The sequence below is a fragment of the Rhodoferax sp. TH121 genome (assembly GCF_002251855.1).
Taxonomy (GTDB): domain Bacteria; phylum Pseudomonadota; class Gammaproteobacteria; order Burkholderiales; family Burkholderiaceae_C; genus Allorhodoferax.
The window spans coordinates 1-88,917 of sequence record NZ_NOXW01000012.1 but is presented as its reverse complement, the minus strand read 5'-3'; the positions used below and the strand labels follow the sequence as shown (position 1 = coordinate 88,917).

General features: G+C 61.1%; 83 protein-coding genes, 2 tRNA genes and 1 pseudogene. 50 read left to right on the top strand and 36 right to left on the bottom strand.

Annotation, left to right across the window (positions count from 1 at the left end):
- Both CHU94_RS00810 and CHU94_RS00805 read left to right on the top strand, forming a co-directional pair.
- Nucleotides 1–1,285: pseudogene (locus CHU94_RS00810) on the top strand (tetratricopeptide repeat protein); the annotation flags it as partial.
- A 12-nt stretch (nucleotides 1,286–1,297) separates the two neighbouring features.
- Entirely contained in the window at nucleotides 1,298–2,068 is a 771-nt protein-coding gene (locus CHU94_RS00805) for an FkbM family methyltransferase (protein ID WP_094475755.1), read from the top strand.
- 34 nt (nucleotides 2,069–2,102) lie between these two features.
- Here the strand turns inward: CHU94_RS00805 and CHU94_RS00800 are convergent, their stop codons facing one another.
- From CHU94_RS00800 to CHU94_RS00760, 9 genes are all read right to left on the bottom strand, one after another.
- Entirely contained in the window at nucleotides 2,103–2,702 is a 600-nt protein-coding gene (locus CHU94_RS00800) for a class I SAM-dependent methyltransferase (protein ID WP_094475753.1), read from the bottom strand.
- Nucleotides 2,703–2,704: 2 nt separating this feature from the next.
- Complete coding sequence (locus CHU94_RS00795) at nucleotides 2,705–4,474, bottom strand: tetratricopeptide repeat protein (protein ID WP_094475750.1); 1,770 nt, start codon at nucleotides 4,472–4,474, stop codon at nucleotides 2,705–2,707.
- 3 nt (nucleotides 4,475–4,477) lie between these two features.
- On the bottom strand, nucleotides 4,478–5,797 hold the full coding sequence (locus CHU94_RS00790; protein WP_217901271.1) for a TolC family outer membrane protein: 1,320 nt from the start codon (nucleotides 5,795–5,797) through the stop codon (nucleotides 4,478–4,480).
- Nucleotides 5,798–5,844: 47 nt separating this feature from the next.
- Nucleotides 5,845–7,176, bottom strand: coding sequence for an HlyD family type I secretion periplasmic adaptor subunit (locus CHU94_RS00785; protein WP_094475746.1), 1,332 nt, complete (start codon nucleotides 7,174–7,176; stop codon nucleotides 5,845–5,847).
- A 1-nt stretch (nucleotide 7,177) separates the two neighbouring features.
- On the bottom strand, nucleotides 7,178–8,992 hold the full coding sequence (locus tag CHU94_RS00780) for a type I secretion system permease/ATPase (protein WP_094475744.1): 1,815 nt from the start codon (nucleotides 8,990–8,992) through the stop codon (nucleotides 7,178–7,180).
- A 128-nt stretch (nucleotides 8,993–9,120) separates the two neighbouring features.
- Nucleotides 9,121–9,420 carry a flagellar protein FliT gene (locus CHU94_RS00775; RefSeq protein ID WP_094475742.1) on the bottom strand — a complete coding sequence of 100 codons (300 nt, stop codon included), beginning with the start codon at nucleotides 9,418–9,420 and terminating at the stop codon, nucleotides 9,121–9,123.
- 16 nt (nucleotides 9,421–9,436) lie between these two features.
- Entirely contained in the window at nucleotides 9,437–9,856 is a 420-nt protein-coding gene (fliS, locus tag CHU94_RS00770; protein ID WP_094475740.1) for a flagellar export chaperone FliS, read from the bottom strand.
- Between the two features lie 94 nt (nucleotides 9,857–9,950).
- Nucleotides 9,951–11,429, bottom strand: coding sequence for a flagellar filament capping protein FliD (fliD, locus tag CHU94_RS00765; RefSeq protein WP_094475738.1), 1,479 nt, complete (start codon nucleotides 11,427–11,429; stop codon nucleotides 9,951–9,953).
- 161 nt (nucleotides 11,430–11,590) lie between these two features.
- Nucleotides 11,591–13,081 (bottom strand): flagellin, encoded by a 1,491-nt coding sequence (locus tag CHU94_RS00760; RefSeq protein WP_094475736.1) that lies wholly within the window; start codon nucleotides 13,079–13,081, stop codon nucleotides 11,591–11,593.
- A 437-nt stretch (nucleotides 13,082–13,518) separates the two neighbouring features.
- Here CHU94_RS00760 and CHU94_RS00755 point away from each other — a divergent pair, with 437 nt between their 5' ends.
- The 12 genes from CHU94_RS00755 (at nucleotide 13,519) to CHU94_RS00700 (ending at nucleotide 25,617) form a co-directional block, all read left to right on the top strand.
- Nucleotides 13,519–15,051 carry a flagellin gene (locus CHU94_RS00755; RefSeq protein WP_094475734.1) on the top strand — a complete coding sequence of 511 codons (1,533 nt, stop codon included), beginning with the start codon at nucleotides 13,519–13,521 and terminating at the stop codon, nucleotides 15,049–15,051.
- A 329-nt stretch (nucleotides 15,052–15,380) separates the two neighbouring features.
- Nucleotides 15,381–15,707, top strand: a complete 327-nt coding sequence (gene flhD, locus CHU94_RS00750) for a flagellar transcriptional regulator FlhD (RefSeq protein WP_094475732.1) — start codon at nucleotides 15,381–15,383, stop codon at nucleotides 15,705–15,707.
- A 22-nt stretch (nucleotides 15,708–15,729) separates the two neighbouring features.
- The gene (flhC, locus tag CHU94_RS00745) at nucleotides 15,730–16,269 is read left to right on the top strand and encodes a flagellar transcriptional regulator FlhC (RefSeq protein ID WP_094475730.1); all 540 of its coding nucleotides are present in this window, start codon (nucleotides 15,730–15,732) and stop codon (nucleotides 16,267–16,269) included.
- A 164-nt stretch (nucleotides 16,270–16,433) separates the two neighbouring features.
- Nucleotides 16,434–17,291 (top strand): flagellar motor stator protein MotA, encoded by an 858-nt coding sequence (gene motA, locus CHU94_RS00740; protein WP_094475728.1) that lies wholly within the window; start codon nucleotides 16,434–16,436, stop codon nucleotides 17,289–17,291.
- Between the two features lie 18 nt (nucleotides 17,292–17,309).
- On the top strand, nucleotides 17,310–18,254 hold the full coding sequence (motB, locus tag CHU94_RS00735; protein WP_094475726.1) for a flagellar motor protein MotB: 945 nt from the start codon (nucleotides 17,310–17,312) through the stop codon (nucleotides 18,252–18,254).
- Nucleotides 18,255–18,314: 60 nt separating this feature from the next.
- Nucleotides 18,315–18,704, top strand: coding sequence for a chemotaxis response regulator CheY (gene cheY / locus CHU94_RS00730; protein ID WP_094475724.1), 390 nt, complete (start codon nucleotides 18,315–18,317; stop codon nucleotides 18,702–18,704).
- A gap of 2 nt (nucleotides 18,705–18,706) precedes the next feature.
- Nucleotides 18,707–19,339 carry a protein phosphatase CheZ gene (locus tag CHU94_RS00725; RefSeq protein WP_094475722.1) on the top strand — a complete coding sequence of 211 codons (633 nt, stop codon included), beginning with the start codon at nucleotides 18,707–18,709 and terminating at the stop codon, nucleotides 19,337–19,339.
- Between the two features lie 94 nt (nucleotides 19,340–19,433).
- Nucleotides 19,434–20,588, top strand: a complete 1,155-nt coding sequence (locus CHU94_RS00720) for a flagellar biosynthesis protein FlhB (protein ID WP_094475720.1) — start codon at nucleotides 19,434–19,436, stop codon at nucleotides 20,586–20,588.
- Nucleotides 20,585–22,666 carry a flagellar biosynthesis protein FlhA gene (flhA, locus tag CHU94_RS00715; RefSeq protein WP_094475718.1) on the top strand — a complete coding sequence of 694 codons (2,082 nt, stop codon included), beginning with the start codon at nucleotides 20,585–20,587 and terminating at the stop codon, nucleotides 22,664–22,666. Before CHU94_RS00720 ends, flhA begins: the two co-directional genes overlap by 4 nt.
- Nucleotides 22,663–24,108, top strand: a complete 1,446-nt coding sequence (gene flhF, locus CHU94_RS00710) for a flagellar biosynthesis protein FlhF (RefSeq protein WP_094475716.1) — start codon at nucleotides 22,663–22,665, stop codon at nucleotides 24,106–24,108. The genes flhA and flhF overlap by 4 nt, the downstream gene beginning before the upstream one ends.
- A complete protein-coding gene (locus tag CHU94_RS00705; protein ID WP_094475714.1) occupies nucleotides 24,101–24,901 on the top strand; it encodes a hypothetical protein in 801 nt (266 codons plus the stop codon). The genes flhF and CHU94_RS00705 overlap by 8 nt, the downstream gene beginning before the upstream one ends.
- Nucleotides 24,901–25,617: an RNA polymerase sigma factor FliA gene (locus CHU94_RS00700; RefSeq protein ID WP_094475712.1), complete on the top strand. Its 717-nt coding sequence runs from the start codon at nucleotides 24,901–24,903 to the stop codon at nucleotides 25,615–25,617. Before CHU94_RS00705 ends, CHU94_RS00700 begins: the two co-directional genes overlap by 1 nt.
- A 9-nt stretch (nucleotides 25,618–25,626) precedes the next feature.
- On the opposite strand, the gene CHU94_RS00695 is transcribed toward CHU94_RS00700, so the two are convergent.
- From CHU94_RS00695 to flgA, 3 genes are all read right to left on the bottom strand, one after another.
- Nucleotides 25,627–26,010: a hypothetical protein gene (locus CHU94_RS00695; RefSeq protein WP_094475710.1), complete on the bottom strand. Its 384-nt coding sequence runs from the start codon at nucleotides 26,008–26,010 to the stop codon at nucleotides 25,627–25,629.
- A gap of 39 nt (nucleotides 26,011–26,049) precedes the next feature.
- Nucleotides 26,050–26,382, bottom strand: coding sequence for a flagellar biosynthesis anti-sigma factor FlgM (gene flgM / locus CHU94_RS00690; RefSeq protein ID WP_094475708.1), 333 nt, complete (start codon nucleotides 26,380–26,382; stop codon nucleotides 26,050–26,052).
- Nucleotides 26,383–26,476: 94 nt separating this feature from the next.
- Nucleotides 26,477–27,214: a flagellar basal body P-ring formation chaperone FlgA gene (gene flgA, locus CHU94_RS00685; RefSeq protein ID WP_255033709.1), complete on the bottom strand. Its 738-nt coding sequence runs from the start codon at nucleotides 27,212–27,214 to the stop codon at nucleotides 26,477–26,479.
- Nucleotides 27,215–27,433: 219 nt separating this feature from the next.
- On the opposite strand from flgA, the gene flgB reads away from it, so the two are divergent.
- The 12 genes from flgB (at nucleotide 27,434) to CHU94_RS00625 (ending at nucleotide 39,423) form a co-directional block, all read left to right on the top strand.
- A complete protein-coding gene (flgB, locus tag CHU94_RS00680; protein ID WP_094475706.1) occupies nucleotides 27,434–27,877 on the top strand; it encodes a flagellar basal body rod protein FlgB in 444 nt (147 codons plus the stop codon).
- 28 nt (nucleotides 27,878–27,905) lie between these two features.
- Nucleotides 27,906–28,310 (top strand): flagellar basal body rod protein FlgC, encoded by a 405-nt coding sequence (gene flgC / locus CHU94_RS00675; protein WP_094475704.1) that lies wholly within the window; start codon nucleotides 27,906–27,908, stop codon nucleotides 28,308–28,310.
- Nucleotides 28,311–28,324: 14 nt separating this feature from the next.
- A complete protein-coding gene (locus CHU94_RS00670) occupies nucleotides 28,325–28,978 on the top strand; it encodes a flagellar hook assembly protein FlgD (RefSeq protein ID WP_094475702.1) in 654 nt (217 codons plus the stop codon).
- 31 nt (nucleotides 28,979–29,009) lie between these two features.
- Nucleotides 29,010–30,410, top strand: coding sequence for a flagellar hook protein FlgE (gene flgE / locus CHU94_RS00665; protein WP_094475700.1), 1,401 nt, complete (start codon nucleotides 29,010–29,012; stop codon nucleotides 30,408–30,410).
- 16 nt (nucleotides 30,411–30,426) lie between these two features.
- Nucleotides 30,427–31,167: a flagellar basal body rod protein FlgF gene (locus tag CHU94_RS00660; RefSeq protein ID WP_094475698.1), complete on the top strand. Its 741-nt coding sequence runs from the start codon at nucleotides 30,427–30,429 to the stop codon at nucleotides 31,165–31,167.
- A gap of 86 nt (nucleotides 31,168–31,253) precedes the next feature.
- Entirely contained in the window at nucleotides 31,254–32,036 is a 783-nt protein-coding gene (gene flgG / locus CHU94_RS00655) for a flagellar basal-body rod protein FlgG (protein ID WP_094475696.1), read from the top strand.
- 16 nt (nucleotides 32,037–32,052) lie between these two features.
- Nucleotides 32,053–32,769, top strand: coding sequence for a flagellar basal body L-ring protein FlgH (locus CHU94_RS00650; RefSeq protein WP_255033704.1), 717 nt, complete (start codon nucleotides 32,053–32,055; stop codon nucleotides 32,767–32,769).
- 66 nt (nucleotides 32,770–32,835) lie between these two features.
- Nucleotides 32,836–33,978 carry a flagellar basal body P-ring protein FlgI gene (locus CHU94_RS00645; RefSeq protein WP_094475694.1) on the top strand — a complete coding sequence of 381 codons (1,143 nt, stop codon included), beginning with the start codon at nucleotides 32,836–32,838 and terminating at the stop codon, nucleotides 33,976–33,978.
- A gap of 1 nt (nucleotide 33,979) precedes the next feature.
- On the top strand, nucleotides 33,980–34,918 hold the full coding sequence (flgJ, locus tag CHU94_RS00640; RefSeq protein ID WP_094475692.1) for a flagellar assembly peptidoglycan hydrolase FlgJ: 939 nt from the start codon (nucleotides 33,980–33,982) through the stop codon (nucleotides 34,916–34,918).
- Between the two features lie 12 nt (nucleotides 34,919–34,930).
- On the top strand, nucleotides 34,931–36,928 hold the full coding sequence (flgK, locus tag CHU94_RS00635; RefSeq protein WP_094475690.1) for a flagellar hook-associated protein FlgK: 1,998 nt from the start codon (nucleotides 34,931–34,933) through the stop codon (nucleotides 36,926–36,928).
- Between the two features lie 20 nt (nucleotides 36,929–36,948).
- Nucleotides 36,949–38,199 (top strand): flagellar hook-associated protein FlgL, encoded by a 1,251-nt coding sequence (flgL, locus tag CHU94_RS00630; RefSeq protein WP_094475688.1) that lies wholly within the window; start codon nucleotides 36,949–36,951, stop codon nucleotides 38,197–38,199.
- Between the two features lie 3 nt (nucleotides 38,200–38,202).
- Nucleotides 38,203–39,423, top strand: a complete 1,221-nt coding sequence (locus CHU94_RS00625; RefSeq protein WP_094475686.1) for an HDOD domain-containing protein — start codon at nucleotides 38,203–38,205, stop codon at nucleotides 39,421–39,423.
- A 71-nt stretch (nucleotides 39,424–39,494) separates the two neighbouring features.
- Here the strand turns inward: CHU94_RS00625 and CHU94_RS00620 are convergent, their stop codons facing one another.
- From CHU94_RS00620 to CHU94_RS00605, 4 genes are read right to left on the bottom strand one after another with little or no spacing between them, the layout of a single operon-like run.
- Entirely contained in the window at nucleotides 39,495–40,001 is a 507-nt protein-coding gene (locus CHU94_RS00620; RefSeq protein WP_094475684.1) for a GNAT family N-acetyltransferase, read from the bottom strand.
- 2 nt (nucleotides 40,002–40,003) lie between these two features.
- The gene (locus CHU94_RS00615; protein WP_094475682.1) at nucleotides 40,004–40,309 is read right to left on the bottom strand and encodes an NIPSNAP family protein; all 306 of its coding nucleotides are present in this window, start codon (nucleotides 40,307–40,309) and stop codon (nucleotides 40,004–40,006) included.
- Between the two features lie 29 nt (nucleotides 40,310–40,338).
- On the bottom strand, nucleotides 40,339–40,704 hold the full coding sequence (locus CHU94_RS00610; protein WP_094475680.1) for a DUF4087 domain-containing protein: 366 nt from the start codon (nucleotides 40,702–40,704) through the stop codon (nucleotides 40,339–40,341).
- Entirely contained in the window at nucleotides 40,701–42,149 is a 1,449-nt protein-coding gene (locus CHU94_RS00605; protein WP_094475678.1) for a PLP-dependent aminotransferase family protein, read from the bottom strand. Before CHU94_RS00605 ends, CHU94_RS00610 begins: the two co-directional genes overlap by 4 nt.
- Nucleotides 42,150–42,248: 99 nt before the next feature.
- Between CHU94_RS00605 and CHU94_RS00600 the strand changes: the two genes are divergently transcribed.
- The 16 genes from CHU94_RS00600 (at nucleotide 42,249) to CHU94_RS00525 (ending at nucleotide 54,941) form a co-directional block, all read left to right on the top strand.
- Nucleotides 42,249–42,884, top strand: coding sequence for a LysE family translocator (locus CHU94_RS00600; RefSeq protein WP_094475676.1), 636 nt, complete (start codon nucleotides 42,249–42,251; stop codon nucleotides 42,882–42,884).
- On the top strand, nucleotides 42,881–43,804 hold the full coding sequence (locus CHU94_RS00595) for a DMT family transporter (RefSeq protein WP_094475674.1): 924 nt from the start codon (nucleotides 42,881–42,883) through the stop codon (nucleotides 43,802–43,804). The genes CHU94_RS00600 and CHU94_RS00595 overlap by 4 nt, the downstream gene beginning before the upstream one ends.
- A complete protein-coding gene (locus CHU94_RS00590; protein WP_094475672.1) occupies nucleotides 43,801–44,403 on the top strand; it encodes a LysE family translocator in 603 nt (200 codons plus the stop codon). Before CHU94_RS00595 ends, CHU94_RS00590 begins: the two co-directional genes overlap by 4 nt.
- A gap of 10 nt (nucleotides 44,404–44,413) precedes the next feature.
- Nucleotides 44,414–44,743, top strand: coding sequence for a DHCW motif cupin fold protein (locus CHU94_RS00585; RefSeq protein ID WP_094475670.1), 330 nt, complete (start codon nucleotides 44,414–44,416; stop codon nucleotides 44,741–44,743).
- A 42-nt stretch (nucleotides 44,744–44,785) separates the two neighbouring features.
- Nucleotides 44,786–46,012: a PLP-dependent aminotransferase family protein gene (locus CHU94_RS00580; protein ID WP_094475668.1), complete on the top strand. Its 1,227-nt coding sequence runs from the start codon at nucleotides 44,786–44,788 to the stop codon at nucleotides 46,010–46,012.
- A 2-nt stretch (nucleotides 46,013–46,014) separates the two neighbouring features.
- Nucleotides 46,015–46,638, top strand: a complete 624-nt coding sequence (locus tag CHU94_RS00575; RefSeq protein WP_094475666.1) for a glutathione S-transferase family protein — start codon at nucleotides 46,015–46,017, stop codon at nucleotides 46,636–46,638.
- 24 nt (nucleotides 46,639–46,662) lie between these two features.
- Entirely contained in the window at nucleotides 46,663–47,535 is an 873-nt protein-coding gene (locus CHU94_RS00570) for a PhzF family phenazine biosynthesis protein (protein ID WP_094475664.1), read from the top strand.
- A gap of 16 nt (nucleotides 47,536–47,551) precedes the next feature.
- Nucleotides 47,552–48,490 carry a PhzF family phenazine biosynthesis protein gene (locus CHU94_RS00565; protein ID WP_094475662.1) on the top strand — a complete coding sequence of 313 codons (939 nt, stop codon included), beginning with the start codon at nucleotides 47,552–47,554 and terminating at the stop codon, nucleotides 48,488–48,490.
- Nucleotides 48,490–49,152: a LysE family translocator gene (locus CHU94_RS00560; protein ID WP_094475660.1), complete on the top strand. Its 663-nt coding sequence runs from the start codon at nucleotides 48,490–48,492 to the stop codon at nucleotides 49,150–49,152. The genes CHU94_RS00565 and CHU94_RS00560 overlap by 1 nt, the downstream gene beginning before the upstream one ends.
- 25 nt (nucleotides 49,153–49,177) lie before the next feature.
- Nucleotides 49,178–50,149, top strand: coding sequence for a threonine dehydratase (locus CHU94_RS00555; protein ID WP_094475658.1), 972 nt, complete (start codon nucleotides 49,178–49,180; stop codon nucleotides 50,147–50,149).
- A gap of 48 nt (nucleotides 50,150–50,197) precedes the next feature.
- Complete coding sequence (locus CHU94_RS00550; protein ID WP_094475656.1) at nucleotides 50,198–50,836, top strand: LysE family translocator; 639 nt, start codon at nucleotides 50,198–50,200, stop codon at nucleotides 50,834–50,836.
- Nucleotides 50,837–50,955: 119 nt separating this feature from the next.
- On the top strand, nucleotides 50,956–51,624 hold the full coding sequence (locus tag CHU94_RS00545; protein ID WP_094475654.1) for a histidine phosphatase family protein: 669 nt from the start codon (nucleotides 50,956–50,958) through the stop codon (nucleotides 51,622–51,624).
- 332 nt (nucleotides 51,625–51,956) lie between these two features.
- The gene (locus CHU94_RS00540) at nucleotides 51,957–53,144 is read left to right on the top strand and encodes an ammonium transporter (RefSeq protein WP_255033712.1); all 1,188 of its coding nucleotides are present in this window, start codon (nucleotides 51,957–51,959) and stop codon (nucleotides 53,142–53,144) included.
- Between the two features lie 24 nt (nucleotides 53,145–53,168).
- Entirely contained in the window at nucleotides 53,169–53,516 is a 348-nt protein-coding gene (locus tag CHU94_RS19325) for a hypothetical protein (RefSeq protein WP_217901274.1), read from the top strand.
- A 46-nt stretch (nucleotides 53,517–53,562) separates the two neighbouring features.
- Nucleotides 53,563–53,958 (top strand): hypothetical protein, encoded by a 396-nt coding sequence (locus CHU94_RS00530; RefSeq protein WP_255033702.1) that lies wholly within the window; start codon nucleotides 53,563–53,565, stop codon nucleotides 53,956–53,958.
- Nucleotides 53,955–54,941, top strand: a complete 987-nt coding sequence (locus CHU94_RS00525; RefSeq protein ID WP_094475650.1) for a CapA family protein — start codon at nucleotides 53,955–53,957, stop codon at nucleotides 54,939–54,941. Before CHU94_RS00530 ends, CHU94_RS00525 begins: the two co-directional genes overlap by 4 nt.
- A gap of 111 nt (nucleotides 54,942–55,052) precedes the next feature.
- Here the strand turns inward: CHU94_RS00525 and CHU94_RS00520 are convergent, their stop codons facing one another.
- Together CHU94_RS00520 and CHU94_RS00515 are read right to left on the bottom strand one after the other, a co-directional pair.
- A complete protein-coding gene (locus CHU94_RS00520; protein ID WP_094475648.1) occupies nucleotides 55,053–55,883 on the bottom strand; it encodes a creatininase family protein in 831 nt (276 codons plus the stop codon).
- 38 nt (nucleotides 55,884–55,921) lie between these two features.
- Nucleotides 55,922–57,940: an ATP-binding protein gene (locus CHU94_RS00515; RefSeq protein WP_094475646.1), complete on the bottom strand. Its 2,019-nt coding sequence runs from the start codon at nucleotides 57,938–57,940 to the stop codon at nucleotides 55,922–55,924.
- A gap of 111 nt (nucleotides 57,941–58,051) precedes the next feature.
- Here CHU94_RS00515 and CHU94_RS00510 point away from each other — a divergent pair, with 111 nt between their 5' ends.
- From CHU94_RS00510 to CHU94_RS00485, 6 genes are all read left to right on the top strand, one after another.
- The gene (locus tag CHU94_RS00510; protein ID WP_094475644.1) at nucleotides 58,052–58,381 is read left to right on the top strand and encodes a DUF167 family protein; all 330 of its coding nucleotides are present in this window, start codon (nucleotides 58,052–58,054) and stop codon (nucleotides 58,379–58,381) included.
- Nucleotides 58,382–58,424: 43 nt separating this feature from the next.
- The gene (locus tag CHU94_RS00505; protein ID WP_094475642.1) at nucleotides 58,425–60,665 is read left to right on the top strand and encodes a protein-disulfide reductase DsbD; all 2,241 of its coding nucleotides are present in this window, start codon (nucleotides 58,425–58,427) and stop codon (nucleotides 60,663–60,665) included.
- 6 nt (nucleotides 60,666–60,671) lie between these two features.
- Nucleotides 60,672–61,097 carry a CoA-binding protein gene (locus CHU94_RS00500; protein ID WP_255033700.1) on the top strand — a complete coding sequence of 142 codons (426 nt, stop codon included), beginning with the start codon at nucleotides 60,672–60,674 and terminating at the stop codon, nucleotides 61,095–61,097.
- Nucleotides 61,098–61,146: 49 nt separating this feature from the next.
- On the top strand, nucleotides 61,147–62,298 hold the full coding sequence (gene hemE, locus CHU94_RS00495; RefSeq protein WP_094475640.1) for a uroporphyrinogen decarboxylase: 1,152 nt from the start codon (nucleotides 61,147–61,149) through the stop codon (nucleotides 62,296–62,298).
- Between the two features lie 373 nt (nucleotides 62,299–62,671).
- On the top strand, nucleotides 62,672–64,810 hold the full coding sequence (gene priA, locus CHU94_RS00490) for a primosomal protein N' (RefSeq protein WP_094475638.1): 2,139 nt from the start codon (nucleotides 62,672–62,674) through the stop codon (nucleotides 64,808–64,810).
- 92 nt (nucleotides 64,811–64,902) lie between these two features.
- Nucleotides 64,903–65,409, top strand: a complete 507-nt coding sequence (locus tag CHU94_RS00485) for an SMI1/KNR4 family protein (protein ID WP_176451884.1) — start codon at nucleotides 64,903–64,905, stop codon at nucleotides 65,407–65,409.
- Nucleotides 65,410–65,457: 48 nt separating this feature from the next.
- Here the strand turns inward: CHU94_RS00485 and CHU94_RS00480 are convergent, their stop codons facing one another.
- The gene (locus CHU94_RS00480; RefSeq protein ID WP_094475634.1) at nucleotides 65,458–65,811 is read right to left on the bottom strand and encodes a hypothetical protein; all 354 of its coding nucleotides are present in this window, start codon (nucleotides 65,809–65,811) and stop codon (nucleotides 65,458–65,460) included.
- A 120-nt stretch (nucleotides 65,812–65,931) separates the two neighbouring features.
- Nucleotides 65,932–66,903 carry an AEC family transporter gene (locus CHU94_RS00475; protein WP_094475759.1) on the bottom strand — a complete coding sequence of 324 codons (972 nt, stop codon included), beginning with the start codon at nucleotides 66,901–66,903 and terminating at the stop codon, nucleotides 65,932–65,934.
- A gap of 160 nt (nucleotides 66,904–67,063) precedes the next feature.
- On the opposite strand from CHU94_RS00475, the gene CHU94_RS00470 reads away from it, so the two are divergent.
- On the top strand, nucleotides 67,064–69,199 hold the full coding sequence (locus CHU94_RS00470; protein ID WP_094475632.1) for an ATP-dependent helicase: 2,136 nt from the start codon (nucleotides 67,064–67,066) through the stop codon (nucleotides 69,197–69,199).
- A gap of 83 nt (nucleotides 69,200–69,282) precedes the next feature.
- Complete coding sequence (locus tag CHU94_RS00465) at nucleotides 69,283–70,215, top strand: phospholipase A (RefSeq protein WP_255033698.1); 933 nt, start codon at nucleotides 69,283–69,285, stop codon at nucleotides 70,213–70,215.
- 27 nt (nucleotides 70,216–70,242) lie between these two features.
- Here CHU94_RS00465 and CHU94_RS00460 read toward each other — a convergent pair whose 3' ends face one another.
- The 16 genes from CHU94_RS00460 to CHU94_RS00385 all read right to left on the bottom strand — a co-directional run bounded on the left by CHU94_RS00460 (nucleotide 70,243) and on the right by CHU94_RS00385 (nucleotide 88,868).
- Nucleotides 70,243–70,812, bottom strand: coding sequence for a hypothetical protein (locus tag CHU94_RS00460; RefSeq protein WP_094475628.1), 570 nt, complete (start codon nucleotides 70,810–70,812; stop codon nucleotides 70,243–70,245).
- A 205-nt stretch (nucleotides 70,813–71,017) separates the two neighbouring features.
- Nucleotides 71,018–71,093: transfer RNA gene (locus tag CHU94_RS00455), tRNA-Phe, on the bottom strand.
- Between the two features lie 24 nt (nucleotides 71,094–71,117).
- On the bottom strand, nucleotides 71,118–71,789 hold the full coding sequence (locus CHU94_RS00450; protein ID WP_094475757.1) for a response regulator: 672 nt from the start codon (nucleotides 71,787–71,789) through the stop codon (nucleotides 71,118–71,120).
- Nucleotides 71,790–71,824: 35 nt separating this feature from the next.
- Nucleotides 71,825–74,098: an ATP-binding protein gene (locus CHU94_RS00445; protein WP_094475626.1), complete on the bottom strand. Its 2,274-nt coding sequence runs from the start codon at nucleotides 74,096–74,098 to the stop codon at nucleotides 71,825–71,827.
- The gene (locus CHU94_RS00440) at nucleotides 74,095–74,676 is read right to left on the bottom strand and encodes a DUF4390 domain-containing protein (protein WP_094475624.1); all 582 of its coding nucleotides are present in this window, start codon (nucleotides 74,674–74,676) and stop codon (nucleotides 74,095–74,097) included. The genes CHU94_RS00445 and CHU94_RS00440 overlap by 4 nt, the downstream gene beginning before the upstream one ends.
- Before the next feature lie 7 nt (nucleotides 74,677–74,683).
- Nucleotides 74,684–76,009, bottom strand: a complete 1,326-nt coding sequence (gene rsmB, locus CHU94_RS00435) for a 16S rRNA (cytosine(967)-C(5))-methyltransferase RsmB (RefSeq protein ID WP_094475622.1) — start codon at nucleotides 76,007–76,009, stop codon at nucleotides 74,684–74,686.
- Nucleotides 76,010–76,012: 3 nt separating this feature from the next.
- A complete protein-coding gene (locus CHU94_RS00430; protein WP_176451883.1) occupies nucleotides 76,013–76,543 on the bottom strand; it encodes a hypothetical protein in 531 nt (176 codons plus the stop codon).
- Between the two features lie 83 nt (nucleotides 76,544–76,626).
- Nucleotides 76,627–80,853: a DNA-directed RNA polymerase subunit beta' gene (gene rpoC / locus CHU94_RS00425; protein ID WP_094475618.1), complete on the bottom strand. Its 4,227-nt coding sequence runs from the start codon at nucleotides 80,851–80,853 to the stop codon at nucleotides 76,627–76,629.
- A gap of 19 nt (nucleotides 80,854–80,872) precedes the next feature.
- Complete coding sequence (gene rpoB / locus CHU94_RS00420) at nucleotides 80,873–84,985, bottom strand: DNA-directed RNA polymerase subunit beta (protein WP_094475616.1); 4,113 nt, start codon at nucleotides 84,983–84,985, stop codon at nucleotides 80,873–80,875.
- A gap of 274 nt (nucleotides 84,986–85,259) precedes the next feature.
- Entirely contained in the window at nucleotides 85,260–85,637 is a 378-nt protein-coding gene (gene rplL / locus CHU94_RS00415) for a 50S ribosomal protein L7/L12 (protein WP_094475614.1), read from the bottom strand.
- 42 nt (nucleotides 85,638–85,679) lie between these two features.
- The gene (gene rplJ / locus CHU94_RS00410; protein ID WP_094475612.1) at nucleotides 85,680–86,207 is read right to left on the bottom strand and encodes a 50S ribosomal protein L10; all 528 of its coding nucleotides are present in this window, start codon (nucleotides 86,205–86,207) and stop codon (nucleotides 85,680–85,682) included.
- Between the two features lie 230 nt (nucleotides 86,208–86,437).
- A complete protein-coding gene (gene rplA, locus CHU94_RS00405; protein ID WP_094475610.1) occupies nucleotides 86,438–87,133 on the bottom strand; it encodes a 50S ribosomal protein L1 in 696 nt (231 codons plus the stop codon).
- The gene (gene rplK, locus CHU94_RS00400) at nucleotides 87,134–87,565 is read right to left on the bottom strand and encodes a 50S ribosomal protein L11 (protein ID WP_057674553.1); all 432 of its coding nucleotides are present in this window, start codon (nucleotides 87,563–87,565) and stop codon (nucleotides 87,134–87,136) included.
- 155 nt (nucleotides 87,566–87,720) lie between these two features.
- Entirely contained in the window at nucleotides 87,721–88,311 is a 591-nt protein-coding gene (gene nusG / locus CHU94_RS00395; RefSeq protein WP_094475608.1) for a transcription termination/antitermination protein NusG, read from the bottom strand.
- A complete protein-coding gene (gene secE, locus CHU94_RS00390) occupies nucleotides 88,311–88,694 on the bottom strand; it encodes a preprotein translocase subunit SecE (RefSeq protein WP_094475606.1) in 384 nt (127 codons plus the stop codon). The genes nusG and secE overlap by 1 nt, the downstream gene beginning before the upstream one ends.
- A 98-nt stretch (nucleotides 88,695–88,792) precedes the next feature.
- Nucleotides 88,793–88,868 (bottom strand) — tRNA-Trp (locus CHU94_RS00385).
- Nucleotides 88,869–88,917: the final 49 nt, after the last annotated feature.

The window sequence follows — 88,917 nt, the reverse complement described above, 5'->3', positions numbered from 1 at the left end:
AGCCCCCTCCGACCCAGAAGCCTGGTCCAACTGCGGCGCCTTCATGAAAGCGGCAGGCCTTTTGCAAGAGGCCTTGCACTACCAGCGCACCGCCGTCAAGATGGCACCGGGCAACGCCCAAGCCCAGTCCAATTTGGGCAACACGCTGGGCGCCTTGGGGCTGTGGGATGAAGCGCTGCAGGCCGCCCAGGCCGCCGTGGCCCTGACCCGCAACGCCCCGGAATACCAATACAACCTGGGCATTGCCCTGAAGGAAACCGCGCAGTTTGATGTTGCATTGCAGGCCTTTCGCCAGGCACAAAGTGCCCCCCAAGGCCACATCAAGGCGGCTCTGCACCAGTCCCTGCTGGAGTTGCTGACCGGCGACTTTGCGGCGGGCTGGCCACGGTACGAGAGCCGCTGGCAACAACCCGACGCCAAGGAAAAGCGCAGCTTTTCCCAGCCACTCTGGACGGGTCAGGACCTGCAAGGCAAGCGCATTCTGGTGCATGCCGAACAGGGCTTTGGCGATACTTTGCAGTTCCTGCGCTTTGTTCCACTGCTGGCACAGCGGGGGGCGCATGTGATCTTGGTGGTACAAGCAGAAGTGCACAGCATTGCCGCACGGGTGCAGGGACTGGGTCACATCGTGCCCAGCGGCGCCGAACTCCCTCCCTTCGACTACCAGTGCCCCTTGCTGAGTTTGCCCGCAGGATTTGGAACCACGGTACAGACCGTGCCAGCAACGGTCCCCTACTTGCAGGCTGACCCGGCCAAACTCGCCCACTGGCAGCAGCGGCTTGGGCCCGCCAAGCGCTACCGCATTGCCCTGGTGTGGGCGGGGCGCCCCACCCACGGCAATGACGCCAACCGATCGCTGCGCCTGATGCAGCTGCAAGGGCTTTTGCAACTGGAGGGGGTGGAGTATCTATCCGTGCAAAAAGGCGACGCCGTAGCGCAGCTCGCAGAACTTCCGCCTCACTGCAAAGTCACCAACCTGAGCGCCGAGATCAGCAGCTTTGAAGACACGGCGGCCATCCTGAGTCTGGTTGACGAGTTGATCACCGTGGACACTTCGGTAGCGCACTTGGCGGGGGGACTGGGCGTCAAAGTACGCGTGCTTTTGCCCTTTATTCCAGATTGGCGATGGCTGCTTTCTCGGACAGACTCCCCGTGGTACCCCAGCGCACGCCTGTACCGCCAAACCAAGCGGCAGGACTGGAGTGCGCCCCTCAAGAACCTGCTCAAGGCGGTACGCAGCGATGCCAACCACACCCGCCGCTTGCACCGCCGAACCTCGCCCTGAAGAAAGTGCCGCATGGCCTACCTATCGTTCACCCGCAACTTTGAAGATGTGATGATCAACCGGGCCCTGAGCCAGGTGCCGCAGGGCTTCTTCATCGACGTAGGCGCCTACCAACCCATTGCCGACAGCAACACCTTCTGTCTCTACCAGCGCGGCTGGCGTGGCTTGGTGGTAGAACCTCAGACCCGCTTTCACCCCCTCTGGGAGACACAGCGTCCCGAAGACATTCTGGTGCGCGGCGCTGTGGGCAACCGCACTGGCGAGGTCACCTTCTTCGAGATCGCCGAACGCGAGCAGAACGCCACCACCTCCGAGGCCATTGCGGCCATGCATGCGCGCGAAGGCAAGCCTGTACAGCAACATACGGTACAGCAATACACCTTGACAGATTTGCTGCAACAGCACCGCCCCAGAGGTGACATCCACCTGCTCAGTGTGGATGTAGAGGGCGCGGAGCTCGCGGTGCTGCAGGGGCTGGACCGCACGCGCTTTCGGCCTTGGCTGATCGTGCTGGAAAGCACATTGCCTAACCGCCCCCAGACCAATTTTGACGAGTGGGAGCCTGAGCTGCTACGTACCGGATACGACTTTGTCTACTTCGACGCAGTCAACCGGTTTTACGTGGCACAGGAACACACGGAACTCAAGCAACACTTCCAGCACCCGCCTTGTGTGTGGGACAACTTTGTGGACTACCGGCTGGTTCAGGCACAACAGGCAGCAGCCAAAGCGCAGGCCGAGCTGGCACAACTCAAGGCTACGCTGCGCAAGCTGTCGGAGTAATCAGGCTCCCTCGCTCCGCCTGCTGTGCAGGCGACTAAGCCAGCTTCTTGACGATAAATTCGATTGCACTCTCACCCACAGGGGTCGTCGTCTGATCCAGTCGCTTGCCCAGCGCGGCCAGCAGGCTGTAACGGAAGGTCGCGTCCAGCAGCTCAATTTTCTTGACCTGGATATCGGCACGCGTGTTGGCCAGCAAGGTGGTCACATTGATGCTTTTAGGCGACCAAGACGTCTTCTTGTGGATGGTAAAGGTATGTTTGTGGTCACTGTTGAACGTCGAGGGAAAGACGCCTTGCTCGTACAAGTCCTCATCGGGTACCAGGCACACCAAGTGGCCGCCGGGTTTCAGCACACGCAACCAGTTGTCCAGCGCCACCTCCACATTGCGCATGTGCTCCAAGCAATGGGAGGAGTGAACAAAATCAAAGGAGTTGTCCTCCACGGTGGCCAGAAGCTCGGCATCCCCGTCGGGCATGTCCCAGGCACGGCAAGAGCGCATCAACGGAAAGAATTCGGCGTACTGTCCCAAGGCATCCGGACCGGCGCCTATGTCGATGCCCTGTCCCACAAAGTAGCGCGTGGCATACCGGGAGTCGGCCAAACGGTGAAAAATGGATTTGCTGGTTTCGTACATGCTTAGGTCTCCTCTAATCGGGCGAACTGGCCCAAGGCCTGGTAAATCTGTTCCAGCACCGGTGCCCACTGGCCAGTGCTGGCTTGGCGGAACAAGCGCATGTGGGGGTACCACGGTGAATCGTCACGACCGATGACCCAGCGCCAATCAGGACTAAAGGGCAGCAACAACCACACTGGCTTCCCCATGGCCGCAGCCAGATGCGCCACGGACGTATCGACCGACACCACCACGTCCATCGCATCGATCAGGGCCGCAGTGTCCGAGAAACTGTGCAACAGACTGTCCCACACCGCCACGTCGCTTCGACTCGCCAGCGCTTGCCTGTCGGCAGGGCGGAATTCCTTTTGTAGGCAGTGGAAATGCAGCCCGGGCCGAAACATGCGTTGAAACTCTTCAAAGGGAATGGAGCGGTTGTGGTCGTTCTTGTGCTCTGGCCGCCCAGACCACACGACACCCACACGCACTTCGCCCTGCCCCACCTGGTGCCGCCATGCCCGGGACGCCTCCACATCGGCTTGCAAATAGGCACTGGCGGGTGGCAAGTTGGCCAGCGTTAGGCCCAATGCCAGAGGGACACTCAGCAAAGGGCAATGCAGGTCGAAGGGCGGCAGTACCTGGCCTCGGGCCAACAGTGCGTGCACGCCAGGCAGCTGTGCCAGAACGCCAAGCAAGGGCGCCTGCACTTCCAGCAGCACCTTCGCCCCCCTGGCCGCCAGCATTTGCGCAAACCGGCAAAACTGCAAGGTATCACCCAGACCCTGCTCTGCATGCAACAAGATGGTTTTCCCCTCCAGAGGCTCACCCTGCCACTGCGGCTGCGCAAAGGTGCGCACACCATCCTTGAGCTGCTCCGTCTTCCAGCGCCACTCATAGTGTGGCCAGCCGAGCGCCCAGTCTCCCGACACCAAATGGCAAATTGCCAGATTCAGGTGGGCGCCACTGTTGTCCGGATCCAGGGCCAAGGCCCGGCCATTCATGGCTACGGCGGATGGCAGCCGCATCATGTCCTTGAGCAAGGTGGCATAGTTGACGATGGCGTCCACAAAGCTTGGGTCGATTGCAATGGCGCGTTCATAGCTCGTTGCGGCGTCTGCCATGCGTCCCAACCGTTTCAGCACCACCCCCCGGTTGGACCACGCCTGTGCGTACTGTGGGTTGAGTTGCAGCGCACGTTCATAACTTTGCAAGGCCTCAGGCACACGCTCCAGCTCACGCAGGGTGTTGCCCCTATCCATGTAGGCAACGGCGTAGTCAGGCTGCTGAAGTAGCGCCGCATCGAAGGCAGCCAGGCTTTCTGACCAGCGCCGCACATCGCCCAAGGCCAGCCCCAAACCATGCAGTGCCTGGGCATAGTGAGGCTGACACACCAAGGCTTGTTGGTAGGACGCAACGGCAGCATCCCCCCTACCCATGTCTCGTAGAACATTGCCGCGGTTGGCCCATGCCTGCGCGAAATCTGGCTTGAGCTGCAATGCCCGGTCGTAGGCAGCCAGGGATTCGTCCCAACGCTTGAGTGCGCGCAACACCAAGCCCAAATTTGAATGCACGGAGGGGTCTTGCGGCGTGTACTGTGCTGCGGCCTGCAAAGCAGGCAGTGCCTGGGCATGCTGCTTGAGCTGCAAGTGGCACACACCCTGCATGTGCAGTGCCTCACCCCAGGCCGGGCGCGCTTGGACGAGCTGAGCGAAGGCTTGCGCGGCCTGCGACACCCGGCCTTGCGTATACAGCGACCACGCCGCAGCAAAGGAATCCGTGGCCACTTGGGTCATGGCTTAAGGCTGGCTACCTTCGGTCGAACCCAGCAACTCATCGATATAAGAGACCACCGCATCCGGCGCTACACCAGCTTTGTTATAGAGGCGCAATCGCTGAAAGATGTGGTCGTAGCGGGCTTGGGCCAAATCGCGCTGCGCCTGGAACACCTTGCGCACCGCCTCCAGCACATCGGCATTGGTGCGCAGCCCGGAGGCTTGCCCACGCCGCGTGCCCTCCAGTGCCACTTGGCTGGACTCCAGCACATCCTGATACGCCAGCAAACGTGCGCCACCGGACGATACGGCCTGGAACAAGCGCCCCACCTCCAGCTCGGCTGCACGCTGTTCGGCCAGCAGTTCGGCTTCGGCCCGCGATTGCTCGGCCATGGCCTGAGTTACCGCAGCCTTCACAGCGCCACCACTGTAGATGGGAATATTGAGCTGGACTCCCAGGCTCCCTTGGTTGACAGACTGGTTCAGACTGCTCACGGACTCGTTGCGACTGCTGGAGGCACTGGCCACCAAGTCCAAACGCGGCATATGCCCCGCGTTGCTGCGTGACACCCCCGCCACTGCGGCATCCACGGCGAACTTGCGGGCAAGCACATCCGGGTTGTTGTTCAAGGCCATGTCCTGCCACGTCTGCAAGGCATTGGGAACCAGAGGTGGCGGCGAGAAACCGGCGGGCAAGCGGGCAATGACCTCTTGTGGCTGGCCCGTCAGGGAGTTCAGCGCATTGCGCGCATTTGTCATCTGATCGCGGGAGTCTGCCCATTGCGATAGCACCAGACTCAGGTTGGCGCGCGCCTCCGCCACCTCCGTTTTGGTGCCCTCACCCTGTTCAAAGCGGCGTCGCATCAAATTACGCTGCTCTACGACGGCATGGACCTGCGCGTGGATGGACAGAAATGCATCCTCCGCCAGCATGCGCTGCAAATAGGCCAAGGCCAGCCGATCTACCAGCTCCGCCTTGCGGGCAGCAAAAGCGGCCTCTGCAGAGCCCACTTGGGCATTGGCTTGCCGGTAACGGGCCGATGCCTCCAGGTTGATCAACGGGGCACGTAAGTTGATGCTCTGCGACGGCGCGCGGTAATCCAGATCCGAGGAGACGGTACCGCCGCCAGCCACATCCGTGTTGCGAGTACCTTGTACAGCGGTCTCAGACAGGCTTGCAGACACACTCGGCAGCAAGGAACTCAAGGCCAGTGGAGATGCCTGCTGCGCCGACGTCAACGCATACTTCGCCGCCTGATAGCGCGCGTCGTTCTGGAGTGCCGCCAGGTAGGCGCGCTCAAAGTCCCCGGCCCATGCCACTTCATACAAACAGGTGTTTGCCAAAGCAAACAGTCCAAGCACCCAAGCCCTGCGGTGCACGCGCCCTTTGCTCATGGCTCAATAAACGCGCGGTTCATGCGGTCCAGCAGGGGCTTGAGCAGATAACTCATGAAAGTGCGCTCTCCAGTTTTGATGAATACCTCGGCGGGCATGCCCGCCCGGATCTCCTGGTGCTGCAGCTGCGTCATGCCCTGGGGGGTAACCTCAACCACCACCTTGAAGTAATTGGTATTCTGCCTTGAATCAGCCAGTGCATCGGCCGACACCTGAACCACCCGCCCCTCGATGTGCGGAGTACTGGCCTGGTTCAAAGCGCTGAAGAGCACATGGACAGGCAGGCCCGGCCGGACTTTGTCCACCATGTGGACGGGCAATTGGGCTTCTACCCGCAATGGATCGTCCTTGGGGACCAACTCCATGAGCGCGGTGCCCGCACTCACCACACCGCCCACGGTATGCACCGAAGCCCCCATGATCGTACCGCTCACGGGTGCGCGAACCTCAGTATTTGCGAGATCAAACTCCAGCCCCCGCATACGACTCTCCAAGCCGGAAGTCTCGCGCTGGATATCGGAAAGCTGGGATTCGATGTCTTTGCGAAATTCTTGCTGACGGGTCGCAATACGCGCCCGGACTTCCGCGATCGCCTGGCGAGTCCGGCCCACACTGCTGGAATCCTCTGCCACCCCCCCTTGAATGCCCGCAAACAAACGCTCTTGCTCCGACACCCGGTTGCGCGGGAAAAACCCCTCGTCGGCCAAAGTACGTTGGTTGCGCAACTCCTCACGCAGCATTCTGCTCTGACTTTCTTTGGCCAATCGGGCAGCCTCATGCCCTTGGGCCTGGTATTCCAATCCCCGCAACGTGGCCTCCAGGCTTTGCATCTCATTGCTGCGCGTTTGTCGGCGGGACTCCAGCAAGCGCGTTTGCAACTCCATGACCTCGGCTACACGCGCATCATTGCCCAACTCCAGTAGCGCAGGCGGAAAATCCACTGCTGGCAGCCCTTGGTTCTCGGCGCTCAGGCGAGCTTGGGTCGCCATGGCGACCAGCCATTGACCGCGCGCAATGTCCAGCAAGGCTCGGCTTTGGGTACTGTCCAGACGCAACAGCACTTGGCCTGCGACGACTTGGTCACCATCGCGCGCCAGAATAGCCGCCACCTTGCCACCCGACACCGGCTGCACCAGCTTGCGACTACTGCTCACCACCACCGAGCCACTGGATGTCACCGCCGCATCGAGCGGCGCCAACGTCGCCCAGGCCAAAAAGCCGCCCAGCCCCAGCACCAGCAGCCACCAGCCCCAGCGTCGGGGGCGTGCGTCATTGAGGTCCACCACAGGGGCAGAGCCAAAAGACGGGTTGTCGAGCACGGCACTCATGTCAGTCGTTGAACTTCAGATTGAAAGGCGGCAAGCCACCAGCGAGCGCAGGTGGCGGTTTGTCAACCAATACGGGGGGCGTAACCCCCTTGGGCGGTCCGGGCGGTGGCGTACTGGGCGGCATCTCGGCAGCCCTCGCATTGATGGCGGCCAGCACATCCTCGCGCGGCCCAAACGCTGCAACTGTTCCATCCCGCAACACCATCAATTTATTGGTGACCGTCAAGGCCGAGGGCCTGTGCGTGATCAACACAGACGTTTTCCCGCGGCTGGACAAATCCCGAATGGCATCTGCCAGGGCCTTCTCGCCAGCGTCATCCAGATTCGAGTTGGGCTCATCCAGTACCACCAACACCGGATCGCCATACAAAGCCCGTGCCAGCGCAATACGCTGCCTTTGCCCCCCGGACAGGGATGCCCCGCCCGGTCCTAGGGGAGTGTCATACCCTTGGGGAAGGCGCAGTATTTGCTCATGGAACCCCACCCGTTGGGCCGCCAGCACCACCCACTCGGGGTTCACATCGCCAAACCTGGCTATGTTTTCGGCCACCGTTCCGTCAAACAGTTCAATGTCCTGCGGCAAATAACCAATGTGTGGACCCAGATCTTGTTTGCTCCAGCGGAACAAATCGGCACCATCCAGACGTACCGTGCCTGCCAGAGCAGGCCATACCCCCACCAGCAAGCGCGCCAAGGTGGACTTGCCCGCGCCACTGGCGCCAATGACCGCCACAGAATCCCCCGCCTGCAGCGTGAAACTAATCTGTTTGATGATGGCTTGGCGTGCGCCTGGCGCTGCCGTGGCAACGCCCTCAAAGCTGACTTGACCGGTAGGAGCTGGCAAAGGCATGGCGGCAGGGCGAGCCGGGAAGCCCCCCAGCAGCTCGCGTAAACGCAGGTAGGCAGCGCGGGCTGCCGCCAACGTGGCCCAATGGCCGACAACCGACTCCGCTGGCGCAAGCGCCCGACTGGTCAGCAAAGACACGGCAATCATCATGCCCGGCGTCAAACGCCCTTCCAGTACCAGAAGCGCTCCCAACCCCAGGGCCAGGGACTGCATGGAGACCCGGACGAACTTAGATGCATTGCCCATTGCCGCCGCCCGGTCGCTGGCTTTGGCCTGCAAGGCAATTTCTTGCTGGTGCGTCTTGCGCCAGCGACGCTGGATGTTGCCCAGCATGCCCATGGCCTCAATCACCTCCGCGTTCTGCAAGTGGCTGCTCAGCTCACGCTGCCCCAGCATGCTGAACTTTTGGGCTTCAGCCAAGCTGGCCTTGGCCAGTTTTTCGTTGAGCCAGGTCAGCGCGATCAGTACCAATGCCCCCACCAGGGTGAACACAGCCACCTCAGTGGAGAATAAAGCAATGACGATCAGGTAGACCGGCGCCCAAGGTGCATCCAATACCGCAATCAAGCCCGGACCGGTCAAGGTTTGGCGAAGGGTCGCGAGGTCTGCCAGGGGCTGTGAAGTGCTGTTACCGGGTTGCCGCAACACCCGCTCAAAAGTGGCTCCTAGCACCCGCACGCCCAGCAGGTCGTCGAGCCTGGCCCCCACCCGAATCAATACCCAGGAGCGAATGGTCTCGAGCGCGGCCATAAACAGGTAGGCGCCAAGGATCAACACCGTCAGCAGCACGAGCGTTGTCTCGTTGCGGCTGCTCAGCACCCGGTCATAGACCTGCATCATGTAGAGCGATGGCGCCAACATCATGAGGTTCAGAAAGCCACTGAATACCGCCACGGTGACGAACGCAGCCCGCAGCTGGCGCAATGCCAGCTTCAATTCATCGGGGGCTAAGGAGGGCGGGGCAACCATGTGCAGGGTGTAGGGATAGAGCCGTATCGGCCACCATCTTACGGAGCCCTCTGCACACAGAGCCCCCGAACAACACCCCAAAAACCCCGGTTATGCCGCTTTGACCGCGGCTATCGGCTTACCCGCAGTCAGTGCAAAAATGCGGGCTGGCTTTCCAGCTTGTGCTCAAAGTGCGTCAACCACGGTTCAGCCAAATAGCGAATCTGCGCATCGTTATTGAGGATACGTCGCATGATTTTTGACTTTTCCGCCCGTGAATGCACATCCAGCTCTTCGGATCGGGCTCGCTCCCGCAACTGCTCGATCAAGACTGCGCATGCGCCCTCAAAGCGCATCACGCCATCCCAGTCTTCCGCCTTGGCGGCCTCCAGCATCTTGGCGCTGCTGTCTTCAATAGCTTTGTAGTAATCGATCAACATCAAGGGCATGTGGCGTTCTCCCAACTCACACGGGGCGCAGATAGGCGGGTGTTTTGCCCTGGATTTGTTTCCACCCATTGGCGACAGGCTCAATCAAGGCGGCAACTTCGTCCAAGCCGGCTTCGTCGTTACGGGCATTGGCCATCACCAGACGGTTCACGCAGTAGTCGTACAAAGCGTTCAGATTGGCAGCAATTTCGCCACCACGCTCCAAATCCAGAGGTGCCTTCAAACCTTCTTCCAAGATGCGCAGGGCTGCACCAATTTGTTTGCACTTTTGGGGCACGTCTTTGGCCTGCAAAGCCAGCTTGGCAGCGGCAATGTGGCGCTGCAAGGCTTCAAACAACAGCGTCACGAGCTGGTGGGGGTCCGCCATTTCCACACTCGCTTCCACGCTGGCCCGTTTGTAGGCGGCGGCTGTGCGGCTGTTAACAGAGGTAAACATAGTGCAGATCCTTAGTTTCTTGTACTTAGTATCGGCAGTCTGCACACCAACTGAAGAACTTCGTTTAGATCAAAGGACCTGTGGGCTCAGCCACTCAGCTGGTGGATTTGTTCCAGGTAGCAACCTGCTGGCTGACATACGCATCCAGAGCTGACAGGCTGGCCATCTTGGCGTCCAGCGCACTGTATTGCTTGCGCAGACGGGCCTCGAAGGTTGCCGCCCGGTTGGTGACGCGGGTTTGCTCCTCGATATTTCGCTTCAAAACCCCCTCCAAAGCCTCGCCTTTGTTCTTGGCTGCGCCTCCCGTGGCCAACACACCCTGAGCCAGCTCCTTGAACTTCAGCGCAAACCCGTTGGTCTGGGAGTTCTTGTTGTCGGTGGTAAACAGCTTCTGCAGCTCCGTCCCGTTGTTGGCCGCCGCCGCGAGTTTGGTGGTATTCATTGATAGGGTACCGTCCAGTTCGCGCGTTAACCCTACATCTGCCAGACGCTGGTATGCACTGCCGTTGCTGATGGAGCTTGCCACGCTGCGCAGCACACTTTGCATGCCAACAATGGTGGAATCCCCTTGGAACAAGGAGGCCGTTTTGGTGGCTTCATCATATTTGGTGATCTCACCCAAGGTTTTGGCCAAGGCGTTGTACGCCGTGACAAAGTTCTGCACATTTTTGACCGCCAGCGTCACATCCTCACTCACAGTCAAGGTTGCAGGCGCCAACACCTCTCCGGGGAGTCCATAGTTCGTCGTAGTCGTCGCCAGCAGGTTGATAGTGACACCCGGGATATTGCCCGTGAGTGTGTTGCTCTTGGAGGTCACCGCCAGGCCATTGATGCGGGCCTTGGCATCTGTACCGTACTGAACGGCTCCCGCCGAAGCACCCGCCATACCAAAGGCGCCTGTTTGCGGATCGAATGACAAACGGGACAAGCCCGCATCGTCATTGGTGACACCGTCGGCATCCACCGTTGTTTGCACGCGAAAGCCGGAGGCCTCGCCCGTCTCCTTGGATCGCAACAGCAGACGGTCTTGCGTGCCATCGTTGAATGCCGTCGCCACCACGCCCGAGTTGGTGGCGTTGATTTTTGCCGCAAGGGTCGCCACAGTGTCAGTGGCAGTGACCGAAATGCTCACATCCGCACTAGAAGCGGAGGGTGTGAACGCTGCGGGACCCGTTGTCCACTTGCCCAAACGCAACACCAAAGTGCCCGCACCCACGGCCGAACCTGCAGTCAACGGGGCGGATGCAACGGATTGTGATTTGGCCAACTGATCCACATCCAGTGTGAACGAGGTGGCCGCCGCGCTGGAGGTGACGGTGATAGCTGCGGCATTGGCATTGGAGGACGAGCCGTTGCGTGCCGCCCAGGCACTGGCGCTCGACATCGCGGCAGCGGCGTCCGCCAACGCAGAGAATTGGGATTTGATTTGGCCGAAAGCCGAGATCTGCTGCTGGACAAACGTCGCCTTGGTCTCCAGCGCCTTGAGGGGCTGCTTTTCCAGGGCCACCAACTTGGTCACGATGGCCTCAGAATCCAGGCCACTGCCAATACCGAGGGATGAAATGGTAGCCATAGGAGCCCCTTGTTCTATCTGTAGCCTTGGATTTTGCGTCTTCTACACCACCCCAAAGCCCGGAAAAAGGCCAGTTTCCAGAACCAAAGCGGCGGCAGGCCCAAGCCCACCGCCGCTCCCGGGCTTCGCAGTATGAACCGCGAAGCCTTGGGTGACCAGTCTTAACGCAACAGGGCCAGCACGCCCTGGGGCAACTGGTTGGCCTGCGCCACCATGGCGGTGCCGGCCTGCTGCAAGATCTGGGCACGGGACAGGTTGGCAGTTTCCACTGCAAAGTCTGCGTCCTGCACCCGCGAACGCGATGCGCTCAGGTTTTCGGACGTTGTGTTCAGGCTTGCAATTGTGGTCTCGAAGCGAGACTGCAGGGCACCGAACTTGGCACGTTGGCTGGCCACAGCACCGATGGCAGCATCCACCGTGGTTAGGGTACGGGTTGCGGACGCCACAGTCGACACATCCAAGGTGCTCACAGCCTGCAACTGGCTGGCAGAGGTTGCGCCTGTGAAGTAGCCAATACCAGCGGCTTGGGCCGTGTTGGCGATACCAAAGGACTTGTCAGAATCCAAGGTGATGGCACCCTTGACAACAGCGTCACCACCGCCGACAGCCAAAGCCACGGCGCCTGCGCTGAACGTACCTACTGCGGCATTGTTCTCCAGAACGATGTCATTGCCGCTAGCGTTGGTCAACGTGAGCCCTGTGCCTGCAGCATTCAGCTTGGCAGTGACGCCAGTTTGCGAGGTTTTCTCGTTGAACGCCTGGATGGCAGCGGCCAAGCCGTCAGCATTTGCAGCTGCGCCTGTGCTGAACGACACAGCCACGGCAGTCCCGTTATCAGACGTCACGTTGATCGAAAAGGACTCGGACACTGTGAAGGCGGTCAAGTCAATTTCGGTACGTGCTGTCGCAGTGACACCTGTCGTGCCAGATTGCGCGTTAAACAAGGCGGCTACCGTCTTGGCGCTGGCACCTGCAGCGTAGGTCACGGTGGCAGTACCGGAGGCACCGTTCACGGTCACAGTATCCCCCGCTATGGTGTCAGTGGCCGTGGCAGTCGATGCATTGGCGCCCGCAGTGGAGCCCACCACCAAGTCACCAACGGCACCAGCCGAGGCAGCCACTACCGATCCAATGCGGTTGTTGCCGTATTTTTCAGTCGTGAAGTTGGCAGTGGTGGCGGTAATGGATTGGTAAGCGTTCGCGCCCACCTGGAATGTGGCGCTGGCAAAGCTGCCATCCAACAGGTTTTGACCGTTGAATTGGGTGGTTTGTGCAATGCGGTTCAACTCAGAAGTCAACTGCGTAACTTCCTGGTTCAAAGCAGAGCGGTCGCTGGCGCTGTTGGTCGCGTTGGCAGATTGAACAGCCAGTTCGCGAATACGCTGGAGGATGGTACCTGCGCCACCCAAGGCACCTTCAGCGGTTTGCGCCAGAGAGATGCCATCGTTGGCGTTGCGGGCCGCTTGCGTCAAGCCGCGGATCTGGGAAGTGAAGCGCTCCGAGATGCTCAGGCCGGCAGCGTCGTCCTTGGCACTGTTGATGCGCAAGCCAGAGGACAGGCGTGTGATCGAAGTGCTCAAAGAAGACTGGCTGGCTGTCAAGTTGCGCTGAGCTGTCAACGAGTTGACGTTGGTATTGATGGTGGCTGCCATTTTGATAACTCCTGGTAAAAACTCACGTACTCCGGCGAAATGCCGATCTCAACGTCAGCATTGCTGCTGACCGCCATGACCGGTGCGCCGACCCTGACGCCTTCCGGACGACGAGCCCGCTAGGAACCCGTTGCATTTGTTTTCGGGTAGTGCGTAGAAAACTTTAGGACGTTTGCAAAAGCGTTCGCAATATCACAGCGCATACACCCCGGAAAACACAAAAGCAGGGGTTTGGCGGGTTAGTTTGCGGATACAAGGGTTTACCCCTATTAAGAATCGCCATTCACTGGCAATTTGGGCCGGTTTTGCAGCGCTTATCTGCCAAATAGCCCAGACGGGCATCTCCAGAATTCACCCATCGTTACTGATTGTCTGCAGGTCAGCAGGCTTTGCAATCGGCGGCGACGCTGATTTCATATCTTTTTAGGAGTTACGCAATGGCCTCAACCATCAACACCAATATTCAGTCGCTGAATGCGCAGCGGAACTTGGCGACTTCGCAAAGTTCGTTGAGCACGTCCATGCAACGCCTGTCTTCGGGCCTGCGCATCAATAGCGCCAAGGACGATGCGGCTGGCTTGGCCATTGCAGAACGCATGACATCGCAAGTGCGCGGCCTGAACCAAGCCGCCCGCAACGCCAACGACGGCATCTCCCTGGCGCAGGTGGCCGAAGGCGCATTGGGCAGCGCGTCCGCCACATTGCAACGCATTCGCGAATTGGCCGTTCAATCTGCCAACGCGACAAACAGCGCCAGTGACCGCGCCGCCCTGAACGCCGAAGTCGGCCAGCTGACCGCCGAATTGGACCGCATTGCCAAGACCGCACAGTTCAACGGTCAAAACATTCTGGATGGCAGCTTCACATCGGCCACCTTCCAGGTTGGCGCCAATGCCAACCAAACCATCATTGCAACCACCGGCAACTTCAGCACCAACAAGTACGGCAACCACCGCATCGGATCGCAAGTCGCAGCCACGGCGGGTGGTCCCGGTGATCTGGTTACTGGATCGACGGCGGGTACGCGAGCCTCCCAAGCCACCCCTGCTGCAGACATCAGCGCAACAAGCCCGATTGCCGCAGACACCACCTTCCGTATTGATGGATCGTCCGGCTCGGCCACGATCGGCATTACAGCGGGCCAAACAGCGAAGAGCTTGGCTGCAGCCATCAATGCCCAGTCGGGAACCACTGGCGTAACCGCTACAGCGCGCACAGACATTGACTTGAGCAGCTTTACAGCGAATACCAGCTACTCGCTCACCATGCGCTCCAACAACTCAGTGGCAACCACCGTGGCCTTTACCGTGGGCGCGCTGGATGGGGATGGCTTATCGGCCGCTGTCGCGGCGTTCAACGACAAGAGCTCGGCCACCGGGGTTACCGCAAAACTCAATGCAGCAGGTACGGGAATCTCCCTGTCGAATGCGGCCGGTGAAGACATCGTCATTGAAGTCCCCGCGGCTTCAACGGCCCTCGCGGTGGGAGGCGTAACCATTCCCAATGCCCCAAACAACGCCGCCTATGTCACCGGCACCTTGACACTGGACTCCGACAAATCTTTCGGCATGGTCAACGCAGCGGTCAACGACCCCGTAGGCCCACCACCCGTCACAGACTTCTTTTTGGCTGCTACCAGCGCCAGCCAGTTGCAAACTGTGGATACGCTGGACGTTGCCACGGTCGAATCGGCCACTCGCACTTTGAGCACGGTTGATGCGGCCATCCAGGTCATTGCGGGCCAACGCGCCAAATTTGGTGCACTGCAATCGCGCTTTGAAAACACCATTGCCAGCTTGCAAACCATGGCCGAGAACCTGAGTGCCTCGCGCTCACGGATTCAGGACGCGGACTTTGCGCTGGAAACGGCCAACCTGTCGCGCACCCAGATCCTGCAGCAGGCAGGCACCGCCATGGTGGCGCAGGCGAATCAGCTCCCACAAGGCGTGCTCGCGTTGCTGCGTCAGTAATCCTGCGCGCAGCGGCGCCCCCACAGCACGCTTGGGCGTGAGCGGGATGCTGCTCGGCCGTTCAAGGCTTGGCTCGCCCCCTTCAGTTTCGGCACAGCCTGCCGATAGGCTTCTTGTTACTGCAAATATTCGCGCCCGGCATAGCGCTAGGGGTGGAATGTTCGCGCGGCCAAAGTCAGTCCTTTAGCGCATGTAGGAATTTCCCCTACAGGCGATGTTTGCGTTTCTGACACCCGGATTAGCCGTTTTCCAATTCAAGTTTCTGGCCTCGCAAACCAGAATTCGCTCCATGGTGATTCATATGAATCGCCCCTCAACAGGAGCTGACTATGAACAAGGAACAATTACTCGCCGAGATCCGGGAAGCCAATATGACTTACCTGATGTTGGCCCAAAACCTGATCCGCCAGGACAAGGCCGAAGCGCTGTTCCGCCTGGGAATGTCCGAAGAAGCCGCAGAGATGATCAGCGCACTGTCCCCTGCCCAGATCATGCGCATCGCCTCCACCAACATGCTGCTGTGCCGCTTCCGGGTGGATGACGACATGGTCTGGAACCTGCTGACCAACCATTCCGCCACCAAAGTCGACAACGACGCCACCACCAAGCTGCACGCCAGCATTCTGATGGCCGGCCGTTTTGCCGAAGCCGTCTGACCTACATCGCAGGAGCAGCACCATGGCCACCCAGAAAAGTGTTTTGAACGACTCCAAACAAGTGGAGCGCGCCGTATCCCTGATCCAGCTGGGCGCCCGCCTGCAGGTGCTGGAAAGCGAGACGGACCTGTCGTATGAGCGCCTGTTGCGCCTGTACAAGGAAGTGGCCGGACGCTCCCCAAGCAAGGGCCAGCTGCCGTTCTCGACCGAGTGGTTCCTGACCTGGCAGCCCAATATCCACGCCTCGCTGTTCCAGAACACCTATGAATACCTGACCAAGGTCAGCGCCATTGAGGACATTGACGCCATCATGGCCGCCTACCGGCTGTACACCGAGCAAATTGCCGCCTGTGGCGTCGAGCCCCTGTTGTCCATCACCCGCGCATGGCGCCTGGTCAAGTTCATCGACAACAACATGCTGTCCATGACCAAATGCTCCAAGTGCGGCGGGCACTTTGTGTCGGAAGCCTATGAAAACTCCAGGCACTTCGAATGCGGCCTGTGCTCGCCCCCGGCACGCGCCGGCAAAGGGTCTACTGCAGGCGGCATACTGCTCCACTAAATGCTATTATTTTTATAGCTATTTGCGCAGTATCCACGAGGATGAAAGGCCAATTTGGCAATAAATTCAAGCCCGGCGAACTAGCGACGATATGATAGAGACGGGCTGAATATGCCCGCTTCTTCCACCCTTGAGGCCCCCAGCCTCCCTGTCACAATGCGCCTATGTTTGTAATCGTCGGTTGGCTTGTTTGTCTGGGCTGTGTATTCGGCGTGTTCATCATCCACGGCGGAAACATCAGCGTGATTCTGAAAGCCCTGCCCTGGGAGATGCTGACCATCGGGGGGGCCACCGTGGGTGCCTTTCTGGCCAACAACCAGATGAAGGTGATCAAGAAGACCATGGCTGGCTTGGGCGCCTGCTTCAAAGGCAGTAAGTACACCAAGGCCCGCTACATGGAGCTGATGGCGTTGATGTTTGACATCCTCCAAAAAGCCCGCAAGGAAGGGCTGATGGCGATTGAAAAAGACGTCGAAGAGCCTGAACAATCCGAGATCTTCAAAAAGTACCCCACCGTCGGTTCCGACCACCACGTCGTGGAGTTCATCACCGACTACTTGCGCATGATGGTGTCAGGCAACCTGAATGCCCATGAGATCGAATCGCTAATGGACAGTGAGATCGAGACCCACCACCATGAAGAACACGCCGCGGTCGCTGCCATCCAGCGTATTGCGGGTGGTCTGCCTGCCTTTGGTATCGTGGCCGCCGTGCTGGGCGTGGTGAATACCATGGGCTCGGTGGGCCAGCCCCCTGCAGTGCTAGGTGGCATGATCGGGTCGGCGCTAGTGGGAACCTTCCTCGGGATTTTGCTGGCGTACGCGTTCGCGGAGCCTTTGGCCGGATTGCTGGAGCAAAAAGTCGAAGAGGGTAGCAAAGAATTTCAATGCATCAAGACCACCTTATTGGCCAGCATGCAAGGCTACAACCCCTCCACCGCCATTGAGTTTGGCCGCAAGGTGCTCTACTCCACCGAGCGCCCCACCTTCTCTGAGCTGGAAGCCTATGTTAAGAAGAAGTAAGCGCAGGAGCGCCTGAGCATGGCAGGGGACGCCAAGAAACTCCAGCCGATCATCATCAAGCGGGTCAAGAAAGGCGGCCACGCTGCGCACGGTGGCGCCTGGAAGATTGCCTACGCCGACTTTGTAACTGCCATGATGGCCTTCTTTTTGCTCATGTGGCTGCTGGGCAGCACCACCGAAGGCGATAAAAAAGGCATTTCAGACTACTTTCAATCCCCACTGAAAGTGGCGCTGCAAGGTGGCGCGGGCGCGGGGGCGAGCAATAGCATCATTACCGGGGGTGGTAACGACCTGACACAGCAGGCAGGCCAGTCCCGTCGCGGCGATGGTGAAGAGAAGACCGCCAAAAAGATGTCTGGCGACCAGGCCAAGGTGGAGCGCGCCAAAAAAGACGCCAAAGACCTTGCCACGCTGGCGGCCAAGATCGCTGGCGCCATCTCCAACAACCCCAGAATGGCCGAGTTCAGCTCCCAAATCAAGCTGGAAATCACGCCCGACGGCCTGCAAATCCAGATCGTGGACGACCAGCGCCGCCCCATGTTTGACAGCGGCAGCGCGTCAGTCAAGCCTTATATGCGTGACATCCTGACCGAAATCGGCAGGGCTTTGCTGGATGTAGACAACAAAATCAGCCTGGACGGACACACCGACAGCCAGGCCTACGGCAACGCCGCCCGCGGCTACAGCAACTGGGAGCTTTCTGCCGACCGGGCCAACGCCTCGCGCCGCGAGCTGATTGCCGCGGGCATGCCCGAAGTCAAACTGGCGCGGGTGGTGGGCATGGCCTCCAGCCTACCGCTGGAGCCAGGCAACCCGCTGGCACCCAGCAATCGGCGCATCAGCATTTTGGTCATGACCAAAGATGCAGAGGAACGCCTACTGGGGAGCAAAACGGTGGCCCTGGATGCCGGGGAAGAAAGCACTGGCAACCCAGCCGCACCAGAGGCAAAATCAAGCCCTTGACCCCGCAAAAATTACGTCATACTTGTAGAAATTCGAAAATCGCCCGGTTAAAGGTTATCTATGTCCAAAGAATTGCGCTTTCTCATCGTTGATGACTTCTCCACCATGCGGCGAATCGTGCGCAACCTCCTCAAGGAAAGCGGCTACGCCGATGCAGACGAGGCAGAAGACGGTGTAGCTGCGCTGCAAAAGCTCCGCAACGGCAGTTTTGATTTCGTTGTCAGCGACATCAATATGCCCAATATGAATGGTTTCCAGTTGCTCGCCGAGATCAAAAAAGACGACAAACTCAAACACATCCCGGTGCTCATGGTGACCGCAGAAGCCCGCAAAGAGGACATCGTCTTGGCCGCGCAGCAAGGCGCAGCGGGTTACATCGTCAAGCCCTTTACCAAAGCCACCCTCGAAGACAAGGTAAACCACATCCTGACCAAAATGGGATTGAAGTAAGCATGTCTGACGCCCCCCACCTCCCAACGCCGCTGTCTACTGGCGAAGTCCACCAACAACTCGGTGCGCTCACCCGCCAGTTGCATGACTCGCTGAACGGGCTGGGACTGGCCGACAAGGTCAAGGACTGGGCCGGGGAGCTGCCAGATGCCAAAAGCCGGCTGTCGTACATTGCCCGACTGACAGGCCAGGCGGCAGAGAAGGTACTGAACCAGGTAGACCAAGCCAAGGCACAGCATGACCATATCGCCGCAGAAACCCGGCGCATTGGAGAGCTGATCGTCAAGGACCCCGTGGCAGCCGTGGCCAAAGGCCATGTGATGAATTTCATCACCGATGTAGAACAGGCCAGCAAAAAGGTGGACGACCACCTGACAGAGATCATGATGGCCCAAGACTTCCACGACCTGACGGGGCAAGTGATTGCCAAAGTGGTCACACTGGCAGCCACCATCGAGGAGCAGCTCGTTTTGCTCTTGTTGCAAACCGCCCCGCCAGAATCCAAGGTAAGCGCCCCCAGTGCACAAGAATATGTCCCGGCGCTGGCTGGCCCGGTGGTCGATGGGCAAACCAACCAGGACGTGGTAACCGACCAGTCCCAAGTCGACGACCTGCTGGCCAGTCTGGGCTTCTGAGCCTTTTCAATTAAGCGGGGGAATGCCCCGCTTATCGCCCTTTAGTTTCAGGGGTCGGTCGCGACAATGGTGAGAACTCAAGAGCTTCTTCACCATGGACCAAGGCAGTCAAGATCGCAATTTACCCGCGTCAGAACGCAAGCTCAAAAAAGCACGCGATGACGGCCAGGTAGGGCGCTCGCAAGACCTGTCCCATCTGGCAGTGCTAGGTGCAGGTGCCATGGCGGTGCTGGTACTGGCCCCCATCCTTTTTGACCATCTCAAGCACAGCATGGGGCAGCAATTGTCCTTCGATGCAGCCACTGTCATGCGCCCGGGCAGCATGCTGCAGCGCTTGGGAGAGGCCTCCACCGTTGGTCTGGCGGGCTGTGTAGCCTTTGCAGCGATTGTGATGACAGCAGCCATTTTGGCCGCGGTAGCCTCGGGTGGCTGGGTCAACAGCCTCAAGCCCCTGATGCCGGACTTCAGCCGGCTCAACCCTTTGTCTGGGTTGGCCAATATGTTCACCAAGAAGAAGCTGATCGACACCCTCAAGATGTTGTTGATCACCAGCATCTTGTTTGCGATTGCTGCGTGGTTTCTGAGCTCCGGCCTGCAAACCATGGCGTCCCTGATTCGGCAGCCCTCCAGTGCTGCCATTGCACATCTGACCCAATGGATCACAGGGGGCATCGGTTTGCTGCTACTGGTGGTGTTTCTCGCAGCGATGGTCGATGTTCCGTTGCAGGCCTTCTTGCACAAAGACCAGATGAAGATGTCCCACCAAGAGGTCAAAGAGGAAAGCAAGGAATCCGACGGCAACCCGCAACTCAAGGGCAAGATTCGCCAGAAACAACGCGAACTGGCACAGAGGAGCAGTGTCAATGCGGTGCCCAAAGCCGATTTTGTGGTGATGAACCCTACCCACTTCGCGGTGGCCATCCGCTATGACGAAAAAACCATGCGGGCGCCCCGTGTGGTATCGAAGGGCGCAGACCTGTTGGCCATGAAGATTCGGGATGTGGCCAAACAGCACGCGGTGCCCGTTCTGCAGTCTCCCATGTTGGCGCGTGCGTTGTATGCCAACGCCGAGCTGGACCAGGACATTCCGTCGGCACTGTATACCGCCGTCGCGCAGGTACTGGCCTACGTATACCGGGTACGTGCGGCCTTGCGCGGCGAAGGCAGCATGCCGCAAGACGTGCCCCAGCCCTATGTGCCTCCTGAGCTGGATCCGCAATCCAAAACCCTGAAGGCGGCTACCGCATGAACGCACAACTGAAAACACTGCAGCAGTGGTTTGGCAACAATTCCGCCGCGGTGCAGGGAGCTGCCGCCCCCATGCTGGTGGTTGCCATCCTGGCCATGATGGTGCTGCCGCTCCCGCCACTGGTGCTGGATGCATTTTTCACCATCAACATCGCAGTAGCGCTGATGGTGATGATGGTCGCTGCCTATATGGTGCGTCCGCTGGATTTTGCAGCCTTCCCCTCCGTGCTGCTGCTCACCACACTCATGCGCCTGTCGCTCAACGTGGCCTCCACCCGGGTAGTGCTGCTGGAAGGCCACACCGGCCCCGGCGCAGCAGGTGCGGTGATTGAGGCCTTCGGCCACTTCCTGATTGGTGGCAACTTTGCCGTGGGCCTGATCGTGTTTGCGATTCTGGTCGTTATCAACTTTGTGGTGGTAACCAAAGGCTCAGAACGTATTGCCGAAGTGTCGGCCCGCTTCACCCTGGACGCCATGCCCGGCAAACAAATGGCCGTGGATGCCGACCTGAACGCAGGCCTGATCGATGAGCGGGAAGCCAAACGCCGCCGGGCGGAAATTGGCGAAGAAGCCGAGTTTTTTGGCTCCATGGACGGCGCCTCCAAGTTTGTGCGTGGTGACGCCGTCGCCGGCATCCTGATTCTGCTGATCAACATTTTTGGCGGATTTGCCATTGGCATCTTGCAGCACGACCTGAGCGCCAGTCAGGCAGCCAACTCCTACATTCTGCTGGCCGTTGGTGATGCGCTGGTAGCCCAGATTCCCGGCCTGCTGATCTCCGTGGCAGCAGCCATGGTGGTCTCCCGCGTGGGCAAGGACACGGACATCGGCAAACAAATCGTGGGGCAAATGTTTGTGTCGCCACATGTGCTGGGCGTCACAGCCGCCATCATGTTCATCCTGGGCATCATCCCCAACATGCCACACCTGGTGTTTCTCAGTATCGCTGCGGTGCTGGCGTATGGCGCCTGGATGTTGGCCAACAAGCCCATTCCAGTGGACCCGCAGACGCAGCCAGCAGCACCGGTAGGGGATGGCGAGGCGTCATGGGACGATCTGCAGCCGGTAGACCAATTGGGCTTGGAGCTGGGCTATCGCCTGATTGCATTGGTCGACAAAACTCGCCAAGGTGATTTGCTCAACCGCATCAAAGGTGTGCGGCGCAAGTTTGCGCAGGAAGTGGGCTTTTTGCCCCCTGCCGTACATGTGCGTGACAACCTTGAACTCAAACCCAGCGCCTACCGCATCACCCTGCGTGGCGTGATTGTGGGTGAGGGTGAAGCCTTCCCCGGCATGCATTTGGCCATCAATCCCGGCGGTATCACGACCCCGCTGATTGGCACGGCCACCACCGACCCCGCATTTGGTTTACCTGCCCACTGGATCGACGATCGCCAGAAGGAAGCGGCGCAAATGGCGGGGTTTACGGTGGTTGATTCCGAGACTGTCATGGCCACCCATTTGTCACACTTGATGCAAGTTCAGGCCTCCAAATTGCTGAGCCGAACAGAGACACAACAACTCGTGGAACACGTGGCAAAACTGGCTCCCAAACTCATCGAAGAAGTGGTCCCCAAAATGGTCTCGGTCGCCGTCTTCCAGAAAGTCTTGCAGTTGCTGCTGGACGAGTCGGTTCACATTCGCGACATCCGCACCATCATCGAGTCCATCGCAGAACACGCCACAACCACCACGGACCCCGTGGAATTGGCCAAGCGCGTGCGTATCGCACTTTCGCCAGCCATCGTGCAGCAGATCTACGGTCCCACCCGGGAGCTCAATGTGATTGCCATTGACCCGGGACTGGAACGGCTGCTGGTGCAAGCCTTGGGCAGCGCCTCTGGCCCGGCGCTGGACCCCGGAGTTGCCGACATGCTGACCCGTACTGCGGCCGAGACCGCTTTGAAGCAGGAAGAAATTGGCGTCCCGGCCTGCCTGCTGGTGCCGGACCCCATTCGCGGCGCGATCTCGCGTCTGGTACGCCGTGTCGCGCCACGCTTGCAAGTGCTCGCCCACAGTGAAATTCCTGAAACCCACACCATCCGCATTGGTCCGATTCTCCGAGGTGCCACACCATGAACATCCAACGCTTTACCGCAGCAACCTCCCGCGAAGCCTTGGCCAAAGCCCGCTTGGCCTTTGGCGAAGGCACACTGATTTTGTCCAACCGGCCCACCGAACATGGTGTGGAAGTGGTCGCCACTGCCGAGGACTCGCTCGCCAGCCTGGACCGGGGCATTGCCCCCGCCGCCAACAAACTGCCCACAGCAACACGTCGCCCCAGTCCTCCTTCCAACTACCAAGAGGTCGCCAGCAAAGTTGAAGAAGATGCTGAGCAATTGGCCATGAGCACACTGTCCTTCCAGGACTATGTGCGCGAGCGTATGCTGCGCCGCCGACATGAGGCAGCACAAACTTCCGCAGAGGCCTTGCCAGCTCCTGCACCGGCCGCGCCAGAACGCCCCCGCCCTCCCGCTTTAACTCAGCGGATTGCCGTGGATGTCGCCCCCCCGGCTCCCAAGCCTGCAGCGGCACGCAAACCTCAAACTCTGCCCGCCACCGCAGCGGTCAGCAAGGGTGTGATGGATGAGTTGCACGCCATGAAGGAGTTGATTGAAGACCGCTTCAATACCCTCACGTGGCTGGGCCAAGCGCGCCAGAACCCCATCCAATCCAACATGATGCTCAAGATGATCCGCGCCGGGTACTCCCCCACCCTGTCGCGCGCCATTCTGGAGCGCATGCCCGAGGAGATGGACGCAGCGGAGTCGGTGCGCTGGGTTATGGACGTTCTGGAGCGCAACCTTCGCACGGATGCAGGGACACCTGCCCTGCATGAGGAGGGTGGCGTCTTTGCCCTGATCGGAGCCACAGGTGTAGGAAAGACAACCACAGCAGCCAAACTGGCAGGCCTGTGCGCCCGCACCCATGGCCCCGGCAGTGTGGGTCTCATCACCCTGGACACCTACCGTGTGGGTGCCCACGAGCAACTGCGCGCCTACGGCAAGATGCTAGGCGTCGTGGCCCATTTGGCCCACGACAAGGCAGCCCTGCAGGACCTGCTCGGACTGCTATCCAACAAAAAAATGGTGCTCATCGACACCACAGGCATCGCCCCGCGGGACCCGCGTAAGCGTGAACTCATGGAGTTGTTGGACCTGCCCGCTATCAAGCGCCTGCTGGTCCTGAACGCAGGGGGCCACGGCGACACACTGGACGAAGCCGTGAACTGCTTCAAGACCAATACCTCACAGCAGACCATCTTCTCCAAAATTGACGAGGCGGTGAAACTGGGCCCGGCCATTGATGCGGCGATTCGTCACCAACTTCTGCTGCGTGGCATCACCACCGGGCAACGGGTCCCTGAAGACTGGGAAGCGGCGGTCGCCACCAAGCTGGTGCGCATGTCCATGCGCACAGCGGGCATGTCGGCTTACGACCCCAAGGTCAGCGACCTGGGTTTTTTCTTCAGCCAGCCCACCAGCCCCCAGGGCACCGCCAAGGGGCGCATGGATGCGTGAACGGCCAAACAACCAGGCCGCAGGCTTGCTCGATCTGGCCGCCATACCGAGCCCCAAGCTCACGGCCATGGTTGCACATGGTGATGAGCAGGCTGAATTGCCACTGCTCCTGCGCATGTGCGCAGCGTGGGTAGGATTTGGATACCCGGTAACCGTGCTGGACGGGACCGTCCGCGAAAGCGCTGACAACCCCGGCCTGGAGCAATTACTCGATTACAGCTGCGCACCGGCACCTCAGTCGGACGCTCCGTCATGGACGGTAGTCCCCGCAGCCTGGGGCCTGCAAACCCTGGCGAGCAAATTGCAAAACGAACGCAATGCGCTGGCAGACACAGGCTGGATGTTTCCCCATGAAAGCGTTGTTATGGTGTACAGCAACGCTCAGACCTTGGTGCCCCTGCTGCAAGGGAGCAAGGTGCGTCCGGTTCTCACCGTATCCACGGCCAAGGCATCTTTGCTGACCAGCTACTTAGCGCTGAAGCGCCTGTTGCTCAAAGGCAGGCTTGAGCCTACCATTGTGAACGTGCTCCCCCCTCAACATGCCGTATCCTCACAGGCTGGCACCCAAACGGCAAGCACTGGCTTGCGGGACTATGCCAAGTATTTTTTGGATTACGAAGTGAATGCACTGACAATCCCCGCCCCCGGGGCAGACGAGAGCCCTAGCGCCAGCACGGAACGCCTGGCATTGGGCCTGCTCGAAAACGCCATGCCCCTGGATCTTCGGTGGACTCCGACAACACGCTCGTTCAGCATGCACCCGCAAGCAGTAACCGTCACGGGGAGCCATTGATGTACACCGCCAAAGGCCAGCTCGACCGCAGCGCGCTGATCAAGCAGTACCAGCCACTGGTGCGGCGTTTGGCGCACCATATGATGGCCAAACTGCCCCCCAGCGTTGAGGTGGATGATCTAATCCAGGTCGGCCTGATAGGGTTGTCCGATGCGCTGACGCGGTACGAAGCGTCCCAAGGAGTTCAGTTCGAGACATTTGCCACCCAGCGTATCCGCGGAGCCATGCTCGACGAGCTGCGTGAAAACGACTGGATGTCGCGAGGCTCACGCAAGAGCCAGAAGGAAATTGAAGTGGCATTGCGCCGCTTGGAGCACAAGTTGGGACGTAGCCCCGCAGAATCCGAAATTGCGACCGAGCTTGGCATGAGCCTGGCCGACTACCAGAGCCTGTTAGGCAAAGTTCGCGGCACACAACTTGTTTATCTCGAGGACATGTCGCGTCGCGACGACGACGATGACACTTTTCTTGATCGGCACGTGGCAGATGCTGATGCGGACCCCCTGAACATGCTGCGCGACCAGCGCCTGCGGGAATCTCTGGTGGCAGCGATCAAAACACTGCCTGAACGTGAGCAGTACATCATGAGCATGTACTACGAGCAAGACATGAACCTCAAGGAAATCGCAGCGGTGCTGGACGTGACAGAGTCACGTGTCTGCCAACTGCACAGCCAATCCATTGCCCGCCTGCGCGCCAAGATGCGCGCACATTGAGCGCAGTTTTTAGGCGCTCAATACCTGAAAACGGCCAGACGATTTCGCGCCGGCACCATAAGGCCCCGCAGCAGCGGCATACACCGGCGTGTTCATGGCGGGCACCACCATGTGCAAGGCCTGCTCCACCAGCGCGTGGCGTCGCAGCATCTGTTCACGCACTTGGGCCAAGCCCGCAGCCAACGCCCGCAAACGCGCTGCCTCGGCACTCTGCAGATGAGGCCCCAAGGGCTTCCAGGGATCGAGCAAGGCATTGGCCTCCACCACGAAGGACTGGAAGCTTTGTGCCTGGACTGCCATGTCGTCGACCTCCCCGGTTTTGAGCGCCAATGACAAAAAACCCAGCTGCGCCTCAAGCGCACTGAGCAAAGATTCCAAGGTAGGTTGGGACATATCAGGTTCCTCGCACTTCAATGAGTGCGCAGGACCTGTTTACCGCACCGAGCGGTTCAGCATTTCCTGCGCGTTGGACAAGAGCTTGTCGGCAATGGCTTCGGCATTGACCACGTAGGTGCCATCTTGGATGGAGGCTTTCACGCTGGCCACTTTCTGGGTGTCGATGTCTGCAGACTCGCTGCGCTCGGTTTTCTCCAGCGAGCGCGCCAACGTCGAGACGGTCACGGCCACGCCCGCTGCGCGCGTGCTTTGCGTCGCCTTGCTGGTGGCGGCAGTGCTCGCGTTGGCGTTCTGGGCCGCTTTTTGGGCTGCACCAGACACCGTGGGCGATACGGAAGCAGGGATATCTGTGGGTTGACCTATTTTCATCGCGTTCTCCAAAACTACGGTAGGCGTAGCCTCGTACGGTAGTTATCGGCCGCATCATGACTGACTTTAGGGCTTTTTGCACAAATAAGGCCGTTCAGAGCTCTATTTTGACTGTACGCATATCCAGCACAATGCCTGAGGCTACGCGGCCATTCTCCATGCGCACACGGGCCGGTTGTCCAACCACCCCAGCAGACAGCGCTTGGGCTTGGCTGCTGACCTGGAAACCGGCACCCTGTGCCAGCACCCGCACGGACGCGCCGGCTTGGAATACTTGAGCGGGCTTGACCATGCCTTGGCGCAGGGTTTGCCCTGTGCTCAGGAGGCGGGCGGCGGTCTGCCCCACCCATTGGTTGCGGTCCGCCAACACGGGGCTGGGCTCTTCCGCCCAGTCCACATCGGCCTCCATCACATCCGACTCGGTGACCAATGCCCCTGCTGCCACATGGCCTCGCATGACCCAGGCCTTGCCCGTCGCGCTCACCACCACGGGCAAGGTAATGTTCCAGCGGGTCACCCCATCCACACACCGCAAGCCCACGCGGCTACGACCCCACAAACGGGCCCCGGCGGGCAAATGCGGTTCGATATTGCCGCAAGGGGCCAAGCGCAGGCGACTGTCCAGCGCCCCGACCTCGGCCCGCATCCGCAAATTTACGCCCGGTGGCTGGGACTTCAGGACCGCCTCATTGGCCCAGCGCTGGGCTTCTTGCCGCAGTGCTTCCAAACCAGCGTCTTGCGCATGCACCGACGACATACCCATGCACACCAAAGCAAGAACGCCCAGGCCGCGCGCGACGGCAGATGGGTTTAACGCAGAAAAAAACAGCATGCTGGACTCCGAAATAGGTGCTGTGCACGCACCAACAGAGCCGCTGGGACGACACAACGCAGGCCCAGACTATAAGCAGCCCCTCCTCCAGCAAGGCGCGTAAATATGCCCCATTCACCCCGCTATTCAAGGTCTAGAAAATTTAAGCTTTTCCCATAATTGCCGCACGCCCCAAGCCCACACCTCTGTAGTGCAAGGCGCTATTCGTTGAGGTATGCCATGTTTGCCAATCTGACCAACGCCCTGGACTTTCAATCGAAAGCTTTGGTGCTGCGCGCCGAACGCCAGCGGGTGATTGCCAGCAACATTGCCAACGCAGATACCCCAGGCTACACAGGTCGCGACATCAACTTCAAACAAGCCATGGGACAAGCGCTTGGCGAATCCACCGACTTGAGGCTGGCCCCCAGCACCACCCAGAGCATGAGCGCCGCGGGCACCACCCATGCACGCCACATACCTTTGCCCAGCGCCACCGAAGGCGCTGGCGCCAATAGCAAGCTCGATTACACCGTCCAAACCCAACCCGCCATGGATGGCAACAGCGTGGACTTGGACCGCGAGCGGGCCAGCTTTGTAGACAACTCAGTGCGCTATGAAGCCACCCTCCGCTTTATTAACGGCTCATCGCGGACGATCTTGAGCGCCATTCAGGGCCAATAAAGCGACGACCTGATCACAGAGGCACCCCATGTCCATGTTTTCCATCTTCAATGTCTCTGGCAGTGCGGTTAGCGCACAGTCCCAGCGCCTCAACGTGGTCGCCAGTAACTTGGCCAACGCAGACGCTGTGGCAGGCCCTGATGGGCAAGCCTACAAGAGCCGCCAGGTCATATTTGAAACCGTCCCCATGGAGTCACCGGCCTCCTCTGGGGTCAAGGTCAGCTCCATCAAGGAGAGCAATGAACCGTTCAAACGTGTGCACAACCCCATGCACCCTGCCGCAGATGCAGAAGGGTATGTCACCCAGTCCAATGTGAACCCGGTGGAAGAGATGGTCAACATGATCTCGGCATCGCGCTCATACCAAAACAATGTAGAAGTCATGAACACGGCCAAGACGCTGCTGCTCAAGACCCTGCAAATGGGTCAATAAACCAGGAGTCCACCATGGTTAGCAGCGTCACTTCCTCCAATGATCTCAGCGCGCTGGTGAACAGCAGTACCACCAGCAAGCAAACCGATGCGGCCGCGCAACAAGACCGCTTCCTCAAACTCCTGGTCGCGCAGCTGAACAACCAGGATCCCATGAACCCCATGGACAACGCCCAGATGACGAGCCAGATGGCCCAGATCAACACGGTGTCGGGCATCCAACAGCTCAACGAAACGATGAAGAGCATGTCCACCCAGTTCAGCGCCATGCAAGTGCTGCAGGGTGCATCACTGGTGGGCAAGGGTGTGCTGGTCGAATCCAACACCCTCACGATCAAAGACGGCGTCGCCGCCGGCGCGGTAGACCTCGCCACCAAAGCGGACAAGGTCACTATCCAGGTGCTATCCCCCGGTGGTCAGGTGCTCGACAAATTCGAGCTGGGAGCCCAGGACGCAGGCATGCACGGCTTCCAGTGGAATGCCTCCAACTACAAAGGTACGGGAGCACCCACGTTCAAGGTCACGGCCACGCTTAAGGGAGCGGCCGTTACCAACACCGCTTTGGCTCACGACACTGTGGTGGCTGTGGGTTCCAGCAACGGCAACATGACACTGGAACTGGCCGGCCGCAACGCAGTGGCGTACACCGACGTCAAATCCATTCTGTAAATTTTTCCAACCGTATCCCAGAGGAAACACCATGAGCTTTCAAACAGGACTCTCCGGCTTGAACGCCTCCAGCAAAAGCCTGGACGTGATTGGCAACAACATTGCCAATGCCAACACGACCGGCATGAAATCGTCGCGGGCGGAGTTCGCAGACTTGGTGGCATCGTCGCTGGGTGCCGCTGGTGGCGCGTCCAAAGGTGCGGGCATCGGCGTATCGGTCGCGACGATCGCACAGCAGTTCTCGCAAGGCAACATCAACATCACAGGCAACAGCCTGGACGTCGCCATCAACGGTGGCGGCTTCTTCCAGGTCACCATGCCCGATGGCTCTACTGCCTTCACCCGTGATGGTCAGTTCAAGCTGGACCGGGATGGCAACATCCTGACCAACACCGGAGCCAATGTCATGGGCTACCCCACCGACCTGCTGGGCAACTCCACCAGCGTGACACCCCAGATCCTCACCATCCCGACCGGGGCCCCTATTCCCGCACAGGTGACGACAGAGATCACGGCCGAATTCAACCTCGATGCCCGCGCCAAGGTTGCTGCCAGCGTGTCCCCGGCTACGCCCATCAGCACCTACGGCACCTCGCTTACCGCCTTCGACTCACAAGGCGTGGAAGTGCCCGTCAGCTTGTATTTCGTCAAAACCGGCCCTGACCTGACCGCCAATCCCGCAGTGGCCGCGGACACCTGGGAGGTGTATGACTCCAACACCCTGGCGGCAGGCACCACTGCACTTGCGACTAACGCAGCGACCTACGCCACCCACAACGCCAACAGCACCTGGAACACTGCCAACCCGGGACCAGACCAGCGCGCCACCTTCGCCGCTGCCGGGACAGGCATCTACGCTGCAGACCCACAACTGACCATGGTGGCCGCAGGCAGCCTGTTCCAGATGACATTCGATGTGAATGGCGGCCTGGTAACTCCCGCGGCACCACAAACCTTGACATTAACCTCCCCCAACGTAGCCATCGGCAACTTCAATGCCACACTGGATCTGAGTGGTGCCACGCAATACGGGACGGCATTTACCGTATCCAACCTGACGCAGGACGGCTACACCGCAGGTGAACTGACTGGCATCAGCATCGACCCCTCGGGCGTCATCATGACCCGCTATTCCAATGGAGAAAGCCAAGCCCGCGGAAAAGTCGCTTTGGCCGATTTCCGCAACGTCCAAGGTCTGACCCCGACCGGCGGCGGCAATTGGGTCGAGACCTTTGCGTCCGGACAACCCGTGCTGGGCGAACCGGGCATCGGCAAATTTGGCGAGTTGCGCGCTGGCGCGCTGGAAGACTCCAACGTCGACCTGACCGCCGAGCTGGTCAACATGATGACGGCCCAGCGCAACTACCAGGCCAACGCCCAAACCATCAAGACCCAGGACCAGATCATGTCGACGCTGGTCAACCTGCGCTAACCGGAGCTGAACCACCATGGACCGCTTGATCTACACAGCGATGACGGGCGCCAATGCGGCGGCAAACCGCCAGGCGGTCCTGTCCAACAACCTGGCCAACGTCTCGACCAATGGTTTCCGGGCACAACTGGCCACCTACCGCGCGGTGCCCTTGCGGGGCGAAGGCGCCACCACACGCGTTTTTGCACTGGAAGCATCTGCCGGTCACTCCACCAAACCCGGCCCCGCCATGCGGACCGACCGCGCCCTTGATGCCATGGCACTGGGCGACGCCTGGTTCTCGGTACAGGGCTTGGACGGCAACGAGGCTTACACCCGCAACGGCCACTTTGAAGTAAACGCCGAAGGCGTGCTGACCACGGGCAACGGACTGCAAGTCCTCTCCAGTGACGGATCCGCCATCACGGTACCCGCAGGTGCGGATGTCAGCATCAGCCCGGACGGCAACATCAGCGCCAAAATTGGCAACCAGCCAGCCAACAGCGTGGGCCGCTTGAAGCTCGTGGTTCCCACCGCAGAGGACCCACTCAAGCGCGGGGATGACGGCCTGTTCCGCGCCTTGTCGGGTGAACCACTCAACACCGAAGACACCGCTCGCATTCACCCCGGCATGCTCGAAGGCTCCAACGTCAACGCTATTGAAGCCATGGTTGGCATGATCCAGACTGCCCGCCAGTTCGAAGCGCAAATGCGCTTGATGCAAACCGCCGAGTCCAACGACCGCGCCGCCGGCCAGCTGCTGAGCCTGCAAGGCTAAACCATTAGGACACGCGGTGAATCTCCACGCTCATTCACATTCGCTGCCCCCCCGCTCCTTGGAAGCGGCTCTACAGGAGACATAACATGATCAATTCCCTCTGGATCTCCAAAACTGGCATGGAAGCCCAGCAAATGCAGCTGGACGTCATTTCCAACAACCTGGCCAACGTTTCCACCAACGGTTTCAAAAAATCGCATGCGGTATTTGAGGACCTGATGTACCAGAACCTGCGCCAGGTAGGCACGGCAGTCAACGAGCAGGCAGTTTTGCCCACCGGCCTGCAAATCGGCCTCGGTGTACGCACCGTGGCCACTAGCCGATCCTTTGCGCAAGGCAACCTGCAGCAATCCAGCAACAATCTGGACGTCGCCATCCAGGGCAACGGCTTCTTCCAGGTCACGATGGCCGACGGCACCGTGGGCTACACCCGCGACGGTGCGTTTCAACTCGATAACCAGGGCCGACTGGTCACCTCCGGCGGCCTGCCCGTGCTCAATGGCATCACAGTGCCTGCGAACGCCACCAGCCTGGCAATTGCCCAAAACGGCGAAGTCACCGTCCAAGTGCCTGGCAATACCGCGCCGCAACCCGTGGGCACCATCACCCTGGCCAGCTTCATCAACCCCGCGGGCCTGGAGCCCAAAGGCCAAAACCTGTACGCCGAAAGTGTGGCGTCTGGTCAGCCGAACGCGGGCAATGCCGGAGAAAACGGCTTGGGCACCCTGATGCAAGGCTTTGTGGAAACGTCCAACGTGAACGTGGTGCAGGAACTGGTCACCATGATCCAAACCCAACGCGCCTACGAAATGAACTCTAAGGCCATCCAGACCTCAGACCAGATGCTGCAAAAGCTCGGCCAGCTCTAAACCCGCAAGGTAAGCCATGACCCACCGCACCCATGCCCCTAAAGCGCTCGGCTTGCTGCGTGCCACCGCCACGGCAGCAGCCGTCATGGCATTGACCAGCGCCTGTCAGCAGTTACCGCAAAAAGTCACCGTCGATTTTGCCGAGCCACGCGTTGCGGCTACGCCTGCCACCACCCCAGGGGCCGCCCGCCCCAACACCGGCAGCCTCTACCAAAACGTAGGCTATCGTCCCGCATTTGAAGATCGGCGCGCGCGTCAGGTGGGCGATACCGTAACCATCCAGATTGCTGAAAACGTCACAGCCAGCCAGAAGTCCACCTCCACCGTCAACCGCAATACCTCGGTCGATGGCGCAGTGACGGCGTTGCCATTCAACGACCTCTCCGGTCTCTCCAAATTCAACGTCGGCGCCACGACCAACAACAACTTCTCGGGCAAGGGTGGTACGGAAAGTGCCAACACCTTCGCCGGCTCCATCACTGCCACCGTAGTGGAGGTATTGCCCAACGGCCACATGGTGGTCACCGGAGAAAAGCAGATTGGCGTGAACCAGAACGTGGATGTCCTGCGCTTCTCGGGCACGGTAGACCCGCGCATGGTGCAACCTGGCAGTGTGATCAGCTCGACCCAGGTGGCCAACGTGCGTGTTGAATCGCGCGGCCGTGGTGCGCAAGGGGAAGCGCAAACAGTTGGCTGGTTATCCCGGTTCTTTTTGAACGTTAGCCCCTTCTAAAGATCTCCAGAATTGTGCCGAGGGGTAACAGGTCCAGTCGGACCGTCCCCGTTACCGACTCTGCACATGAAACACTGGAACCCAACACCCCTCAGCACCGGCTGCCGCTGGCTTGGCGGTCTGTGTGTGGCACTTGTCATGGCAGGCAGTGGGCCCGCCCACGCAGCACGGATCAAGGAAATCGCCGCCATTGAAGGCGTGCGCAGCAACCAACTCACCGGCTTCGGGCTGGTGGTGGGGTTGGACGGCACGGGTGACCAGACCACCCAGATGCCCTACACCACCCAAGGCCTCAAGAACTACATGGAGCAGCTGGGGCTCACGCTCACTGCTGCCTCCCAAGCCCAGCTGCAAATGAAAAACGTGGCAGCCGTGCTGGTCACCGCCCAGCTGCCTGCATTTGCCCGGCCCGGCCAGCTGCTGGACATCAATGTGTCGTCCCTTGGCAATGCCAAATCCCTAAAGGGCGGCACCCTGATTGCAACACCGCTCAAAGGCGCCGATGGCGAGGTCTACGCACTAGCCCAGGGCAACCTGATTGTTGCGGGCGCCGGAGCTGCTGCCGGAGGCAGCAAGGTGCAGGTGAACCACCTCAGCGCAGGCCGGATTCCAGATGGCGCGCAGGTGGAACGCAGCGTCCCCACAGCACTGCAAGAAGGTCCCACCATCAACCTGAGCCTGAGCGCCTCGGACTTCCAGACCGCCCGCAAAGTGGCCCAAACCATCAACAACCGTTTTGGCAACAGCATTGCCCAGGCGCTGGACGGCCGCACCGTGCAAGTGAAGGCCCCGACCAGCCCCAATGAACGCGTGACCTTCATCGCCGAGATGGAAGAACTCCCCATCGAGAACTCGATTGCAGCGGCCAAGGTGATCATCAACTCCCGCACCGGCTCCATCGTGATGAACCAGGCCGTGACCCTGGGCCCCTGCGCCGTGGCCCATGGCAACCTGTCCATCAGCGTGTCTTCCACGCCCGTCATCAGCCAGCCCAACGCCCTGTCGGGCGGACAAACCGTGGTGGGCGAACAAGCGGCCATTGACATCAAACAAGAGGCCGGCAAGCTCATCCAGCTGCCCGCAGCCACCCAGCTGACCGATGTGGTGAAGGCGCTCAATTCCTTGGGCGCCACACCACAAGACCTGTTGGCCATTCTGCAAGCCATCAAATCGGCCGGCGCGCTGAACGCGGAGCTGGAGGTTATCTGACATGAGTTACGGCAACAGCTATTCGAGCCCTTCGCTGACCAGCATGCAGAGCCTGGCGGTGGACACCCAGTCGCTGGGCCACCTCAAGCTGCAGGCGGGCAAAAACTCGCCGGAAGCCATCAAGGAAACGGCCAAACAATTCGAATCCCTGTTCATGCGCGAGCTGGTCAAAAGCATGCGCGAGGCCACCATGAAATCCGGCATGTTGGACAACCCCGGCAGCGACCTCGGTACCGACCTGTTGGACCAGCAGCTCGCAGTCAGCATGTCCGGCCAACCCGGCGGCCTGTCCGACCTGATCGCACAGCAACTGACACGCCAAATGGGCATCACCGCAGAACCGGGCGCCGAATCCACCTTGCCCGTGCGCCCCCAGACATTGGGCAGCGCCACCCCGTCCACGGCACCCCGGGCCACCGTGTCCGATGCCACCCTGCCCCCCGTCAAAATCAAACGCACCCCGACGGAGAGCCAAGCCAACTTTGTGCGCCAACACTCCGATGTGGCCAGCAAGGTGGAGAAAGCCACCGGCATTCCCGCCAGCTTCATGCTGGGTCAGGCCGGCCACGAAACCGGCTGGGGCCGCGCGCAGATCAAGACCAAGGGTGGCGGCAACTCCTTCAACCTGTTTGGGATCAAGGCCGGTGCCAGCTGGACCGGCAAGGTGGCAGAAATCACCACCACCGAATACGTGAACGGTGTTGCAAAAAAACAGGTTGCCAAGTTCCGCGCCTACGACTCTTACGAAGACTCTTTCAAAGACTACGCCCGCCTGATCTCGGAGAGCCCACGTTACGCCAAGGTACGTGCCCAAACAGGTTCGGCCCAAGCATTTGCCAGTGGCCTGCAAAAAGCAGGGTATGCCACCGACCCGGAGTACGCCGCCAAACTGAGCCGCGCCATCAACACCACCCTGCACCTGCGTCGCTTGCAGGTGTAACCGGACGCCACCATGAGCATTCTCAACATCGGCACGCGCGCACTGCAAGCCAACCAGGTTGCGCTGCAAACGGCAGGCAACAACATTGCCAACGTCAACACGCCCGGCTACTCGCGCCAGACCGTCACGCTGCAAACAGTGGAGGGCCAATTCAGCGGCGGTGGCTACATCGGCAAGGGCGTGGATGTGCAAACCATCCAGCGCAATTTCAGCGCCTTTTTGACACGCCAGTCCACCCTGGCCAGCTCGGTACAGGCAGCCGACGTCACCCGCTCTGACAAGCTCAGCCAGCTCGAAGGCATCTTCCCCGGTGGCACCAGTGGCTTGGGAGCCTCCATCAGCGAGATGCTGAACGCGTTCTCCGATGTGGCCAGCGCCCCCACCGACTTGACCGCCCGCACCGTGGCACTGACCCGGGTGGACGAAACCGCTTCACGCATGCGGGCTGCCTCGCAATCGCTGGACGACCTCCAACAAGGCGTGGACCAGGAGTTGCGCCAAAAAGCCAGCGCCATCAACACCTTGGCACGCGGCATTGCCGAGGTGAATGACGAAATTGCCCGCGCACAAGGCACAGGCCAGCCCCCCAATGACCTGCTGGACCGCCGCGACCAACTGGTGCGCGAGCTCAACCAGTACGTGCAAACCACCTCCATCCCCGCCGACGATGGCACGGTGGGCATCTTCCTGGCCAGCAGCCAGGCCTTGGTGCTGGGCACCACGGTGTCGCCCGTATCCATCGTCAGCGATGACTTTGGCGACACATTAAAGAACAAGCTGGCCATCACCCGCAACGGCCTGACCGTGGTGCTGGACGAAAACGCTCTGGGCGGCGGCGAAGTTGCTGGACTGCTGCGCTTCCAAAACAGCGACCTGGTGGAAGGCCGCAACCTGCTGGGCCGCCTGACCATGGCCGTCAGTACGGCCATGAACGCGCAGCACCAGCTCGGCCTGGACCTGGATGGCAACTTTGGCGGCAACCTGTTCACTCCCGCCACCTTCAATGGGCAAAACATCCGCCAGCCCGTGCCTCCGGCCACGGTCAACACCGGTACCGGCGGGCTGACGCTGGCCATCACCGATGTCAGCAAGTTTGCTGCGTCGGACTACGAGGTCAACTTCAGCTCTGCGACCTCCGGCTCCATCACGCGCCGCTCCGACGGCCTGGTCGTGAGTTTTCCGCAAACGCCTGCCCCCACCTCGGGCGCACTGGCCAACGTCGACGGCCTGGACATTTTTGTGTCGGGCACGCCCAATGTGGGCGACCGCTTTTTGCTCAAGCCCTTCAGCACCTCGGCCAGCAACATCGACAGCGTCTTCGCAACCCCGCGCAACCTGGCAGTGGCCAGCCCGATTGCGGGCTCCATGGGCAGCACCAACCAGGGCAGCCTCAAGCAGGTGTCCATCAGTGCGCGCACACTGCCCATGTCGCTGGCCACGCCGGTGGTGTTCACCTTTACCGGCACCAACACCTACACCCGCAGCGACGAAACCCCGGTAGCCAACACGACCGTGTTCACCTACACGCCGGGTCAGGCCATCGAGGCAGAATTTCCCAACAACTACCCGACGTTGCCGCCCACTTACAACGACCCGCTGACCGGCTGGACCTTCACCCTGCAAGGCTCGCCCAAGCCGGGCGACACCTTCACGGTCATCGACATCAAAGACCCGGCCTACGGCGTGGACTACAAGCTCAACTCGGGCAATGCCACCGCCATGATGAACCTGCGTGATGTGGCCATGTTTGACGGCGCCGCCCTGACTGACGGCTACGCCAGCCTGATCTCGCAGATTGGTATCCGCAGCCAAAGCGCGGCGTACGCGGCCGAAGTGTCCAGCTCCATTGCCACCAATCTGGAGAAAGACCGCACTGGCGTATCGGGCGTGAATCTGGACGAAGAAGCTGCCAAACTGTTGCAGTACCAGCAGGCCTACCAAGCCTCGGCCAAAATGATCCAGATCGCGCAAAGCATTTTTGACACCCTGATGCAAGGCCTCAACCGCTGAGGCACCGGAGGACGACCACCATGGCCACTTCTTTATCTCGCCTGGGCACGGCCAATACCTACGACCTGGCGATGCGCAACCTCACGGCACGGCAAACCAAGCTGGCCGACCTGCAAGAGAACCTGACCTCCGGCAAACGTGTGGTGCGCGCCAGCGACGACCCCACCGGCGCCGCCCAGGCCGAGCGTTCGCTCACCCGTCTGGCCCGCATTGCCACCGACCAGCGTGCGCTGGAGGCACAAAAGAACTCCATCGCCTCGGCCGAAAGCACCTTGGGCGACATCACCAGCGCGCTGCAACGGTTCCGCGAACTCACCGTGAACGCAGGAAACGGCAACAACACCGCCGCCGAACGCCGCACCATTGCCGTGGAACTGCAAGGCCTGCGCGAGCAGGTGCTGACCATGGCCAACCGCAAAGACAACAACGGCCTGCCCCTGTTTGCTGCCCTGGGCAGTGGCCAGGTGCCCTTTGCCGGCCCCAACTCGCCGCCCGCCGACTACAGCTTTTTGGGCCTGCCTGGCCAAGCCGCGGCCAGCGAAAACGCCATCCCTGGCACGCTCGATGGCGAGAGCGCCTTCATGCTGCAAGCCCGCCGCGACGGCGCCTATAACGTCACCCTGTCCCAGATTCCGACCGACCGCACACTGCAGACTGGCCCCGTCACGGTGGTCGACCCCACCTTGGTCAACGGCTCCAGCTACTCCATCACCATCGATGCCGTGTCTACGGTGGCCGGCACCACCACGGTGACCTATAGCGTGGCTGAAGGCCCACCCGTGGCCGGCCCCACGCAGTCGGGCCTGACCGCGTCCTTCCCGTCCAACCTGCCACCCAGCTTCACCATCACAGCCATGCCCGGCCTGTCGATGACCGTGAATGGCCTGCCTGTGGCCGGGGACACCATCACCGTGGACACCAGCCCCAGCATCTTCAGCGTCATGGACGACGCCATCCGCGACATCGGCAGCGCAGTCAACGCCAACGCCGCCTCGCAAGCGGTGGCCCAGGCGCTGGGCAACCTGGACATTGGCATGGAGCGGATATCTGCCGTACGCGGCCAGGCCGGTGACCTGCTCAACCGGGCCGACCGCATCACCTCCACGCAAGAGTCGCGCAGCATCCAGCTGGAAGCCGACCGCTCCCGCGCCGAAGACCTGGACATGATCAAAGGCATTGCCGACTTCCAGAACCAGCAAACCGGCTATTCGGCCGCGCTGCAGTCCTATGCCCAGGTGCAAAAGCTGTCGCTATTCAACTTCATTGGATAAGCCATGAGCAACTCCGTGCTGGGCAGCGTGACCATGGGCTACCAACCCGTGTGGAACGCCTGGCGCCAACGCTGCGCCACACGCCTGGTGGTGGAGCCCAACCTCAGCAGCGCGGTGGACGCGCAGCACCTGCTGCACACCCTGCACGAACTCTGGCCCGCCGGCCTGGACGCTCAAATTCTGGTGGTGCACACCCCCGGACTGCTCAGCGACCTGCTGGACCATGCGCCGGCCCAAGGCATGTGGCTGGAGATTCCGGACCCCTGGCTGGGCGACGCCCTGCTGGCGGGCCGCATGCGCAAAGCCCAGCAACGCGGCGTGCGCCTGCTCTGGCGCGGCGAAGCCGGCCACCCACCCACTGGCGAACTGCAAAACCTGTTTCACAAAACCCTGCGCAGCATCAGCCCGCATGAGGCGCTAGCTGCCCTGCGCGCTGCGCTGCAGCGCACCCACGACGGCGGCAACACCCACGGCCATTGGACCTCGCCCATCTTGCCGGGTGAACTGTACGAGGGCTTGGCCAGCCAAGCCCTGGTGGAACACGCCCTGGACCACCAAGCCGCCTGGGGCGTGGCCGGCTGGCCCACTGAGGAAATGCTCTACGGCTACCGCTACAAACAAATTCAGCCCGCGCGCCAGCTGCTGCTGGACCTGGTACACGCCATCGATGCCGACGAATCGCTGGAAGCCCTGGAGCACCGCCTGGGCGACGAGCCGCTGCTGACGTACCGCTTCCTGCGCTACGCCAATTCCGCCGCGCTGTCCTTGCGCACCGAGATCGGCAGCGTTCGCCAAGGCCTCATGACGCTGGGCTACAGCCGCCTGCGCGCCTGGCTCATGGAGCAAATGCCCCACGCCAGCGCAGACGCCAACCTGCAGCCCATCCGCGCCGCCATCGTGCTGCGCGCCCGCATCATGGAGCGGCTGGCCGATGCCGGCATTGAAGACGACCTGCGCCGCGAAGTGTTTTTGTGCGGCATCTTTTCGCAGGTGGACCTGCTGCTGGGCGAAACCCTGGGCGCCGCCCTGCACCGCCTGCCCCTGCCCGGCCGGGTGGCCTCTGCCATCCTGGGCCAAACCGGCCCCTACGCCCCCTGGCTGGAAACCGCCAGCGCCTTGGAGAGCGGCAACACCAAAGTCATCCGCGACGTCTGCCGGGCCCACAGGCTGGAGGCCGACGAGGTCAACCGCGCCTTGCTGCGCTCCCTGGCTGCACAGGCCTGAATTTCAAACCTTTTAGGCCTTGCAAGCCGTGGTTATTGCGCAAACAGCTATGAAATACATAGCAACAATAACTATGCCACGGCATCAAATGCAGCGTGGTACTGCACCGTACCCACCGGCAGCGCGCCACCAAAACCCATGGCCATGAAGTACTCAGGAGGTACGCCGTCCAGCACCAGGCCAGGATGGGGGGCAAAGCCAAAACGAGCGTAGTAGCCAGGATCGCCCAGAAGCACGCACCCGGCCGCACCCAGGTCCTGCAGGTCCGTCAGCGCGCGCCGCATGAGTTGGCTGCCAACCCCTTGCCCCTGCGACGACGGCAAGACGGAAATCGGCCCCAGGCCGTACCAGCCGGTGCTGCCATCGGACACGGTGACCGGCGACAACGCCACATGGCCCAGCAGCAAGGCACCGTCCACGGCCACCAGCGACAGGCTGAGTTGGCCCGCTGCGCGCAAGGCATTGATGATGAACTGCTCGGTGTGGCTGGTGTGCGCGGCGTGCAGAAAGGCCGCGGCCGTGAGCGCCGTGATGGCATCGATGTCGGCCGGGGTTTCGGGGCGGATCTGCATGGCCATGATCAGCGGAACACCGGGCGGAAAAACGTGCGCTCGTAACTCAGGATGCAGCGTGTCTCTTCGGCATAGCGAAAAGCGGCTTGGCATTCGGCGTCCTGCATGGACTGCAGGCGGTAGGTCTCGTAGGCGGCCAGGCTGGGAAAGGTAAACATAGCCAGCGCAATGTTGTTGGCGCCTTCGGACGGCAGGAAGTAGCCGTGGTGCTGACCGCCATAGCGCTCAACCAGCGGAATCCAGAGCTTGCCGTAGTGCTCGAACTCGGCAATCTTGTAGGGGTCGATCACGTAGCGCAGATAGCAGGTCACCATAGGGGAGTCTCCAATGAAAGTTGATAGGTTTAGCCGGGCGGCTTGCCCAGCGCTGGGTCGGCGCGGCACTGCTGCAGAGGGCGCGCCTGGGCGCTGACGATCTTCAGCACCTGCCGGGTTGTGGGGTTAACGGTCACGCGCAGGCAGGCGCAGCCGTAGCCATAGCTGCCGTTGCCGCGCACTTTCTGCCGCGCAGGAATCTCGGGCCAGTCGCCCTCGGCCTGGTGCCCGCCCTGGATGGCCACCTCCCACGCGCCATCGCGGTCGATGAGCCAGGCGTTGCCGGGGCTGGGGTTGTCCCACCAGCCGCAGCGTGTTTGCACGGGCTCGGCGCCTCCCGCGTGTGCAGCACCTGCCAGGCCCAAGGCCACCACCAGCAACCAGGGCCGGCTCATGCGCCCACCTGTTCGTCGCGCAGGCGCGCAAAGGTTTTCCAGAACTGCGCCTCTTGCGTGCTGGCAAAGTTGATGCGCATCAGGCTGCTGGGTGTGCGCTGGGCGTGGAACAGGGCGCCGGGCGCCAGCAGGTAGCCTTCGTCCAGCATGCGCTGGCTCAGGGCGTCGGTGTCCACCCCGGTTTCCACCCAGCCAAACAGGCCCACGGGGTCGGACGCAAACGTGCAGCCATGCGCCAGCGCCAGCTTCACGCTGCGCGCCCGTGCCGCATCGAGCTGGGTGCGGATGCGCTCGGCATGGCGGCGCAGCTGGCCTTGGTCGATGCACCAGGCCAGCGCTTTCTCCAGCAGCGCAGGCGTGGTCAGGGTGGACAGCAGCTTGGTGTCCAGCAGGCGCTCGGCCAGGTCTTTGGGCGCGGCCAGGTAGCCCACGCGCCAGTTGGGCGCCAAGATTTTGGCAAAGCCGCCCACGTAGATGGTGCGCTGCAGGCCGTCCAGCGCGCACAGGCGGGTGGCGTGTTCGGGGGCAAAGTGGCTGTAGGTGTCGTCTTCAACAATGTGAAAGTCGTGCTGGTTGGCCAGTTGCAGGATGCGGTAGGCGCTGCTGGGCGAGAGGCAAAACCCGGTGGGGTTGTGAAACACACTCACACTCACAAACAGCTTGGGGCGGTGCGCCTCGCAGTAGCGCGCCATCACCTCCAGGTCGGGCCCGTCGGCGCGGCGCGGCACCGGCAGGATGCGCATGCCCAGCGAGTCGAGCCGCGCAAACTCGATGGCCCAGCCGGGCTCTTCCACCATCACGTAATCACCCGCGCGCAGCAGCGTGCGACTCACCACGTCCAGCGCGTTGGTGGCACCCACGGTGGTGATGATTTGCTCGGGCGCGGCGTGTACCGACAGGCCCGCCAGCTTGGTGGACAACGCGCGGCGCAAGCCGATGTCACCTGCGGGCTCGCCGTACTGCAATGAGAACGCGTTGAGCGCCTCCACACTGCAGCTGCGCCGTACCGCCGTGGCCAAAAAGGTGGACTGCAGCCATTCCTTGGGCAGCACGCCCATGCCGGGCTGGGGCTTGTTGCTCACGCCCTTGAACATGCCGCGGATCAGCGCCGTGGCGTTGAGTGGCGCGTAGCGCTGGGGCACGGTGAGCATGAGGTTGGCAACGCCGTGTGCTCCTGAATCAATAGCTGCTTGCGCACCACCCACGGCCACGGAGGGCAATTCGCGCACATAAAAGCCGCGGTTTTTGCGCGCCTCCACCAGGCCTTGGGCCAGCAGCTGGTCGTAGGCGCCCACCACGGTGGACGGGCTCACCCCCTGCTGCTGCGCACACAGGCGCACCGAGGGCAGGCGCGCACCCGGCGCCAGCAGGCGGTCGCGGATGCGCTGGGCAAACAGCGCCGCCAGTTGTTCGGCCAGGCTTTGGGCCGCAGTTTTCATGAGCATGGGGTGTCCTCTGTGCTGGCCGTGCCAGCAATACAGTTGTGATTCTGTTTGCACAAACTGTACTGCAAGTGTGTTGTTTTTCAAAGTACAGTGAATCGCATGTTCACCACGTTTACCGCTGCCGAATTCACCGCGCTGTTGCTGCTCTCCACCGCGGCCAGCTTCACCCCAGGGCCCAACACCACGCTGTCCACCGCACTGGCGGCCAACCGGGGGCTGCGCGGCGCGCTGCACTTTGTGCTGGCCGTGCCACTGGGCTGGGGCCTGCTGTTCACGCTGTGTGCCGGTGGCCTGGGCGCGCTGGTGGTGGCCTTGCCGCTGCTGCGCAGCGCCATCCAGTGGCTGGGCATAACCTACCTGCTGTGGCTGGCCGTGAAGCTGGCCCGCGCCAGCAGCCTGGGGGAAGCGGGTGCGAGCCGCCTCAACGTGAGCTTTTGGCAGGGCGTGGCGCTGCAGTTTCTCAATATCAAGGCCTGGATGCTGGGCCTGACGGTGACCGCCGGCTGGCTGGCCGGGCGCGAGGATGTGCTGGCGCGTTTTGCCATCACGCTGCCGCTGATGCTGGCCTTTGGTTTCTTCAGCAACCTGCTCTATGCCGCCATGGGCTCGCTCTTACGCGACTGGCTCAGCGGCCCGGTGGTGGCCGGTGTGGCCACAGCGCAGCGGCTGCGCTGGTTCAACCGCGGCATGGCTGCCGTGTTGGTGGCCACGGCCGCCTGGATGGGATCGTTATGAACACTTCACACACTGCCAACCTCAAAAAGGGCCTGTGGCTGGGCCTATTGGGCATCACCATGTTTGCCATGACCCTGCCCATGACCCGCCTGGCCGTGGGCACGCCCGAGGCGCCGCTGATGTCGGGCCTGTTCATCGCGGTGGGCCGCGCCGTGGTGGCAGGCCTGCTCTCCGCACTGTTGCTGTGGTGGAGCAAGGCGCCGCTGCCGCCGCGCGACACCTGGGGCCCGCTGGTGCTGGTGGCACTGGGGGTGGTGTTTGGGTTTCCCATCTTCACCTCCATCGCCATGCGCCATGTGGAGGCGGTGCACGCCAGCGTGATGGTGGGCGTGCTGCCACTGGCCACTGCGGTGGTGGGCGCCTTTTTGAACCGGCAGCGGCCGTCTACCGGCTTTTGGGTTTGCGCACTGGCCGGCACGGCGCTGGTGGTGGCGTTTGCTGTGCTGCGCTCGGGCCACAGTGGCCTGTCGCTGCAAATGGCCGATGTGCTCTTGCTGCTGGCCATGGCCTGTGCGGCCGTGGGCTACGGCCATGGCGGGCGGCTCTCGCAGCGCATGCGGGCCGAGCATGTGATTTGCTGGGCGCTGGTGATTGCGCTGCCCATCAACCTGCCGCTGGCGGTGTGGCAATTCCCCAGCGTGGCGCTGCCCGCCAGCGCCTGGGTGGCGTTTGCCTATGTGTCGGTGTTTTCCATGTGGCTGGGCTTTTTTGCCTGGTACAAGGGCCTGGCCCTGGGCGGCACGGTGCGCGTGAGCCAGGTGCAGCTGCTGCAGCCTTTCCTGGGCATGCTGTTTGCCGTGCCGCTGCTCGGTGAGCGGCTGGACGCAGTGACCGTGGGCTTTGGCGTGGCGGTGATTGCCACGGTCTTCATCGGCCGGCGCATGCCGGTGCAAACCCCTGTGAAAGCAGCCGTTGCATGACCTACGACCTGTTGATCGCCGCGGCCTTGTTCCTCATCGTGAGCTCCGTCACACCAGGGCCCAACAACACCATGCTGATGGCATCGGGGGTGAACTTTGGCGTGCGCCGCTCACTGCCACACCTGCTGGGGGTGCAAATCGGCTTTACTGTGATGCTGCTGTGCGTGGGTCTGGGCCTGCATGCGGTGCTGGACCGGTTTCCGGCGCTCTACCAGCTGATGCGCTGGGGCGGCGCGGCCTACCTGCTGTGGCTGGCCTGGAAGCTGGCCACGGCCCGCCCCGCCAGTGCCGACCCCGATGCGCCCGCCGCACAGCCGCTGGGCTTTTGGGGCGCAGCCGCCTTCCAATGGATCAACCCCAAGGCCTGGGTCATGATCGTCACCGCCATGAGCGCCTACCTGCCGCCCGACGCTACTCTGCCCCAGGTGCTGCTGCTGGCGCTGATGTCGCTGGTGCTGGGCAGCCCCTGCTCGGCGGTGTGGCTGGGCTTTGGCCAGGCCATGCGCGGCCTGCTGCAAGACCCGCGGCGCCTGCGCATCTTCAACATCACCATGGCACTGGCCCTGGTGGCCTCGCTCTACCCCATGCTGAGAAGCTGAAAGCCGCGTAATGGAACTGCACAACATTCCCTTTGGCACCACCGACTGGTCCACCATCCCCGCCGAAGAAAAAAGCGCCCAGTCTGGCCGCGCGCTGTGGCGCACGCAACACTTTGGCTGTGTGCGGGTGCGCATGGTGGAGTACACGCCGGGCTACGTGTCGGACCACTGGTGTGTCAAAGGCCACATCCTGCTGTGCCTGCAGGGCGAGCTGCACACCGAGCTGGAAGACGGCCGCAGCTTCACCCTGCGCCCCGGCATGAGCTACCAAGTGGCCGACAATTCAGAACCCCACCGCTCAACCGCGCCCCTGGGTGCCACCCTGTTTGTGGTGGACTGAGCGAACACTGACAAGACGACCCCGAATTTCTCTGGAGCTTTTATGACGCAATGGACCCTGGCCGAACGTGCCGCCAAGATGAACCCCTCGGTGATCCGCGAGATCCTCAAAGTGACCGAGAAGCCCGGCATCATCAGCTTTGCCGGCGGCCTGCCCAGCAGCAAGACCTTCCCCGTGGCCGAGTTTGAAGCCGCCTGCGCCAAGGTGCTCAAGGACGACCCCGCAGGCGCCCTGCAATACGCCGCTTCGGAGGGCTACGGCCCCCTGCGCGAACTGGTTGCTGCGCAGCTCAAAGCCCAAAGCGCCGCCGCTGGCGTGACCTGGAACGTAGACCCCGCGCAGGTGCTCATCACCACCGGCTCGCAGCAGGGCTTGGACCTGGTCGCCAAAATCTTGATCGACAAGGAAAGCAAAGTGCTGGTCGAATCCCCCACCTACCTGGGCGCGGTGATGGCATTCACCCCCATGGAGCCGAACGTGGTGAGCGTGGCCAGCGACGACGAAGGCGTGAACATTGCCGACCTGGCTGCCAAGTCGGCCGACGCACGCTTTTTGTATGTGCTGCCCAACTTCCAGAACCCCACCGGCCGCAGCATGACTGAAGCGCGCCGCGCGGCCCTGAGCGCGGAGGCCGCCCGCAGTGGCCTGCCCATCATGGAAGACAACCCCTATGGCGACCTGTGGTTTGACCAGGCGCCCCCCGCGCCGCTGACTGCCCGCAACCCCGAGGGCGGCATTTACCTAGGTTCCTTCTCCAAGGTGCTGGCGCCCGGCCTGCGCATGGGCTTTATCGTCGCACCCAAGGCGGTGTACCCCAAGCTCTTGCAAGCCAAGCAAGCAGCCGATTTGCACAGCCCCGGCTTCAACCAGCGCCTGATTTATGAGGTGATGCAAAACGGTTTCCTGGACCGCCATGTGCCCACCATCCGCAGCCTCTACAAAGCTCAGCGCGACGCGATGTTAGAAGCACTGGCCAAGCACTTCCCCGAATCGCAAGGCCCGGACTCTGCCAATGCCGACAGCACCTTCACCTGGAACACCCCGGCCGGTGGCATGTTCTTGTGGGCACGTTTGCCTGCTGGCATGAACGCCGTGGACCTGCTGCCCCATGCCGTGGACAAGGGCGTGGCCTTTGTGCCCGGTGCACCGTTCTACGCCGGCAATGCCGATGCCCGATCCATGCGCCTGAGCTTTGTGACCCCCAGTGTGGAAGAGATCCACCGCGGTGTGGCCGCACTGGCCGAAGCCATTCACGCCCAAAGGAGCTGAACATGACGGTCCATATCTGGGGGCGCCTGAGTTCGCTCAACGTACGCAAGGTGGTGTGGGCAGCGCAAGAAACCGGCGTCGCCTTTACCCGCAGCGATGCGGGCATGGCCTTCGGGGTGGTCAAAACCCCCGAATACCTGTCCATGAACCCCAATGCGCTGGTGCCCACGCTGCAGGACGGCGACTTCACGCTCTGGGAGAGCAACGCCATCGTGCGCTACCTCTGCGCAAAGTATGGGAATGCCGAGCTTTATCCCGAAGACTTGGCGCAACGTTTTGACGCCGAGCGCTGGATGGACTGGCAACAGACCACCCTGAACCGCGACAGCGGTGGCGCTTTTCTGCAATGGTTCCGCACGCCGGCTGACAAGCGCGACCCGGCGGTGATTGCCCGCTCCACCGCCGCCACCGAGCCGGCCATGGCCCAGCTCAACGACCATTTGGCCACCCGCACCTGGATGTGCGGCGAGCACTTCAGCATGGCCGACATTCCCGTGGCCTGCGATGTGCACCGCTGGTTCGCCCTGCCCCAGCCCCGGCCTGATTGGCCGCACCTGGAGCGCTGGTTTGCGGCCATCTTGGCGCGCCCCGCTACACGCGGTGTGCTCGACCTCCCTATTTCATAACGCTCAACCCTAGAAAGGCTCCTCGTGCCCCAGCTCCGCCCCTTCGCCCAAGTCGATGTGTTCACTGCCCAGCCGTATCTGGGTAACCCGCTCGCCGTCGTACTCGACGGTAGTGGCCTGAACGATGCGCAGATGCAGGGCTTTGCACGATGGACCAATTTGAGCGAGACCACGTTTTTGCTGCCGCCCAGCCCCGAGGCGGCGGCGCAGGGTGCGGACTACCGGGTGCGCATCTTCACCCCCGGCGGCGAGCTGCCCTTTGCCGGCCACCCCACATTGGGCAGCTGCCACGCCTGGCTGGAGGCCGGTGGCACGCCCCGAGCCAAAGACCGCATCGTGCAAGAGTGCGCCAAAGGCCTGGTACAAATCTGCCGCGATGGCACGCGCCTGGCCTTTGCAACCCCTTCGTTCCAGCGCAAAAACCCCAGCCCTGGCTTGCTGGCGCAGGTGGCCCATGCGCTGGGCCTGACGGCCAAGCAAATCATCTCGGCCCAGCACCTGAGCAACGGCACCGACTGGCTGGGCGTGCTGGTGGACGACATGCAGTCTGTGCTGCAACTGCAGCCTGACCACCCCGCCCTCAAGAACTTGGGCGTCAAAGTAGGCGTAGCCGCCGTAGATACTGCGCGAGCAGCTCCTGATTCCATAGCAAGCAAACTGGAAGTACGTGCCTTTGCCGCACTCAACGGCATCAATGAAGACCCGGTCACCGGCAGCCTGAACGCCAGCCTGGCCCAGTGGCTGATTGCGGACGAATACATGCCCGCCAGCTACGTGGTGCACCAGGGCACCTGCATCCAGCGCGATGGCCGCATCCACATCCGCCAGGATGCCAGCGGTCAGGTCTGGGTGGGCGGTGACTCGGTCACCTGCATACGCGGCACAGCCACCCTGTAACCCGACGAGACAGCCCATGACCCCACGCGCCTACCAACAAGTCGACGTCTTCACCCGCATCCCCTACCTCGGCAACGCCTTGGGCGTGGTGATGGACGGCAGTGGCCTCAGCGACGAAGAGATGCAGGCTTTCGCCCGCTGGACCAACCTGAGCGAGACCACTTTTTTGCTGCCCCCCAGCCCCGCAGCGGCGGCCCAGGGCGCGGACTACCGGGTGCGCATCTTCACCCCCGCCGATGAGCTGCCGTTTGCCGGCCACCCCACGCTGGGCAGCTGCCACGCCTGGCTGCAGGCGGGCGGCACGCCCAAGGCGGCTGGAACTATCGTGCAAGAGTGCGCCAAAGGTTTGGTGTCTCTGCGCCGCGACGGCACGCGCCTGGCCTTTGCCGCGCCCAGCCTACAACGCACCACGCCCGATGCCGCGCTGATCGCCCGTGTGGCCGCGGCCCTGGGCCTGCAGCCGCAACAGATTCTGGCAGCCCAGTGGCTCAACAACGGCCCCACCTGGCTGGGCCTGCTGCTGGACAGCATGGACACCGTGCTCAGCCTGCAGCCCGACGCCGCCGCCCTCAAGGGTTTGGTGCCTGGTGTGGGCGTAGCCGGCATAGAAAGTGCGCCAGCAGCTCCTGATTTGATAGTGCGCAGCAACCGCGAGGCGCGGGCCTTCGGTAGCCGCGACGCTGGCGCCAGCACCGCGGATGACGACACGCCCACCGTGGAGGTGCGCTTTTTCGCACCCGACATCGGCGTGCTGGAAGACCCGGTCACCGGCAGCTTCAACGCCAGCTTGGCCCAGTGGCTGATTGCAGACGGCATCGCCCCCGCCCGCTACGTGGCCGCCCAGGGCACCTGCATAGGCCGTGCCGGCCGCGTCTACATTGAGCAAGACGCGCAGGGCCAGGTGTGGGTGGGTGGTGATTCGGTTACGTGCATTGAAGGAAAGGTCACGCTGTGATGGCGCCGCAGGATGCGTGGCTGCACGCCCCCATGGCCGCGCAACTCGCGCTGGCTTGGACCACCTATTTGATCGGCACCGCCAGCCCCGGCCCGAGCAACATGGCCATCATGGGCATGGCCATGAACGCCGGACGCCGCCCCGCGCTGTGGCTGACGCTAGGGATTTTGAGCGGCTCGTGGTTCTGGGGCGTATTGGCGGCACTGGGCATTTCGCAACTGCTGGCCAGCTTCGGGGCCGGGCTCATCGCCATGAAAGTGCTGTGCGGTTTGTATTTGCTGTGGCTGGCCCTCAAGTCGGGCCGCGCGGCCATGCAGCCCAAAGCTGCGGCCGCAGCGGGCACACCGCAGGCGGTGGATGCGCGCAGCCTGTATGTGCGTGGTTTGGCCATGCACCTCACCAACCCCAAAGCCGTTTTGAGCTGGCTGGCCACGGTCACGGTGGGCATCCCGGCCGGCGCCTCGCCCCACCTGGCCTGGGTGGTGGTGGGTGGCTGCATGGTCATGGGGGTGGCCATCTTCGGCGGCTATGCGCTGGCGTTTTCTACCCCTGCCGCACGCCGCGTCTATGCCCGCGCCCGCCGCGGGCTGGAAGGCTTGCTGGCCGCCGTGTTCGGCATAGCCGGTCTGCAGCTGCTGCGCACCAGCACCCACGCACATTGAATTTCACACTGCTTCAGGACCCACCATGACTGCCAACGCCCTACTCCCCACCTTGCAAGACATCGAAGCTGCGGCCCAGGTGGTGTACCGCGAATTCGGCCCTACGCCGCAGTACCGCTGGGGCCAGCTCTCCAGCCTGCTGGGCGCCACCTGCTGGGTCAAGCACGAAAACCACACGCCGGTGGGCGCTTTCAAAATCCGCGGCGGCCTGACCTACTTTGACCAACTGGCCCAACGCGGTGCGTTGCCCGCCGAGGTTATCAGCGCCACGCGCGGCAACCACGGCCAGAGCATCGGCTGGGCCGCACGGGCGCACGGCGTGCCCTGCACCATCGTGGTCCCGCACGGCAACTCGGTAGAAAAGAACGCCGCCATGCGCGCACTGGGCGTCACCCTCATCGAACACGGCACCGACTTTCAAGAGAGCCGCGAGTTCGCCATCCAATTGGCCCAAGACCGTGGCGCCCACATGGTGCCCAGCTTCCATCCCGACCTGCTGCGCGGCGTGGCCACCTACTGGTGGGAGCTGCTCAAGGCCGCGCCGGAGTTGGACGTGATCTACGTGCCCATCGGCCAGGGCTCAGGCGCCTGCAGCGCCGTGGCCGCCAAACGCGCGCTGGGCCACCAGGCCCGCATCGTCGGCGTGGTGAGCGCACACGCCACCACCTATGCCGATTCATTCGCAGCCGGCAAGGTGGTGGAAGCGCCCGTGACCACCCAACTGGCCGACGGCATGGCCTGCCGCGTCGCCGACCCTGAAGCCCTAGAGATATTGATGGGCGCCATCGATCACATCGTGCAAGTGACCGACAACGAAGTCGCCCAAGCCATGCGCAACATCTTCGCCTGCACCCACAACGTGGCCGAAGGCGCGGGGGCTGCGAGCTTTGCCGCCGCGATGCAAGAACGCGCCAGTTTGCAAGGGCAAACGGTGGGGATCACCTTGTGCGGGGGAAATGTGGACTCGGCGGTATTTGCCGAAGTGCTACGCGGCTAGTTTTTCGCAAGAAGCCATCACCAATCCCTCGTCCCCATTCACTGCACCATGATTGCCACTCAACAGCTTCTGATCTTTGCTGCCGCAGCCTTGCTGATGGCGATCACACCCGGGCCCAACATGATTTATCTCATCTCGCGCTCCTTGTGCCAAGGGCGCCGGGCGGGTGTCATGTCGTGGTGTGGCGTGGTTCTGGGCTTTTCGGTGCACATGCTGTGTGCTTCTGTCGGCCTCACCGCTCTTTTCATGGCAGTGCCCATGGGCTACGAATTGTTGAAATTAGCCGGGGCTCTGTATTTAGCCTGGCTGGCGTGGCAAGCGGTACGCCCCGGAGCTCGTTCTCCCTTCGAACCCAACGACCTGCCGGCCGAACCACCCCACAAGCTGTTTGTCATGGGTTTTCTCACCAGCGCCCTGAACCCGAAAGTGGCGGTTTTCTACCTCTCTGTCTTGCCCCAGTTCATTGCCCCTGAGTCAGGTTCGGTGTTCGTGCAAAGCTTGGTGCTGGGCTTTACCCAAGTCTTCATCGGCTCCAGCGTCAATTTGATGGTCACCCTCTCCGCGGCAGCCATGGCAAGCTGGTTCGCGCAGCATCGCTTGTGGCTCGCCATTCAGCGCTATGTCATGGGTCTGGTGCTAGGGGCTCTGGCGGTCAAACTCTTGACGCAACAGCGTACGGGAACATGAACCTCGCAAGCCAGTTTCCTCCCCCCGATATTCGGACGCTTTGAAGTGCGCTCCTAATTTCATAGCTGCTGTCGCACATTTAACAAGCGCCAAGTGCCAATTCGGCTTAAATCTACGCCATGGGAAATCTCTATCTGGTGCGGCACGGGCAGGCTTCTTTCGGGGCTGAGGATTACGACAAACTGAGTGAGCTCGGCCACCAGCAGAGCGTGCGGCTGGGAGAGTACTTTGCCCACAAAGGGCTGCAGTTCGAGGCGGTGATCACTGGCACGCTCAAGCGCCACGCGCAGACGTGGGCGGGCATCGCCAAGGGTGCGGGCCTCACGCATGAGGCGCTGGAATGGCCGGGACTCAACGAGTACGACAGTGCAGCGGTGATCCACGCCATTCACCCCGCTCCGCTGGAGAAAGCGGATACGCCCGAGATGTACCGCCACCACTTCCGCCTGCTGCGCGACGGCCTGACGCAGTGGATGAATGGGGTGGTGAGCCCGCAGGGCATGCCGAGTTACGGCGCGTTTGTGGAAGGCGTGACCAGCGCACTCGACCATGTGCGCCAGCGGCACACGGGCAATGTGCTGATCGTCACCAGCGGCGGCCCCATTTCCACCGCCGTGGGGCACATCCTGGGCACCACACCCGAGACGACGATTGAGCTGAACCTGCGCATCCGCAACAGCTCCATCACCGAGCTGGCCTACACGCCCAAGCGCCACATGCTGGTGACCTACAACACGCTGCCGCATCTGGACGACGCAGCCTACACAGACTGGGTGACGTACTCGTAGGCATGCGCCGGTGCCGACTGGCACGCCTTGTGCTTTGAAGCCTCTGTTGGACCGCACAGAGGAACACGATGCACCGATTCGGAACGAAGTGGGTTGCCCCTTGCTTGGGCATGTGGATGCTGGCCTGGAGCCTGTCGGCCCCAGCACAAACAGCGGCTAGTGGCACGGTAGCAGAGACACCGGTGGCCGCCTCAACCCCGGCAGAGCCCCCTGTGGCAGTGGCCCCTGCGGCGGCGGCCGACGCAGCAACAACGCCCCCAGCGGCACCACCTGCACTCACAAAACCCAGCTTGGTAGCCCAGGGCAGCCTGAACGCTGCCGACACCGCCTGGATGATGACCAGCACCGCGCTAGTACTGCTGATGACACTCCCCGGCATTGCCCTGTTCTACGGCGGCATGGTACGCAAGAAAAGTGTGATCAACACCATGGCCAGTGTGGTGGCCATTGCTGCCATGGTGAGCCTGTTGTGGTTTGCGGTGGGCTACTCGCTGGCGTTCACGCCCGGCAGCGCCTGGCTGGGTGGCACCGACCGGATGTGGTTTACGGGTCTCAACTATTTAAAAGAGGCTGGCACGGTAGCGGTCAGCCATGTGGCGCCCAACATCCCCGAGTCGGTCTACGCCATGTTCCAGCTCACCTTTGCCATCATCACCGGCGCACTGATTGTGGGCGCCTTTGTGGAGCGCATGCGCTTCTCGGCCATGTTGTGGTTCGTGGGCATGTGGTCCATCGTGGTGTACGCACCGATTGCCCACTGGGTATGGGAGCCCGGTGGCTGGCTGGTGCAAATGGGGGTGCTGGACTTTGCGGGTGGCTCAGTGGTGCACATCAATGCAGGCATATCGGGCCTGGTGTGTGCCTACATGCTGGGCGCGCGCAAGGGCTACGGCAAGGAACCGTTTGAACCCTTCAACCTGGGACTGACCATGGCTGGAGCGGGCCTGCTGTGGGTAGGCTGGTTTGGCTTCAATGCAGGTTCGGCCGTGGCGTCTGACGGCCGCGCAGGCCTGGCCATGGCGGTCACCCACATTGCCGCATCGGCCGGAGCTATGGCCTGGATGTTTGGCGAATGGATCATGCGCGGGCGGCCTTCGCTGCTGGGCCTGTGCTCGGGGCTGGTGGCCGGTCTGGTGGCCATCACACCGGCGGCAGGTTTTGTCACGCCCGGTTCTGCGGTCATTTTTGGCGGCGTGGCCGGGCTGGCCTGCTACTGGGGTGCTACCGGGCTCAAACGCATGCTCAATGCCGATGACTCTCTGGATGTATTTGGCGTGCATGGCATTGGCGGCATTGTGGGCTCGTTGATGACGGGCTACTTTGCCAGCAAGAACATATCGGGTGTCAGTGGCAGTGTGGCCACGCAGGCGCTGGGTGTGCTGGTGGTGCTGGTTTACAGCGGTGCCATGAGCTGGGCGCTGCTGTGGCTGACCAAAGTGATAGTGGGCCTGCGGGTGGACGACAACGCCGAACTCACAGGCCTGGATGTATCCCAGCACCGGGAGCACATGGGAGCCTGACGGAATAACCCCAAGGAATGTTGCATGTTGAACAGTGAAAAACTGGCGATTGCCGCCCATTTGCATGTGCTGCTGCGCCGCAAGACCGGCCGCGTGACCGACACCGAATGGATGGCCAGCAACACCGAGTACGCCGCCGAAATCGTGCGTTTTGCCCGCGCCAGTGCGGCGGAGGACGGCCACACCGACCTGGCAGAGTGGGCCGCCAAGCTGGAGCTGGCCATGGTGCCGGTTCACGCTCCCCGCACGGCGCGCAGCGGTCTGCTGGGTGTCATCGGCAGTGTGGCTAAACCGGCCATGCCCGGCGCCTCGGACTCACTCATGGGGGCCAGTGAGCAGGACGCGCACCGCTACATCCGCGGAATCCGCTAAGCCTCTGCGGGCTAGGCCCTGTGCGAGCGTGACGCACAATGCCGCCATGCCCAAGACCTCGCACCTTGCCTTTGCCTGCGCAACCGCCTTTGCCCTGACGGCTGCCCACGGCACGCCGACCCTGCGCTGCCAGCTCACCTATGCCGGTAGTACCCAAACGCTGGATGCCACACCCGTGCGCAATCCCTACCCTGTGGCGTCGGTGGATGTGGGCGGGCGCTTTCGGTTCAAGGTCGTGGCGGTGGGTGAAGGCACCCAGCTGGAGTACATCAAGCTCTATGCCTACCTGGACACCAGGCGTCAGCCCGTCTTGGTGCAGCAGGCCACGTACCTGCCGCCATTCGTCAACACCTCCTCGCTAACCGGCAAACAGTTTGTCTATGCCGGTGAGGTGGAGCGGGAACTGCAGTACGAATGCGGCCTGCAGGGGGTGGCCCCATGATGCGCGCACTGCTACGGCTTTGCGGCTGGGGGATGGCGGGTTGCTTGTGCGTGGCGACTGTGCTGGCCCAGACCGCGCCCGTGACACTGGTGTTTGCAGGCGACATCGTGCTCGACGACGATGCGGGCCGCATGATCGAGCGCGGGCAGGACCCGTTTGCGGGCTTTGCCACACTTTTCAAAAACGCGGACATTCGCCTGGGCAATCTGGAGTGTGTGGTCGCCACCACCGGATCGGCTGGCGACAAAAACTACACCTTCCGCGCCCACCCACGCGCACTCCCTGTACTCAAGCGCCACTTTGACGCCATGGCCCTGGCCAACAACCACTCGGGTGACTACGGGCGCGAGGCCTTTGCCGAGATGCTGGGCCTGATGCGCCAGGTCAAGCTGGACTACTTTGGCGGCGGTCACACCCTGCAAGAAGCGCACACCCCACTGATCATCGAGCGCAAGGGGCTGCGTATTGCGCTGCTGGGTTACAACGAATTCATGCCGCGCAGCTTTGAGGCCGACTTTGATGCACCCGGATCCGCCTGGAGTGAGGACGAGCAGGTGGTGGCTGACATACGCGCCGCCCGCAGCGTGCACAAGGCGGACCTGGTGATTCCGGTGATGCACTGGGGCTGGGAAAACGAGACGGTGGCCAATGCCCGCCAGCGCCAGCTGGCCCGCCTGATGGTGGATGCCGGGGCGGATGTGGTGATTGGCGGCCACCCGCACGTGACGCAAGACATTGAGCACTACCGGGGCAAACCGATTGTCTACAGCGTGGGCAATTTTGTGATGAAGGAAACCGACAACGCCAACCAGCGCGTGGGCTGGGTGCTGCGATTGCGCCTGGACGCGGCGGGTGTGCAAGCTTTTGACACACGGGTGGCACGCATTGACATGCAAGGTATTCCTACACCCGACGTCAACACCGCCAGCCCCTGCTGGCAACGCGGCGATGCCGCCGTGAGGCAGTGCCGCAACCCGGACTAGCATTTCGTCCAGAGCAGCGGAGCGTGGGGGCAACAACTCGCCGCCGGGCCGCCCCAAGGCGAGTTAGCCCCCTTGGGGGGCAGCGACCCGCGCAGCGGCGGAGCGTGGGGGCTAATTCTGCAGCGTATCGGCTGGTAGCTGGTGGATTTCGGCCAACGTTTGCGCCAGCGCACGTCCTGCAGCATCGAGCACCGCCCGACCTTTTTCGGCGGTGGCGGCGGCGGCATTGCCCACCGCACCAGACGGGTTGTAGTCCTGGATCTGCCAGCCCAGTTTGGCGCTTCTGCCATTGCCCAAAATCGCAAAGCGTTTGGCGCGTTCTTCGGAGGTGGAGGCAAAGTTTTGCGCTTGGTCCATGGCCACCTGCTGCGGCGCCAAGGCCAGCATCATGGAGGTTTCAATCTCCCCGGCGTGGATGCCAAAGCGGTGCTCGTGTGCGCTGAACAAGGCGTTCACATCTTCGCCCGCCGTCCCGGTAAGCGGCAGGCCAAACCAATTCACGCTGTATACCAACATGCCAAGGCGGGCACGCAGGTCACGGGCCACCACATCCAGCAGGCCGACCTGGCCACCATGTGAATTGAGCAGCACCAGTTTCTTCACGCCCGTGGCCGCCACACTCTCGCCCAATTCGGTCCACAGGCGAATCACAGTCTCGGCCTTGAAAGTCAGCGTGCCGGCAAATTGCGCATGCTCGGGGCTGAAACCCACCGCTTGTGTGGGCAAAAACAAGGCGGGTACCTCGGCCGGAATATGGGGCACGGCGGCTGCCACCACGCCATCTACCAGGGCGGTGTCCACGCGCAGAGGGAGGTGGGGGCCATGTTGCTCGGTAGCGGCTACTGGCAGGACGGCAATGGTGGCGCCCAAGCGGCCATCGGCCTGGCACTGCGCAAAATCACGGGTGCTCCAGTCGGCCCAGAAACGGGAAGGGTTGTGCATGCGCCTATCTTAGAGCCTGAGCCTGCATGCAGGCCGGGCTACTGCGCCAGGGCCTCGGGCTCAGGTTGATCAAACGCGACGACCGGCGCCAAGCGCGGCAGCACCATGCTGAAGGTGGCGCCCTGGCCCGGGTTGCTGGCCACATGCACCGTGCCGCCCAGCGATTTGGTCACCAGGTTGTAGACGATGTTGAGGCCCAAGCCACTGCCGCCTTGGCCCAGCTTGGTGGTGAAAAACGGGTCGAACACCCGCGGCAAATGGGCGGCAGGGATACCCACGCCGTTGTCGCGCACCTGCAATTGCACCGAACCATCTGGGGTCAGGCTGGCACTGACCCGCACAATACCGAGCTCCACGCCCTCAAAGGCATGCAGCAGCGCGTTGTTGATGAGGTTGGTCAGCACCTGTCCCAGCGGGCCGGGGTAGCTGTCCATGACGATGCCATCGGCAATGTCGCACTCGACCTGGTGGTTGGACTTGCGAATGGTGGGGCCTAGCGTGAGGAGGATTTCGCTGACGGTGGACTGCAAGTCAAAACTGCGGCGGTTCAGGCTGGTCTGGTCTACCGCCACCTGCTTGAAGCTGGACACCAGTTCGGCCGCGTGCTGCAAGCCACGCATGAGGATGCCCGCGCCTTGCCGGGTGTTGCCCACAAACTCTTCCAATTTGCTGCGCGTGAGGCCTTGGACCATGCTGTTGCCAAAGGCATTGGCATGGTCTTGCAGGGTGCTGGCCACGGTCAAGCTGTTGCCAATCGGCGTATTGAGTTCGTGCGCAATACCTGCCACCAGCGAGCCCAGGGCCGACATTTTTTCGGCCCGCACCAGCTCGCCCTGTGCGGCAGTGAGCTGGGCCAGTGTGCTGGAAAGCTCTTGTGTACGCTCCTGCACGCGGTGCTCCAGCGTGGCATTGAGCTGCAGGATGTTTTCTTCGTAGCGGTGCTTGGCCGTGATGTCGTCAAAGGCCATGATGAGCACACGCTCTCCACCCAGCACCACCATGCGTCCCGAGAGTTCACACAACATCTCGGCCCGCGTCACGCCGTGCAGCATCCAGGCCCGGTAACCAAGCAGCTCGCCGCGCTCCTGCAGGATGCGATTGCCCTCTTCGCGCTGGGCCACGTCTTTCCAGATGCCAGTGCGAGAGCCGTTGGAGCCAATGGCCACCTCGCGCTCGATGCCGAATACCCGCACCCAGGCGCTGTTCACATCCATGGTCTGCATATCGTTATCCATCACCCGTGAGACCGACATGGACACCGGCGAGGCATCAAAAATTGCCTTGAACTTGGTCTGGCTGACCCGCAAGGCTTCCTCAGTGCGGGCGCGCTCGGTCAGCTCTTGCTGCAAGGCCTGGGTCTTTTGCTCGCGTTCGGCCATCAGCGCTGCCAGGTCCATGCGCATGGTGTCCAGTGCGTGGCCCAGTTCGCCCATCTCGTCTTTGCGCTGGGGGGACAGCGGCAGAGCCAGCTCGCCGCGCGCCAGGCGGCGGGCATCTTCGCGCAGCTCCAGCAGGGGCTTGAGCACCCGGCGGTTGAACAGGGGCCAGATCACCAAAAACGCCAGCGCCATCTGCAGCACCAGCGCCAGCGCAAAACGCAGAAGGTCCTGGCGCAACTCGCGCTCGATGCGCTGGGAGGTCATTTCCACCGTGAGGCGGCCCACCCGGGTACCGTTGTAAATGATGTCGCGCTGGTCGCTGAGCGTGGCGCCGGGGGACAGGTTGTCGTTGTGCTTGCGCACAAATACATCTTGGAATTCGTCCGTGACCGTCACACTGACCACATCGGGGTTGCGCATCACGGCGTCCACCAGCTCGCTGGCCACGCCGCGATCCAGGTTCCACACCGCCACGGCCATGCCGCGCGACAGCACCTCGGCGTACTGGCGCATCGGTGCTTCCACACGCAGGGCCACCTCGGTCTGGAGTTTGGCAGTGACCTGAAAGTAGGCCAAAAACAGCGCGGGCAACAGAATGCCCAGCGCCACGCCCAGCATCAGCGTCTGGCGCAAGGACAAGACGGGAAAACGCGCTGCAAAACCGGCTGGCTGGGGCAAAACTGCTCACTCCCTGGTGATGAAAGCTGTTGTGGTTGCGCAAAGTATCAACGCCCACCTTGGCACAGGTCAAGCAAAAGACATACACAGCGTGCCCTCTATGATGCGCGCATGTCTTCCCCGCGCCCCCGCAACGCCACCGGCGACTCCTTTTTTGCCTGGGAAGGCGACACCCTGATCGTCAACATCCTGGGCAAACCGGCCGCCAGCAAAGACGCCATCGGCAAGCCCAAAGGCACCCAGCTCAAGGTGAGCGTGACCGCAGCGCCGCAAAACGGCAAAGCCACCGACCACATGGTGCGCTACCTGGCCCCGCTGTTTGGCGTGGCGGTGGCCGACATCACGGTGGTGTTTGGCCAGGAAAATGTGAACAAGCAGCTGCGCATCCGTGCACCCAAAAAGCTGCCGGCCGTGTTCACCGCCGTCACCCCGCCCCAGTGAACGCCCCCGGAACTATTGGGCTCGCCGCAGCTCCCACCCCGCAATGACCTTGTTTTCTGTCCGCCCCCTTCGCCCCGCCCTTTGGCGCGCCCGAATTGCTCTCTTTTTAATAGCTATTTGCGCAATATCTACAGGGGCTAGAGCCCAATTTGAGTCCAAAACCGGGGCTGCCACAGCGGTGGTGCAGACCGAACAGGTGCGCGCCGAGCTGCTGGCCTATGCGCCCCAGGGCGTGGCGCCAGGCGCCCAGGTGTGGCTGGGCCTGCAACTGCAGCACCAGCCGCAGTGGCACACCTACTGGAAGAACCCCGGCGACTCCGGACTGCCCACCACACTGGCCTGGACCCTGCCGCCCGGCGTAATGGCGGGCGACATTGCCTGGCCCACGCCTCACAAGATTGCCATTGGCAGCCTGGCCAACCTGGGCTTTGAGGGCACGGTGCTGCTGCCGGTGCCACTGACCGTGGCGCCCGACTTCCGCTCCAGCGGCCTGTCGCAGGACCTGGAAGTGCGTGTCTCCGCCAGCTGGCTGGTGTGCCGCCAAGAATGTATTCCGCAAGACGGGGAGTTTGCGCTGCGCCTGCCACTGCGCGGCTCGACCGCGCTGCACCGTGCCAGTTTTGAGGCGGCCTGGGCCGCTGCGCCCAAGCCCTTTGCAGGCACCGTGCAAGCCACCGTGTCTGACACTGGCATGGCCTTGCGGGTCAGCGGCCTGCCAGCCAGCTGGCGCGGCAAGGCCCTCAACGCCTACCCCGAAACCCACGAACTGCTGCACACCCCTGCCCTGCCTGGCGAAGGCGATAACGTGACGACTGGGGTTGCCGCCCAAGCCGGCACCCAAGGCTGGCAAGACGGCGAGTGGAGCGTCCAGGTGCCGCACTCGGCCCAGCGTTACACCAGCCCCACCACCATGGCCTGGGTGCTGACGCAGGGCAAAGAAAGCCTGCGTGCCGAGGCAGCGGTGCAAGGCATTTGGCCCGCCACCGCCGCCCGCGCCGAAGTGCCCGCTGCGCTGCAAGCCGCGCTGGCCGCCAATGCCCAACAAGCCCAAACCACCGCCCCGGCCATGCCCGGTGGCCTGCTGTGGGTACTGGCCACGGCCTTGCTGGGCGGGCTGATCCTCAACCTCATGCCCTGCGTGTTCCCGGTGCTGGCCATCAAAGTCTTGGGCTTTGCCACACAGTCCACTCAGTCCCGCACGGCCCAGCGTGCACAGGGGCTGGCGTACACGGCAGGCGTCGTGCTGTCATTTCTGGCGCTGGGTGGCTTGCTGCTGGCGCTGCGCGCGGGCGGCGAACAGCTGGGCTGGGGCTTTCAGTTGCAAACGCCCGGCGTAGTGGCCGCGCTGGCGCTGCTGTTCACCCTCATTGCCCTGAACTTGGCGGGTTGGTTGAACGTAGGCAGCGTGCTGCCACAGCGCCTAGCCACTCTGCAGCTGCGCCACCCCGTGGCCGAGGCTTTTTTGTCGGGTGTGCTGGCGGTGGCCGTGGCCTCGCCTTGCACCGCGCCCTTCATGGGCGCTTCGCTGGGCTATGCCATCACGCTGCCGGGCGCGCAGGCGCTGGCCATTTTTGCGGCGCTGGGCCTGGGCCTGGCCCTGCCTTACCTGCTGGCCAGCTGGGTGCCCGCCGTGGCCCGCTGGCTGCCCAAACCGGGCGCCTGGATGGACACGCTGCGCCAGTTTTTGGCCTTCCCCATGGCGGCCACGGTGGTGTGGTTGGTGTGGGTGCTGGGCCATCTGAGCGGGGTGGACGGCGCAGCCAGCCTGTTGCTGCTGATTGTGGGCCTGTGCATGCTGGTATGGTCGCTCGGCCTGCGCGGCCGTAGCCGCCCGGCATTTGCTACTATTTCGATAGCTATTTGCGCAGTATTTATGGGTGCTACAGCCCAATATGGTTTAAATCAAGAGCCCTCTGCCGCCGCGACTGCGGCAGCCCCCAAAGCAACAGACTGGCAGCCCTGGGCGCCCGAGCGGGTACAGGCCACCCTGGCGCAGGGCCAGCCGGTGTTTGTGGACTTCACCGCGGCCTGGTGCATTACTTGCCAGGTGAACAAGAAGACCACGCTGTCCCACGCCGATGTGCAAGCCGACTTTGCCGCCAAGCGCGTCATGCTGTTGCGCGCAGACTGGACGCGGCGCGACCCGACCATCACCCAGGCGCTGCAGGCCCTGGGGCGCAGTGGTGTGCCGGTGTATGTGCTGTACGCCCCGGGCAAGGCGCCCGTGGTGTTGTCCGAAATCCTGACGCCCGGTGAATTGCGCCGCGCCATTGCCACCTTGTGAGCCCCCATGCCCGCTGCCGCCATGACCGAAGCCCAGACCATTGCCCAACTGGTGCGCAAACCACTGACCGTGGCCGTGGTCGGTCTCTCGCCCAAACCGCACCGCGATAGCTTCAAGGTCGCGCAGTACCTGCAACGCCAGGGCTGGCGCATCGTGCCCGTCAACCCCAATGCGAACGAGATCTTGGGCGAGAAGGTCTACCGCAGCCTGACCGAGGCCGCCGCCCACGCAACGATTGATATGGTGGACGTGTTTCGCAACAGCGAAGACGTTCCACCGGTAGTGGACGAGGCGATTGCCATTGGCGCACCGGCCCTCTGGCTGCAGCTGGGCATACGCCACGACGCGGCACTGGCCCGGGCCCGGGCCGCTGGCCTGTTGTGTGTGCAGGACAAGTGCCTGCTGGTGGAGCACGCCCGCCTCGCGCCTTGACTTGAGGCAAGACAAAGGCCGGGTGGGGCCGAACTGCGACAATCGGTCCATGACCGACACCACCCTGCACGCTCCCGCCGCCCTGTCTTTCGACACCCTGCACAACCCCAGCTTTTTGCAAGCCTGCATGCGCCAGGCCACGCCCCACACCCCCGTGTGGCTGATGCGCCAGGCGGGGCGCTACCTGCCCGAGTACGTGGCCACACGCGCTACGGCCGGCAGCTTCATGGGCCTGGCCACCAACCGCGACTACGCGACAGAAGTGACCTTGCAGCCGCTGGACCGCTACCCGCTGGATGCGGCCATTCTGTTCAGTGACATCCTGACCGTGCCAGACGCGATGGGCTTGGGCCTCTCGTTTGCGCAAGGTGAAGGCCCCCGTTTTGCCAGCCCTATCAAGACCGAAGCCGATGTAGCCAAACTCGAAGTGCCCGACATGGCCAAGCTGCAATATGTGTTTGATGCGGTGAGCAGCATCCGCAAAGCATTGACCGTGGACGGCAAGGGCCGCGTGCCTTTGATCGGCTTCTCCGGCAGCCCGTGGACACTGGCCTGCTACATGGTCGAAGGCAAAGGCAGCGACGACTACCGCTTGGTCAAAACCATGATGTACAGCCGCCCGGACCTGATGCACCGCATGCTAGCCATCAATGCCGACTCGGTCGCGGCCTACCTGAATGCCCAGATCGACGCCGGTGCCCAGGCCGTGATGATTTTTGACAGCTGGGGCGGCGTGCTGGCTGATGGCGCCTTCCAGGAATTCAGCCTGGCCTACACCGCCCGCGTCTTGAAGCAACTCAAGCGCTTGGGTAGCGACGGCAAGGTGGTGCCGCGCATCGTATTCACCAAAGGCGGCGGCCTGTGGCTGCAGGACATGCAGGCGCTGGACTGCGAGGTGCTGGGCCTGGACTGGACCGTCAACCTGACGAAAGCACGCGCCTTGGTGGGCGGAGCCGAGAATGGCCCGGGCAAGGCACTGCAGGGCAACATCGACCCCAACGTCTTGTTTGCGCCGCCCGCTGCTATCGAAACCGAAGTGGCCAAGGTGCTCGACAGTTTTGGCACGCCCTACCAGGGTAGCGGCACCGGCCCCACACACATCTTCAATCTGGGCCACGGCATCAGCCAGTACACCCCGCCAGAGCATGTGGCGGCGCTGGTGGCTGCAGTGCACAGCCATTCGAAACGCTTGCGCAGCTGATTGCACTACCACGATTCATGCACCAAACCTAAGTTGTGCAAACTTACTTATGCACAAAAATGGGGGTCCTAGGGTTATCCCTTCCCCCACATGGGTGACGGCCGCTACAAAAGAAATAGCGCCCGTAAGTGCTTGATTTATAAGGAATTTGAAGTTTGCTTTTTTTCTGGGCATTGCAAGCAAACCCTTGATTTACAAGGCTTCGGCAGGGGCAAAGCGCAGATATCAACAAAGTTATCCACAGAAAACGTGAACGAACTGTAAAGCGCTTTGAAATCAAGTACTTAGACTTTGTTTCGCAAGTTCACATCAATAATTTAGCCCAAGTGCCGCATCCCCCTCTGCCCACCCGGCCCCACCGGGCGTCCACCCCATGAGCCACTGGCTGCCCGTGCTGGTGAACACCCCTGCGCACGCGGCGCTGGGGCCGGTGCTGACCTACCAAAGTGAGCAACCGCTACCGGCCGGCACCCTGGTGCGCGTGCCCCTGGGCAATCGCGAGACCCTGGGCGTGGTGTGGGACAAGGGCGGGGCCGAGGCCACCGGCGAGTTCGACCCGACCAAGGTGCGGGCGATTGCGGGGGCGCTGGAAGGCATCGCACCGCTCTCAAACCAGTGGCAACAACTGCTTACATTTACCGCCAGCTACTACCAGCGCTCGGCGGGTGAGGTGGCCCTGGCCGCCCTGCCTCCGCAGCTGCGCGAGCTGAGTCCCGAGCAGATGGCGCGCCGACTCAAGCGCGCCAAACCCGTGGAAGGCGCGAGCGGCGCCGTGCTGGCAGTACCGGCTCTCACGCCCGAGCAGGCCAGCGCCGTGGCCCAGATTGCAGCGCACCCCGGGCCGTTTCTGCTGTTTGGCGCCACCGGCAGCGGCAAAACCGAGGTCTACCTGCACTGTGTGCACAAGCTGCTGGCGGCAGACCCGGACGCCCAGGCGCTCATCATGGTGCCGGAGATCAACCTGACGCCGCAGCTCGAAGAGCGTTTCAAGGCCCGCTTTGCGCCGCTGTATGGTGAACACGCTGTGGTGAGCCTGCACAGCGGCATGACCAATCCGCAGCGGCTCAAGAGCTGGCTGGCGGCGCATGGCGGCGCGGCGCGCATTGTGCTGGGCACGCGCATGGCGGTGTTTGCCAGCCTGCCCAAACTGCGCCTCATCGTGGTGGACGAAGAACACGACCCCAGCTACAAAAGTAGCGAGGGCGCGCGCTACTCGGCGCGGGACCTGGCCGTCTACCGCGGCAAACTCGAAGGCGCCCAGGTGATTCTGGGGTCGGCCACGCCCTCGCTGGAGAGCTGGCACCACAGCCGCCCGGCCGACGAAGGCGGGCGCTACCTGCGCCTGCACATGCCCAGCCGCGTGGGCGAAGCCAGCAAGCTGCCGCTGGTGCGCCGGGTGGACATGAACCACCAGCCGCGCAAGGCCGTGTTTTCGCTACCGCTCATCGACGCCATCAAGGAGCGCGTGGCGCGCGGTGAGCAGGTCATGGTGTTTCTGAACCGCCGCGGCTACGCCCCGGTGCTGGCCTGTGATGACTGCGGCTGGAAGAGTGAATGCCCGCACTGCAGCGCCTTCCGTGTGTTCCACAAGGTCGACCGCACCCTGCGCTGCCACCACTGTGGCTTTACCGAACGCGTGCCGCGCGCCTGCCCGGACTGCGGCAATGTGGACATTGCGCCCATCGGCCGCGGCACCGAACAGCTGGAAGAGCACCTGGCCGAGCTGCTGGTGGACGTGAAACGCGCCGGCTCAGTCACCCCCCAAAACCCGCGTGGCGAGCACCTGCGCATTGCCCGCATTGACGCCGACAGCACCAAGCTCAAGGGCGCGCTGGAGGAACAACTGGCCGCGGTGCACGCGGGCGAGGTGGATGTGCTGGTGGGCACGCAGATGATTGCCAAGGGCCACGACTTCAGGCGCATCACCCTGGTGGCGGCGGTGAACCCCGACAACGCCCTGTTCAGCAGCGACTTCCGCGCACCCGAACGCCTGTTCAGCCTCTTGATGCAGGCCGCCGGCCGCGCCGGGCGCGATGCGTCACTGGGCGCGCAGAGCGAGGTATGGATCCAGACCTTCCAGCCCACGCACCCGCTGTATGCCGCGCTCAAGAAACACGACTACCCGGCCTTTGCCGAGCAGCAGCTGAAAGAACGCGAGCAGGCCGCCATGCCGCCCTTCAGCGCCCAGGCCCTGGTGCGCGCCGATGCCAAGACGCAGGAAGCCGCGCAGGCCTTCTTGAACGCCGCACGCACCTTTGCCCAGACCCAAATGCTGGAGTGGGAGGGCTGGACCCCGCTGCTGGACCAGATCACCCTCTACCCCGCCGTGCCCATGACCATCCAGCGGGTGGCCAATGTGGAACGCGCCCAGATGCTGATCGAAAGTTCGTCCCGCGCGGCGCTGCAGCAGTTCCTCAACGGTTGGCAAAGCGTACTGCACGCCACCCGCAGCCAACCCGAATGCAAGGGGCTGATCCGCTGGGCGATTGATGTGGATCCACTGGCGATTTGAGTGATTTTTAGGTCCGCAGGCCATGTATTGCCTGCGATGGTGGATACCATTTTGATAGCAAAACAGTAAGCGTCCTCAGTGAAGAGATGTCCATGATGCGAATTGACACACTGTTGCAGGTCATGAAACACGACCACCAATTATTTGAGCCAGCTAATGTGGATCAACTCCAACGACTCGATCAAATGGGAATGCCCTGCGATCTCGTCTACTTCTATTCGAAAGCAAACGGAGCAATGCTGCACCGAACGGAAAACGAAGGTGATCTGCCTTACAACGGAGCATTCTGGCAATGGTATTTACTGCCAGTTGATGAGATGCAGTCGGTCCTAGAGTCAGGCTGGTCACATACCAATTCACCACTTCACCAACTGCATGCGAGTTGGTACAGATTGATCGATGTCCAAAACAGTGACTACCTTTGTATCGACCTTAGCATCCAAACCGAAGCACGATTTTTAGACACTTTTCACGAGACGCTAAATAACGTTGGCTATAACCAAATTGTCGCGAAGTCTTTTACTGAATTGCTCGAAAAACTTGTGGCTTCAAAGGAAACGTTTTGGCTAAGTGGAGAAACGGGGTACGGATATGTTTAGGGGGGGGTAGCCGACTTAGCAGCCTTGCAAGCAAATTGCAATACCGATTCAACGTCTAGGCTCGCCCGGTGCATAAGGCAAAGTCTGATCATCACGAACCTCGTGCGCCTGTACATCCACCACATCCGCAGCCGGAGCCTGATGGCCGAAACCCTTCGCTGCCGCCGAACCTGCGGCGCCAAAACCACCGCGCTTGAACTGCTGGCGCGCCTGGTTGAAGCGCTGGAAGGTGGTGACAAACACCGGCTTGCGCCCGGTGAGTAGTGCCTTGAGCAACACAAACACGAGGCTGAGCAGGGCCACGATCAGCAGGCTGGTGATGAACACCAAGGCTGCTGCCAGTACAGTGAGCTTCAACACCGTGCGCAGCACGACGGAGACGACTTGGGAAACAAGGTTCATGGGTCTATTGTGCACGCCCACGCAAAGCCACCAGCAAACGAAGGGACAGCCAAAATTTCAAGCCAAACCAGACCCTAGAGCCCATGGATTATGCGCAAGCAGCTACCAAATCAATAGCACCTAAATCCCCACCATCAGCGCCACTGCCCCCGAGAAGGTGAAGAATGCCGCCGCAGTGGACACCAAGATGATGCGCGCGATGCGCCCGTTGTCGGCGCCAAAGCGCTCGGCCAAAAGGGATACATTGCTGGCGCTGGGCAGTGCGGCCAGAAGCACCAGCACAGTCAGCGCAAACTTGTCGATGGGCACGCCCAGGCTCACCGCCGACACGCCAACCAGCAGCACCAAGAGCGGGTGCAAAAACAGCTTGATCAGCGCCACCGGCACGTACTCCTGCCAATGCACTTCGTGGGTTTTGTCGTCCTTGGCCAGCATTTGGGAGCGGGCCAGCACTGCGCCAATGGTGAACAGCGCCACGGGCGAGGCCGCATCGGCCAGCAGGCCCACGGTGGTGACCACCGGTTTGGGAAGCTCCAATTGCAAGGCCGACACAAGGGCCCCCAGCAAAATGGACCAGGGCATGGGGTTGGCGGCCACGCCCTTGAGCGCGTTTTTGGCGGCCTGCGTGGCCGACACACCATCGGTTCCGCCCAGGCGCGAGAGGGCAATACACAGCGACGACGTAATCACCATGTCCACCAAGATGGTGACGATGGCTGGGCCAGCGGCCTTGGCGCCCAGCAGGGCCACCAGCAGCGGCACGCCCATGAAGCCAGTGTTGGGGAAGGCGCCCACCAGTGCGCCAAAGGCGGCGTCGTTCCAGCCAATGCGGCCGTGCAGCGTCACCGCCACCACAAAGCCGACCATGATGAGGGCGCACAGGAGGTAGGTGAGCGCCACCTGCACGTCCAGCAATTCGGCGATGGGCGTGCTGGCGCCAAAGCGGTAGAGCATGCAGGGCAGCGCAAAGAACAACACAAAGCCGTTGAGGCCGGGAATGGCTGCCAATGGCAGCATGCCGCGGCGGGCGGCCAGATAGCCACACAACACCAAGGCAAAGAAAGGAAAGGTAACAGTCAGGATTTGTAGCACGGCCTCCATTGTGGCGGGGTTTGGGCGTCGGGCCTGCCACCGGGCTGACAAGCACGGCAGCTGGGGCACGGGTTGTGCTGACCCGTTAAGATGGCGCTCCGGCTTTGGCCGAGTCCTTGCGGCGACCTCCCCCGGTCACCCTTCTTACCTCGCGTTACCCATGTCTGCCCCCTCCCCCAACGTCAACCATGGCATGAACCCCGCCCAGCAAGAGGCGGTCAACTACCTGCACGGCCCCTGCTTGGTGCTGGCCGGAGCGGGCTCGGGCAAAACACGCGTGATCACGCACAAGATTGCGCGCCTGATCCAGATGGGCCTGCCAGCCAACCGCATTGCCGCCATCACTTTCACCAACAAGGCAGCGGCTGAGATGCGCGAACGCGCCAAGCAGTTGATTGGCCGGGCGGCCAAGGACGTGCTGGTGTGCACCTTCCACGCGCTAGGCGTGCGCATGCTGCGTGAAGACGGCGCGGTGCTGGGACTCAAGCCGCAGTTCAGCATTCTGGACAGCGACGATGTAACCAGCATCATCAAGGATGCGGGCGGCACGATTGATGCTGCCACGGCACGGCAATGGCAGTGGACCATCAGCGCCTGGAAAGGTGCCGGCCTCAACAGCGACCAGGCCCTGGCCCAGGCGGCGGATGACAACGAACGCATCATCGCCTCCGCCATGGCGCGCTACGAAGAGCGGCTGACAGCCTACCAAAGTGTGGACTTTGACGACCTGATTACCCTGCCCCTGAAACTGCTGCGCGACTACCCGGAGGTGCGCGAGCGCTGGCAAGGCCTGTTGGGCCATGTGCTGGTGGATGAGTACCAGGACACCAATGCCACGCAATATGAAGTGCTGAAATACCTGGTGGGCGAGAAGGCGCGCTTTACTGCGGTGGGGGACGACGACCAGTCCATCTACGGCTGGCGCGGCGCGACGCTGGACAACCTGAAAAAACTGCCGGTGGACTTTCCCACCCTCAAGGTCATCAAGCTAGAGCAGAACTACCGATCCACCAGCGCCATCCTGCGCGCCGCCAACAATGTGATCGGCCCCAACCCCAAGCTGTTTCCCAAGACGCTGTTCAGCGAACTGGGCGAGGGCGAACCGGTGCGCGTGGTGGATGCCGACAACGAGGAGCACGAAGCCGAGCGCGTGGTCGCCCGCATCCAGAGCCTGCGCGCCAACGGCACGGTGGATGCGCAGGGCAAGCAGTACAAGGAGTTCCGCGACTTTGCGGTGCTGTACCGCGCCAACCACCAGGCCAAGCCCTTCGAGAAAGCGTTGCGCCGGGCCGGTATCCCCTACAAGGTCTCCGGCGGGCAGAGTTTTTTTGATCGCGCCGAGATACGCGACCTGTGTGCCTGGTTCCGTCTCTGGGCCAATGAGGACGACGACCCGGCCTTTTTGCGTGCCGTGACCACACCCAAGCGCGGTATTGGCCACCAGACACTGGGCTCGCTGGGTGTGTTTGCCACGCAGTACAAGCTCAGCCTATTCGAGTCGCTGTTCTCCTCGTCGCTGGCCAGCGTGCTCAGTGCCAAGGCGCTGGGCAGCCTGCACGAGTTCGGCCGCTACATCAACGACCTGCAATTCCGCGCCCGCCATACCGAAGGTGCCGAGGCCGCCATGGCCTTCATCATGGAATGGCTCAAGGACATTGGCTACGAGAAACACCTCTACGACGGTGAGGACAGCGAATCCGTCGCCTCCGCCAAGTGGAGCAATGTGATGGAGTTTTGCGAGTGGATGGCGCAGCGCTGCGGTGGCCAAATTGAGGACGCCGCCGGCACTACCAGCACGCGCGAGGTCAAAAACCTGCTGGAAGTGTCCCAGACCATCGCCCTGCTCTCCACCATCAGCGAGCGCGAGAAGGACCAGGACGTGGTGACCCTGTCCACCCTGCACGCCTCTAAGGGCCTGGAGTGGCCCCATGTGCTGCTGGTAGGCGTGACTGAGGGCATGTTGCCTTTCAAGCTAGGCGATGGGGCCGACACCCTGGGTGGCTCCAGCATGGAGCATGAATCCGCCAATGAAGACATCGCAGCCCGCCTGCAGGAAGAACGCCGCCTGATGTACGTGGGCATCACCCGCGCCCAGCGCAGCCTGGCGGTAAGCTGGACACGCCGCCGCAAGAAAGGCCGCGAGATGGTGGCCGCCCTGCCCAGCCGTTTCATTGCCGAGATGGGCCTGGACCAGGCCACCGTGAAAGAAGACCCGCGCGAGAAACTGCGCGCCCTGCGCGCCGAATTTGCCGCAAAAGCCCAAGCCAATGCGGCCCAGGCCGCCGCCCAAAAATGATGTACCGCACCACAAACGCTCTTTTTTTAATAGCTGCTTGCGCAGTATCCATGGGGGCTATGGCCCAAAATGGTACTGAAGCGATGGCCAGCAACCAACCGCTGGCGGCAACCCCTGCGCCGGTGAACACCCCAGTCCCCGTGGAGGTGGTGAGCTGCAAAAACCCGGCCGCCACCCCGCTGTCGCGCTTCTGGGAGTTGGAGCCCGCCAGCGACTGCGGCACCTTTGGCATCCGCGGCTACCGGCCCATCAGCCTGTCCGTCATCGGCTCGGACAGCGTCAACACGGCACCCAGTTCACCGGCGGCAGGTCACACGGCAAGCTTCCAACCCTACACCACCACTGAAACACGCATTCAGCTCTCGGTGCGCACCAAAGTAGCCCAGGGCCTGCTGACTGGCGGCGACCCAAACCGGCTTGATTCGCTGTGGTTCTCGTACAGCCAGCAGTCGTACTGGCAGCTGTTCAATGCCGACCTGTCACGCCCCTTTCGCGCCACCGACCACGAGCCCGAATTCACCTATATCTTCCCCGTTGAATCCGCCCTGCCCTCGGGCTGGCGTCTGCGCTACGGCGGCGTGAGTCTGAACCACCAGAGCAATGGCCAGAGCCTGCCGCTCTCGCGCAGCTGGAACCGGGTGATCGCCCGCGCCGGGCTGGAGCTGGGCAGCAAAGTGGCCATCAACGCCAGCCTGTGGCAGCGTCTGCCTGAAGATGCCGCCAGCGATGACAACCCGGACATCGAGGACATGGTGGGCCGTGCCGAAATGGCCGCCGCCTGGAATGTGGACCCGAACAACACCCTGGCGCTGACGCTGCGCCATTCCCTCAAAGCTGAAGGCAACGGCTCCGTCCGCCTGGGATGGCTACATAAAATTGGCTCGGCCGGCAACCACAGCGACCGCAGCAGTTTGCGCTTCCATACCGAGCTGTTCAGCGGCTATGGCGATTCGTTGATGGACTACAACCGTCGCCGCACCGTGCTGAGCGTGGGGCTGACGCTGTTGGACTGGTAAGCCTGCAAGCCCTGCGGACACGGAGGCCTAGCGGTGTCCGTTGTACCCACTGTTGAAGGACAGGTCAGCCATACCCAGGCCGCCGCCATCGGCAGGGCCAAATTCTGCGTCGTGCAAATCCGCCAAGACCAGCATGGCGTCGGCCGCCTCCTGGTTAAAGCCGATCCGGGCGTTGCCCATGCCGTCGCCACCGTTCATGATCAGCTTGTTGATATACACGCTGCACTCTTTGTAGCCCCACAGGGTACGGATGGTGTTGGCAATGCGGTGGTGATGCAGCTCCACAATGTCCAGCGCAGCTTTCATGCGCTGTGCCGGAGATGCATCCTCCAGACCCAGCGGTTGGGTGGGAATTTCTAGGTCGGGGTAGGCGTCGGCCGCCTTGGCCAGACTACGAGCCGTAGGCTCGGGCGACACAGGCATGGCACGGGATACGGGAGGAACATCCAGAAACCTGGAATCTTGCTCCGCCAGGGCGCTGTCCCACAGGCTCCATGCCGTGTCGGGGTCGTCCTCTTTCACCTCCAAGCCGCGCGAGTCTGGCGCGTCCTTGGCGGGATCCGGCGTGTCACCTTTGCCCCGAAACAAGCTGAACATGAGAACCCCTCGTGTTGTCGGCTGCATGTTACTCCAGCCCGTTTTGTTTTGCCAACCCGCCCTGCCCTGCGCTCAACGGGTTTCTGAAGAAGGAGCGTACCCCGCCCTGCAGGGCCCATCAATAGCCCAAGTGGACTACTGGGCCGCTACGCACAATGCCGAGGCAAAAAAAATGGCTTCCATTGCTGGAAGCCATTTTTAGGTTTGGTGGCCTGGGGCGGAATCGAACCACCGACACAAGGATTTTCAATCCTCTGCTCTACCGACTGAGCTACCGGGCCTGAGCCTTGAATTATAGCATCAGTTTATGGGGCATTTCGCTTACCGCGGGTCAGATCAACACCCAATTGTTTAAGCTTCCGGTACAAGTGGGTGCGCTCCAAGCCCGTTTTCTCGGCAACCCGCGTCATGGAGCCGTTTTCTTTGGCCAAGTGGTATTCGAAATACGCTTTTTCAAACTCATCACGCGCTTCACGCAGGGGTTTGTCCAGCATGAAACGCTGTTCGGATACTGGCCCAGCATCTACAGCAGCCACGTTATGCGTGGCAGGAGACACCACGGGCTCATTGGCCTGCAAATTTGCAATAGGCACTGGTACAGCTTTACGCAGACTGTTGCGCGCTAGCCCCTGCTCCACAGCCTTGAGCAATTTTTGAAGCGTGACGGGTTTTTCTAGAAACGCCAGAGCGCCGATCTTGGTGGCTTCCACTGCAGTGTCGATGGTGGCGTGGCCACTCATCATGATGACGGGCATGGTAAGCGCCCCGGTGGAGGACCATTCCTTGAGCAAGGTGACGCCATCAGTATCGGGCATCCAAATGTCTAGCAGGACCAGATCAGGGCGCTCGCGCAGGCGCGCCGCACGGGCTTGTGCGGCATTCTCAGCGAGCTCGACGGTGTGGCCTTCGTCATTGAGAATTTCCCAGAGCAATTCCCGAATGCCGTGTTCGTCGTCAACTACCAGTATGTTTGCCATTGTTAGCGCAGTCCCTTTGATGCCTTTGTCCGCGCTCAACCTTGTGCGCTGTGGTCTATCGCCAATGATAACGACACTTGCGCGCCAGTTACCTTGCCTTCCGTGGTGCGGTTCGTGATGTCCACACGCGTGCCGTGTTCGTCAGCGATCTTTTTTACCACCGCCAGACCTAAGCCTGTTCCCTTGGTTTTGGTGGTGACGTAGGGTTCGAAGGCCCGCTTGAGGATGTGATCAGGAAATCCTGTACCTTCGTCCTGTATCGACAGGCGTACACGCTCTGCAGCCGCCAGGTTTTGGGTGCGCACGGTGACACGTCCAGGCATTGGCAGGGCGGCTGACTCTGTCGCATCTTGGGCGTTCTGCACCAGGTTGTGAATCACCTGCCGCAACTGTTGCGCATCACCGCGGATTGGGGGGCATGTTTCGTCCAATTCGGCCAACAAAACCACTTTGCTGGCATCCGATTCATACAGCTGCAGTACGTCGCGTACCAGTGCATTCAAATCCACGGGCTTGAGCTCGGCGGATGGTAGCCGCGCATAGTCCCGGAACTCATTGACCAGGCGCTTCATGGCATCCACCTGGTCTACGATGGTTTTCACCGATTTGGTGAGGATTGCCAGCTCTGTCCCCTCGAGCTTACCGGCCAACTTCATTTCCATACGTTCAGCAGAGAGCTGAATGGGCGTTAAGGGATTCTTGATTTCGTGCGCCAAACGGCGCGCTACCTCGCCCCAAGCTTGGGCGCGCTGGGCCGACACGATTTCAGAAATGTCATCAAACACCAACAATCGTTGGGCACTGGGCAACTCTGCACCACGCGCCACGAGGGTAACTGCACGCTCGAACGGACTTTGCACCGCAGTGTCCCCACCCAACTCAAACGATTGCTGCCAGTGGTCCAGTCCGTGCTCGACACGATTGCCCAGATACTGGGCAAACTGGTTTTGCACGGCCTCACCGAACACTTGCAGCCCTGGCACTTCGGCCATGCGTTGCCCTTCGTAGGCTGCCAATGGCCGCTGCAAGATGCGGGTGGCGCCTGGATTGGACGAAACGATGCCACCATCCGGCGCCAGTACAACGACCCCCGAGGTCAGGTTGTCCAATATTGTCTGCAAATTTGCACGGGCTGCATCCACCTGCGACATACTGGCTTCGACCGAGAGGCGAGCGTCCGCCAATTGTTGGGTCATCGAAGCAAAGGCGCGTGTCAGCCCGCCCAACTCGTCACGCCCTTGCATAGCAAGCTTCGGTGTCAAGTCCCCCGCCGCGACCTGGCTGACGCCTTCGGTCAGCAGCAACAACGGTTTGGCGATTTGGTTCCCCAGCACAACCGCGAGTAACACAGCGCCAAACACGGCAAGGAAGAGGCTGAGCGTGAGCGTGCCGATGTACATGCGTTTGAGTCCTTCACGGGCCAAAGCTCGTTCTTGGTACTCACGGTTGGCCGCCTCCACCGCCATGGCATTCGCCACCAAGCCCGCTGGCAGCGTGCGCGACACCAACATGTAGCGGGTCTCTGCGGACAAACCCAACACGGAACTCGACACGGGCACAAGGGCCTTGATTTGCGCATTGGCAAGAGCCCCGGGTACCGCGTCCTCCAGACCCTCGACCCAGGCCAACGAACGCTCTTGCCGTGCGGTCCGAAACTGGCTGGAGCTGGGTTTATCTGGGCTGAGCTGAAACCGCGACAGTCCTACGCTGGAAATCAATGTCCCAGAACCGGACCAGATGGTGATGTCTGTAGCGCCCAATTGGTCTAGTAAGCGTTCCGCAACCTCACCCGTCGCGGAGTCACTGGTCTCTACGAGTTGGCTCGCTGCAGTACGCGACTTGGTCGCTAGGTCGCTGGACAAGGTCTCCAGGGTAACTCGCCCCAGACTCAGGCCAGCTTCCAAGGCCCCTTCGACCTTCACATCGAACCAGGTCTCAATCGACCGGGATACGAACTGGTAGGACACCACATATATCAACAGCCCCGGCATGACCCCGACCAGCGCGAAAATGGTTGCCAGTTTGACCAATAAACGACTGCCAAACCGGCCTTGCCGCAGCCGCGCAATCAGGCGATAACCGACCCAGGCAATAGCGACGCCCAGCAGGGTAGCCACCACCATATTCACAACAAATAATCGTGCGTAGTTCTGTTCGTAAAGCTCCCGGTTATTGGTTGCTTGAGTCAGCAGATACAGCAACAGCAGGCCGATCAGCACCATGGCGGCAGCGCCCACCGCTACGGCGCGCCGCACAGCGCGCGAGGTCTGGTGGCCAGAATTGGCCACCAGGGTTTGCGCTGCCTTCATTTGGCCGCCTCTGGCGCAAGTAGCTCCGAGCGCCCTACGGAAATATCCCATTCCGATTGGCCAATTGCACCAATCTGGAATGGTCGTGGCAATTGCCCCAGATCCAGACGAAAACGGAACTCGAAGCGGTAGCGCACGGTGGGATCCAGCTCATTTGCGCCCGCAACACGCCAACGCGAAACGCGTTTGATCGTAGCCAAGGCCTGCTGCAGCGTGTCAAAACTCTGGTTCAAAACAAGACCTTGCCCCGTGGAACTCACGGGCCCAGAACTGATATTGAGCCGCCAGCGTCGGGTTAGTGGCTGGAAAGCCAAGCGAAAATGGCGCGCGGATGAGGCTACAGACTTGTCGTACCAATACCAGCGCTCGCGCAACAACTCGGTTTCGGCCACAAACACCATGGGAATGCCTTTGAGTAAAGCCTCCTCCACCGCTACTGACGGCTCAAATTGCAGTTGGGCTGAGAGGCTCAGCTCCTCGGCGCCACGCTCCAGCTCAAAAGAAACGATTTCAGCTGCGCCTTGGGCTCTGCCCAGCAGGCAGAAACCCAGAAAGCAAATGGCCGCGAGCCAGCGCATGGCCCCCTCAGGCCGCACGCTTCTCAAAAAGTGCATAGAAAAAACCGTCGTGGTCACCCAGTGGATTGTCAGCGACTCGCCCCGAGTCAGGGCTGCTGTTCGGCAACAAATGCCCCGGGGATGGCAGCAAAACTGCATCAGTGTTGTGCCCAAGAAACGCCTGAACCTGCGCATCCCCTTCGGCCCGAAAAATGGAACAGGTACAAAACAACAGGCGCCCGCCTTGCAAGAGCAAGGGCCACAATGTGTTTAGAAGATGCCTTTGTGTGGCCGCCAATTGCGCAACATCACTCTCCCTACGCAGCCAACGGATATCAGGATGTCGCCGTACGATACCGGAGGCCGTGCAGGGGGCATCCAGCAGAATCAGATTAAAAAGACGTCCGTCCCACCAGCTTGGTACAGCACTCGCATCCGCAACAATAACTTGCGTCTGCAGGCCAAGGCGCTGGACATTGCTGCTGATACGCTCTGCGCGACGCGGGTCCACCTCCAAAGCCAGCACTTCAGCCTCGGTACACTCGAGCAAATGTCCGGTTTTACCGCCGGGGGCCGCACAGGCATCGAGAATGCGGCATGGCTCTTGCCCCCGGTAGCCGTTCAGCAGCAAAGGCGCCGCTACTTGGGCGGCAGCATCCTGCACAGACACCCAGCCATCGCCAAAACCAGGCAATGCCTGCACTGGAGCAGGGCTCTGAAGTTCGATCGCATTGGCCGACACTTGCCGTCCATCCATGCCAGCCGCCCTTAACAGAGAAAGGTAGGCTTGGGGCTGTATGCGCCGTTGGTTTACGCGCAATGTCATGGGCGCGTGCCGATTGGCGGCCGCCAGGATTTCCGCCCATTGCTGCGGGTGGTCTTTCTGCAAACGGTTGATCCACCAGCGCGGATGGTTCCAGTGCGCGACAGGGTCTGCGTCTGTGGCAGCCAGCAATGCATCACGCTCTCGCAAAAATCGCCGCAAACAAGCATTGACGAAATTGGCCTGCGCCTTGGTTTCAGGTTGCCGCTTCGCAGCCTCTACGGCTTGGTTGACGAGCGTAAACGCATCATAAGCACTGTCCTCGGCATTCCAAGCCAGCGCCAACACCGAACACAGCAGTGCGTCGACCATGGGCGGCGGCGGCTTGCGAACCAATTGGGTACGCAGTGCCTGAGCCCGCCCCCAATGCCGCCAGACATGAAAGCAAAGGGCCTGAACACCGCTGCGCAAGTTGGCATCGACCAATTCCAGTGCGGCAGTTCCTGACGTACCGGACATGACGGCCACATTTGCCCGCGCTACTTGCTGAAGCTGCCGCCACAAGGGAGGGGCTTTCATAGGGTTGTTCATGAATCAGAATGACCCGGCGGCGTGAAACCCCATCAAGGGCGCCGCCCAGCGGGCCGGGTATTGGTGAATTGCCTCGTTGTACCGTGCAATGATCTGGTTGAAGCCGCCACTGGCACTTTGTACCTTGAGGTTGGCAGCCGCCCACGCCTCTTGCATCTCAGGGGGCATGACAGGCCCCGCCAAATCCGTTGGTCCTTCAGTAGCCGCCAGCCACGCTGCCTGCATGTCAGCCCATGCCTTGGATACAGCCGCCACTGCGTTAGGCTGCAAAGGTGCGAGACGTGGCTGCGCCAACGTTAGTTCCAAACGAAGTGCTGCAGCATGTACGTCTGCCCATTGTGCGGCCACCTGAACCTGCCCCTGATCGTCGGGCCTACCTACAAATTGCTTGACCAAGCCGACGCAGGTGCCTGCCTGTTTTTCCACCACACTGAGAACTTCGAGCCCACGCGCACGCAGACGCATCAAACGGTTATACAGCCCCACGCCCCAAAACAGTAGCAGGGCCAAAACCAGCCACAATAACAGCGACATATCCATCGCGACGCCCTCATGAAAAATGCCCCAAGCTGCACGACACATGCTTGGGGCATCAGAACTAACGCAACATCAGCGGATTACTCGGCCGCAGTTCCTTCGTTGGTTTCCAGTTCACCGCTGGTGTCTGCACTGCCAGCCAATTCAGCCGCCTCGGCTTCAGCAATGGCACGACGCTCCGCATCATCCATGGTCTCACGCACTTTGCGAGCTTCGTGGTAGGCCAGGCCCGTACCAGCGGGGATCAAGCGACCTACGATGACGTTTTCCTTCAGGCCACGCAGCTCATCGCGCTTGCCCATGATGGCAGCCTCGGTCAGCACGCGAGTGGTTTCCTGGAAGGACGCAGCGGAAATGAAGCTGTCCGTGGACAAGGAAGCCTTGGTGATACCCAGCAGCAGGTTGGTGTAGGTCGCTGGGATCTTGCCTTCTGCACGCAGGGCGTCATTGGTGTTGAGCATCTCGGAACGCTCCACCTGCTCGCCATTGATGTAGCCGGAATCACCTGCAGCCTCGACCACCACACGGCGCAGCATCTGACGAACAATCACTTCGATGTGCTTGTCGTTGATCTTCACGCCTTGCAAGCGGTACACGTCCTGCACTTCGTCCACGATATAACGTGCAAGCTCTTCGGAACCCAGCAGGCGGAGAATGTCTTGAGGGTCGGCCGGGCCGTCCACCACGGACTCACCCTTGTTAACCACCTGGCCTTCGTGCACCAAGATGTTCTTTTCCTTGGGCACGAGTTCTTCCCAGACCTTGCCTTCTGGGTCCGTAATCTGCAAACGGACCTTGCCCTTGGTTTCCTTACCGAAGGACACGGTACCGGTTACCTCAGCCAAGACACCCTTGTCCTTGGGCGAACGGGCTTCGAACAGTTCGGCCACACGGGGCAGACCACCCGTAATGTCGCGGGTCTTCTGGCCTTCGATCGGAATACGGGCCAGCACTTCGCCGGGGCCCACGTCCTGGCCGTCACGCACCTGCACCAGAGCGCCCACCGGGAAGCCGATGGTTACCGAGTGATCGGTACCAGGGATCTTCACTTCGTGGCCAGAGGCGTCGATCAGCTTGACCTGGGGACGCACGACCTTGGCAGCGCCGCGACGCTTGGGATCGATCACCACCAAAGTGGACAGACCAGTCACTTCATCCACTTGCTTGGCAACGGTCAGACCTTCTTCGACGTTTTCAAAGTGAGCCTTACCTGCAAACTCGGTAATGATGGGGCGGGTCAGCGGATCCCAGTTCGCCAAGATGGCTCCAGCCTTGATGGTCTGGTCCGCCTTGACGGTCAAGACGGCGCCGTAAGGCACCTTGTGGCGTTCACGTTCGCGACCGTGCTCGTCGTGGATGATGATTTCGCCGGAACGGGCAATTACTACCAACTCGGACTTGCTATTGGTCACATAGCGCATCGTGGCGTTGAAACCGATCACACCATTGGACTTGGCTTCCACGCTGGAGGCGATGGCGGCACGAGAAGCCGCACCACCAATGTGGAAGGTCCGCATGGTCAGCTGGGTACCGGGTTCACCGATGGACTGCGCAGCAATCACGCCGACGGCTTCACCGCCGTTGATCAGACCACCACGTCCCAAGTCGCGGCCATAGCACTTGGCGCAAATACCAAAGCGGGTTTCGCAGGTCAGTGCCGTACGGACCTTGACCTCATCCACGCCAGCGGCCTCCAGCTCTTCGATCAGGTCTTCGTCAAGCATGTCGCCGGCCTTGGCCAGCACGGCGCGGTTTTCTGGGTGCAGAACATCATCAGCCGTGGTGCGGCCCAACACGCGGTCCCGCAAGGACTCAATCACTTCACCGCCCTCGACGATGGCGCGCATCAGGTAACCATTGTGGGTGCCGCAATCCTGTTCGGTCACGACCAAGTCCTGCGTCACATCGACAAGGCGACGTGTCAGGTAACCCGAGTTGGCTGTCTTCAAGGCCGTGTCAGCCAGACCTTTACGAGCACCGTGGGTGGAGATGAAGTACTCCAATACGTTCAGACCTTCACGGAAGTTCGCAGTAATTGGCGTCTCAATGATCGAGCCATCGGGCTTGGCCATCAGACCCCGCATACCAGCCACCTGGCGAATCTGCGCGGCAGAACCACGGGCACCGGAGTCGGCCATCATGTAGATGGAGTTGAAGGACTCTTGCTGAACCTGCTTGCCATGGCGGTCGGTGACCGTTTCCTTGGACAACTTGGCCATCATCACCTTGGACACTTCGTCACCCGACTTGCCCCAAATGTCAACCACCTTGTTGTAGCGCTCGCCAGAGGTCACCAGACCGGAGACGTACTGCTGCTCGATCTCTTTGACTTCCTTTTGGGCACGGCCAATGATGTCGTGCTTCTCCTGCGGTACCAGCATGTCGTCGATACAGATAGAGATACCGGCCTTGGTCGCCAGACGGAAACCGCTTTGTAGCAGCTTATCGGCAAACACTACGGTCTCTTTCAATCCGCACTTGCGGAAAGACACATTGATGAGTTTGGAAATTTCCTTCTTCTTCAATGCCTTGTTGATGTTGGAGAAAGGCAGGCCCTTCGGCAGAATTTCGGACAACAGCGCACGGCCGGCTGTGGTTTCCCATAGCTTGGTCGAAGGCTCGAATTCTCCTGTTTCCTTGTTCTTGGTCCACTCGGTCAAACGCACATTGATGCGGGCGTTAAGCTCGACTTGGCCGGCATCGAAGGCACGCTGCACTTCACCAGTGTCGGCGAAGATCAGGCCTTCGCCCTTGCCATTGATACGATCACGGGTGGTGTAGTACAGACCCAGCACCACGTCCTGCGACGGCACGATGGACGGTTCGCCGTTGGCAGGGAACAGCACGTTGTTGGAGGCCAGCATCAGCGTGCGAGCTTCCATCTGTGCTTCTACCGACAGAGGGACGTGGACAGCCATCTGGTCACCGTCAAAGTCAGCGTTGAAAGCCGCGCAAACGAGCGGGTGCAGCTGAATAGCCTTGCCTTCGATCAGGATGGGCTCAAAGGCCTGGATACCCAAACGGTGCAGCGTAGGCGCACGGTTCAGCATCACAGGGTGCTCTTTAATGACCTCTTCCAGAATGTCCCACACCACGGGCGTGCCGGACTCGACTTCTTTCTTGGCCGCCTTGATGGTGGTCGCAATACCCATCGCTTCCAAGCGCGCGAAGATAAAGGGCTTGAACAGCTCCAAGGCCATCAGTTTCGGCAAACCGCACTGGTGCAGCTTCAGCGTTGGGCCTACGGTGATTACGGAACGACCAGAGTAGTCCACACGCTTGCCCAGCAAGTTCTGGCGAAAACGACCGCTCTTGCCCTTAATCATGTCGGCCAGCGACTTGAGCGCGCGCTTGTTGGCGCCCGTCATGGCCTTACCGCGGCGGCCATTGTCCAGCAGACTGTCCACGGCTTCTTGCAGCATGCGCTTTTCGTTGCGCGCAATGATTTCCGGCGCCTTCAGTTCCAGCAAACGACGCAGACGGCTGTTACGGTTGATGACGCGCCGATACAGGTCGTTCAGGTCGGATGTCGCAAAACGGCCACCGTCCAGCGGCACAAGCGGACGCAGGTCCGGCGGCAACACGGGCAGTACATCGAGCACCATCCACTCGGGCTTGATGCCAGATTTCTTGAAGGCTTCCAGCACTTTCAGGCGCTTGGCATTCTTCTTGATCTTCAGCTCGGAACCGGTCAGGTCGTTGCGCAACTTCTCGATGGAGCCTTCGATGTCAATAGACTCCAACAAATCCTTGATACCTTCGGCACCCATCTTGGCGGTGAACTCGTCGCCAAACTCCTTGAACTTGGCGTCGTAATCGTCCTCGGACATGATGCTGTACTTCTTCAGCGGGGTCATGCCGGGGTCGGTGACCACGTATGCCTCGAAGTACAACACGCGCTCGATATCACGCAGCGTCATGTCCAGCACCAGGCCCAAACGGCTGGGCAGGGACTTCAGGAACCAAATGTGGGCGCAGGGAGCGGCCAGGTCAATGTGACCCATGCGCTCACGGCGAACCTTGGTCTGTGTGACTTCAACGCCGCACTTCTCGCAGATTACGCCACGGTGCTTCAGGCGCTTGTACTTGCCGCACAAGCATTCGTAGTCCTTGATAGGTCCGAAAATCTTGGCGCAGAACAGGCCGTCACGCTCGGGCTTGAAGGTGCGGTAGTTGATGGTCTCGGGCTTCTTCACCTCGCCAAAAGACCAGGAACGGATCTTTTCGGGCGAAGCCATGCCGATCTTGATGGCATCGAAATGCTCATCGGGAGTGAACTGCTTGAACAGGTCGAGTAAAGATTTCATGTGACTCTTTCCCTTTCAATTAAGAACGTTCGAGTTCGATGTCGATGCCCAAGGAACGAATTTCCTTGACCAACACATTGAACGATTCCGGCATACCGGCTTCGATGGAGTGCTCGCCCTTGACGATGTTTTCGTACACCTTGGTACGGCCTTGCACGTCATCGGATTTGACTGTCAGCATTTCCTGCAGCACATAAGACGCACCATAGGCTTCCAGCGCCCACACTTCCATTTCACCGAAACGCTGGCCACCAAACTGGGCCTTGCCGCCCAACGGTTGTTGGGTCACCAGGCTGTACGGACCGGTTGAACGGGCGTGCATCTTGTCGTCGACCAAGTGGTGCAGTTTCAGGTAGTGCATATAACCCACAGTAGTGGTGCGTTCAAACGCATCACCGCTGCGTCCGTCATACAACTGCGCCTGTGTCCGCGTAGCGGTTAGGCCCTTGGCTTTGGCCACATCGTCCGGATACGCCAGCTGCAGCATGTCGCCGATTTCCTTTTCCGTGGCGCCATCAAACACAGGAGAGGCAAATGGCACACCACTGGTGAGCTCTTTGGCCATTTCCTTAACTTCAGCATCCGACAACTGGGCCAAGTCTTCCTTGCGACCAGCACTGTTGTACACCTGCTCCAGGAAGCCACGGATTTCTGTTGCAGCGGCTTCGCGCTGCAACATGTCACCAATGCGTTGGCCCAGCCCCTTGCCGGCCCAACCCAAGTGCACTTCCAGCACCTGACCGATGTTCATACGCGAAGGCACGCCCAGCGGGTTCAGCACGATGTCCACCGGGGTACCGTCGGCAAGGTAAGGCATGTCTTCCACGGGCGTAATCTTGGAGACCACACCCTTGTTGCCGTGGCGGCCGGCCATCTTGTCACCAGGTTGCAAGCGGCGCTTGACGGCGATGTAAACCTTCACCATCTTCAACACGCCAGCGGGCAGCTCGTCGCCTTGCGTCAGTTTCTTGCGCTTTTCTTCAAAAGCCAAGTCGAAGCTGTGACGTTGCTGCTCAATCGAGTTTTTAATCGACTCGAGCTGGCTTGCTACTTCTTCGTCCGCAGGGCGGATGTCGAACCAGTGGAACTTCTCGACGGATGCAAGGTAGGCCTTGTCCAGCTTGGTGCCTTTGGCCAGTTTTTGAGGGCCGCCGTTAGCTACCTTGCCGGTCAACAGCTTCTCGATACGGTCAAACGCGTCGGCTTCCACAATACGCAGTTGGTCATTCAAGTCCAGACGGAAACGCTTGAGTTCGTCGTCGATGATTTGCTGTGCGCGACGGTCACGCGTGATGCCTTCACGGGTGAATACTTGCACGTCGATCACGGTACCGGAGCTACCTTGGTCCACGCGCAGGGACGTGTCCTTCACGTCGCTGGCCTTCTCGCCGAAGATGGCGCGCAACAGCTTTTCTTCCGGTGTCAGCGTGGTCTCGCCCTTGGGCGTGACCTTGCCCACCAACGTGTCGCCAGGCAAAACCTCGGCACCCACGTAGATGATGCCGGACTCGTCCAAACGGTTCAGTTGCTGTTCGCTCAGGTTGGGGATGTCGCGGGTGATTTCTTCGGCGCCCAACTTGGTATCACGCGCCATCACCACGAGTTCTTCGATGTGAATGGAAGTGTATCGGTCTTCGGCCACCACACGCTCGCTGATCAAAATCGAGTCTTCGAAGTTGTAACCGTTCCAAGGCATGAAGGCCACCAACATGTTCTGGCCAATGGCGATTTCGCCCAGGTCAGTTGACGCGCCGTCGGCGATCACATCGCCCTTGGAGAGCTTGTCACCCTTCTTGACGATGGGACGCTGGTGGATGTTGGTGTTCTGGTTGGAGCGTTGATACTTGATCAGGTTGTAGATGTCGACGCCCACTTCGCCGGCTTGTGCTTCGGCGTCGTTCACGCGAATCACCACACGGGTGGCATCCACATAGTCCACGATGCCGCCACGGGTAGCGGTCACCACGGTGCCTGAGTCGACCGCAGCAACGCGCTCGATACCGGTACCCACCATGGGCTTCTCTGGACGCAACACGGGCACAGCTTGGCGGGACATGTTGGCACCCATCAAGGCGCGGTTCGCATCATCGTGCTCCAAGAAGGGAACCAGCGAAGCCGCCACCGACACGATTTGTGCCGGCGACACATCCATGTATTGCACGCGGTCCGCGCTCACCAGGATCGATTCACCCTTTTCACGGGCAGACACCAGATCACCGATCAACACGCCATCTTTGTTCAGAGCGGCGTTGGCCTGGGCGATCACATACTTGCCTTCTTCGATGGCAGACAGGTAATCGATGTCGTTGGTCACCTTGCTGTCGACTACGCGGCGGTACGGTGTCTCGATGAATCCGTATTCGTTCAGGCGGGCGTACAGGGCCAAAGAGTTGATCAGTCCGATGTTCGGACCTTCAGGCGTTTCGATCGGGCAGACGCGGCCGTAGTGGGTCACGTGCACGTCACGCACTTCAAAGCCAGCGCGCTCACGGGTCAAACCGCCCGGGCCCAAGGCCGATACGCGGCGCTTGTGGGTGATTTCGGCCAGCGGATTGGTCTGGTCCATGAATTGGGACAGCTGCGAAGCACCGAAGAATTCCTTCAAGGCAGCCGAGATTGGCTTGCTGTTGATCAAATCGTGCGGCATCAGGGGCTCTTGCTCAGCCTGGCCCAGACGCTCCTTCACAGCTTTTTCGATACGTGCCAAGCCTGTACGGTACTGATTTTCTGCCAGTTCGCCCACGCAACGCACACGGCGGTTGCCCAAGTGGTCGATATCGTCAACGTCGCCACGGCCATTGCGCAAGTCCACCAAGATCTTGACGACAGCCAAGATGTCCTCGTTGGTCAGCACCATGGGGCCGGTCGATTCCGAACGGCCCATCTTGGCGTTGAACTTCATGCGGCCGACGCGCGACAGGTCGTAGGTGTCGGGGTTGTAGAACAGACGCTGGAATAGCGCTTGCACAGCGTCTTCTGTGGGGGGCTCGCCGGGGCGCATCATGCGGTAGATGGCCACACGCGCAGCAAATTCGTCCACGGTTTCGTCCGTGCGCAAGGTTTGCGAAATGTAGGCGCCTTGGTCCAACTCGTTGGTGTAGATACAAGCCAGGTCCTGGATGCCAGCGGTGCGCAGCTTCTTCAGCAGCGCTTCAGTAAGCTCTTCGTTGGCCTTGGCCACGATTTCACCGGTATCGCCGTCCACCACATTGCGGGCCACCACGCGGCCGATCAAGAAGTCTTCAGGCACGCTGATGTGCGAAGTGCCCGATTGCTCCAACTCGCGGGTGTGACGCGCCGTGACGCGCTTGTCCTTGGCCACCACAACTTTGCCAGACTTGTCGGTGATGTCGAAACGGGCCACTTCGCCACGCAGACGCTCAGCCACAAACTCCATCTGCGCACCACTGTCCATCAGACGGAAGTTGTCGTTGACGAAGAAGTTGGCCAAGATGGATTCGTTGTTCAGGCCAATGGCCTTGAGCAGAATTGTGACGGGCATCTTGCGACGACGGTCCACACGGAAGTACAGCAGGTCCTTGGGGTCGAATTCGAAATCGAGCCAGGAACCACGGTAGGGAATGATGCGCGCGGAGAACAGCAGTTTGCCCGAGCTGTGGGTCTTTCCCTTGTCGTGTTCGAAGAACACGCCGGGCGAACGGTGCAACTGGGACACGATCACGCGTTCCGTCCCGTTGATGATGAAGGAGCCTTTGCCCGTCATCAGGGGCACCTCGCCCATGTAGACCTCTTGTTCCTTGACTTCCTTGACTACCTTGTTCTGGCCAGTGGATGACTCACGGTCATAAATGATCAGTTGCACCTTGGCGCGCACGGCAGACGCGAAGGTCAATCCGCGGGTCTGGCATTCACGGACATCAAACGCAGGCTTTGCAAGGTTGTACTCAAGGTACTTCATTTCCACAAAACCGTTGTGGGAAACGATTGGGAAGGCGGCTTCGAAAGCAGCTTGCAAGCCTTCCGCAGTGCGTTTTTTGGGGGCTACGTCAGCCTGCAGGAACGCGGTATACGCGTCTTTTTGCATCTGCAGCAGGTAGGGAATCTCGAGCACGCTATCGCGACTACCGAAGTTTTTGCGAATCCGCTTGCGTTCTGTGTATGTGTAAGCCATTAGATCTCCGGGCAAAGGCTGAGGAATCCTGGGGGTCCTAGGCGACTGTCGCGTTGAGCACCACTCTCAACAGGCTTGGCGATTGGCCACTACCAATCACTGGCGGACGGTTGTGCCTTGCACACAACCCGTACCAAGGCATCTTCTGCAGTCGAATCAGAAGACACTACAAAGCAGTCCGAGACTGCTTTGTAGTGCACACTAATTTCAGTGTTCACAAGCAGCAAAGGCTGGAGGCCCTGTTCGGAACCTCCAGCCCAGGCAATAAAGTCGATTACTTGAGTTCGACCTTGGCGCCAGCTTCTTCCAGCTTCTTCTTGGCGGCTTCGGCGTCAGCCTTAGAAGCGCCTTCTTTAACAGCCTTGGGAGCACCGTCAACCAAATCCTTGGCTTCTTTCAGGCCCAGACCGGTAATTTCGCGCACAGCCTTGATCACGGACACCTTGTTGGCGCCAGCGTCAGCCAGAACGACGTTGAATTCGGTCTTCTCTTCAGCAGCAGCACCGCCAGCAGCAGCACCGCCAGCAGCGGGAGCTGCCATAGCAGCAGCGCTCACACCAAACTTCTCTTCGATGGCTTTCACCAGGTCGTTGAGTTCCATGACCGTCATGCTGTCCAGCGCGGTCAAAAATGCGTCTTTATCGAATGCCATTTTGATTTCCTAACAATATTGGTTACTACAGACAGGCCGCGCTTACGCTGCGGCTGCCTCTGCGGGCGCAGCTTCTGCTGCACCTGCGCCACGCTGTTCCGCCAAAGCTGCCAGCACACGTGCTGTGCGAGAGATGGGGGACTGCATCAAGCCCAACAATTGCGCCAACAGCACTTCCTTGGAAGGGATGCTTGCCAATTGCTTCACGCCGTTCACGTCCAGGGCCTTCCCGCCGTACGCACCAGCTCGGATCACCAACTTGTCGTTGGTTTTCGCGAACTCGGCCACCACCTTGGCGGCGGCTACTGCGTCTTCGGAAAAGCCGTAGATCAGGGGACCGGTCATCTGGTCGGAGACAACTTCAAAGCTGCTACCAGCAACAGCACGACGGGCCAGGGTGTTTTTCAACACACTCAGGCTCACGCCAGCGCTGCGCGCGGTGTTGCGCAGTTTGGTCATGTCAGCGACCGTGATGCCGCGGTATTCCGCGATCACGAGCGTTTGAGCTTTAGCGGCGAGGCCGGTCACATCACTGATGACCGCTTCTTTCTCACTGCGATTCAGACTCAAGGTCTACTCCTTTAAATGCACTTTGCAACTTGCGTTGCTCATGCTCCACATTGCAGCGACCAACTGTTAACAGAACTCACATTCCATCTGCAGCGGGATCGCCATCTGCGTTGGCTTCAGTATTAAGTACAGTTGCCTGTACACCAACGGTCTTGGATGGCCTGCCTGAACCTTGTGGCTTGGGCAGCCCACCACATCAGACGCTCCTTGCGGAGCATCCAAATTTGCGATTACGCCGAGATGGTTTGCAGGTCCACGCGGACGCCCACACCCATGGTCGACGAAACTGCGACTTTGCGCAAATACAGACCCTTGCTGGAAGCTGGCTTGGCTTTGTTCAATGCGTCCACCAGCGCCGCCAAGTTGCCTTGCAGTTGGGCGGCGTCAAAGGAACGGCGACCAATAGTGCTGTGCACGATACCAGCCTTGTCCACACGGAATTGCACTTGACCGGCCTTGGCATTCTTCACGGCTGTAGCCACATCAGGAGTTACGGTGCCAACCTTGGGGTTAGGCATCAATCCACGTGGTCCCAGGATCTGACCCAGGGTACCCACGATACGCATGGCATCAGGGGCAGCAATCACGATGTCGAAAGGCATGTCACCAGCCTTAACCATAGCGGCCAAGTCGTCCATACCCACTACGTCTGCGCCAGCAGCCTTGGCTTCTTCAGCCTTGGCACCTTGGGCGAACACAGCCACGCGCTTGGTCTTGCCAGTGCCATTAGGCAGCACTACGGCGCCACGCACCACTTGGTCAGACTTTTTGGCATCGATGCCGAGCTGCACGGCCACGTCGATGGACTCATCGAACTTGGCGTTGGCGAATTCTTTCACCAGACCTAGTGCATCTGTCAGGGCGTACAGCTTGTTGCTGTCGATCTTGCCAACTTGGGCTTTTTGCTTTTTAGTGAGCTTGGACATTTACACGCCCTCCACATTCACGCCCATGGAGCGGGCAGAACCAGCGATGGTACGAACGGCTGCATCCAGATCGGCGGCAGTCATGTCTTTCATCTTGGTCTTTGCAATTTCTTCGAGCTGGGCACGTGTGATCTTGCCAACCTTGTCCTTCAGAGGATTTGAAGAGCCTTTGTCGAGCTTGATAGCTTTCTTGATCAGCACAGTGGCTGGGGGCGTCTTGATGACAAACGTGAAGCTCTTGTCCGCGAATGCTGTGATCACCACAGGCAAAGGCAAACCTGGCTCAACACCTTGGGTCTGCGCATTGAATGCCTTGCAGAATTCCATAATGTTCAGGCCACGTTGACCCAAAGCGGGGCCAATGGGGGGGGATGGATTGGCTTTACCAGCTGGCACTTGCAGCTTGATGAAACCAACGATTTTCTTCGCCATGATTTCTCCTTACGGGTAATAACGCCCTGGCACTGAACAATTCAGACCGAGGCTCCCCGGGGTTAACGACTCTAGAAACTCATTCGCGCCGAGTCGGAAAACGCAAATGCAGCGCCGGCCATGACTGGCCAGCAAACCTTAGGTTTTAGTGAAGCTCACGTTTTCTCAATCTGAGAAAACTCCAATTCCACAGGAGTAGAGCGGCCAAAAATAGTGACCGACACACGCACCTTGCTCTTTTCGTAGTTGACGTCTTCCACCGAACCATTGAAGTCGGTGAAGGGGCCTTCCTTGACGCGTACAAACTCACCCACCACAAACTCGATCTTGTGACGCGGCTTGTCGGTGCCTTCTTGCATCTGGTTGACGATCTTCATCACCTCAGCTTCGGAGATGGGTGCAGGGCGATTCTTGGCCCCCCCGACAAAACCGGTTACCTTATTGGTGTGTTTGACCAAATGCCATGTATCGTCATCCATGACCATTTCCACCAACACATAGCCAGGGAAAAACTTCCGCTCTGTGGTTTTTTTCTGGCCATTTTTGACCTCAACCACTTCCTCCATCGGCACTAGGATGCGACCAAATTTGCCCTGCATGCCGGCACGGTTGATGCGCTCGATGATGTTGCGCTCAACTGCCTTTTCCATTCCAGAATAGGCATGCACCACATACCAACGCAAATCCGGGTTCGCAGGCGCGGACACAGGCTGCTCTGCAGCGGAAATCACCACATCATCAGTCATTATTTTTTCCACCCCAGAATCAGGTCATAAAAAAGCCACTCAAGCGTCTTGTCCGTCAACCACAGAAACAAGGCCATGATGAGCACAAAACCGAAGACATACGCAGTGATCTGAATCGCCTCTTTGCGAGCAGGCCACACGACTTTACGAACTTCGCGCCAAGCATCCTTGCCAAAAGCAATGAGTTGGCGACCCGATTCCGACGCAAAAAAGATCCCGGCAGCCAAGCCAAGCCCCAGCAACAAGGCAGCCCACTGCACCAGCGCGCCTTGCTTGCCCAGCAAATAAAAGGCTGTCAGTGCGCCAAGCACCAACAGCACAGCAACCGCCAGCTTGGCTTTGTCTGCGCCTGTGTTGACAGTTTGAACTTGTGTCGTGGCCATAGTCTTTATTCGCGTCTCACTTGTACTAAATTTTCAGCATCCTCAAGACACTGAAGCCCGCTACACCGTAGCGGGCTTGGTTGCCACCTATTCCCAGGTGGCAGGGGCAGTAGGAATCGAACCTACAACCTTCGGTTTTGGAGACCGACGCTCTGCCAATTGAGCTATACCCCTAGAGTCCTTTACGCGATGATTTTTGCAACCACGCCAGCGCCCACGGTAC

Bases quoted from the DNA above. Each gene is read 5' to 3' on its own strand.
- CHU94_RS00580 (WP_094475668.1), top strand. From the start codon at position 44,786: ATGACGCAATGGACCCTGGCCGAACGTGCCGCCAAGATGAACCCCTCG.
- flgL (WP_094475688.1), top strand. From the start codon at position 36,949: ATGGCCACTTCTTTATCTCGCCTGGGCACGGCCAATACCTACGACCTG.
- priA (WP_094475638.1), top strand. From the start codon at position 62,672: ATGAGCCACTGGCTGCCCGTGCTGGTGAACACCCCTGCGCACGCGGCG.
- flgJ (WP_094475692.1), top strand. From the start codon at position 33,980: ATGAGTTACGGCAACAGCTATTCGAGCCCTTCGCTGACCAGCATGCAG.
- cheY (WP_094475724.1), top strand. From the start codon at position 18,315: ATGTCCAAAGAATTGCGCTTTCTCATCGTTGATGACTTCTCCACCATG.
- flgE (WP_094475700.1), top strand. From the start codon at position 29,010: ATGAGCTTTCAAACAGGACTCTCCGGCTTGAACGCCTCCAGCAAAAGC.
- CHU94_RS00590 (WP_094475672.1), top strand. From the start codon at position 43,801: ATGACCTACGACCTGTTGATCGCCGCGGCCTTGTTCCTCATCGTGAGC.
- CHU94_RS00525 (WP_094475650.1), top strand. From the start codon at position 53,955: ATGATGCGCGCACTGCTACGGCTTTGCGGCTGGGGGATGGCGGGTTGC.
- CHU94_RS00625 (WP_094475686.1), top strand. From the start codon at position 38,203: ATGAGCAACTCCGTGCTGGGCAGCGTGACCATGGGCTACCAACCCGTG.
- rpoB (WP_094475616.1), bottom strand. From the start codon at position 84,985: ATGGCTTACACATACACAGAACGCAAGCGGATTCGCAAAAACTTCGGT.
- CHU94_RS00500 (WP_255033700.1), top strand. From the start codon at position 60,672: ATGCCCGCTGCCGCCATGACCGAAGCCCAGACCATTGCCCAACTGGTG.
- flgA (WP_255033709.1), bottom strand. From the start codon at position 27,214: ATGCTGTTTTTTTCTGCGTTAAACCCATCTGCCGTCGCGCGCGGCCTG.
- flgM (WP_094475708.1), bottom strand. From the start codon at position 26,382: ATGAAAATAGGTCAACCCACAGATATCCCTGCTTCCGTATCGCCCACG.
- CHU94_RS00520 (WP_094475648.1), bottom strand. From the start codon at position 55,883: ATGCACAACCCTTCCCGTTTCTGGGCCGACTGGAGCACCCGTGATTTT.
- CHU94_RS00530 (WP_255033702.1), top strand. From the start codon at position 53,563: ATGCCCAAGACCTCGCACCTTGCCTTTGCCTGCGCAACCGCCTTTGCC.
- CHU94_RS00760 (WP_094475736.1), bottom strand. From the start codon at position 13,081: ATGGCAGCCACCATCAATACCAACGTCAACTCGTTGACAGCTCAGCGC.
- CHU94_RS00705 (WP_094475714.1), top strand. From the start codon at position 24,101: ATGCGTGAACGGCCAAACAACCAGGCCGCAGGCTTGCTCGATCTGGCC.
- CHU94_RS00620 (WP_094475684.1), bottom strand. From the start codon at position 40,001: ATGGCCATGCAGATCCGCCCCGAAACCCCGGCCGACATCGATGCCATC.
- CHU94_RS00585 (WP_094475670.1), top strand. From the start codon at position 44,414: ATGGAACTGCACAACATTCCCTTTGGCACCACCGACTGGTCCACCATC.
- CHU94_RS00510 (WP_094475644.1), top strand. From the start codon at position 58,052: ATGTCTTCCCCGCGCCCCCGCAACGCCACCGGCGACTCCTTTTTTGCC.
- CHU94_RS00450 (WP_094475757.1), bottom strand. From the start codon at position 71,789: ATGGCAAACATACTGGTAGTTGACGACGAACACGGCATTCGGGAATTG.
- motB (WP_094475726.1), top strand. From the start codon at position 17,310: ATGGCAGGGGACGCCAAGAAACTCCAGCCGATCATCATCAAGCGGGTC.
- CHU94_RS00670 (WP_094475702.1), top strand. From the start codon at position 28,325: ATGGTTAGCAGCGTCACTTCCTCCAATGATCTCAGCGCGCTGGTGAAC.
- CHU94_RS00445 (WP_094475626.1), bottom strand. From the start codon at position 74,098: ATGAAGGCAGCGCAAACCCTGGTGGCCAATTCTGGCCACCAGACCTCG.
- CHU94_RS00505 (WP_094475642.1), top strand. From the start codon at position 58,425: ATGACCTTGTTTTCTGTCCGCCCCCTTCGCCCCGCCCTTTGGCGCGCC.
- CHU94_RS00660 (WP_094475698.1), top strand. From the start codon at position 30,427: ATGGACCGCTTGATCTACACAGCGATGACGGGCGCCAATGCGGCGGCA.
- flhF (WP_094475716.1), top strand. From the start codon at position 22,663: ATGAACATCCAACGCTTTACCGCAGCAACCTCCCGCGAAGCCTTGGCC.
- CHU94_RS00430 (WP_176451883.1), bottom strand. From the start codon at position 76,543: ATGTCGCTGTTATTGTGGCTGGTTTTGGCCCTGCTACTGTTTTGGGGC.
- CHU94_RS00755 (WP_094475734.1), top strand. From the start codon at position 13,519: ATGGCCTCAACCATCAACACCAATATTCAGTCGCTGAATGCGCAGCGG.
- CHU94_RS00555 (WP_094475658.1), top strand. From the start codon at position 49,178: ATGACTGCCAACGCCCTACTCCCCACCTTGCAAGACATCGAAGCTGCG.
- flgC (WP_094475704.1), top strand. From the start codon at position 27,906: ATGTCCATGTTTTCCATCTTCAATGTCTCTGGCAGTGCGGTTAGCGCA.
- CHU94_RS00720 (WP_094475720.1), top strand. From the start codon at position 19,434: ATGGACCAAGGCAGTCAAGATCGCAATTTACCCGCGTCAGAACGCAAG.
- CHU94_RS00480 (WP_094475634.1), bottom strand. From the start codon at position 65,811: ATGAACCTTGTTTCCCAAGTCGTCTCCGTCGTGCTGCGCACGGTGTTG.
- CHU94_RS00540 (WP_255033712.1), top strand. From the start codon at position 51,957: ATGATGACCAGCACCGCGCTAGTACTGCTGATGACACTCCCCGGCATT.
- flgG (WP_094475696.1), top strand. From the start codon at position 31,254: ATGATCAATTCCCTCTGGATCTCCAAAACTGGCATGGAAGCCCAGCAA.
- CHU94_RS00775 (WP_094475742.1), bottom strand. From the start codon at position 9,420: ATGCCCTTGATGTTGATCGATTACTACAAAGCTATTGAAGACAGCAGC.
- CHU94_RS00600 (WP_094475676.1), top strand. From the start codon at position 42,249: ATGTTCACCACGTTTACCGCTGCCGAATTCACCGCGCTGTTGCTGCTC.
- rsmB (WP_094475622.1), bottom strand. From the start codon at position 76,009: ATGAACAACCCTATGAAAGCCCCTCCCTTGTGGCGGCAGCTTCAGCAA.
- rplA (WP_094475610.1), bottom strand. From the start codon at position 87,133: ATGTCCAAGCTCACTAAAAAGCAAAAAGCCCAAGTTGGCAAGATCGAC.
- CHU94_RS00550 (WP_094475656.1), top strand. From the start codon at position 50,198: ATGATTGCCACTCAACAGCTTCTGATCTTTGCTGCCGCAGCCTTGCTG.
- CHU94_RS00725 (WP_094475722.1), top strand. From the start codon at position 18,707: ATGTCTGACGCCCCCCACCTCCCAACGCCGCTGTCTACTGGCGAAGTC.
- flhD (WP_094475732.1), top strand. From the start codon at position 15,381: ATGAACAAGGAACAATTACTCGCCGAGATCCGGGAAGCCAATATGACT.
- nusG (WP_094475608.1), bottom strand. From the start codon at position 88,311: ATGACTGATGATGTGGTGATTTCCGCTGCAGAGCAGCCTGTGTCCGCG.
- CHU94_RS00615 (WP_094475682.1), bottom strand. From the start codon at position 40,309: ATGGTGACCTGCTATCTGCGCTACGTGATCGACCCCTACAAGATTGCC.
- CHU94_RS00650 (WP_255033704.1), top strand. From the start codon at position 32,053: ATGACCCACCGCACCCATGCCCCTAAAGCGCTCGGCTTGCTGCGTGCC.
- rplL (WP_094475614.1), bottom strand. From the start codon at position 85,637: ATGGCATTCGATAAAGACGCATTTTTGACCGCGCTGGACAGCATGACG.
- CHU94_RS00465 (WP_255033698.1), top strand. From the start codon at position 69,283: ATGGCCAGCAACCAACCGCTGGCGGCAACCCCTGCGCCGGTGAACACC.
- flhC (WP_094475730.1), top strand. From the start codon at position 15,730: ATGGCCACCCAGAAAAGTGTTTTGAACGACTCCAAACAAGTGGAGCGC.
- CHU94_RS00605 (WP_094475678.1), bottom strand. From the start codon at position 42,149: ATGCTCATGAAAACTGCGGCCCAAAGCCTGGCCGAACAACTGGCGGCG.
- CHU94_RS00595 (WP_094475674.1), top strand. From the start codon at position 42,881: ATGAACACTTCACACACTGCCAACCTCAAAAAGGGCCTGTGGCTGGGC.
- hemE (WP_094475640.1), top strand. From the start codon at position 61,147: ATGACCGACACCACCCTGCACGCTCCCGCCGCCCTGTCTTTCGACACC.
- CHU94_RS00610 (WP_094475680.1), bottom strand. From the start codon at position 40,704: ATGAGCCGGCCCTGGTTGCTGGTGGTGGCCTTGGGCCTGGCAGGTGCT.
- CHU94_RS00440 (WP_094475624.1), bottom strand. From the start codon at position 74,676: ATGCGCTGGCTCGCGGCCATTTGCTTTCTGGGTTTCTGCCTGCTGGGC.
- flgB (WP_094475706.1), top strand. From the start codon at position 27,434: ATGTTTGCCAATCTGACCAACGCCCTGGACTTTCAATCGAAAGCTTTG.
- CHU94_RS19325 (WP_217901274.1), top strand. From the start codon at position 53,169: ATGTTGAACAGTGAAAAACTGGCGATTGCCGCCCATTTGCATGTGCTG.
- flhA (WP_094475718.1), top strand. From the start codon at position 20,585: ATGAACGCACAACTGAAAACACTGCAGCAGTGGTTTGGCAACAATTCC.
- rplK (WP_057674553.1), bottom strand. From the start codon at position 87,565: ATGGCGAAGAAAATCGTTGGTTTCATCAAGCTGCAAGTGCCAGCTGGT.
- CHU94_RS00695 (WP_094475710.1), bottom strand. From the start codon at position 26,010: ATGTCCCAACCTACCTTGGAATCTTTGCTCAGTGCGCTTGAGGCGCAG.
- fliS (WP_094475740.1), bottom strand. From the start codon at position 9,856: ATGTTTACCTCTGTTAACAGCCGCACAGCCGCCGCCTACAAACGGGCC.
- CHU94_RS00805 (WP_094475755.1), top strand. From the start codon at position 1,298: ATGGCCTACCTATCGTTCACCCGCAACTTTGAAGATGTGATGATCAAC.
- CHU94_RS00560 (WP_094475660.1), top strand. From the start codon at position 48,490: ATGGCGCCGCAGGATGCGTGGCTGCACGCCCCCATGGCCGCGCAACTC.
- CHU94_RS00485 (WP_176451884.1), top strand. From the start codon at position 64,903: ATGATGCGAATTGACACACTGTTGCAGGTCATGAAACACGACCACCAA.
- motA (WP_094475728.1), top strand. From the start codon at position 16,434: ATGTTTGTAATCGTCGGTTGGCTTGTTTGTCTGGGCTGTGTATTCGGC.
- CHU94_RS00785 (WP_094475746.1), bottom strand. From the start codon at position 7,176: ATGAGTGCCGTGCTCGACAACCCGTCTTTTGGCTCTGCCCCTGTGGTG.
- secE (WP_094475606.1), bottom strand. From the start codon at position 88,694: ATGGCCACGACACAAGTTCAAACTGTCAACACAGGCGCAGACAAAGCC.
- fliD (WP_094475738.1), bottom strand. From the start codon at position 11,429: ATGGCTACCATTTCATCCCTCGGTATTGGCAGTGGCCTGGATTCTGAG.
- CHU94_RS00795 (WP_094475750.1), bottom strand. From the start codon at position 4,474: ATGACCCAAGTGGCCACGGATTCCTTTGCTGCGGCGTGGTCGCTGTAT.
- CHU94_RS00780 (WP_094475744.1), bottom strand. From the start codon at position 8,992: ATGGTTGCCCCGCCCTCCTTAGCCCCCGATGAATTGAAGCTGGCATTG.
- flgK (WP_094475690.1), top strand. From the start codon at position 34,931: ATGAGCATTCTCAACATCGGCACGCGCGCACTGCAAGCCAACCAGGTT.
- CHU94_RS00575 (WP_094475666.1), top strand. From the start codon at position 46,015: ATGACGGTCCATATCTGGGGGCGCCTGAGTTCGCTCAACGTACGCAAG.
- CHU94_RS00645 (WP_094475694.1), top strand. From the start codon at position 32,836: ATGAAACACTGGAACCCAACACCCCTCAGCACCGGCTGCCGCTGGCTT.
- CHU94_RS00800 (WP_094475753.1), bottom strand. From the start codon at position 2,702: ATGTACGAAACCAGCAAATCCATTTTTCACCGTTTGGCCGACTCCCGG.
- rpoC (WP_094475618.1), bottom strand. From the start codon at position 80,853: ATGAAATCTTTACTCGACCTGTTCAAGCAGTTCACTCCCGATGAGCAT.
- CHU94_RS00545 (WP_094475654.1), top strand. From the start codon at position 50,956: ATGGGAAATCTCTATCTGGTGCGGCACGGGCAGGCTTCTTTCGGGGCT.
- CHU94_RS00460 (WP_094475628.1), bottom strand. From the start codon at position 70,812: ATGTTCAGCTTGTTTCGGGGCAAAGGTGACACGCCGGATCCCGCCAAG.
- CHU94_RS00565 (WP_094475662.1), top strand. From the start codon at position 47,552: ATGACCCCACGCGCCTACCAACAAGTCGACGTCTTCACCCGCATCCCC.
- CHU94_RS00700 (WP_094475712.1), top strand. From the start codon at position 24,901: ATGTACACCGCCAAAGGCCAGCTCGACCGCAGCGCGCTGATCAAGCAG.
- CHU94_RS00470 (WP_094475632.1), top strand. From the start codon at position 67,064: ATGTCTGCCCCCTCCCCCAACGTCAACCATGGCATGAACCCCGCCCAG.